Annotated in this window: 84 protein-coding genes; 47 read left to right on the top strand and 37 right to left on the bottom strand. The window is 65.5% G+C overall.

Annotation, left to right across the window (positions count from 1 at the left end):
- The 4 genes from HWX87_RS38150 to HWX87_RS33695 form a co-directional block, all read left to right on the top strand.
- Positions 1-1040: RHS repeat-associated core domain-containing protein (locus HWX87_RS38150; protein WP_244137804.1), on the top strand; the 1040-nt coding region annotated here is incomplete at its 5' end.
- Positions 1037-1408 carry a hypothetical protein gene (locus HWX87_RS33715; RefSeq protein WP_176051207.1) on the top strand — a complete coding sequence of 124 codons (372 nt, stop codon included), beginning with the start codon at positions 1037-1039 and terminating at the stop codon, positions 1406-1408. The genes HWX87_RS38150 and HWX87_RS33715, both read left to right, overlap by 4 nt.
- Positions 1409-1992: 584 nt before the next feature.
- A complete protein-coding gene (locus HWX87_RS33700; protein WP_176051205.1) occupies positions 1993-2589 on the top strand; it encodes a hypothetical protein in 597 nt (198 codons plus the stop codon).
- A 286-nt stretch (positions 2590-2875) separates the two neighbouring features.
- Positions 2876-3199: a hypothetical protein gene (locus tag HWX87_RS33695; protein WP_176051204.1), complete on the top strand. Its 324-nt coding sequence runs from the start codon at positions 2876-2878 to the stop codon at positions 3197-3199.
- Positions 3200-3285: 86 nt separating this feature from the next.
- Here the strand turns inward: HWX87_RS33695 and icmH are convergent, their stop codons facing one another.
- The 3 genes from icmH to tssJ all read right to left on the bottom strand — a co-directional run bounded on the left by icmH (position 3286) and on the right by tssJ (position 6125).
- On the bottom strand, positions 3286-4068 hold the full coding sequence (gene icmH, locus HWX87_RS33690) for a type IVB secretion system protein IcmH/DotU (RefSeq protein ID WP_176051203.1): 783 nt from the start codon (positions 4066-4068) through the stop codon (positions 3286-3288).
- A complete protein-coding gene (gene tssK / locus HWX87_RS33685) occupies positions 4065-5411 on the bottom strand; it encodes a type VI secretion system baseplate subunit TssK (protein WP_176051202.1) in 1347 nt (448 codons plus the stop codon). The genes icmH and tssK overlap by 4 nt, the downstream gene beginning before the upstream one ends.
- 102 nt (positions 5412-5513) lie before the next feature.
- Positions 5514-6125, bottom strand: coding sequence for a type VI secretion system lipoprotein TssJ (tssJ, locus tag HWX87_RS33680; protein WP_176051201.1), 612 nt, complete (start codon positions 6123-6125; stop codon positions 5514-5516).
- A 373-nt stretch (positions 6126-6498) separates the two neighbouring features.
- Here tssJ and HWX87_RS33675 point away from each other — a divergent pair, with 373 nt between their 5' ends.
- The 15 genes from HWX87_RS33675 to HWX87_RS33605 all read left to right on the top strand — a co-directional run bounded on the left by HWX87_RS33675 (position 6499) and on the right by HWX87_RS33605 (position 25883).
- Positions 6499-7128 (top strand): tetratricopeptide repeat protein, encoded by a 630-nt coding sequence (locus tag HWX87_RS33675; protein ID WP_176051200.1) that lies wholly within the window; start codon positions 6499-6501, stop codon positions 7126-7128.
- Positions 7129-7176: 48 nt separating this feature from the next.
- Positions 7177-7692 carry a type VI secretion system contractile sheath small subunit gene (gene tssB, locus HWX87_RS33670; RefSeq protein WP_027788514.1) on the top strand — a complete coding sequence of 172 codons (516 nt, stop codon included), beginning with the start codon at positions 7177-7179 and terminating at the stop codon, positions 7690-7692.
- Positions 7693-7707: 15 nt separating this feature from the next.
- On the top strand, positions 7708-9198 hold the full coding sequence (gene tssC / locus HWX87_RS33665; protein WP_176051199.1) for a type VI secretion system contractile sheath large subunit: 1491 nt from the start codon (positions 7708-7710) through the stop codon (positions 9196-9198).
- 71 nt (positions 9199-9269) lie between these two features.
- Positions 9270-9773, top strand: coding sequence for a type VI secretion system tube protein Hcp (locus tag HWX87_RS33660; RefSeq protein WP_048251029.1), 504 nt, complete (start codon positions 9270-9272; stop codon positions 9771-9773).
- Between the two features lie 62 nt (positions 9774-9835).
- The gene (tssE, locus tag HWX87_RS33655; RefSeq protein ID WP_034187524.1) at positions 9836-10321 is read left to right on the top strand and encodes a type VI secretion system baseplate subunit TssE; all 486 of its coding nucleotides are present in this window, start codon (positions 9836-9838) and stop codon (positions 10319-10321) included.
- 77 nt (positions 10322-10398) lie between these two features.
- Complete coding sequence (gene tssF, locus HWX87_RS33650) at positions 10399-12234, top strand: type VI secretion system baseplate subunit TssF (protein ID WP_176051198.1); 1836 nt, start codon at positions 10399-10401, stop codon at positions 12232-12234.
- Positions 12198-13298 (top strand): type VI secretion system baseplate subunit TssG, encoded by a 1101-nt coding sequence (tssG, locus tag HWX87_RS33645; RefSeq protein ID WP_176051197.1) that lies wholly within the window; start codon positions 12198-12200, stop codon positions 13296-13298. The genes tssF and tssG overlap by 37 nt, the downstream gene beginning before the upstream one ends.
- A gap of 43 nt (positions 13299-13341) precedes the next feature.
- The gene (tssH, locus tag HWX87_RS33640) at positions 13342-16011 is read left to right on the top strand and encodes a type VI secretion system ATPase TssH (RefSeq protein WP_176051196.1); all 2670 of its coding nucleotides are present in this window, start codon (positions 13342-13344) and stop codon (positions 16009-16011) included.
- A gap of 43 nt (positions 16012-16054) precedes the next feature.
- Entirely contained in the window at positions 16055-17176 is a 1122-nt protein-coding gene (gene tssA / locus HWX87_RS33635) for a type VI secretion system protein TssA (RefSeq protein ID WP_176051195.1), read from the top strand.
- Between the two features lie 122 nt (positions 17177-17298).
- On the top strand, positions 17299-19857 hold the full coding sequence (locus HWX87_RS33630) for a type VI secretion system Vgr family protein (protein ID WP_176051194.1): 2559 nt from the start codon (positions 17299-17301) through the stop codon (positions 19855-19857).
- Complete coding sequence (locus HWX87_RS33625; protein ID WP_176051193.1) at positions 19857-20906, top strand: DUF4123 domain-containing protein; 1050 nt, start codon at positions 19857-19859, stop codon at positions 20904-20906. Before HWX87_RS33630 ends, HWX87_RS33625 begins: the two co-directional genes overlap by 1 nt.
- Positions 20896-21723, top strand: coding sequence for a DUF3304 domain-containing protein (locus HWX87_RS33620; RefSeq protein WP_176051210.1), 828 nt, complete (start codon positions 20896-20898; stop codon positions 21721-21723). The genes HWX87_RS33625 and HWX87_RS33620 overlap by 11 nt, the downstream gene beginning before the upstream one ends.
- Before the next feature lie 133 nt (positions 21724-21856).
- A complete protein-coding gene (locus tag HWX87_RS33615; RefSeq protein ID WP_244137806.1) occupies positions 21857-22573 on the top strand; it encodes a hypothetical protein in 717 nt (238 codons plus the stop codon).
- A 198-nt stretch (positions 22574-22771) separates the two neighbouring features.
- The gene (locus tag HWX87_RS33610) at positions 22772-23608 is read left to right on the top strand and encodes a hypothetical protein (protein ID WP_176051208.1); all 837 of its coding nucleotides are present in this window, start codon (positions 22772-22774) and stop codon (positions 23606-23608) included.
- Positions 23601-25883 carry a DUF2235 domain-containing protein gene (locus HWX87_RS33605; protein ID WP_176051192.1) on the top strand — a complete coding sequence of 761 codons (2283 nt, stop codon included), beginning with the start codon at positions 23601-23603 and terminating at the stop codon, positions 25881-25883. Before HWX87_RS33610 ends, HWX87_RS33605 begins: the two co-directional genes overlap by 8 nt.
- A 94-nt stretch (positions 25884-25977) precedes the next feature.
- Here the strand turns inward: HWX87_RS33605 and HWX87_RS33600 are convergent, their stop codons facing one another.
- From HWX87_RS33600 to HWX87_RS33585, 4 genes are all read right to left on the bottom strand, one after another.
- Positions 25978-26928 (bottom strand): OmpA family protein, encoded by a 951-nt coding sequence (locus HWX87_RS33600; RefSeq protein ID WP_176051191.1) that lies wholly within the window; start codon positions 26926-26928, stop codon positions 25978-25980.
- A 4-nt stretch (positions 26929-26932) separates the two neighbouring features.
- Positions 26933-27922, bottom strand: a complete 990-nt coding sequence (gene tagF / locus HWX87_RS33595; RefSeq protein ID WP_176051190.1) for a type VI secretion system-associated protein TagF — start codon at positions 27920-27922, stop codon at positions 26933-26935.
- Entirely contained in the window at positions 27919-31869 is a 3951-nt protein-coding gene (gene tssM / locus HWX87_RS33590; protein WP_176051189.1) for a type VI secretion system membrane subunit TssM, read from the bottom strand. The genes tagF and tssM overlap by 4 nt, the downstream gene beginning before the upstream one ends.
- 301 nt (positions 31870-32170) lie before the next feature.
- Positions 32171-33016, bottom strand: coding sequence for a M15 family metallopeptidase (locus tag HWX87_RS33585; RefSeq protein WP_176051188.1), 846 nt, complete (start codon positions 33014-33016; stop codon positions 32171-32173).
- Positions 33017-33137: 121 nt separating this feature from the next.
- On the opposite strand from HWX87_RS33585, the gene HWX87_RS33580 reads away from it, so the two are divergent.
- Together HWX87_RS33580 and HWX87_RS33575 are read left to right on the top strand one after the other, a co-directional pair.
- The gene (locus HWX87_RS33580) at positions 33138-34106 is read left to right on the top strand and encodes a phage tail protein (RefSeq protein ID WP_176051187.1); all 969 of its coding nucleotides are present in this window, start codon (positions 33138-33140) and stop codon (positions 34104-34106) included.
- A gap of 230 nt (positions 34107-34336) precedes the next feature.
- Positions 34337-35365, top strand: a complete 1029-nt coding sequence (locus HWX87_RS33575; protein ID WP_176051186.1) for a transporter — start codon at positions 34337-34339, stop codon at positions 35363-35365.
- A gap of 21 nt (positions 35366-35386) precedes the next feature.
- Here the strand turns inward: HWX87_RS33575 and HWX87_RS33570 are convergent, their stop codons facing one another.
- Together HWX87_RS33570 and HWX87_RS33565 are read right to left on the bottom strand one after the other, a co-directional pair.
- Entirely contained in the window at positions 35387-35539 is a 153-nt protein-coding gene (locus HWX87_RS33570; protein ID WP_176051185.1) for a DUF1427 family protein, read from the bottom strand.
- Positions 35540-35563: 24 nt separating this feature from the next.
- Positions 35564-36541, bottom strand: coding sequence for a zinc-binding alcohol dehydrogenase family protein (locus HWX87_RS33565; RefSeq protein WP_176051184.1), 978 nt, complete (start codon positions 36539-36541; stop codon positions 35564-35566).
- Positions 36542-36702: 161 nt separating this feature from the next.
- On the opposite strand from HWX87_RS33565, the gene HWX87_RS33560 reads away from it, so the two are divergent.
- Positions 36703-37623 (top strand): LysR family transcriptional regulator, encoded by a 921-nt coding sequence (locus tag HWX87_RS33560; RefSeq protein ID WP_176051183.1) that lies wholly within the window; start codon positions 36703-36705, stop codon positions 37621-37623.
- A 121-nt stretch (positions 37624-37744) separates the two neighbouring features.
- Here HWX87_RS33560 and HWX87_RS33555 read toward each other — a convergent pair whose 3' ends face one another.
- On the bottom strand, positions 37745-39913 hold the full coding sequence (locus HWX87_RS33555; RefSeq protein ID WP_176051182.1) for a M1 family metallopeptidase: 2169 nt from the start codon (positions 39911-39913) through the stop codon (positions 37745-37747).
- On the opposite strand from HWX87_RS33555, the gene HWX87_RS33550 reads away from it, so the two are divergent.
- The 5 genes from HWX87_RS33550 to HWX87_RS33530 all read left to right on the top strand — a co-directional run bounded on the left by HWX87_RS33550 (position 39912) and on the right by HWX87_RS33530 (position 43788).
- A complete protein-coding gene (locus HWX87_RS33550; RefSeq protein WP_176051181.1) occupies positions 39912-40133 on the top strand; it encodes a hypothetical protein in 222 nt (73 codons plus the stop codon). The genes HWX87_RS33555 and HWX87_RS33550 overlap by 2 nt on opposite strands.
- Before the next feature lie 421 nt (positions 40134-40554).
- A complete protein-coding gene (locus HWX87_RS33545) occupies positions 40555-41049 on the top strand; it encodes an LEA type 2 family protein (protein WP_176051180.1) in 495 nt (164 codons plus the stop codon).
- A 156-nt stretch (positions 41050-41205) separates the two neighbouring features.
- The gene (locus HWX87_RS33540; RefSeq protein ID WP_176051179.1) at positions 41206-41538 is read left to right on the top strand and encodes a YegP family protein; all 333 of its coding nucleotides are present in this window, start codon (positions 41206-41208) and stop codon (positions 41536-41538) included.
- A 136-nt stretch (positions 41539-41674) separates the two neighbouring features.
- On the top strand, positions 41675-42808 hold the full coding sequence (locus HWX87_RS33535; protein WP_176051178.1) for a class I SAM-dependent methyltransferase: 1134 nt from the start codon (positions 41675-41677) through the stop codon (positions 42806-42808).
- Positions 42809-42897: 89 nt separating this feature from the next.
- Entirely contained in the window at positions 42898-43788 is an 891-nt protein-coding gene (locus HWX87_RS33530; RefSeq protein ID WP_176051177.1) for an SAM-dependent methyltransferase, read from the top strand.
- 28 nt (positions 43789-43816) lie between these two features.
- Here HWX87_RS33530 and HWX87_RS33525 read toward each other — a convergent pair whose 3' ends face one another.
- Both HWX87_RS33525 and HWX87_RS33520 read right to left on the bottom strand, forming a co-directional pair.
- A complete protein-coding gene (locus HWX87_RS33525; protein ID WP_176051176.1) occupies positions 43817-44389 on the bottom strand; it encodes a DUF1415 domain-containing protein in 573 nt (190 codons plus the stop codon).
- A gap of 76 nt (positions 44390-44465) precedes the next feature.
- Positions 44466-45086: a TetR/AcrR family transcriptional regulator gene (locus HWX87_RS33520; RefSeq protein ID WP_176051175.1), complete on the bottom strand. Its 621-nt coding sequence runs from the start codon at positions 45084-45086 to the stop codon at positions 44466-44468.
- A gap of 219 nt (positions 45087-45305) precedes the next feature.
- Here HWX87_RS33520 and HWX87_RS33515 point away from each other — a divergent pair, with 219 nt between their 5' ends.
- The 3 genes from HWX87_RS33515 (at position 45306) to HWX87_RS33505 (ending at position 48789) form a co-directional block, all read left to right on the top strand.
- Complete coding sequence (locus HWX87_RS33515) at positions 45306-46589, top strand: MFS transporter (protein ID WP_176051174.1); 1284 nt, start codon at positions 45306-45308, stop codon at positions 46587-46589.
- 157 nt (positions 46590-46746) lie between these two features.
- Complete coding sequence (locus HWX87_RS33510) at positions 46747-47352, top strand: nitroreductase family protein (protein ID WP_059236419.1); 606 nt, start codon at positions 46747-46749, stop codon at positions 47350-47352.
- Positions 47353-47538: 186 nt separating this feature from the next.
- Positions 47539-48789, top strand: a complete 1251-nt coding sequence (locus HWX87_RS33505) for an Hsp70 family protein (RefSeq protein WP_176051173.1) — start codon at positions 47539-47541, stop codon at positions 48787-48789.
- 99 nt (positions 48790-48888) lie between these two features.
- Here the strand turns inward: HWX87_RS33505 and HWX87_RS33500 are convergent, their stop codons facing one another.
- Positions 48889-49092, bottom strand: a complete 204-nt coding sequence (locus HWX87_RS33500) for a cold-shock protein (protein WP_006477070.1) — start codon at positions 49090-49092, stop codon at positions 48889-48891.
- Positions 49093-49512: 420 nt separating this feature from the next.
- Here HWX87_RS33500 and HWX87_RS33495 point away from each other — a divergent pair, with 420 nt between their 5' ends.
- Positions 49513-51111 (top strand): APC family permease, encoded by a 1599-nt coding sequence (locus HWX87_RS33495; RefSeq protein WP_176051172.1) that lies wholly within the window; start codon positions 49513-49515, stop codon positions 51109-51111.
- Positions 51112-51217: 106 nt separating this feature from the next.
- Here HWX87_RS33495 and HWX87_RS33490 read toward each other — a convergent pair whose 3' ends face one another.
- The 7 genes from HWX87_RS33490 to HWX87_RS33460 all read right to left on the bottom strand — a co-directional run bounded on the left by HWX87_RS33490 (position 51218) and on the right by HWX87_RS33460 (position 57330).
- Positions 51218-52015: a class III extradiol ring-cleavage dioxygenase gene (locus HWX87_RS33490; protein WP_176051171.1), complete on the bottom strand. Its 798-nt coding sequence runs from the start codon at positions 52013-52015 to the stop codon at positions 51218-51220.
- A 210-nt stretch (positions 52016-52225) separates the two neighbouring features.
- Positions 52226-52822: a UbiX family flavin prenyltransferase gene (locus HWX87_RS33485; RefSeq protein WP_176051170.1), complete on the bottom strand. Its 597-nt coding sequence runs from the start codon at positions 52820-52822 to the stop codon at positions 52226-52228.
- A gap of 24 nt (positions 52823-52846) precedes the next feature.
- Positions 52847-53158, bottom strand: a complete 312-nt coding sequence (gene grxD / locus HWX87_RS33480; protein ID WP_121859134.1) for a Grx4 family monothiol glutaredoxin — start codon at positions 53156-53158, stop codon at positions 52847-52849.
- 67 nt (positions 53159-53225) lie between these two features.
- Positions 53226-54068, bottom strand: coding sequence for a peptide chain release factor N(5)-glutamine methyltransferase (prmC, locus tag HWX87_RS33475; protein WP_176051169.1), 843 nt, complete (start codon positions 54066-54068; stop codon positions 53226-53228).
- Positions 54069-54075: 7 nt separating this feature from the next.
- A complete protein-coding gene (prfA, locus tag HWX87_RS33470) occupies positions 54076-55158 on the bottom strand; it encodes a peptide chain release factor 1 (RefSeq protein WP_176051168.1) in 1083 nt (360 codons plus the stop codon).
- An 82-nt stretch (positions 55159-55240) separates the two neighbouring features.
- Positions 55241-56539: a glutamyl-tRNA reductase gene (gene hemA / locus HWX87_RS33465; protein WP_176051167.1), complete on the bottom strand. Its 1299-nt coding sequence runs from the start codon at positions 56537-56539 to the stop codon at positions 55241-55243.
- Positions 56540-56565: 26 nt separating this feature from the next.
- The gene (locus HWX87_RS33460) at positions 56566-57330 is read right to left on the bottom strand and encodes a response regulator transcription factor (protein WP_176051166.1); all 765 of its coding nucleotides are present in this window, start codon (positions 57328-57330) and stop codon (positions 56566-56568) included.
- A gap of 171 nt (positions 57331-57501) precedes the next feature.
- Here HWX87_RS33460 and HWX87_RS33455 point away from each other — a divergent pair, with 171 nt between their 5' ends.
- Genes HWX87_RS33455 through HWX87_RS33440 form a run of 4 tightly spaced genes read left to right on the top strand, consistent with a single transcriptional unit; the run spans position 57502 to position 60819 of the window.
- Entirely contained in the window at positions 57502-57756 is a 255-nt protein-coding gene (locus HWX87_RS33455) for a hypothetical protein (RefSeq protein WP_176051165.1), read from the top strand.
- A gap of 18 nt (positions 57757-57774) precedes the next feature.
- Positions 57775-59589, top strand: a complete 1815-nt coding sequence (locus HWX87_RS33450) for an aminopeptidase P family protein (protein ID WP_176051164.1) — start codon at positions 57775-57777, stop codon at positions 59587-59589.
- Between the two features lie 58 nt (positions 59590-59647).
- A complete protein-coding gene (locus HWX87_RS33445; RefSeq protein ID WP_176051163.1) occupies positions 59648-60199 on the top strand; it encodes a cysteine hydrolase family protein in 552 nt (183 codons plus the stop codon).
- The gene (locus HWX87_RS33440; RefSeq protein WP_176051162.1) at positions 60196-60819 is read left to right on the top strand and encodes an HAD-IA family hydrolase; all 624 of its coding nucleotides are present in this window, start codon (positions 60196-60198) and stop codon (positions 60817-60819) included. The genes HWX87_RS33445 and HWX87_RS33440 overlap by 4 nt, the downstream gene beginning before the upstream one ends.
- 133 nt (positions 60820-60952) lie before the next feature.
- Here the strand turns inward: HWX87_RS33440 and ettA are convergent, their stop codons facing one another.
- The 3 genes from ettA to gcvA all read right to left on the bottom strand — a co-directional run bounded on the left by ettA (position 60953) and on the right by gcvA (position 64107).
- Positions 60953-62620 (bottom strand): energy-dependent translational throttle protein EttA, encoded by a 1668-nt coding sequence (gene ettA / locus HWX87_RS33435; protein WP_176051161.1) that lies wholly within the window; start codon positions 62618-62620, stop codon positions 60953-60955.
- A gap of 186 nt (positions 62621-62806) precedes the next feature.
- On the bottom strand, positions 62807-63115 hold the full coding sequence (locus HWX87_RS33430) for a DUF3761 domain-containing protein (RefSeq protein ID WP_176051160.1): 309 nt from the start codon (positions 63113-63115) through the stop codon (positions 62807-62809).
- A 53-nt stretch (positions 63116-63168) separates the two neighbouring features.
- Positions 63169-64107, bottom strand: coding sequence for a transcriptional regulator GcvA (gene gcvA / locus HWX87_RS33425; protein ID WP_176051159.1), 939 nt, complete (start codon positions 64105-64107; stop codon positions 63169-63171).
- Between the two features lie 193 nt (positions 64108-64300).
- Between gcvA and HWX87_RS33420 the strand changes: the two genes are divergently transcribed.
- The 5 genes from HWX87_RS33420 (at position 64301) to HWX87_RS33400 (ending at position 70089) form a co-directional block, all read left to right on the top strand.
- A complete protein-coding gene (locus HWX87_RS33420; protein WP_176051158.1) occupies positions 64301-65566 on the top strand; it encodes an MFS transporter in 1266 nt (421 codons plus the stop codon).
- Positions 65567-65646: 80 nt separating this feature from the next.
- Positions 65647-65982, top strand: a complete 336-nt coding sequence (locus HWX87_RS33415) for an MmcQ/YjbR family DNA-binding protein (protein WP_176051157.1) — start codon at positions 65647-65649, stop codon at positions 65980-65982.
- Between the two features lie 367 nt (positions 65983-66349).
- Complete coding sequence (gabP, locus tag HWX87_RS33410) at positions 66350-67741, top strand: GABA permease (protein ID WP_176051156.1); 1392 nt, start codon at positions 66350-66352, stop codon at positions 67739-67741.
- Between the two features lie 437 nt (positions 67742-68178).
- On the top strand, positions 68179-68988 hold the full coding sequence (locus tag HWX87_RS33405) for an alpha/beta fold hydrolase (protein ID WP_244137805.1): 810 nt from the start codon (positions 68179-68181) through the stop codon (positions 68986-68988).
- A 39-nt stretch (positions 68989-69027) separates the two neighbouring features.
- A complete protein-coding gene (locus HWX87_RS33400) occupies positions 69028-70089 on the top strand; it encodes a radical SAM protein (protein WP_176051154.1) in 1062 nt (353 codons plus the stop codon).
- Positions 70090-70162: 73 nt separating this feature from the next.
- On the opposite strand, the gene ychF is transcribed toward HWX87_RS33400, so the two are convergent.
- Entirely contained in the window at positions 70163-71257 is a 1095-nt protein-coding gene (gene ychF / locus HWX87_RS33395; RefSeq protein ID WP_176051153.1) for a redox-regulated ATPase YchF, read from the bottom strand.
- Positions 71258-71503: 246 nt separating this feature from the next.
- Between ychF and HWX87_RS33390 the strand changes: the two genes are divergently transcribed.
- The 4 genes from HWX87_RS33390 to HWX87_RS33375 all read left to right on the top strand — a co-directional run bounded on the left by HWX87_RS33390 (position 71504) and on the right by HWX87_RS33375 (position 76150).
- Positions 71504-72682 carry a UbiH/UbiF family hydroxylase gene (locus tag HWX87_RS33390; RefSeq protein ID WP_176051152.1) on the top strand — a complete coding sequence of 393 codons (1179 nt, stop codon included), beginning with the start codon at positions 71504-71506 and terminating at the stop codon, positions 72680-72682.
- Positions 72683-72772: 90 nt separating this feature from the next.
- Positions 72773-73501 (top strand): DsbC family protein, encoded by a 729-nt coding sequence (locus HWX87_RS33385; protein ID WP_176051151.1) that lies wholly within the window; start codon positions 72773-72775, stop codon positions 73499-73501.
- 105 nt (positions 73502-73606) lie between these two features.
- Complete coding sequence (locus tag HWX87_RS33380) at positions 73607-75406, top strand: PDZ domain-containing protein (RefSeq protein WP_176051150.1); 1800 nt, start codon at positions 73607-73609, stop codon at positions 75404-75406.
- A gap of 147 nt (positions 75407-75553) precedes the next feature.
- Complete coding sequence (locus tag HWX87_RS33375; protein WP_176051149.1) at positions 75554-76150, top strand: NAD(P)H-dependent oxidoreductase; 597 nt, start codon at positions 75554-75556, stop codon at positions 76148-76150.
- Between the two features lie 125 nt (positions 76151-76275).
- On the opposite strand, the gene HWX87_RS33370 is transcribed toward HWX87_RS33375, so the two are convergent.
- The 8 genes from HWX87_RS33370 to rpe all read right to left on the bottom strand — a co-directional run bounded on the left by HWX87_RS33370 (position 76276) and on the right by rpe (position 83592).
- Positions 76276-77181 (bottom strand): uracil-DNA glycosylase, encoded by a 906-nt coding sequence (locus HWX87_RS33370; RefSeq protein WP_176051148.1) that lies wholly within the window; start codon positions 77179-77181, stop codon positions 76276-76278.
- A 13-nt stretch (positions 77182-77194) separates the two neighbouring features.
- Positions 77195-77821 carry a CYTH domain-containing protein gene (locus tag HWX87_RS33365; RefSeq protein WP_176051147.1) on the bottom strand — a complete coding sequence of 209 codons (627 nt, stop codon included), beginning with the start codon at positions 77819-77821 and terminating at the stop codon, positions 77195-77197.
- Positions 77821-78606 (bottom strand): indole-3-glycerol phosphate synthase TrpC, encoded by a 786-nt coding sequence (gene trpC / locus HWX87_RS33360; protein ID WP_176051146.1) that lies wholly within the window; start codon positions 78604-78606, stop codon positions 77821-77823. The genes HWX87_RS33365 and trpC overlap by 1 nt, the downstream gene beginning before the upstream one ends.
- Before the next feature lie 30 nt (positions 78607-78636).
- A complete protein-coding gene (trpD, locus tag HWX87_RS33355) occupies positions 78637-79668 on the bottom strand; it encodes an anthranilate phosphoribosyltransferase (RefSeq protein WP_176051145.1) in 1032 nt (343 codons plus the stop codon).
- Positions 79669-79681: 13 nt separating this feature from the next.
- Positions 79682-80272 carry an aminodeoxychorismate/anthranilate synthase component II gene (locus HWX87_RS33350; RefSeq protein ID WP_176051144.1) on the bottom strand — a complete coding sequence of 197 codons (591 nt, stop codon included), beginning with the start codon at positions 80270-80272 and terminating at the stop codon, positions 79682-79684.
- 13 nt (positions 80273-80285) lie between these two features.
- A complete protein-coding gene (trpE, locus tag HWX87_RS33345) occupies positions 80286-81779 on the bottom strand; it encodes an anthranilate synthase component I (RefSeq protein ID WP_176051143.1) in 1494 nt (497 codons plus the stop codon).
- Between the two features lie 357 nt (positions 81780-82136).
- Positions 82137-82901 carry a phosphoglycolate phosphatase gene (locus tag HWX87_RS33340; RefSeq protein ID WP_176051142.1) on the bottom strand — a complete coding sequence of 255 codons (765 nt, stop codon included), beginning with the start codon at positions 82899-82901 and terminating at the stop codon, positions 82137-82139.
- A 4-nt stretch (positions 82902-82905) separates the two neighbouring features.
- A complete protein-coding gene (gene rpe, locus HWX87_RS33335) occupies positions 82906-83592 on the bottom strand; it encodes a ribulose-phosphate 3-epimerase (protein WP_011883156.1) in 687 nt (228 codons plus the stop codon).
- Positions 83593-83770: 178 nt separating this feature from the next.
- On the opposite strand from rpe, the gene apaG reads away from it, so the two are divergent.
- Together apaG and HWX87_RS33325 are read left to right on the top strand one after the other, a co-directional pair.
- Complete coding sequence (gene apaG, locus HWX87_RS33330; RefSeq protein ID WP_011350820.1) at positions 83771-84145, top strand: Co2+/Mg2+ efflux protein ApaG; 375 nt, start codon at positions 83771-83773, stop codon at positions 84143-84145.
- A gap of 81 nt (positions 84146-84226) precedes the next feature.
- Positions 84227-85459, top strand: a complete 1233-nt coding sequence (locus tag HWX87_RS33325; protein WP_176051141.1) for an MltA domain-containing protein — start codon at positions 84227-84229, stop codon at positions 85457-85459.
- 191 nt (positions 85460-85650) lie between these two features.
- On the opposite strand, the gene paaK is transcribed toward HWX87_RS33325, so the two are convergent.
- From paaK to paaN, 5 genes are all read right to left on the bottom strand, one after another.
- Entirely contained in the window at positions 85651-86949 is a 1299-nt protein-coding gene (gene paaK, locus HWX87_RS33320; protein ID WP_176051140.1) for a phenylacetate--CoA ligase PaaK, read from the bottom strand.
- A 38-nt stretch (positions 86950-86987) separates the two neighbouring features.
- Positions 86988-87440, bottom strand: coding sequence for a hydroxyphenylacetyl-CoA thioesterase PaaI (paaI, locus tag HWX87_RS33315; RefSeq protein ID WP_176051139.1), 453 nt, complete (start codon positions 87438-87440; stop codon positions 86988-86990).
- A gap of 1 nt (position 87441) precedes the next feature.
- Complete coding sequence (gene paaG / locus HWX87_RS33310; RefSeq protein WP_176051138.1) at positions 87442-88233, bottom strand: 2-(1,2-epoxy-1,2-dihydrophenyl)acetyl-CoA isomerase PaaG; 792 nt, start codon at positions 88231-88233, stop codon at positions 87442-87444.
- Positions 88234-88278: 45 nt separating this feature from the next.
- Positions 88279-89481, bottom strand: a complete 1203-nt coding sequence (gene pcaF, locus HWX87_RS33305) for a 3-oxoadipyl-CoA thiolase (protein WP_176051137.1) — start codon at positions 89479-89481, stop codon at positions 88279-88281.
- An 87-nt stretch (positions 89482-89568) separates the two neighbouring features.
- Positions 89569-91275, bottom strand: a complete 1707-nt coding sequence (gene paaN, locus HWX87_RS33300) for a phenylacetic acid degradation protein PaaN (protein ID WP_176051136.1) — start codon at positions 91273-91275, stop codon at positions 89569-89571.
- 129 nt (positions 91276-91404) lie between these two features.
- On the opposite strand from paaN, the gene HWX87_RS33295 reads away from it, so the two are divergent.
- Entirely contained in the window at positions 91405-92181 is a 777-nt protein-coding gene (locus HWX87_RS33295; protein WP_176051135.1) for an enoyl-CoA hydratase, read from the top strand.
- Positions 92182-92608: the final 427 nt, after the last annotated feature.

Below are 92608 nucleotides of genomic sequence, written 5' to 3'. Positions count from 1 at the left end.
CACGGTATTTCTATGACGCGTTCGGCCGCCGGATCGCTAAGGAGGTGAATGGCGATCGGACGGTGTTCGGATGGGATGGTGACGCGCTGGCGTATGAGAGCGATGGCGAGCGTGGCACGCACTATCTATACGAGCCGGGAACGTTCGTGCCGCTGGCGCAGTATGTGGCGGAACCGGTTGAGGGAATCTCGACGCCGGAGTGGAAGAGTACCGACCGCTATGTGCCGGAGGATGATCCGCTGCAGAAGGCGCCAGAGCGGCGGGGTGGCGCGGTGCTGTTCTATTACCACTGCGACCAGATCGGGACGCCGCAGTTGCTGACGGATACCGATGGCGACGTCGTGTGGGAGGCATCGTACAAGGCGTGGGGGGAAGCGCAGGAGGTCATTGCGCGAGCGTCGAAGGCGACGGGCGTCGTACCGAAGAACCCGTTGCGATTCCAGGGGCAGCAGGTTGATGAGGAAACGGGGCTCGCCTATAACCGACACAGATACTACGATCCGAGTTCAGGTCGTTTCGTGTCAAAGGACCCGATCGGTCTCGCGGGCGGCGACAACGTCTATCAATATGCGCCGAACCCGGTGCAGTGGATTGACCCGCTAGGGCTCACGAAATGCCCTTGCGCCGACGATTGCGAGAAGATTCTCGCCGACGAAGGTGTCGTGACCGGAAGGCACGGTGACCTGAGAAAGATCGGCGGGCAACAAGACTCCCATCACATTTACCAAGATGCCGCCGTGAATGGTCTGCCAAACTACGACTACAACAATGCGCCGGCAATTAGTCTACAGGGTCGAAATGCCGACGGTACGACTCGTGGAACACCGCACTACCGCGCGAATCGGACGCAGGACAATGCGTCTCTTGCTGGCACCTTAGGAAGCGAAACCGTAGTAGCCTTCAATTCGCTGAAGGCAGCAGGACTCAGTTCCAAGGCGGCCAAATGTACCGTCCTACGCGCACGTGGCTATTTCTCCAGCATCGGCGCAAACGCCGGGTCTGGGACGACAACTCCATCGAAACGAATGAGGCTGAGATGAACCCATCATTGAATGATCGAGCGTATAAGGCGATCTCTGAATTCCTTGACGCAATCAACTCGATGGACAAAAGGGCGCTAGAGTCGAAGTTTGGAGTAACCGAACCGATTCTCGACGAGATATGCGAGTCCCTCGACGATTACTTCGGGGGGAAGCCCAGTATTGGGCTGGCGCCGATCGAACTGGCGTTTTCCGGCAAGAGAGGATCCAGGCCATACATTGACCTCTTCGAAATGGACGGAGGTCAATCATGGGGCGCCGAATGTGTGCTTTGGGTGAATGGGAGCGCCGAGGAGCCTATTTTGCATGTTGAATTGAGTGGAGCGAACGACGAGCTAAATTTAAAATACAAATACATCGGCTCGTAGGGAAATAGGAACGTATTCCTGCTTGGTGGTTTTGACGGTTCAATAAATGGTGCAATGGACTGACGCCACTTAACCCGCACGGTTCAAGGGGCAGCAGCATGATCCAGAAACGAGGCTGTCCTATAACCGTCATCGGTACTACGATCAAAGCAGTGGCCGGTTCATTAGTAAAGATCGGTCAGCCTCGCGGGCGTCGACGTCTATCAATACACGCTCGACCCCGTTGACTGGATTGGCTCGATCGGCCGGGCATGCACGCTGACTGCGTGCCTATCGCGCTAACGATGCAGATCAACACGGCAACCTTAGCCCCCAAGCGAATCGGGCGCCGGGCGACACGAATACGGTTGCGGACGGGTTGGTGCGGTCGCATGATCCGATTCAGCAGGAATGGGCGACGCAGCAAGTTTTCCTAAATGGGACCTATAGTTCACGGGCTGCGCCGGCTGTTTTGCCGCCGAGCACCTCGGAGTCCGTCCATACCCAAATCTTTGGTATGCAGCGGGTATTTCGAAATCAATGAGGCTGGCTGCAGGAAATTTCTTTGTGGAGCGAAATTGAAAAATCGACCAAGGCATAAATTGATGGTGTCTTTTACGCAAATCGCACTCGTGCCTTTGCTTCTTCTCACCCTTGCGACTGCATCGCATGCAGACGACTTTCGCCCAAGAGCTGCCGCAGCTCCGGATCTTGCCCACCCGAAGCTCTTCAAAGCCAACGGTCTGAGCTTCCAACTCCCGGCGGACTGGAAGATCACGGCAAACGACCCGCTTCGGGATATCGACGGCCGGGGTGTCAGTATCGAAGCCGACAAATCCGCATTCCAAGTGCTGAATCTGGACGTCGTGGTGCAAGTGCTGCGAACCAAAGCAGCACCTTCTTTCGACGGCACCGCGCAGTATCTTTATGAAAGTCAGGTAGACGATCAGCCAGCCCAATACACCAAACCCGACTTTGCGCCGTTCATGCTGAATGGTAAATATCCCGCGCTGGCTTCCAGCTACACGCACAAGATCTTCAACGACGACGAACTTTACGCGCATCGCCTCGATCTCGTCACAAGCAAGGTCTGCGGCAAAGGTTGGACTTGCGTCGTATTCTCGTCGGGATTGGCAGCGAACGAGAGTGCCGCGAAGCAGGGCATGGCCAAGATCTATGAAACGATTCGCTACCAACCCTGATTGTCGGTATCGGTGACGATCACGACATCATCTCTCGATGTCGCATGTCAGGAGCATCCGATCCTGATCGCAGATTGTGGCGAGATCTGCCGAAAGGCAGACCCGCTGCATCGGATGCTTCTCGGGAGGGGGCTGATTGACATCAACCGTTGCGCTAACCACGCACACTGAAAATCGGCATAATCACGGCTCTCTGACGCGAACGCTACGGCTCATGCGCTCTCGTGCAAATGCCATGTCACCGTTCCCACACGTCGACTCCAGTCCAGTCACCACCGCAATACCCATGTCGATCTCCACCACGACCGAAGCGTCGCTGAAACACATTCTCGAACACCCTGGCGATTTCTCCGGATGGCTTTGCCTGCCGCCGGTGCCGTGGACGCTCGATACCGAGGGCGAGTTCTCCGAAGACACGCAGGATGCAGGTGCCGATGAAACCTCTGCCCCAGTCATCGCAACCCACCCTGGCTGGCGCGTGACGCTGAACAGCGCGACGATCGAAGACATCGTGATCAACGCACACGACCAGATCGACGAACCGATGCTCGCGCAGTTGCTCGATGCATTCGTGTACTACGTCGACAACGGCGAATTCATTCTTTTCTGAGGACGCACAACGCGCGTCCGTGAAACAAAAAAGGACCGCCGCGCGGTCCTTTCTTCACCAATCCTTGCCTTCGCGAGGCCTCTTCCTCAAGGCAACGAAATCGTCAAATTAGCCGACTCCGGCCCGACCTTGATGACTTGCGAATAAGGCGCGAGCGCCTGCAGCGTCTTGTCCTTCAGATACGTGTTGAGCCCGAGAAACCCGAGCAGCGCAACCAGCGCGAACACGGCTCCAATTGCCCAGACCGGCACCTCACGCTTCAACCGATGTGCAATCTGGTCCGGCAGCGGCCAATTCGGCGCGAACGGCGCGCGCTTGCCCTTCATGTGCGCGATCTCGTCACCCAGCCGCGCGGTCAGATAAGCCAGCTTCTCCGGCCCCTCGAGCAGATACTTGCCCTGAAACCCGAGCAGCAGGCACATATGAAACACCTCGAGCGACTGCAGCCGCGCCGCACCCTGCGCGCGGCACTCCTCGAGATACTGATAGAACTTCTCGCCCGCGAGCTGCTCGCCGAACAGCACGAGCTGCAGCGGCCGGCGTTCCCAGTCCGCACGGATCTTGAACTGCGACGACAGCACCATTTCGTCGATCGCCGCGCAGAACGCGAATTTCGCGCCGTACACATCTTCGGCGGCGATATTCAGCTTCTTCGCGCCGCGCTCGAAATCCGACAGGAACTCCTGGATCCGCGTGCTGAACTCGCCGGCGCTGTCCGGTTCCCGCCCGTTCTTGAGCAGGAACAGCATGAAGAAGCCGTCGTACAGCAAATCGAGCAACGAACGCGCCTGGAACGCGGAGTCCGTCGACGCCGGGGTATGCATGGGTGCCGGCGCGTTGTCGCCGAACAGGGAAGGCGCGTAGCTCATGATGTGACCGCGATCAGTTCGAATTTCAGGTCATTGATGCCAGTCGGCGCGTAGATCATCGCGGACTGGGCCTGCAGCATGCGCTCGTACAGCGGGCTGCGCGAATCGAGCGCGAAGTAGCACGCGCCGGGCCGCACCGGAATCGCGGGCGGCACCTGCGGCGTGTACGACAGCCGCACGCCGGGCATCGCCGACAGCACGAGCTTGTCGACGTCGTCGGGCGCGCCGACCTTGAAGCGGGCCGGCACGGCATCGACGAGCTCGACGCTCGGCATGTCAGCGGACACGGCCAGGTAGAACTCGGTCTTGTCGTCGATCTTGCCGGAATCGAGGCGGCCGAGGTGGAACGACGGCCGCACCTCGTCGAGCGTGATCGCGAAGTAGCGCGTCGAGATCACGGTGTCGAGCAGCTCGCGCAGCATCAGGTCGAGACGCGCAAAACTCGGTCCCGGATCGTCGTGGCGGTACACGGGCAGGTCGGCGAGCGTATAGCCCTTCGAGAACGTCATCAACTGGCCCGCAAGGCGCAGCAATTCCTGGAACAGCCGCTCCGGATGCAGCGCTGCGTGCTGGTGCAGGTGCGCGAGCGTCGCGAACGCGGCGTTCGCGGTATGCAGCAGCCAGAACGACGCGATGTCGCCCGAGCGGAACTCGATGATGTTCTTCGACGGCTCGCGATGGAAACCGTACAGCGCGTTCACCTTCGCCTGCAGCGCGTCGACGAGCTGGCGCAGCCGCTGGTGCAGGATCGGCGACGCCTCGATCGCGAGGCACGGCGGCACGAAGCTGTCGTCGATCTCGAAGCCCGACGTCGCGGTGCGGCGCACGCGGACGAGCGGCACCGACAGCAGCTGGTCGCGCGGTTCGCTGTGCGCGATCAGCTTGACCTGCGTCTTCAGGAACGTGATGTCGGCTTCGGCGGCGTCGGTGAAGTTGTCGGCGACGCTCGTCTGGTCGCTGACGAAACGCGTCATGAAACCGGCGGCCGGATCGTCGCTGTAATTGGTGCCGTTCTCGCGCAGCGGGTGCAGCGCGAGATAGAACACGAATTCGTTGATGCCGTCGGGCAGCGTGTCCAGCGCGATCGGCGGCGGCAGGTCGTCGGCCTGCGGCGCGGCATACAGCGCGCCGTCCGGGAACACGAGCGCGAGTTCCGCCACGCGCAGCACGTTGCTGCCGAGCGCGTCGCGGTCGATGCGCACCGAGCGCACGCCCCAGTTGTAAGGCTGGATCGCCTGGATGGACTCGAACAGGCGCGCCTCGTGGTACGCGTCCTGCCGCTGAAAGTGTTGAGGCCGGAGGAACAGCCCTTCCCCCCACAGCACCTTGGCCGAATAACTCATGTCAAATCCGGTTAATGTGGCGTTGCGATGTAATCGATTTGTTCGTGCCCGAATTAAATCGCCAATTGTTAACTCTTGTTAATTGACATTCGTGCGACATCTTTAACCGCAGGACACCGAGGAAAGCATATTCAGCGGTTGTGAAGGCGCACCCTGCTGCGGTGCAATGACAGTGCCATCGGTGACCGTCATCGCGCAATTATGCAGGCCGATGATTATGCCGGATTTCTCCGACTTCACCGGATCGAACGTCAGTTTCCATCGCTGGAGTGCGGGATCGCGGAACAGCGCGACGATACCGAACGCCTGCGCCTCGCGCGAAACCTTCTCGGTCGCCGTATAGCGCTGGCCCGGAATCAGCGTGATTTCACGTACGTTCAACAGGTCGGCGCCGAGTGCGGCCTTTTCCTTGGTCGGATCGGTAAAGGCGTCGAACGGCGCCTGCTGGAACGACGTCGGGTCCTTCAGCGCGTAAAGCCGGACGACGAGCGCGAGCGGCTTGTTGTCGGTCGCGGCATTCAGGTTCGGCGCGGCGGCCAGCGTGAGCCCGATATTGCGCGGCGGCTTCTGCGCGTCCGGCAACTCGGGTTTGCCGATGCCGGCCGCGGACATCACGGCGCTCGCGGCCGAGCCGAGCAGCGGAGCGGCCGCGCATCCGGCCAGAAGGGCGCACGCAACCAGCGGCAGCGCGTAGCGAATCATGGACGATCTCATCGTTTTTCCGGCGTGCCGCCTTTATCCCTGTCAAAACTGCCGGGTATTTCCGCGTTCGCTGCGAATCCCCGGCATTGCACTGTTCAACTATTAAGCGCGCCTGCGTCTCGGCAGGCGTCCGGAAATTTTTTCCGCCATCCGGGCGGCGCGTCGTGCAACCAGTAAAACTTGCGCATTCCGGCCGAAAGAAAAACCGCTGCGAGCCCGCAGCGATAGGCCATTCGAGGGGGTAGCGCCCGGTTTTAAAAGGAATTACTCTTCACACGACGATTGAATTATGAAAAATTGATCGGTACTATACCCGCGCGCTTCTTGCAAAGCAAAAGAACCAGATTCTCAACGATTTAAAACTCACGCGCCGGTGGATATAACGATGAAAGACCGTCTCTTCGCAAAACTGTCTGGGGTAGTAGTGGCTTGCGGCGTGATCGCCGGTTGCGCGAGCCAGCCTCCCGCGCCGCCGACTGCCGAAGTGTTCAACAAGTCGCTGGCCGATGCAGACGCCGTTGCGAAGGCAGGGGACCAGGACAAGGCGCTCGGCCTGTACCAGCAGCTCGCGAAGTCGGATCCGACGCGCGAGGAGCCGTGGTCGCGCATCGCGCAGATCCAGTTCGCGCAGAACCATTATGGCCAGGCGATCGTCGCCGCCCAGGAAGCGCTGCAGCGCGACGCGACCGACCGTCAGGCGAAGAGCGTGCTGGCCGTCGCCGGCCTGCGGATCGCGACGCAGTCGCTCGGCGAACTGCGCCAGGATTCGTCGCTCGCGGGCGACGCGAAGTCCGATGCGCAGGCGCTGGCGAAGCAACTGCGCGACACGCTGGGCGAATCGGCGCTGTTCCCGCCGGAAACGAAGGCCGTGAAGACGCGCCCGCCGCGCCGCGTCGTCCATCGTCCGAAGGGTGTCGCCGCACCGGCCGCCGAAGCGGCAGCGGCCACCACGCCGACGCCGCCCGCCACGCCGCAAAAGGGCAGTGCCGATCCGTTCGGCGCACTGCGCAACTAACTGAGCGCAACTGACGCGATAACCACAACTAACCTGGGAGCCGTCGAGATGGCCAAGAAAGAAAGCATTCAGAAAAGCTTGCAGAAAATACGGCCGCCGCGCGTCCAGCTGACCTACGAGGTCGAGAAGGGCGATGCGATCGAGGTGAAGGAACTGCCGTTCGTCGTCGGGGTCGTCGGCGATCTGGCGGGCCAGTCCGAAATCGAACAGCCGAAGCTGCGCGACCGCAAGTTCGTCAACATCGACCGCGACAATTTCGACGACGTGATGAAGGCGATCGAGCCGCGCGCCGCGTTCCAGGTGGAAAACCGCCTGAGCGAGGGCGGCGGCAAGTTCGCGGTCGACCTGAAGTTCCGCTCGCTGTCGGATTTCAGCCCGGACGAAGTCGTCGAACAGGTCGAGCCGCTGCGCCGCCTGCTCGAGGCGCGCTCGAAGCTCGCCGACCTGCGCAACAAGCTTGCCGGCAACGACAAGCTCGAGGATCTGCTGTCCGAGGTGCTGAAGAACACGCAGCAGCTGCAGGAGCTCGCGAAGGGCACCGGCGGCGACAAAGACGGCGAATGACGACGGAGTGTTGAGATGAACCAGCAAACGGCTGCGGCCCAAGCGAGCGGCGCGGAATACGCCGCCGGGACTTCGCTGCTCGACGACATCGTCGAGAAGAGCAAGGTCGCGAAATCCGATTCCGAGCACGCACGCGCGAAGGACCTGATCGGCGAACTCGTGCACCAGGTGCTCGACGGCACGGTGATCGTGTCGGACAACCTGTCGGCCACGATCGACGCGCGCGTCGCGGAGCTCGACCGCCTGATCTCCACGCAGCTTTCCGCCGTGATGCACGCGCCGGAATTCCAGCGCCTCGAGAGCACGTGGCGCGGGATGGACTACCTGGTCAAGGAAAGCAACACGGGCCAGACGATCAAGATCAAGGCGCTGCACGCACCGAAGCGCGACCTCGTGCGCGACTTCAAGGGCGCGAGCGAGTTCGACCAGAGCGCGCTGTTCAAGAAGGTCTACGAAGAAGAATTCGGCACGTTCGGCGGCTCGCCGTTCGGCGCGCTGGTCGGCGATTACGAAATCTCGCGCCAGCCGGAAGACCTGTACTTCATCGAGCAGATGTCGCGCGTCGCGGCGGCCGCCCATGCGCCGTTCATCGCGTCGGCGTCGCCGGAACTGCTGGGCCTCGAGTCGTTCTCGGACCTCGGCAAGCCGCGCGATCTCGCGAAGGTGTTCGACACGGTCGAATATGCGAAGTGGAAGTCGTTCCGCGATTCGGAAGATTCGCGCTACGTCGGCCTGACGCTGCCGCGCTTCCTCGGCCGCCTGCCGTTCAATCCGAAGGACGGCCAGACCGCTGAACGCTTCAACTTCGTCGAGGACGTCGACGGCACCGAGCACGACAAGTACCTGTGGTGCAACGCGTCGTGGGCCTTCGCAGCCCGCCTGACGGCCGCGTTCGACGATTTCGGCTGGTGCGCGGCGATCCGCGGCGTCGAAGGCGGCGGCCTCGTCGAGGATCTGCCGACCCACACGTTCAAGACCGACGACGGCGAAGTCGCGCTGAAGTGCCCGACCGAGATCGCGATCACCGATCGCCGCGAGAAGGAGCTGAGCGACCTCGGCTTCATCCCGCTCGTCCATTGCAAGAATTCCGATTACGCCGCGTTCTTCGCCGCGCAGTCGGTGCAGAAAGCGAAGAAATACAGCACCGACAGCGCCAACGCGAACGCCGTTCTGTCCGCGCAGCTTCAGTACATCTTCTCGGTATCGCGCGTTGCGCACTACCTGAAGGCGATGATGCGCGACAAGATCGGCAGCTTCGCTTCGGCGCAGAACGTGGAAACATTCCTCAACCGGTGGATTTCGCAGTACGTCCTGCTCGACGACAACGCGTCGCAGGAGCAGAAGGCGCAATTCCCGCTGCGCGAGGCTTCCATACAAGTGTCGGAGATTCCGGGGAAGCCGGGCTCGTATCGTTCGGTCGCGTTCCTGCGCCCGCACTTTCAGCTCGACGAACTCTCGATTTCTCTGCGACTTGTCGCTGATCTGCCCAAATCGGCAAATTCATAAGCGAGCAAAATCGCCCGGGCGGGCCGCCTGGGTAGGACGTTAAAACCACCTCTTTGGGGAGTAGAAGGGCCATGTTACACATTCACTTGCAATTTGGTAGCCCGGCAGTCAAAGGCGAGTCGGCTGACAAGGACCATCAGGGCTGGCTTGAACTGAAGTCGTGGGATCACTCGATCCTGCAGCCGCGTTCGGCAACGGCGTCGTCGGCCGGCGGCCTGACGCAAACGCGTTGCGAACACGGCGACATGGTGTTCTCGAAGGAAATCGACTCCGCGAGCCCGCTGCTGTACCAGCACGCGTCGGGCGGTACGACGTTCGACGAAGTGACGATCCATTTCTCGCGCGCTGACGGTGAAGGCAAGCGCGTGCAGTATCTGGAAGTCAAGCTGAAGTACGTGATCATCTCGAGCATCGCGCCGAGCGTCCGCGAGGAAGGCCTGCCGATCGAGACGTTCTCGCTGAAGTACGCAGCCGTGCAGTGGAAGCAGACCCAGCAGAAGATCGGCGGCAACCAGGGCGGCAACACGCAAGGCGCCTGGAGCCTGACGAAGAACGACAAGACCTACGCGGTCTAAGGTCGGTTGCGGCAACGGGGCGCACGGCGTCCCGTTGCCGTTTTCGCTGTGCATGCCGGCTGATGAAACGATTCGAACCCAGTTTTCTCGACAAGCTGTTCGACGACGAACCGCACCTGCCGGCCTCGGCAGCGATGCGGCAATTGTCGCTGGACGAGCTCAAGAACACGGTCGCCCGCGACGTCGAGGCGATCCTCAACACACGTATCGCGCACACCGAGAGCGAGCTGGCGGCGTTGCCCGAATGCCAGAAGTCGGTGCTGACCTACGGGCTGAACGATTTCGCGGGGCTGAGCCTCGCGAGCCACTACGACCGCGCGTTCATCTGCAAGTCGATCCAGCAGGCCATCGCGCGCCACGAGCCGCGCCTGCAGCAGGTGCAGGTGACGTTCGAGCTGAACGAGCAGGCCACCAACGCGCTCTACTTCGCGATCCAGGCGCTGCTCGTCGTGCATCCGGCCGAGGAGCCGGTGAGTTTCGACGCGATGCTGCAGCCGTCGACGCTGCAGTATTCGGTCACGCGCGCACGCGCCGCGAGAATGCAATAAATCAAGCCGCCGAGCGGGCCGGACCGCCCGGTGATGGTTCAGGGTCCGGCAGGAAATATTGAGGTTCGGGGGCGTCGATGGAAGAATTGCTGCCGTATTACGAGCGCGAATTATCGTTTTTGCGGCGCTATTCGCGAGATTTCGCCGAACGCTATCCGAAGATCGCGGCGCGGCTTGCGCTGTCCGGCGAGCATTGCGAGGATCCGCACGTCGAACGGATGATCGAGTCGTTCGCGCTGCTTGGCGCGCGCATCAACAAGAAACTCGACGACGACTACCCCGAATTCACCGAGGCGCTGCTGGAAGTGCTGTATCCGCACTACCTGCGGCCGTTCCCGTCGTGCTCGATCGCGCAGTTCACGCCGGCTTCACCCGGCCAGCAGACCGAACCGGTCGTGATCGATCGCGGCACCGAGCTTAAGAGCCGCCCGATCCGCGGCGTGCAGTGCCGGTTCCGCACCGCCTACGACGTGACGCTCGCGCCGATCCGCATTTCGGAAGCCCGTTACACGCCGGTCGCGCTCGCGCCGAGCGCGACGGTGCTGCCGTCCAACGCGACGGGCGTGATCTCGATCACCTTCGAATCGCTCGCCGCGCAGCTCGATCTCGGCGCGCTGAAGCTGTCGACGCTGCGCGCGCACCTGCACGGCGAGCAGTCGTTCGTCGCCGCGCTCACCGATTGCCTGTTCGTCAACGTGCTCGGCGCGTATGTCGAGCCCGAACGCAACGGCCGCTGGACCGCGCTGCGCAAGCTGCCGATCGCGCAGGCCGGCTTCGGCGAAGACGACGCGCTGATCGACTATCCGGCGAAATCGCATCCCGCGTACCGCCTGCTCACCGAATACTTCGCGTTTCCCGACAAGTTCGATTTCGTCGATTTCGATCTCGCGGCGATCGCGCGCGCGTCGGGCCGCTGCCAGCGCGCGACGCTGCATCTCGTGCTGCAGGATGTGCGCAGCGATTCGCACGTCGCGCGGCTGCTCGAACTGCTGACGCCGAGCCATTTCCGGCTGTTCTGCACGCCGATCGTCAACCTGTTCCGCCAGCACGGCGAGCCGATCCGCATCACGCATCGCGCGGTGTCGTACCCGGTGATCGCCGAGGCGCGGCGCGCGTTCGCGTACGAGGTGTACTCGATCGATTCGGTGAAGCTCGTCCGGCAGCAGGCGCATGAAGAGTCGGTGATCGAGTTCCGGCCGTTCTACTCGCTGCATCACGGCGAATCGGCCCGGATCGGCCACTACTGGTTCGCGCGCCGCAACGACTGGGTCGCGCAGAAGAGCCCCGGCTACGAAACCGAGATCTCGATCGTCGACATCGACTTCGAGCCGACGTCGCCGCAAACCGACACGCTGAGCCTCGACCTCACCTGCACGAACCGCGACCTGCCGGCGATGCTCGCGTTCGGCCTCGAGGGCGGCGACCTGTTCCAGGAAGGCGGTGCGCAGACGAGCGGCATCTCGCTGCTGCGCCGCCCGACGCAGAGCGTGCGCTTCGAGCGCGGCCGCGCCGCGCACTGGCGGCTCGTGTCGCATCTCGCGCTCAATCACGTGTCGCTGGTCGCGCACGGCCTCGCACCGCTGAAGGAAATGCTGACGCTGTACGACCTGCGGCGCACGGCCGTGTCGATGCGCCAGATCGACGGCCTCGCGGGTGTCGAGCAGCGCGGCGCCGTGCAGTGGCTGCCCGGCAAGCCGTTCGCGACCTTCGTGCGCGGCATCGAGATCCGGCTGACGATCGACGAGGAGCATTTCGTGGGCGCGAGCCTCGCGTCGTTCGTGCGCGTGCTCGACAGCTTCTTCGGGCTCTACGTCCACCTCAACAGTTTCGTTCAACTAGTCGTCGTGTCGAAGCGCACCGGCGAGGAGATCATCCGATGCAAGCCCCGAACCGGCGAATCGATCCTGGCGTAGTCGATGCGCTGCTCGACGAGCCGCACCGCTTCGAGTTCTTCCAGGCGGTGCGCGTGCTCGAAGGGCTGTTCGCGCGGCAGGCGTCGGATGCGCCCGGCGCATGGCGGCAGGGCGACGTGGTCGCGCAGCGCATCGAATTCCGCAACACGCTGTCGCTCGGCTTTCCGCCGAGCGAGATCGAAGGCGTGCGTTCGTTCGACGACGACGGCACGCTGCTCGATTCGGGCGAGCAGCGCGGCGCCGCGCTCGCAGCCGGCGAACTCGGCCACGTCGAGCTGACACCCGCGTTCTTCGGGCTGCTCGGCGGGCAGGGCGCGCTGCCGCTGCATTACACCGAGCAGATCGTCGCGCGCGAGCACCTGCGGCGCGATCACGCGGCGCGCGCGTTCTTCGACGTGTTCTCGAACCGCGCGACCGCACTGTTCTACGCGGCGTGGAAGAAATACCGGCTGCCGTTCCATTACGAGCTCGACCGCGACGAGCGCTATCTGCCGCTGCTGCTCGCGATCGCGGGCGTGCCGAGCGACGAGGTGCGCGACAGCCTCGCGGCCGGCTCGGGCGGCGTGCTCGACGAGGCCGTCGCCGGTTACGCGCTGGCCGCGCGGCACCGGCCGATGTCGGCCGCGTACCTGCAGCGCGCGCTGTCCGATTACTTCCGCGTGCCGGTGAAGATCGACCAGTTCGTCGGCAAGTGGTACGACGTGCCGCCCGACCAGTTGAGCGTGCTCGGCGAAGTCAACGCGGTGCTCGGCGCGACGGCGCTCGTCGGCGAACGTGTCTGGCAGCGCGACATGCGCGCACGGATCGTCGTCGGCCCGCTGTCCAAGCGCGACTACGAGGCATTTCTGCCCGGTGGCGCGCAGGCCATTGCGCTCGAGCGGATGCTGACGCTGCTCGCGGGCGTCACGCTCGAATACGAAGTGAAGCTCGTGCTGAAGCGCACCGAGGTCGGCGCGAGCGTGCTCGGCGCGGGCTCGCGGCTCGGCTGGGATGCGTTCCTCTGCACGCGCGACGCGATCGAGGACCGCTCCGACGCACGCTACGAACTGCACGTGATTCACTGATTCCGAACGACAACAACACGCAATCGAACCTGAGATCGACGCCATGAGCACGCCTCTGAAGACCCTGATCACGAAACTGAACCCGCTGTGCCGGCACGCGACCGAGCGTGCGGCAAGCGCGTGCCTGGCGCGCGGCCATTACGAGGTCGATCTGGAGCACCTGTTCCTCGCGTTGCTCGAGGAGCCGGCCGGCGACCTGCCGCTGGCGCTGCGCGCGAGCCGTGTCGATCCGCATGCACTGCGTGCCGATCTCGAGCGCGAGCTGACGCGCCTGAAGACCGGCAACACGCGTACGCCGGTGTTCTCCGTGCACCTGATCGCGTTGTTCGAGCAGGCGTGGCTGATTGCATCGCTCGATTCGCAGCTCGGCCGCATTCGTTCGGGGCACCTGCTGCTCGCGCTGCTGACCGCGCCCGATCTCGCGCAGTTCGCGCAGCGGATGTCGTCGCAGTTCGCGGAAATGAACGTGACGGACCTGAAGCACAAGTTCGACGAAGTCCTGGCCGGGTCGAGCGAGGCCGAGCCGCGCCAGGGCGAGACGGACGACGGTGGCGCGGTGCCGGCCGCCGACGGCGCGGCGCCCGTGGCCGGCCCGTCGAAGACGCCCGCGCTCGACACGTACACGACCAACCTCACGCAGCGCGCGCGCGACGGCAAGATCGACCCGGTGATCGGTCGCGAAGCGGAGATCCGCCAGGCGATCGACATCCTGATGCGCCGCCGCCAGAACAACCCGATCATGACCGGCGAGGCCGGTGTCGGCAAAACCGCGGTCGTCGAGGGGCTCGCGCTGCGGATCGCGGCCGACGACGTCCCGCCGCCGCTGCGCGGTGTCGCGCTGCACGTGCTCGACATGGGGCTGCTGCAGGCCGGCGCGAGCGTGAAGGGCGAGTTCGAGAACCGCCTGAAGAGCGTGATCGACGAAGTGAAGAAGAGCGCGCATCCGATCATCCTGTTCATCGACGAAGCGCACACGATCATCGGCGCGGGCGGCCAGGCCGGCCAGAACGACGCGGCGAACCTGCTGAAGCCGGCGCTGGCGCGCGGCGAGCTGCGCACGATTGCCGCGACGACGTGGAGCGAATACAAGAAGTACTTCGAAAAGGACGCGGCGCTCGCGCGGCGCTTCCAGGTCGTGAAGGTCGAGGAGCCGAGCGAGCCGCTTGCCGCTGCGATGCTGCGCGGGATGTCGGGCCTGATGGAAAAGCACTTCAACGTGCGGATCCTCGACGGCGCGATCACCGAGGCCGTACGCCTGTCGCACCGCTACATCAGCGGCCGCCAGCTGCCCGACAAGGCGATCAGCGTGCTGGACACCGCGTGCGCGAAAGTCGCGCTCGCGCACAGCGCGACGCCGGCGGCGATCGACGATACGAAGAAGCGGATCGAGCGGATCGATGCGGAAATCGCGTCGCTGGAGCGCGAGGCGGCGGGCGGCGCGCCGCACGACGAGCGGCTTGCCGAGCTGCGTGGTGCGCGCGACACGGCACTCGAACAACTCGCGAAGGACGATGCGCGCTACGAAGCCGAGCGCGCGATCGTCGCCGAGATCACCGAATTGCGCGATGCGCTCGACAAGGCACGCGGTCCGTCGGAAGACGGCCAGCCGGTCGACGTGCAGGCCACCCGCGACAGGCTCGGCGAACGCGTGGCCGCACTGCATGCGTTGCAGGGCGGCGAGCCGATGGTGCCGCTGCAGGTCGACGGTCACGTCGTAGCCGAGATCGTCGCCGCGTGGACGGGCATTCCGCTCGGCCGGATGGTGAAGGACGAGATCGACACCGTCCTGAACCTGCAGCCGCTGCTCACCGCGCGCGTGATCGGCCAGGACCATGCGCTCGACGCGATCGCGCAGCGCGTGCGCACCGCGACCGCGAACCTCGAGGATCCGAACAAGCCGCGCGGCGTGTTCATGTTCGTCGGGCCGTCGGGCGTCGGCAAGACCGAGACGGCGCTCGCGCTGGCCGACATCCTGTACGGCGGCGAGCGCAAGATGGTCACGATCAACATGAGCGAGTACCAGGAAGCGCACAGCGTGTCGGGCCTGAAGGGCTCGCCGCCGGGCTACGTCGGCTACGGCGAAGGCGGCGTGCTGACCGAGGCCGTGCGCCGCAACCCGTATTCCGTCGTGCTGCTCGACGAGGTCGAGAAGGCGCACCCCGACGTGCTCGAGATGTTCTTCCAGGTGTTCGACAAGGGCGCGATGGACGATGCGGAAGGGCGCGAGATCGACTTCCGCAACACGCTGATCATCCTGACGTCGAACGTCGGGTCGGCCGCAGTGATGCAGGCCTGCCTGAACAAGCCGGCCGAGGAGCTGCCCGATCCGGACGCGCTCGCCGAGACGCTGCGCCCGCAGCTGTACAAGACGTTCAAGCCCGCGTTTCTCGGGCGGATGAAGGTCGTGCCCTACTATCCGATTTCCGACGACGTGCTCGTCGAGATCATCGAGCTGAAGCTCGAACGGATCCGCCGCCGGATCGAGGCGAACCACAAGGCCGCGTTCGAATGGGACGAGTCGCTCGTCGAGGCGGTGCTCGCGCGCTGCACCGAGGTCGATTCGGGCGCCCGCAACGTGGACCATATCCTGAACGGAACGCTGCTGCCGGAGATCGCGGGCCACGTGCTCGGCCGGATCGCCGACGGCGAAGCCATCGCGCGCATCGCGGTGCGCGCGGACGAGGCCGGCGAATTCGCGTATACCGTCGAATGAGCGCGGCCGCGCAACGCCCAAGCATTGATGAACTGACCGAACCATGCCGATCAATCTTCCCGAGCTGCTGACGCCGATCAGCGACGCGTCGCCCAGCGGCGACGACCTGCTGTTTTCGAACGAATTCGACGCGATCCAGGACGCGCGGCGCTACGACGATCCGACGCTCGACCAGGGCGAATGGGTGACCGAGATCAAGGAGGCCGACTGGGGCTTCGTGGTCGACCATGCGGGCGAATTGCTGCGCACGCGCACGAAGGACCTGCGGCTCGGTGTGTGGCTGACCGAGGCGCTGGCGCTCGAGGACGGCATTACCGGCCTCACCGAAGGTTATGCGCTGCTCGAGGGCCTGTGCCGCGAGTTCTGGGACACCGTGCACCCGCTGCCCGAAGGCGAGGACACCGAATACCGGCTCGGCAACGTCGCGTGGCTGTCCGGCCGTACGGCCGAGCTGTTGCGCGCGGTGCCGATGACGGACGGTGCGTCGAACGCGTTCAGCACGCTCGACTGGGAAGTGGCGCAGCACGTCGCGCAGGCGATCAAGCGCGACCCCGATCACGCGGACGACATCGCGCGCGGCAAGCCGTCGCTCGACCAGATCGATTCGTCGCGGCGCATGACGCCGATCGCGTTCTACACCGCGCTGCTGGCGAACCTGAAGGCGTTCGAATTCTCGCTCGATGCGTTCGAGGAGCGGCTTGTCGAGCGCGCGGGCGATTCGGCGCCGAGCTTCCGGCAGGCGCGCGACGCGTTCGAGACCGTGTACCGGCTCGCCGAGCGCTTTGCGCGCGAGCAGGGCTATACGGTTAGCGCACCGCACACGCCGGCGGCGCCGCAGGCGCAGCCCGAGCGCATCGAGCCGGTTTTCGGCAATTCGATCCAGACCGAGGAGACCCACGTGCAGCAGCAGAGCGCTCCGCGTCCTCCGGTGACGCAGATGATCGCCGGTATCCAGAACCGCGCGCAGGCCGTCGACCAGCTGCGTGCGGTCGCGCGTTATTTCCGCCAGACCGAGCCGCACAGCCCGGTCGCGTACCTTGCCGACAAGGCAGCCGAATGGGCCGACATGCCGCTGCACAAGTGGCTCGAGAGCGTCGTGAAGGACGACGGCTCGCTGTCGCATATTCGCGAGCTGCTGGGCGTGCGGCCGGACGAGCAGTCGTGACGGCGGTACCGCGGCAACGCGTGTGACACGCGTCCGCGGTACCGTTGTGCCGCGAGAGCAGCGCTTTTTCCTGAGAGCGCGTGCCCCGGCGGGCCCGCGGCAGACAAGAAGATGAGTGACGCATGAACGTGACAGAACTGGCGCAGGCGATTCGCGGCGGCCTGATCCAGCAGGACCGCCTGCTGAAGACCGACATTCCGTCGTTGCCGAACAATGCGCTCGTGCCGCGCCGGGTCGTGACCCGTTCCGAACTGGGGCGCGATTTCAGCGTGACGCTCGATCTCGTGTCCACCGCGAGCGACGTCGAACTCAAGACGCTGATCGCGCAGCCGATGACGCTGTGGATCCAGCAGGCGAACCGGTCGTATCTGCCGATCAACGGCTATGTCCATACGGCGCGCCGGCTCGGTGCGGACGGCAGCCTGTCGAGCTACCAGCTGAGCTTCGCATCGTGGATGCACTTCCTCAGGTTCCGCAGTGACATGCGGTACTGGCAGGACAGGAGCGTCGATGCGATTCTCGCCGACGTGTTCGACGCGCATCCGCAGGCCAGGGGCCAGTATCAGTTCGCGCTGTCGAAGCCGCTGCCGTCGCGCTCGTACTGTCGCCAGAGCGAAACCGACTGGAACTTCGTGCACCGCCTGATGGAGGACGAAGGGCTGTTCGGTTTCTGGCGTCACGCCGACGATGGCAGGTCGCACATGCTCGTCATTACCGACGATCTGCACGCGGTTGACGAACTGTCGCCGAAAACCGTCGGCTTCGATCGCGCGGGAGCGGGCACCGAGACCACCGGCTTCACGCAGTGGGCCGCATCGCGGACCTTGCAGAGCACGCTGCACACGACGCGCACCTTCGACTACAAATCGCCGTCGTCGGCGGGCAGTCCGAACGGCACGACGCTGCCGACCAAGGCCGGGCAGGGCGATTTGCCGGACCAGGCCGAAATCTACGAATACACGGGCGCCTACACGTATCCGGGCCAGGATCGCGGCGAACATCTGTCGAAGATCCGCCTGGAGGAATGGGAGTCGCGCGCGAAGCGCTTCTTCGGCGTGGGCGGCGTGCGCGGGATCGATGCGGGCCGGCGTTTCACACTGGCCGATCATCCGGCGCACGACGGCGATCCGCAGGGCGATCGCGAGTTCGCGGCGATCGGCGTGACGCGGTACATCGAGAACAACCTGCCGCTCTCGGACCACGACGCGCACTTCCCGCACAGTCTGCAGGACCGGCTCGCGCAGGCCAAGGCCGGGCAGGGGGCAGCGGTGGCGTTCGAGGTCGGGCACGACGACGGCTCGGCAGGGTTTTATCTCGTCGAAGTCGAAGCGCAGCGTGCCACCGTGCCGTATCGCAGCCCGTTCGAGCACCGGAAGCCCGTCATGCAGCTCGAGACGGCCGTCGTCGTCGGGCCGAAGGGCGAAGAGGTGTATACGGACGAACTGAACCGGATCAGGGTCATGTTCGTCTGGGACCGGCAGAACCAGGGCACCGAAACCGCGTCGTGCTGGATGCGCGTCGTGCAGTCGGATACCGGCGGCGGCTACGGGGCCGTCCATATTCCGCGGGTCGGCGAGGAAGTGCTGATCGGTTACATCGGCGGCGACTGCGACCGGCCGATCGTGATGCACCGCGTGTACAACGGGGCCGCCAAGCCGCAATGGCATAGCGACGGGATCCTGTCGGGATTCCGCTCGAAGGAGTACGCGGGTTCCGGTCACAACGAGATGGTGCTCGACGACGCGACCGGGCAGAACCGCGCGCGCCTGTTCAGCAGCAGTGCGAATTCGCTGCTCCATCTCGGTTACCTGATCGAACAGAGCGGCAACACGCGCGGCGCGTATCTCGGCTCGGGTTTCGACCTGCGTACGGATGCGTACGGCGCCGTGCGTGCCGGGCAGGGCCTGTACGTGACGACGCATCCGAAGCAGGCGAACAGCCAGCCGCTCGATGTGAAGGAAGCGCAACAGCAGCTCGTCAATGCTGAGGGGCTGATCGAGTCGATGTCGCAGATCAGCGAGTCGCACCAGGCGGCCAGTCTCGACGACGGTCACGATGCGCTGAAGACGTTCACCGACGCGACGCAGGAGAGCGCATCGGGTGCGTCGTCGGGCGGGCGGACCGCCGGCGGCGGGACCGGCAATGCGAACGCATTCAAGGAGCCGGTGATGCTGTTCGCGGGCCCGTCGGGGATCGGGATGGCGTCGCAGCAGTCGGTGCACCTCGCGAGCGACCGGCAGACCAATATCGTCAGCGGCCAGAGCACCTTCATCACGAGCGGCAAGTCGCTGATCGCCGGTGTTCGCGATCGCATCAGCCTGTTCGTGCAGAACGCGGGGATGAAGCTGTTCGCCGCGAAGGGCAAGGTCGAGATCCAGGCGCACGCGGACAACGTCGAGCTCACCGCGCAGAAGACGCTGAAGATGGTGGCGGCGACCGAGAACGTCGACGTGGCCGCCAAGCAGGAAATCCTGCTGACCTCGGGCGGCGCGTATATCCGGATCAAGGGCGGCAACATCGAGATTCACGCGCCGGGGAAGATCGACTTCAAGGGTGCGCAGCACGAGTTCGCCGGGCCGACGAGCATGCCGTATCCGCTGCCCGCGATGCCGGGCGGCACGTGCAAGCAATGCGTGCTGAACGCGCATAGCGGCCGCGAATCGATGGTCGAGGCGGATTGATGGACGAAGTCAACGACACAGACGGCGCCGTCGTCCCGAACGATATCGCTGACGCAGCCGAAATCGTCGATGCCGCGCCGAATCCGCGCGAGCCTGAATGGCCGGCATTCCTGGAGACGCTGAAGACGGCGCTCGAGCGCAAGGCCGACGACGGCCGGGCGATGCGGCTTTACGCGCTTGTCGATACGCGCGGGTATCAGGAGCTCGACACGCAGCTCGCAGCCGTGCGCGGCCTGCGCCACGCGTCGCTCTGGACCGACACCGGGCTGGATGCCTATACCGATATCGCGCCGTACCTGATCGCGTTCGACCGTCAGGTGCTCGACGACGGGGATGCCGAACAGCATCGTGTGCTGCGCCAGCTGTGGCTGGACGCGGTCGATCTGCATGCGGTGACGTGGTTGTGTTCGGCGTGGTCGTTCGATGCGCTGGATGCGCATTTGCGCCGTTACGTGAAGTACGCGCTGCCGAACGGTCGCGCGTACTACCTGTTTTTCTTCGACAACCATGTTTTCGGGCGACTTCGGCGGGTGTGGAGCGACACGCAGGCGCAGCAGTTTGTCGCGCCGTTCGGCGAGATCCGCTATCGCGACCGGCGGCTCGACGAAGTCGTGTGGCGTAACGATGCACCGGCGATCGAAGGGGCAATGACGGCGGGCGATGCGCCGGGCCTGAGCGAACGGCAGCATGAGCAGCTGATCGAGCTCGGGTATCCGGACAAGCTCGTGCTGAAGTTTCGGGAGACGATGGCGGCGGCGGTCGATCACCTGTCCGATGTGCAGCTTCACGACCAGGTCGTCGGGCAGCTCGATCGTGCGGCGGCGCACGGGATCGTCGACGAGGTCGGGCTGCTCTGTTATGTCGTGACCGGCGTGCAGGTCGCGCCGCGGTTCGACGAACATCCGGCCGTGAAGTCGCGCCTGGAAGCCGCGTCGCGCGGAGAAACGAGCGTCGATGCGGCGCTGGCATCGATCGACGATGCCACCTGGGATGCGATTCGCGATGCGCACGAGCGCGCGTTGCTGGAGGCGCGTGGTGATGTGGCGTAGGTCCGGGGTGGCGGTGAGCCTGCTTGCGGTGGCTTCGAGCTTGAGTGCGTGTGGCAAGTCGGAGCCGGTGTATGGCGGGATTTCGGTGATCGCTCACAACTATCTGCCGTACAACCTGGATGGATTTACGATCGCCGATGCTTACGGAAACAAGGCGGGTGGTGGGAATAGCTTGCCGGGTGGCGGAGGCGGGGTGACTTGTTGCTACAAGCTCCAGGGTACCGAGTTCACGGTCAAATGGAACTATGTCGACGTCGACCAGTGGCACAAAGGCAACGAGGAAACGCTTCATGCCGAGGCAAGGGCCGTGATGTCGTCGGCCCAGATTCCGGAAAAGATCGGTGACCGAATTCTAGAAGTGCACTTTTACCCGGATCGTCACGTCGAGCTGCAATTTCCCGGTGCGCTGGCGGATGCATCGCGCATTCCGATGGTCGATGTGTCGCGCTGGATGTCCAGCCGCTATCAGGATCAGTTGAACAAGCGGTACGACGAACGCGAAGATCAGCAGTTTCGACGCATCGTTCGTGTCGTAGCAACGGCATGGCTGAAATACCGACTCACGGATCTCGATGATCTGGAGCAGTACGCTTACTACGACTTGCTTGTGAACAACCGATTCGATGCGCATCCCGAGGTTCAGCGCCTGCTGCAGACGGCTGCCGGCAAGCCGGGTACGTTTGCGAAGTCGATGCCGTCTCTGCCTAAGAGCGTGCAGTCGGCGCTGGCGAGCGATAGCTTCGAGCCGGTGGTTGTCCCGGTGATTGAGGACGGGTTACTGCCGCCGCCGCGTGTGCCGGAGGTGCGGCATGGCTGAGTCGGGCGGGTTCGATCCGGGGCGCGGTCTGGCGCGCGTCGACATCGCACGCAGGACGGCGTTGGCTTGCCTGTTGTTCACGGCTGTGACGGCGTGCGGCAAGTCGGAGCCCTCCTATGGCGGGATTTCGGTCATGGGCCGGAATTATCTGCCGTACAACATGAGCGGCTTTACCATTACCGACGCGTACGGGAACAAGGCGAGTGGCGGCGGTGATGATCCGCCGGGTGCGGGTGGCGGGAGCGTGACATGCTGCTACAAGCTGAAGGGGACGGAATTTACGGTCAGGTGGAAGTACTACGACGCAGATCAGTGGACGATGCAGGACCCGCACATGCAGCAGAGCGAGACAAAAGTCGCGATGCCGCTTGCGGCGATTCCCGAGGAAGTCGGCGGCCGGGTTCTCGAAGTGCATTTCTATCCCGATCGTCACGTCGAGCTGCAGTTCCCGGGTGAACTTCTGGACGATTCGCGTGTTCCGATTGTCGACGTTTCTCGATGGATGGCCGCTTGCTATCAGGCGAGGCTCGACGAGAAGTTTCACGACACCGACGGGCAGTCGCATCGGCGTATTGCTCGCGTTGTCGCCGGTGCGTGGCTGAAATACCGCCTGACCGATCGAAGCGATCTCGAGCAGTACACGTATTACGCCTTGCTCGTGAACAACCGATTCGATGCGCATCCCGAGGTTCAGCGCCTGCTGCAGACGGCTGCCGGCAAGCCCGGTACGTTTGCGAAGTCGATGCAATCGCTACCGAAGAGCGTGTTGTCCGCATTGTCGAACGACGCGTTCGAAGCGGTTGCTGTGCCGGCGATATCCGGTGGTTTGTTGCCACCGCCACGTGGATGATCGTGTCGGATGCGATTTGCGATGTGGACGGGAAGGATTGATGAAACGTGGACGTCGGTGCGAGATGGGTACGCGACGACGGAAATATGCGCGGCGCATTTGGTGGTCTGTGTCGCCAAGAGCATTCGGATGATTGCGGTCGATGCCTGTATGACGTGCCGGGCGCGGTTCAGAAAGGAAACATCAATGAGTAGAGCAATGAGATTGTCGAGTCTGGTACGTCGTGTTCTGGCAGGGGGCTTGCTCGTGGTGGCCGTGACCGCATGCGGGAAGTCTGAGCCGACCTACAGCGGGATTTCGGTTATTGGCCGCAATTATCTGCCGTACAACATGAGCGGCTTCACGATCGCTGACACGTTTGGAAATACGGCGAGCGGCGGGGGGGACGACCCGCCGGGCGCGGGGGGCGGTAGTGTCAAATGTTGCTACAAGCTGAAGGGCACGGAATTTGTCGTCAAATGGAATTACTACGATGTCGACCAATGGCACAAAGGGAACAAGCAGATGTTCCATGCCGAGACGAAAGTGTCGATGCCGCAGTCCAAGTCGCCTGACGATGTGGGGTCGCGGATTCTCGAAGTGCATTTCTTTCCGGACCGGCACGTCGAGTTTGAGTTTCCCGGCAAGATGCTTGACGACGCGCGACTGCCCATCGTCGATGTCGTGAGGTGGGCGAAGCAGTACCAGACGCAACTGGACAAGCGATATGACGAGCGCGAGGATCAGCAGTTTCGACGTATTGCTCGTGTCGTAGCGTCGGCGTGGTTGAAATACCGTCTGACCGACAGTGATGATCTGGAGCAGTACACATACATGAGTCTGCTCGTTAACAGCCGGTTCGATACACATCCAGACGCTCAACGTGTCTTGCAGGCCGCTGCAGGTCAACCCGGAACCTTCGCGAAATGGGCGCAGTCGCTGCCGAGCAACCTGCGGCTGGCGTTGACGAACGGCAAGTTCAAGCCGGTGGCCGTGCCGGCAATCGCTGACGGCTTGCTGCCGCAACCTCGCGTAGAGGAGAAACCGCATGGCTGAGAAAATCAAGCTTGACCCGGACGACGCAACACCGATGTCGGTGTATGCGCAAGTAACTTCCCGGAACGCGAACCTCTATCCGAAGGGGGATTGCATGCCTTGCGGGGCGACGATTCGCATGGGTTTCTTCTTTGACGCGTTTGGCCGAAATGCCGATCTCGACGACAAGGCAAGTTCCCGGTACTCGAATATCTGTCGTTTGTGGGAGGCTCATCGCGATAACGACGATTCGCGTCGGCCGGTCAATCAGTTCTGGTACCGCTTCTATTATTCGGGATTGGGCACGCCGCTGAACGAGTCAGCCAAGTCCAACGCTTGGGTCAATGCTGGTGTGGCGGCTGCGAAGATGGCGGCCAAGAAGGCGCAGAGCGCCGCGACGGCGGTCGGCCAGTCATTCACGCGTGTCGATACGTCGATCAAACAGGCCAGTGTGAAAAAGCGTGTCGACAACGTGAAGAAGCAGTTCCTCGAAGGGGATTTTTCGCTTCGACCAATCGAGAAGGCGTTCGAGGACCTCAGGAAGGATATCGAGCACATTCCTGCTCAGGCGCGGCGTGTCATGAATGTATTGAATGCATCGCCTGAACGATACTGGGAACGGACCAAGGCTACAGGAACGCTGCTGTGGCGCAACGCCAAGAATGACTTCAAGAACAATGTCAAGGGAACCCCCATGAAGGCAGCGTGGGCGGTTGCACGCAGCCTTTTCGTTGGCATTGCAATGGAGAACGTGCCGATCGTGCGCGACAATTCCGTCATGGCTGAAGCCTTCGGAACGGGTGTCGATACCCGATTGATCGCAGCCAAGGACCAGTTCGAAGCTGCGTACAAAGCCGTCAAGGCGCATATGTCAAAAGTTCGCGTCATTGAGGTATCGGTGTTTGGCGCGGACCGTGGATGTGTGCTCGCACGCGCGTTCATCAATGATCTGGCACAGAAATACAAGCGCAGGGACGATACGGATCTCGCAATTGACGGTGTATCGATTCAGATCAAATTCGTCGGTCTGCTCGACGCCGTTTCGTCAGTCATGTCGGAGGAGGCTGGCGAACTGATCGGCATGGTGCCGTATCTTGGAATGATCAAGACCAGCTATAAGGATCGCCCTCTCGGCATTCCTGCCAGCGTGGAGCGCTGTGTCCATTTTGCCGCAGCGCATGAGATGCGCTTCTATCAGCGTCTCGACAGTCTTGAGAAAACCCGTGGGGAACAGTTTCTCTACCCGGGCACGAGTTGCGACGTCGTGGGTGGTGCTCCAAATGGTTCGCTCGGCTTGAATGCCGAACTGATGCGGATACCTTTGCGCGACATGCTGATGGAGGCGCTAAAGGCTGGCGCGGTCATGGATACGATGGAGGATCTCTATCTCTACAAGAACGATACGTTCGACAGGTTCACGATAGCGCAACCTATCAGCTGCGACGGCAAGCAATACCGTATCAAGAAGCTCGTCGACGCATATACCGCACTGGTTCCTCGTGCGGCCGGCGTCGATTTTGTTGCACATTCGAAAGTATTCATGCGTTGGATCGCGGTCCGCTACCTCGATCCCGAGTTCCAACGCACGATGTCCGACCCGGTCGCCGACTGGAAGCGCAACATGACCGACGCCGATCTGCAGCGCAAGACGGCGAAATCGCAGCTCGACTGGGAACTGCAGCGGCAGGGCATCAACATGAGCATGCTGGCGAGCCGCAGCCCGGCCGATCAGGCGAAGCTGCGGGGGATGAAGGCGGCCAGCGATGCGGCACAAAAGCGCTACGAGAAGCTGATCGCGGAAGCGCCAAAGGACTACACGACCGTGTGGGAGCGCCTTCACAAGGAGTCGGAAAAGATGCTGCGTAACGCGTCCTACCAGGACGGCCTGAAGAAATCCGCAGAACGAATCCGGAACATGCCGGACTCGTGGGATTCGAACAACAAGGCAAGCGCGGACGCCGTCGAAGCAGCCATGCTGCCCGAACCCCAGATGGAACTCGTGTCGGCCTGGAAAGAAGGGATCGAAGGCAAGCACCCGCTTCCGCCGGACGTGATGGCGCTGTTCGACATGCTCGTCCACGACACGTTGCTGACGAGCTGGCAAGACCATGTGCTGGCACCGTCGCTGTACTTCCGCACGCGGGACAAGGACGAATTCGGTTCGAGCGATCTAGCCAAGGAGGCGAAGCAACGCCAGAAAGACGATCGCGTCGCCGCCCGCATCGACCAGGCTGCCAAGCAGAGCCAGGAATGGGCGAAGAGTTACAAGGGGGGCGCGACGCCTCCCATTCATTGACTGTCGATAGCCGCCCATGAAAAACGGGCGGCGACATGCCTGTCGCCGCCCGCATCGGATCGCCCGCCAGCTCGCGATGAGCCGGCCGCAGGTCTTACTGCCCCACCCGGAACTCGATCCGCCGATTCCGCGCCCGTCCATCCGCCGTGTCATTCGGCGCGATCGGCTGATCCGGCCCGACGCCCGTCGTCGTCATCTGCTGCGGCGGAATGCTCTTCGTGATCAGGTAACCCTTCACCGCGTCCGCGCGCGCCTGGCTCAGCGCGATGTTCGACGTCCGGTTCCCCGAGTTGTCGGTGTGGCCGATGATGTCGACCGTGCGGTTCTGCATCTTCGCGAGCGCGGTCGCCATCTGGTCGAGGATCAGCCGGCCCTGCGGCGTCAGCGTGGCGCTGCCGGTCTCGAACTCGATCGTCCGGTTCGCGAGCGTCTGGTCGAGCACGCCCTGTTCGGACGCCGACACGCGCAGCCCGTTCCTGATCGTGTACGTCGGGTTCAGCGTGTTCGCCATGTCGCTGGCGAGCTGCTGGCGCTGCGCTTCGTTGTGCACCTCGCCCTTCATCTCGATCTGCGTGCCGTTGATCTTCAACTGGCCCTTGCTGATCTGCTTGAGCTGCGCGCCGAGCAGCTTCTGCACGTTGGCGCTCCAGTTCGGGGGCGTCGCGACGTCGCCGACCTCGATCTGGTCGACGACGTTCGTCGCGCCGTAGGTATCGCGCAGTTTCTGCAGCACGGCGGCCTTGGTCGCCTCGTCGGGCACCTTGCCGCCGACGACCACCTGGCCGGGCGTCGCGTTCGCGGGCGGCGGCGTGACCGTGCCGGCCGTGCCGTGCACCACCGTGCCGGATGCGGCGCCGGCGTTCGGGTTCGACGACGGCAGCGCGGTCGTGGCGACCGTGCCGTTGCCGACCGGCGTGACGGTGGCGCCGGTGTTCTGCGCGAAGGCCGCGCCGCTGGCGACGAGGCCGGCGGCGAAGAGGGCGGCGAGCGCGGGCGAGAGGGCGACCGAAAAACGGGTGCGCCGGGCGTGAATCGTGCGATGCATCCCGTCAGCCTCCGATGAACGCTTCGCGGAACGCGTCGATGGCGACGCGCAGCGAGAGTTGCGGTTGGTCGAGGTAGCTGACGAGCTTGCTGATCTGCTGATCGTTTTGCGCATGGGCGTCGATCCACTCGGGATCGTCGATGTCGATGTTGTGGGCGGCGTAGGTCTGCGGGTCGACCACGCTCAGCAGCGTCTTGGCCGACGCGCCGTTGAAGCCGATGACCAGCCGTTCGCGCTCGGCGATCGTGCCGATGAAGATCGCGAGCTCGAAGTCGGCCTGCGCGACGAACGGCGCGATCAGTTCGAGCCAGAACGCGGCGACGAGGCTGCGGTAGAACGGATCGACCGGCAGCGGCAGCGTGAGGCCGCGTTCGATGTGCGACGAGCCGCTCTGCATCACCGGCCGCAGCAGCGATCCGAGCGCGAGCATCGCGCCGCGCAGCCGCACCGGATGACCGCTTTCGAGCAGCATCTCCTGGAGGCCGTACAGCGACTGGTGTTCGACGAAATCGTTGAAGGTGCCGTCATGCGACGTGCCGGGGCCGCCGACGTCGATCGGCACCTGCGTGTCGCCGAGCGCCTGCAGCGCGCCGGGCGGCTCGTCCTTGCCGAGCAGCGGCGGGATCTGCGTGGCGACGCGCGACCACAGCCGTGCGAACGCGAGCGGGCTGCGCGCGAGGAACGCGAGCGGCCGGTCGACCTCGAGCGCGGTTGCGCCGAGGAACGGGAAGCGGCGCATCGATACGTCGTGGCTCGCGACCATGTGGCCCGCGATCGCGAGCTTGCTGCGCGAGCCGAGGAACGCGAAATGCATCGGCTTCGCATCCTCGTAGACGATCTTCCAGCGCGGATCTTCCGCGAGCAGCTCGAGCGCCTGCGCGATCCAGCGGTCGAGCGTCTGCAGCAGCTGCGGATTGTGCGCGCTCTTGACGAAGTCGCCGCGCGACGGAATCTTGCCGAAGTAGGCGATTTGCGCCTGAACGGTTTGCGTCATTGCGCCCCCTGTGCATTCGTTGCGTTGGCGGCCGCGACGGCCGGCGCGGCCGCCGGCGTACCCGTGCCGGCGGACTGGGTCGCGTTCTGCGCGGCGCCCGCGCTTGCGTCGGCGACCGACGACGGCAACTGCAGGCCGCGCAGGCTCTGCTGCTGCGGCTGATCGCTGCCGCCACCGCCGGACGGTTGCGACGTGCTGATGATGCGCATCGTCACCGACACGTTCACGCTGCCCTGCGCCCACGTCAGGTCGAAGGTGCCGTCCGGACGGCGCTTGCGCTGCGCCGAGTTGATCAGCTTCTCGAGACCGTAGCGGCCCGGCTCGTTGACGAGCTGCACCGTGCGGCCGTCGAAGGTCGTCGCGGACAGCGTCGCGCCCGGCGAGCCCTGCGGGTTCGGCCATACGAAGTTGGTCCACTGCGGCGGCGTGTTGCGGTAGCGCAGTTGCTGGCCGTCGATCGCGATCGTGTATTCCGTCGTGCCCGTGCTCGGCTGCGGCAGGATCTGGAACACGGTCTGCGGCTCGGACGATGCAGCCGCGCTGCCGGCGGCCCCGCCTGCGAGCGGCGCGACCCAGCGTGCGAAGCCGTTCGTGAAGTCCGGCGTGAGCCCGATGCCCATGTCGCCCCACGTGCGGGCGGCGAGCGTGTCGCCGCGGCGCACCGCGAGCGGCCCGAGCGTGGTGCCGACGAACTTCGCGATCGAGCCGTCCGGACCGAACACCTGCGCGATCTCGCCGGCGCCGGCTTCGATCTTCGCGCTCGCCGCGAACGGGTACTTCGTCGCGAGCGAGTTCTGGAACGGCTGGTAGACCTGCGCGTTCCACACCTTGTTGACTTCGGCGCTGGCCGGCTGGATCACGACGGCGAACGCCTGCATCAGCGGCCGCACGAGCAGCGGACGCAGCGACTTGCGTTGCGAATCGGTGAGGCCCGTCAGCATCTGCTCGTCGACGAGCTTCAGCGAATCGGCGAGTTCCGAACCGTTGCCGTCGAGCGTCTGCTGCATCAGCTGGCGCGCGCCCGGGCCCGGGTCGCCCTGGTTCTTGATCACGTTGAAGCGGGTACGGACCTTCGACAGCGATTCCATGTAGCCCTTGAGCATCGACGTGCCGTCATGCGTCGCGACGATCCGCGCGAGCCCGATGAACTCCTGGCCGATCGGACCCATCGGCACCTCGGCCGGATTGCCGTTGATGTCGATGTTGGCGGCCGCCACCTGGCCGGCCTGCGAGCGCGAGAACAGTTGCTTGACCCAGTTCACGACGCCCGTCTGCGCCTTCTTGATCGTCACGTTCGCGAGCGACGGGTTGTCCCACGACGTCTGGTCGTACGCGGTCTCGAGGATCTTGCGGATCGGCGAATCCTGCGGGTCGCCGAGGCGGTTCATCCCGTCGACGGCCTGGCCGAAGCTGCTGAAGCCCTGCACGGCGATGCCCTGCATGAACTTCTGCCAGTGCTGCGCGTATTCGGTCTTGTACATGCCGACGAGCGTCTTCTGGATCTGCTCGGGGCTGCCCTCGAGCGTCAGGTCGTCCTGCGTCGACGTGTTCAGCACCCAGTCCTTCGCCTGCAGTTCCTTGGTCGCCGCATCGCGGATCGCCGGCTGCACGTAGTCGAACCACGCTTCGCGCGTGAACGTGCCCGGAATCGCGTAGCTGCCCGCCACGAGCGACTGGTTGCCGTCGCCGACGATGCGCGCGATGGTCATCGGCGCGAAGCGGGTCGACGCGCGTGCCTTGATTTCCTCGTAGACACGCTGGCGGGCCGGCATGCCGCGCACGACGCGGCGCAGGTTCTCGCGGGTCTGGTCGACGAGCGCGAGGTTCGCGTCGATCATCGGCCAGTCGTTGTCGTTCACGCGGGACAGGTAGAACGAGATCATGCGCTCGGCGCTCTTGATCATCTCGTCACGCGGCATGTTGCCGCGATTCGTCTCGAGCCAGCCGCGCCAGAAGCGCGCGAGCTGGTCGGTCAGGTGCGCCTGCTCGACGTGACGCTTGTCGGACAGCATCAGGTACGTCTTCAGCGCGTTGTACGCGTCCTGCACGTTGGTCGGCGACGCGTCGCTGTAGAGGCCGCCCTGCGGTGCGGCCGGCTGTTGCGCTGCGGCGGCCGGCGCGGCGCCGGACGCGGCCAGTGCGGCGCCGGCCATCGGCGCGGCGCCTGCCGCGTTCGTCGAGACCGGAATCGCGCCACCCTGCACGGCGCCCGATTCGGGCGGGCGCGTCATCGGCACGAGCTGTTCGGGATGCGCGTTCACGTCCTTCATGAACGACGCGAGGTTCTGCGACACGGGGGCCAGCAGGATCTGGCGCACGCCGTTGTAGTACTCGGTCAGCAGGTGCTGCTCGAGACGGTCGCCCTGGTACAGGCCGAGCGACACCGACAGCGGCTTGTCGCGGCGGAACTGCTCGAGCTGTTCGATCCGGTCTTCGAGGATGTCCATCGCCTGCAGGCGCGACTGCAGGTCGTTGCGGCCCTGCTGCAGGCGCGTGACGTTGTCGAGGTCGGCCTGCACGTTCGACACGAGCTGCTGGTTGCCGATCGTCGACCAGGTCCAGCCGCCGAGCGCGATCGCGAGCGCCGCGACGAAGCCGAAGAAGGTCGCGTAGCGCAGCCGCGTCTTGGTCGGGCTCGCGAACTGGCGTACCGTCTGACGGTCCGCGAAGATCACCTTCGAGAACAGGTCGCGCAGGAAGAAGCCGTTCTTCGAGAAGGCGCTGTGCGGTTTCGGCAGCGCGGTTCCGTCGAGGCCGAAGCGGTGCGCGATGCGCTGCGCGGCCGCGCTGTTGGTTTCGCCTTCCTGCAGCGCGCTGGTGAAGTAGAAGCCGCGGAAGATCGGCTTGTACTGGAACGGGTTGTTCTCGAACAGCGTGGCGAGGAACGCGCGCAGCGACGGCTTGATGGTCGAGAATTCGAGCGGGAAGCTCAACTGGCCTGGCGACAGCTGGTTGCCGCGCGACAGCGACAGCTGCGCGACGCTGATTTCCTTCAGCCCTTCGTAGAGTTCCTCGAAGTGCGTGTCGAACTGCGCGACCACGTCGCGCTTGTCGTCGGGCTCGTAGGGCAGGGTGGCGCCCCACACGCGGTCGTACTCGTGCTTGTCGCTGCTGCTGAAGAATTCGGTGAAGCCGGTGATCAGGTCGGCCTTCGTGAACATCACGTAGACCGGCGCGAACACTTCCAGCTTTTCCGTCAGCTCCTGAACGCGCTGACGGAGGTTTTTCGCGAGGTTGATGGCGAATTCGGGACGGTTGCCGGTGAGTTCGGCGATGCTCGCGGTGACGATGATGCCGTTGATCGGCGCCTTCGGACGATAACGCTTGAGCAGGCCGAGGAAGCCGAGCCACTCGCTGCGGTCTTCCTCGTGCACCGAATAGCGGCCGGCCGTGTCGAGCAGGATCCCTTCGGTCGTGAAGAACCAGTCGCAGTTACGCGTGCCGCCGATACCGTGGATCACGGCGCTGTTCTTGTCCGCGAACGGGAACTGCAGGCCGGAGTTGAGCACCGCGCTGCTCTTGCCCGCAGCCGGGTTGCCGATCACGATGTACCACGGCAGTTCATACAGCGCGGAGCCGCCCGACACCTGGCCGATCTTCGACGTCTTGATCGTCTTCACCGCATCCGACAGGCGCGTGCGCAGCACGTCGAGGTCGGCGGTCTTCGAGTCGGGGGCGAGCGCGGCGGCGGCGGGCGCGGCGATCTTGCCGGTTTCCGCCTGCTCTTCGAGCACCTGGCCGAGCTGCTGGTTCGCGCGCTTCACGCGCCAGCGGCGCCACAGCGCGACGACGAGCCACAGCGCGAGGATCGCCGCGAACGCGATCGCCGCCCACAGGAGCGGCAGCTGCAGCATGTCGGCGACGATGAAGAGGATCGCCGCTAGCGCGACGATCCCGACAATCGAGAGCGTACGCGGATGAGTCAGCACGTTGAGGATGCGTTGCATAGGACGTTCAGGTTCCGGTGCGATTCGGTGAGGCGACGCAGGCGCGTCGAGCGGCAAGGGTGGCGCCGCGATGTGTCGCCATGCTGTCAAACGGGATGAAGGGGGCTGGCATCAATGCGCCCGCGGCATCGGAGAAGGCGCGCGCATTAATGAAAGGACGCTGTGAGATTTAAAACGGAAGCGGCGGCCGGAAAAAATCACGCACTGGAATGCCCGATTTTTTGCGTCGCCCATATCGTTTCCTGCCGGGATATTAAAAAGCCCCATGCCGCCCTCATTATTTCCTGTCCGGCAGCCCTGGCTAGCTGCCGCGTCCCAGTTTAAAACCGGGTTTATGGTATTCAACGTGCCCGAGATCCATCATTTTCCATCGGCCGCCCCAGGTCAGGCCGACTTGTTCGGCGACCTGGCCGTACAACTGGTAGCCGCGCATCGCCCAGGGATCTTTCTCGGAAATGACCAGCTTGCCGTCACGCAGGAATGCGTTGTCGGCCGCCAGCCCGAATTGGTGATAACTCTGGAAGGCTGCCGCGTTGGTCACGTTGCCGCCCATCGCTGCCAGCCGGTTCTGCCGTTCCGGGCTTCGGTACCCTTCCAGCAGCGCCATTTCATAACCGTGTTGTTCGTGCATGATCTTGTAGACCAGCAGCAAACGCGTACGGAAATCCGGGTCCAGCAGGTTCCAGTCGCGGCTCGCATCCTTCAGCGCCGGGCGTATCTGCTCGACTTCCTTGGTGGCGAAGACTTCCGGCGGCAGCGGTGGCGGCGGCACGAGCTGCTCGCCCTGCAGCAGCGCGGCGATCTTCTCGTCGGGCACGCGCGCCGTGTCGTCGTACTGGAACAATTGCCGGCCGCGTAAAGCAATGGCGACCAATGGCGGCGTCGCAAGAATACCTGCCGATACCATAATCATCAAGCGCCGGCGAACCAGTAAATTTTGCACATCGTTTAATGCGCCGCGCGTAACGCTTGCCGATTTAACAATCTGACTCCGCGTACGCGCGGCGCGATCGTTCGCACGGCGCGTAAGACGGCCGTGAAACTGGGCGACGGATTCGAAAACGGTCGCGCGGATACCCGGTAAAAGCAACAGTGCCGCAACCGCTACGGCAAGGGCGAAATAGGCGACGAGTGCGACGGCAATCAAAGAAATCCCCGGAAATTGGAATTGATTGTGTTTTGCAATGCTTGCTCTTAGAATCAGGCTGCTTCGAGAGGCCGGGCTATATTATCGCGGTGAATTAAACCAGGATTCAATGAGACGCTGAATGAGTGCGCCGGAAAATTCAAATTCGAAAACTCCGCCCAGCCTGCTGTCCGATACGAAACCGGCAGGCGAGGGAGGACCTCAGCAGTCGCGCATTCTCGCGAATCTGGAAGGCCGTGTCACGCCGCCCGCCGAACCGCCGCGCCGTTCGCTGAAGGCGCCGATCGCCGCCGTCGTCGCACTGGTGGTCGCCGTCGGCGGCTGGGGCGCGTGGCGCATGCAGCAGCATTCGGGCGAGCAGGTCGCCGCCGTGACGGCCGCCGAGCCCGCGGCAGCCGCGCCGGCCAAGGCCGCACCGGCCAGCAACGCCGCCGTGCAGGTCGCGCAGAATGGCGCATCCGCCGCGTCCGCCGTCCAGCCGGCCACGATCGTCAACGACGATTCGGCTTCCCAGACCGTTGCATCCGCATCGGCCGCGTCCGCCGCGGACGGCAGCCGCCTGTCGCGCGCGCTGGCCAATGGCGCCGACGACGCATCGGGCGCAGCCACGGCCGGGGCAGCCGCTGCCGCCACGGCTGCCGCTGTCGCAACGACCAAGACCGCGAAGGCCGACGCGACGAAGAGCACGAAGGTCGCGGCGCATGGCAAGGCCGACACGAAGGCCGATGCAAAGGCCGAGGCCCGCAAGCATCGCAAGGAACAAGAGGCGGAGCTCGCGCAGGCCAGGAAGCGCCGCGATGCGACGTCGACCCGTACCGCGAAGGCGGCCGGGAAGGACGATCCGGATGCCGACCTGCTCGCGGCGCTCGTTGCGCGCACGAAGCCGGCCGACAAGAAACTCGCCGCGCAGAAGGGGCAGGTCGTGCCGACCAAGACGGCAGCGACGACCGGCTCGCTCGGGTCGCGCGTGAAGGAGTGTTCGGAGCGCGGTTTCTTCGAAGATCAGCTGTGCCGCTGGCGCGTGTGTGACGGCCACTGGGGCAAGGACCCTGCGTGCCCGAGCGCCGCACAGTCGGAGACGCGGCAGTAACGCGTCTTGCGCCTGCCGTCATGCCTTGTCCGCGCCGCCCGTTGGGCGGCGCGTTGCTTTTGGGGCGAGGAAGCTGCCGGTATGATGCGGCCTGATGCTGTCACGAGAGCTGTCACGAGAGCTGTCACGAGAGCGTCACGCCCGTCGGGCATACGTCTCCTTTCTTTTCCCGGCGCGGGCCCGCGACCCGCGATGTGCGGCGCGTCGCGCGCCGCACGACCTTCGACACGATGGACCTGATCGTACAGACTTACGGCGCCGATACGTCCGGCATGGTGTGCGGCTTCCGCTTCGTCCCGGGCGGTTCCGGCGCGACGCTCGATGCGGACGCGGCCGCCGCGTGGCTGCGCACGTGCCGCGCGCACGGTGCGGGCGCGTCGGGCGATTTCGTCTGGCTGCACTTCAATCTCGCGCATGGCGCGAGCGAGCGCTGGATGCGCACGCATCTCGGGCTGCCCGACAGTTTCTTCGAATTTCTCCACGAAGGGTCGCGTTCGACCCGCATCGAGCAGGAAGACGGTGCGCTGCGCGCGATCGTCAACGACGTGATGTTCAACCTCGAACTGACGCCGTCGGAGATTGCGACGCTGTTCGTCCACGTCGAGCAGCGCATCATGGTGACCGCGCGGCTCAAGCCGCTGCGCTCGGTCGACACGCTGCGCGCATGCGTGCGCGACGGCGAGCAGTTCAGGTCGCCCGCGGAACTGCTCGTGCACCTGCTGCGCGACCAGGCCGACCTGCTGATCCAGATCATGCGGCGGACGAGCGTCGACGTCGACCGCATCGAGGATCGCTTCCTGTCGCAGCGGCTCACGTCGAGCCGCATCGAGCTCGGTGCGATGCGCCGCACGCTGACGCGCCTGCAGCGCATGCTCGCGCCGGAACCCGGGTCGATCTTCCGGCTGCTCGCGAAGCCGCCCGCGTGGCTGCACCAGGAAGACGTGCAGGAGCTGCGCGAATCGACCGAAGAGTTCTCGCTCGTGCTCGTCGACCTGGCGGGGCTCAACGAGCGGATCAAGCTGTTGCAGGAAGAGATCGGCTCGCGTCTCGACGAGCAGAACAACCGGACGCTGTTCACGCTGACGCTCGTGACCGTGATCGCCTTGCCGATCAACATCGTCGCCGGCTTCTTCGGGATGAACGTCGGCGGCGTGCCGTTTTCGGAAAACAAGCACGGCTTCTGGCTGATGGTGTTGCTCGTCGCGGGCTTCACCGGGCTCGCCGCATGGTGGGCGTTCCGGCGTCGCGGCGACCGCTAGCGCGGCAGCCGCATCGGCACGTCAACGCAGCAGCGCGATCGCGCGCTCGCCGATCACCATCCCGAGCAGGCCGACGAGCGCGACGAGCGGCGGGGCCGGCGAGCGCACGTTCAGCAGCGCGTACAGCACGCCGACGCCCAAGCCCACCGCGAGCGAGGTCACGTAATCCGTCATGGCAGCCTCCCGTGTGGTCCGGCGTCAGGGCTTGAGGATCACGCGCTCGCGCGCACCGGCCAGCACCGCGCGGTATGCGTCGTGCGCGCGGTCGAGCGGGTACACGTAGTCGTCGCCGATCGGGAACGGTCGCAGCGTGCCGTTGCCGAAACCGGACGCGAGCGTGTCGAGGATCTGCGCGACCGCGGCACCGCCGAGCTGCAGCGAATCGACCCCCACGAACGTATGCTGGCCGCGATAGAACGCGAAGATGTCGAACGGCACGCTGCGGTCGATCGTCGAGATGAAGATCTGCCGCGCGCCGATCGCCATCGACGCGTTCGCGGCTTCGAAATACGGGCTGCCGACCGTGTTGTAGACGATGTCCGCGCCGTGGCCGCCGGTCGCCGCGCGCACCGCGTCGGCCACGGGTTCTTTCGACGCGTCGATCATGTGCACGTCGCCCGATGCGTGGCCGCGATAGCCGCCTGGGCTGCGCTCGACGCCGATCACGGTTGCGCCGTGCGCGGTCGCGAGCTGGATCGCGGCCTGGCCGACCTTGCCGTTCGCACCGAACACGAGCACGACGTCGCCGGCCGCCGGCATGCCGGCCCGGCGCAAGCCTTCGTACGCGGTGACGAACGGCACGCCGACGCCGGCTGCTTCGTCGAGCGTCAGCACGGCCGGCTTGCGGCGCACCTGTGTCGCATCGAGCACGAGCCATTCCGCGTGCGAGCCGTTGCGTCCGACGCCGAGATCGCCGCCCGAGCCCCACACCGGCGCGCCGATCCAGCCGTCCGGGCCGCTGCGCACGATGCCGGCCCAGTCGCGCCCGGGCGTGCGCGGCCACACCGCGTGCGGCATGCGGCCGAGTGCGGCCTTCACGTCGCTCGGGTTCACGCCGGCCGCGCGCACCTCGATCAGCATCTGGCCGTCGGCCGGGACGGGCGTGTCGAGTTCCCGGACGCGCGCGTCGAGCGACTCGATGTCGGCGGCGGGGGCGTCGAAGCGGATGCTGCGCATGGTGATCTCCGTGACGGATGGCTGCCGTGCGACCCGGTGGGCCGGCGCGTGCAGCGGATGAAAAGGATGAGTGCAGTCTAGTCGGCCCGATTTGACGCGGAAACTGGCAAAAGCGGATGATTGTTTTGCGATAAACGCATAGCCAAATCCGAAGGCCCCGCATGGACGACTTCCTTACCCCGCATCTCGCGCTGTTCGTCGATGTGGTCGATCAGCAGAGTTTCTCGGCGGCCGCGCGCCGGCTCGGCGTCGCCGCGTCGTCGGTTACGCGGCGTATCGACCGCCTCGAGGCACAGCTCGGTATCCGCCTCCTGCATCGCACCACGCACGCGCTGCGGCCGACCGAGGCCGGGCAACTGCTGTACGGGCGCGCGACGCGGATGCTGGCCGAACTGCGCGGCTTGCAGGAAGACCTGCACAGCCAGCGCGACGAGCCGAGCGGACTGCTGCGCGTCGACTGTCCGGCGCCGTTCGGCCGGCGGCACCTGATGGCCGCGCTGGCCGCGTTCATGCAGTGTCATCCGGCACTGCAGGTCGACCTGGTGCTGACCGACAGCATGGTCGATCTTCAGGGTGCGCGGCTCGGCTCCGACGTCGATCTCGCGGTGCGCATCGGCCCGCTCGAGGACACGCGCCTGGTCGCGACCGTGCTCGCGCCGCAGCGGCGCGTACTGTGCGCGAGTACGGCCTACCTCGCGCGGCGCGGCGAGCCCGAATCGCCGGACGCGCTCGCCGGCCACGACTGTCTCGCGTGGCACGGCGCGCCGCCGCCGGGTGCGTGGCGCTTCGGCGAGCGTCGCCATGTCCCGGCGCAGCCGCGGTTTCGCAGCAATCATTCGGAGGCGTTGCTCGAAGCGGCGCTCGAGGGGCTCGGTCTCGCGCACCTGCCGACCTGGCTCGCGGGGGACGCGCTGCGCGACGGACGGTTGCGTGCGGTGCTGCCGCAGTACGCGGCAACGCCCGAGCCGGCCACGATCCACGTGCTGCGCCAGCAGGCGCGCGGCAGCGCACGGACGTCGAAACTCGTCGCGTTCCTCGCGACGTGGTTCGCGCAGCCGGCGTGGGATGCCGCGTGGGCGTAACGGCGGGCGGACGCCGTGCGGAAAGAAAAAAGGGCCTCGCATGCGAGGCCCGTCAAAGGTCGGAGAAGCCGGTACGCCGGCCGGCGCCGCAGGCTGCGCGGCGCCGGCCGGATGCGCACCGTTACTGCGTCACTACCTTGCGCGGCTTGAAGACGCCCTGGTAGTGCAGTGCCGGGCGCTCCTTCGTCGTCAGCTCGACGCCGCCGAAGGTCGGCGTCTGGCGCAGCTTCATCGCGGCCGGCGAAGCGACCGAGCCGATCGACGTCGAGCGCGATGCCGGTGCGAGGTTGTTCGCGACGAGCAGCGCGGCTTCGCTCTTCAGGTTCGCCAGCAGCACCGGATCGGTCGAGCCGTTGACCTGCGTGAGCAGCCCGCTCCAGGCCGCGTCGCTGTAGTTCACGACGTAGTAGTCGAGACCGCTCGGGTCGGCGACCACGCCCGTGCAGCCGTCGATCCGCGTTTGCGTCTGCGTGTCCTTCAGCGCGAGCGTCGTGCGTTTCGCGAGACCCTGGCCGTACGCGAGCGTGATCGGCACCGTCCACTGCAGGCCCGGATACGCGTTCTTGTTCGGGAACGGCTGCTGCTTCAGCGTGATGACCGTCTGGTTCTTCGTCAGGTCGCACTGCGTGTCGAGCGAGATCAGCGGGACACCGGTCTGGCGCACGTAGCTGTCGCCGATCGGGCCGACCGCCTGGCCGCTTTCCTTCGACAGCGCATCCCACAGACGCTTCGGCGTGCCGTTGCCGAACGAGTAGTCGACGAGGTACTGCTGCAGGCCCTTGCGCAGCGTCTGTTCGCCGAGATAGTTCTCGAGCGTCTTCAGCACGTGGCCGCCCTTGTCGTACGTGAACGCGCTGGCGCTCAGCACGAAGTCGTTCGACGCCCAGTCGTTGAAGTTCGGCGCGACCGGGAACGCGTTCGGGCCGATGTCACGATTGATCACGCGATACTTGTTCTTCACCTGGTCGAGCCAGCTGAACTCGTTGGGGAAGAACTGGATCGTCGTCTTCGTTTCGAAGAACGTCGCGAACGATTCGTTGAGCCATACGTTGTCCCACCAGTCGGTCGTGACGAGATCGCCGAACCACTGGTGCGCGACTTCGTGCGTCAGCACCTCGTTGCCGTAGTGCGACATCGGCTGGCCCGGCTGCGGCAGGATGTCGTCGGCGAACTCGAGGATCGACCCCCAGTTCTCCATCCCGCCGAAGTTCAGGTCCTTCTGCTCCTTGAACGCGTCGTTCGCGGCCACCGTGTCGAACTTCGTCAGCGGCAGCGCGATGCCCGTGTAGCGGTAGTAGAAGTCGAGCGCCTGCTTGGTGCGGTCCATCGCCGGCTTCGCCCAGTCGCTCATGCCCGGCGGCGTGAATACGCGCAGGTGCAGGCCGCCCTTGCCGCCCGGCAGCGGGCTCGTGAAGTCGTCCTCGTAGGTGTCGAACAGGCCGCCGCCGAAGAACAGCAGGTACGACGGCATCGGCGGAGTCTTGTCGAACTGCACGAGCTTGTAGCCGCCGCCGACGTTGGTCGACGGCTTCTCGGCCGCGTTCGACACGACGCGCCAGTTCGACGGCACTTCGGCCGTCACTTCATAGGTCGGGCGGAAGGCCGGTTCGTCCCAGCCGGGGAACCACTGGCGCGACAGGTTGGTTTCGCCCTGCGTCAGGATCGCGCCGCTCGTCTTGCCGTCGGTGCCCTTCAGATCGACGCGGAAGATCCCTTCCGCGGCCGAGCAGCCCGGATACGGATCGTCGCCGCAACTGCCGCCCGTCTTCGCGACCGGATCGTCGTACGACTTGAAGTTGATGATGCCCGACCACTCCATGTGCAGCGAGTAGTTGCCCGGCGAGATCGTGCCGCTCACGGGGCGCAGCTGATAGAAGTCGCCCTTGTCCTGCGGCGTCGCGATCAGCTGGATGTTGCCCGGTTGCAGCGTGATGCGGCCGTTCGTGAACTTGATCCGGTGGCCGGCGATCACGATGTTGTTGACCGGCTTCAGCACCTTGATTTCGACATCGGCACGGCCGTCGAACGCGTTCAGCGCCTCGTTCGGGCGGAACCACAGCCGGTAGTTCACCGGTACCACGGTGGCCGGCAACTCGACAGGCGACACGCTCTTGTCGACGTTGGATGCGCTCGGCGGCGCGGTGACGGCGGGCGACGAGCCCGTATGCGGCGCGCCGGCGGAACTGAGCGCGGAAGCGGAGCCTGCACCGCCGTCGTCGCCGCCGCACCCGGCGAGCGCCAGGGCGGCGACGAGCGGCAGATAACGCATCTTGCGAATATGAATCGACATGACTGAAACCTCGATTGTAGAAAGAATCGTTCAGTGCTGCGAAAACGCCGGCAAAAGCAATCCCCTCGCCGTTAATCAACGGCGAAAAAATGGCAATGACGGATTATTCGGAAAGACGGTAGCCGACTACGTGAAGGTAATCATGGTTTACTGCCCCCTCTGGATTTCCGGATATTGGTTAACTTGCCAGTTCAAAATGGCCGGACGCGTGTTGTACTGAATTGATTTCGCGCGCACGACACGGGGCCGCACGCCCGGCGCGGGCGCGCAATCCCTTTGAACCGACGACCTACGGGGCTGGCCGGGCCAGGCCGCAGGACGGAAGGAAGGCGTGTTGCCGTTCCGTAAATTCGCCGTCATGCGGCTTCAAGGTTTGTCGGCTTGCTCCAAGGATGCGTAAATATACTTGATGGTTTTGGGTAAAGGAAACGAAAAATTCAGAAAGAGCATCTATTGAATTTCTGGCGCTTCATTGAATTCTGGAAGTCATTAATTCGCTTTCCGTTTAGCTGTCGAATTCGTAGTTTTAATCTATTAACGATCTTGGGTTGCCGCAGAAACTACGAAATCCGGCGTGGGGCAGTGCGCTCGGTACAATGCATCGACGACCCGCTCACCGATCGCCGCAAGGAGGCCCTTCCATGCCACGTACCCTGTTCCGTTTCGCGCCGCTGCGCGCCATGCTGATGCTGGTTGCCGCCGTGCTGCTGCTCGGCGGTTGCGCGGGGCTGACGCGCGATCCCGTGCGCGTGTCGGTCGCGGGGCTCGACCCGCTCGTCGGGCAGGGCCTCGAGATGCGCTTCAACCTGAAGTTGCGTGTGCAGAACCCGAACGACGCGCCGATCGAATACGACGGCATCTCGGTCGCGCTCGACCTGAACGGCACGCCGTTCGCGAGCGGCGTCAGCGATCGCTCGGGCACCGTGCCGCGTTTCGGCGAAGCCGTGCTCGACGTGCCGGTGTCCGTGTCCGCATTCGCCGCCGCGCGGCAGGCGTGGAACCTGCCCGGCGCGGCCGCGAACGGCGAGCTGCCGTATGCGCTGCGCGGCCGGCTCGCGGGCGGCGTGCTCGGCACCGTGCACTTCAACGACGCGGGCACGCTGCGCATGCCCGTCATGCCGGGGTGGGGCGGGTAGCGTTCGTCGTTGTGGCTAACGTCGCTCAAATGTTGCCGAAAATTAACCATTTGGCGGTCTTCAACACTGATTCTGGCGCAAGGTCGCTTTTTGTCGATGCGGCTCCTACACTGGCCCCTGTCCGAGGGGCGGACGTCCTTTTAGGAGAGCAACCACATGGCGGCAAAATTCGAGCTCAAGAAAGCCACGAACGGTCAGTACTACTTTCACCTGAAGTCGGCGAACGGCGAGATCATCCTCGCGAGCGAGCGGTACGAAGAGAAGGGCGGCGCGAGAAACGGGATCGCGTCCGTGCGGGACAATGCACCGCTGGATGAGCGCTACGAGCGGAAGCTTGCTCACAACGGCGAGCCGATGTTCAACCTGAAGGCTGCCAACCACCAGGTCATCGGCACGAGTGAAACGTACAGGAGCGTGCAGGGCCGCGAGAACGGCATCGCGGCCGTCAAGCGCGATGCGCCCGGTGCGGAAACCTTCGATCTCGCCTGATCGTCGCTTGCGCCGCGACGAACGCCGCTCGGCCGGCGTTGCGGCGCCCGTTTTGCCGGGTCGGGCAAAGCGCGGTATGGTGTGGTCCGCGCGGTGAATTCTCGCCGCCATTGAAGCCAACCGTAACCGAGTTCGCGTGACCGATTCCCCTGTTTTCCACTGGACCGACGCCGACGGCGCCGATCATGCCGTGCGCTGGCGCTCCGAAGCCGGTGTGCAACCGCCGAAGCGCGCGGTGCCCGCCGACGATCGCCTCACTGCCGACGCGGCGTACCGCCTTGCGTGCGAGGGCACCGCGCTCGTCTGGCAGGGTGATTTCCAGAATGCGCGCCAGCTCGTGCAGGCGATGGCGCGCCGTGTCGAGCGCAAGCCGAAGAAGGCGCAAGCCGCGGCCGGCGTCGACGCATTCAACCTGCATCGTCTCGCGCAGTCGCAGCGCGCCCGCACGCTCGGGATGCTGCTGATCCCGCTCGACGCCGACTACACGATCCCGCTGCGCCGCGCGCCCGACGTGCGAGCCGCATGCGAGGAGGCGTACGGCCCCGGCGGCGCGCCGTCGGTCGTGTCGCTACGTGAACTGCTCGGTCTCGTCGGCGCACACGAGTGGCGCAAGAAGGGCGTACCGATTCCGGCGCTCGGCGGTGCGCCGATTCACCCGCACTACGGCGTGTTCTCGCCGGTGCGCGGCGAATACGTCGAACTCGTCGCGCGCGCGCCGCTGCCGGCGAAGTCGCTTGCATTCGACATCGGCACCGGCACCGGCGTGCTGGCGGCCGTGCTTGCGTCGCGCGGCGTCGAGCGGGTCGTCGCGATCGATCAGGATCCGCGTGCGCTGGCCTGCGCGCGCGAGAACATCGCGCGGCTCGGTCATGCGAGCCAGGTCGACGTCGTCGAAGCCGACCTGTTTCCGGCCGGCCGTGCGCCGCTCGTCGTCTGCAACCCGCCGTGGGTGCCGGCCCGGCCGAGCGCGCCGATCGAATACGCGGTCTACGACCCCGACAGCCGGATGCTGCGCGGTTTCCTCGCGGGGCTCGCCGCGCATCTCGAGCCGGGCGGCGAAGGCTGGCTGATCCTGTCCGATTTCGCCGAGCATCTCGGCCTGCGGCCGCGCGATACGCTGATGCAATGGATCGACGAGGCGGGCCTCGTCGTGCTCGGCCGCGACGACATCCGCCCCGCGCATCCGAAGTCCATGGACGCCGACGATCCGCTGCACGCGGCGCGTCGCGCCGAGGTCACGTCGCTCTGGCGGCTCGGCGCGCGAGCCTGACCGCGTATTTTCGGTAAACTGTCGCCATTCCTCACGAATTCCCGCCGCCGGGCCGTGGTCGACCGACCGTGGCCCGGCGCCGCATCACGATGTCGAACAAAACCCACGAAATCCGCCCGGAGCAGTCCGTCGAGCTGCTGAAGGAACTGCACATCCTCACCCGCGACGGGAAGCTGAACCAGGATAGCCGCCGCAAGCTGAAGCAGGTCTATCACCTGTTCCAGTTCATCGAGCCGCTGCTCGCCGGCGTGCAGGCCGACAAAAGCAACGTGACGCTCGTCGATCACGGTGCCGGCAAGTCGTATCTCGGCTTCATCCTGTACGACCTGTTCTTCAAGCAGCAGCCGGGGCACGGCACGCCGGAATTCGCGTCGCACGTGTACGGGATCGAGACGCGCGAGGAGCTCGTCACGCGCTCGACCGAGCTGGCCGAGCGGCTCGGGTTCGGCGGCATGTCGTTCCTGAACCTGTCGGTCGCCGATTCGATCACGTCGCCGCAGCTGCCCGAAACCGTCGATGTCGTTACCGCGCTGCACGCGTGCGATACGGCGACCGACGACGCGATCCGCTTCGCGCTCGCGAAGCGCGCGCAGCATATCGTGCTCGTGCCGTGCTGCCAGGCGGAAGTCGCGGGCGTGCTGCGCAAGAACAAGGGCAAGTCGCTCGCGAATGCGCTGACCGAGGTGTGGCGGCATCCGCTGCATACGCGCGAATTCGGCAGCCAGATCACCAACGTGCTGCGCTGCCTGCAACTCGAGGCGCACGGCTACCAGGTCAGCGTGACCGAGCTGGTCGGCTGGGAGCATTCGATGAAGAACGAGCTGATCATCGCGCAGTACAAGAACCTGCCGCGCCGGCGGCCCGGCGAGCGGTTGAACGAGATCCTCGGGATGTTCGGCCTTGCCGAACTGAACGAGCGCTTCTTCGTGGCGGAAGCTGCGGCGGCAGGCGGCGAGGCCGTCGAGCCGGCCGCAGGCTGACGCGCAACCCGCGCGCCCGCGCGGAGCGTCAGACGTCGTCGCCCGGCCGGCGCATCCAATTGCGCCAGCCGTCGTGACCGAGGCGGCGCAGCGTTTCCTGATTCTTTTCGTAGATCGCGGACGCATCGGGAAACGCGTCGACCGCGCGCGCGATGCTGTCTTCGCGCAGCAGGTGCAGGATCGGGTACGGCGCGCGGTTCGTATAGTTCTCGATGTCGTCGGGCTCGGTGCCTTCGAACCGGTATTGCGGATGGAAGCTCGCGATCTGCAGCACGCCGTCGAGCCGCAGTTGCTGCACGAGCCGCTCGGCAAAGAACAGCGCATCGTTGTAATCGACGAAATCGGCGAACGCATGCGGGAAGATCACGAGCGTCGTGTCGATCTGCTGCGGATCCGCCGCATCGAGCGCGCGCAGCTCGGTTTCGAGTTCGGCGAGCGCGTCTTCCAGCGTCGTCGCGTCGCTGATCGCGTAGCGCACCTGTTCCTTCACATAGACGCTTTTCGCGAACGGGCACAGATTGAGCCCGATGACCGCGCGCGCGAGCCAGTGCCGGGTGGCGGCGAGGATGTCGTCGTGCGATTCGGGGCGAGTATCGGTCATCGTGAAACCAGTCGGGCGGAAGAGCGGCGAGGGCCGCATTGTAGCGGGCCCGCCGCGCTCGGGCGCATGCGCCCCGTCAAGCGCAGGCGGCTTCGATCAACTGCGTGACGAGCGCGGGCGCGGTGCCGATTGGCGTCTCGCCGTGCCGGTAGGTCTGGCTCGCCGCGTAGATGCCTTCGATCACCAGTGCAAGCGCGTCGGCCAGCGCCTTCGGTTGCCGCGCGCCGGCGCCTTCGCACAGCGCGACGAGCCGCTTCATCAGCTGTTCCTTGTTCTGCGCGACGCGCTCGCGCGCCGGGTGCGACGCATCCGGGAATTCCGCGGCGACATTGACGAACGGGCAGCCGCGATAGTCCTTCTGCGTCGCGCGCTCGGCGAGATCGACGAAATACTGGATCAACTGCGCCTTCGGCTGGCCCGGGTGCTTCGCGGCGCTCGTGTCGAGGCGCTCGAAGAAGCACGCATCCATCCGCTCCAGATACGCGAGGATCAGCTCGTCCTTCGACGAGAACTGGCGGTACAGGCTCATCTTGTTGACGCCCGCGCGTTCCACGACGGCCTCGACGCCGACCGTGCGAACTCCTTCCTTGTAAAACAGCTCCTCGGCGGCGCGCAGCAGGTGCTCCTGCGCGGTGGCGCCGTCGATCGGCCGGCGCGTGCGGCGCGCCAGCGGCTTGGCGATCTCGATGCCCGACATGATGACCCTCGGCTGCGTAGTGAATTGCTTGACATGTTACCGACTGGTAACTACGATCGCAACACACTTGTGACCGGTCGGTAACAATCGCGGCCGGATCAACAGACAAATGCCAAGCGTCGGCCCGGGTCAGCCGATGTTGAAATGTGCGGCGGAGGTGGCCTGGTTGGGGCGGAGCGGGTGCGATGGCGCCGGAACCGCCAACTGGAGAACGCGAAGATGAACTGGGCAGTGACAAGAATCGGCGGGCGCTTTCACTACGGATGGCTCGCGGCGGCGGTGGTATTCCTGATCCTGTTGGCGGCAGCCGGCACGCGCGCGACGCCGAGCGTGCTGATGGTGCCGCTCGAGCGCGAGCTCGGCTGGAGCCGGGCGGCGATTTCGCTGGCGATCTCGGTGAATATTGCGCTGTACGGCCTGACGGGCCCGTTCGCGGCCGCCGCGATGCAACGCTTCGGGCTGCGACCGACGATCCTCACGGCGCTCGTGACGATGAGCGTGGGCGTCGCGCTGTCGTCGATGATGACGCAGAGCTGGCAGATGGTCCTGATCTGGGGCCTGATGGTCGGCTGCTCGACGGGCGTCGTCGCGCTGACGCTGTCCGCGACCTTCGTCACGCGCTGGTTTCATGCGCGGCGCGGTCTGGTGATGGGGATCCTGACCGCGAGCACGGCCACCGGCCAGCTCGTGTTCCTGCCGATGCTCGCGGCGATCGCGCAGCACCACGGCTGGCGGCCGGTCGTGCTGGTTGTCGCGGTGGCGGCCGCGATCGTGATTCCGCTCGTCGCCTTCCTGCTGCCCGAACGGCCGGCCGACGTGCAGCTGCGCCCGTACGGCGAACCGGCCGATGCGCCGGCCGCGCCCGACGCGTCGAAGGAGAACCCGCTCGCGGTCGCGTTCCGCACGCTGCTGATGGCGAGCCGTTCGCGCGACTTCTGGCTGCTGTTCTTCAGCTTCTTCATCTGCGGCGCGAGCACCAACGGCTATGTCGGCACGCACCTGATCGCGATGTGCAGCGACTACGGCATGACCGAAGTGCAGGGCGCGTCGCTGCTCGCGGCGATGGGCGTGTTCGACCTGTTCGGCACGACGCTGTCGGGCTGGTTGTCCGACCGCTACGACAACCGCGTGCTGCTGTTCTGGTACTACGGGCTGCGCGGGCTGTCGCTGATCTACCTGCCGCATGCGTTCGGGATCGATTTCTTCGGGCTGCCGCTGTTCGCGATGTTCTACGGGCTCGACTGGATCGCAACCGTGCCGCCGACCGTGCGGCTCGCAACCGACGTGTTCGGCAAGGCCGCGGCGCCGGTCGTGTTCGGCTGGATCGTCGCCGGCCACCAGCTTGGCGCGGCGTTCGCGGCGCTCGGCGCCGGGCTGCTGCGCGCGAGCCTCGGCACCTACACGATCGCGTCGATGATCTCGGGCGGGCTGTGCATCGTCGGCGCGCTGATCGTGCTGCGGATCAACCGCGGCCCGTCGCGCGCGGCCGCGCAGGCGGCCTGATCGCGGTGAACGCGGCTGGCCGCGCAGCCTGCGGCCGGCCAATGCAGGTACGGAGATTTGCATAGCGCGGGAGGATCGGGCGCGCAGCCGCTCAAGCGGGTATGCTTGCGGTTTGCCGGGCGTTCGCGCCCCTTCATCGATTTCAGCGAGGAACCGCATGTCCGTCAAACCTGCTCCCACCACTGTTTCGATTCACGATCTGATCGCTGGCCGCTGGAGCCCGCGCGCCTATTCGGACGAGCCCGTCAGCGCCGGCGATCTGCACGCAGTGCTCGAAGCCGCGCGCTGGGCCCCGTCCGCGTACAACGCGCAGCCGTGGCGTTTCGTCGTATTCGATCGAGCGCAGGACGAAGACGCGTTCAAGCGCGCGTTCGCGACGCTGGTGCCGTTCAACCAGGGCTGGAATGCGCCGGCGCCCGTGCTGATCGCCGTGACCGCGCACACGCTGACGCCGAAGGGCGAGCCGGCGCCGACTGCGTCGTACGACGCGGGCGCCGCCGCGATGTCGCTGGTGCTGCAGGCGCACGCGCTCGGCCTCGCCGCACACCAGATGAGCGGTTTCGACGCGAAGGCGTTTCGCGACGCGTTCGCGATTCCGGCCGACGTCGCGATCCTGTCGATCATCTCGCTCGGCCACTACGGCAACGTCGACAAGCTCGACCCCGTGCTGCGCGATCGCGAAAAGGCGCCGCGTACGCGCCATGCGATCGGCGAAGTCGTTTATGCAGGCGCGTGGAAGAAGAGTTTCGACGCGGCAGCCTGACCGCGCGAGCGGGCGGGCTGCATCGTGCATCCCGTTCGCGCGTGTGCCCGGCGCGGTGCACCGCGCCGTTGCCATCGGTGCCCGTTGAGCGGTACCGGTGGCCAGCCCCGGTTGTGATCCCGCGGGCTTCATGTTAAAAAGCCCGTCCTTTCCGTTTTCGCGCCGGCCCTGCTGCGGCAATTTCCCATGACTTACTGCGCGATCGATTTCGGCACGTCCAATTCCGCCGTAGCGCTGCCCGACGGCGACGGCATGCGCCTCGCGCCCGTCGAGGGCGACCACCTGACGCTGCCCACCGCGATTTTCTTCAACAACGACGAAGAAACGGTCGAATACGGCCGCGCGGCGCTGGCTTCCTATATCGACGGTTTCGACGGCCGGCTGATGCGCTCGATGAAGAGCATCCTTGGCTCGCCGCTCGCGGAAACGACGACCGATCTCGGCGACGGCAGCGCGATCGCGTACACCGAAATCATCGCGCGCTTCCTGACACACCTGAAGCGCAAGGCCGAAGCGCGCGCGGGCGCGCCGATCGGCCGCGCGGTGCTCGGACGTCCGGTGTTCTTCGTCGACGACGATCCCCGCGCGGACCGCCTTGCGCAGGATCAGCTCGAGGCGGCCGCGCAATCGGTCGGCTTCGCGGACGTGCACTTTCAGTACGAACCGATCGCCGCCGCATTCGACTACGAATCGCGCCAGCAGGCCGAGCGTCTCGTGCTCGTCGCCGACATCGGCGGCGGTACGTCCGACTTCTCGCTGGTGCGCGTCGGGCCCGAGCGGATGGCGCGGCTCGAGCGCAAGGACGATGTGCTCGCGCACCACGGCGTGCACGTCGCGGGTACCGACTACGATCGGCGTGTCGAGCTGGCGGCGATCCTGCCCGCATTCGGCTACCGTTCGCTCGACCCGGAAGGGCGCGAGCTGCCGAACAAGATCTACTTCGATCTCGCGACCTGGCACCTGATCAACACGGTCTACACGCCGAAGCGGATCGGCGAGCTGACGCTGATGAAGCACCTGTACCAGGACGTGCGGCAGTACGACCGGCTCACGAGCGTGGTCGAGCAGCGTCTCGGGCACGGGCTGATGGCGCGTGCGGAAGAGGCGAAGATCGGCGTTGCGGCGGGCGGGGAGACGATGATCAACCTGAACGACGTGGAAGAAGACCTGCTGATCGCGTTCGACGCCGATCGCCTCGTCGATGCGAGCCGCGACGACACTTCACGCATCGTCGACGCCGCGCGCGAGACGGTGCGGCTCGCGGGCATCGCGCCGCGCGATGTCGGCGCGCTGTATTTCACCGGCGGTTCGACCGGGCTCGCGTTCCTGTCGGGTGCGCTTGCGGGCGCGTTCCCGGATGCGCAGCCGGTGTTCGGCGACCGCCTCGCGAGTGTCGCGACAGGCCTCGGCATTCACGCGCAGCGATTATTCGGTTGAATGCGAGCGGCTGAAAGGCCGCCATGCCGGACAACCGGCGCACAAAAACAAAAAGCCCCGCCGAAGCGGGGCTTTTTTTCACGAATTATCGCGCCAAGCTTAGACCGGACGGATGTTCGCAGCTTGCAGACCCTTCGGGCCCGTCTTCACTTCGAATTCAACCTTCTGGTTTTCTTGCAGCGTCTTGAAGCCTTCGACGCGGATTTCCGAGAAGTGCGCGAACAGATCGTCGCCGCCGCCTTCCGGGGTGATGAAGCCGAAGCCCTTTGCGTCATTGAACCACTTGACGGTACCGGTTGCCATGTTACTTGTTCCTAAAAAGATAAAACGGGGCCGAAGCCCATGGGGTGCGGAAAATCAAGGAAGGGGTAATAGGACCAACCGGAGTACCGTTGATGGGCGAACTACGAAAGAACCAATTCACTCGCCACTTGAAATCCTGCGAAGTCCTTTATACGGCTAATCGCTCTTATGGTCAACCGTATTCCCATGCACTCAGGGTTATTGCGTAGATCAGGTTTACAAAGCTTGCAAGCGATGCGAATTTTTTGTAGGGGCCGAACGATTTTGGCGGCACGTTTGAGGTGCAACCGTTAAACTACGCGCCGCGTGGACGGGTTGCCCTGATCGGGTGGCGCGTCCCCCCAAGAATGCGTGCGCGGTGCTGTCCGAGCCGATCCCGGACCGCAGGCCGACCATGCTTTTTGAGACACAGGAGAGGATGTGAAGAGTTCTATTCAACGGAACATCGGCCCGTTTGCATTGATGCTGACGGGGCTGGGTTCGATTATCGGCTCGGGCTGGCTGTTCGGCGCCTGGAAAGCCGCGAAGATCGCCGGTCCGGCGGCGATCTGCGCATGGATCATCGGCGCGGTCGTGATTCTCGCGATTGCATTGACGTACGCCGAACTGGGCGCGATGTTCCCCGAGTCGGGCGGCATGGTGCGCTATGCGCGCTACTCGCACGGTTCGCTGGTCGGTTTCATCAGCGCGTGGGCCAACTGGATCGCGATCGTTTCCGTGATCCCGATCGAGGCTGAAGCGTCGATCCAGTACATGAGCACGTGGCCGTATCCGTGGGCGCATGCGCTGTTCGTGAACGGCGAGTTGACCACACCTGGCTTGCTGCTGTCGGCCGTGCTGGTCGTCATCTACTTCCTGCTGAACTACTGGGGCGTGAAGGCCTTTGCGCGCGCGAACACCGCGATCACGATCTTCAAGTTCCTGATCCCGGGCGCCACGATCCTCGGCCTGATGCTGACGAGCTTCCATTCGGAAAACCTCGGCACCGCATCGAATGCGAGCTTCGCGCCGTACGGCTGGTCGGCCGTGCTGACCGCGGTTGCGACGAGCGGCATCGTGTTCGCGTTCAACGGCTTCCAGAGTCCCGTGAACCTGGCCGGCGAAGCGCGCAATCCGTCGCGCAGCGTGCCGTTCGCGGTGATCACGTCGATCCTGATCGCGCTGGTGATCTACGTGCTGCTGCAGATGGCGTACATCGGCTCGGTGAATCCGGCTGACGTCGCGAAGGGCTGGGCGCACTTCAACTTCTCGTCGCCGTTCGCGGAACTCGCGATCGCACTGAACCTGAACTGGCTCGCGATCCTGCTGTACGTCGACGCGTTCATCAGCCCGAGCGGCACCGGCACGACCTACATGGCGACCACCACGCGGATGATCTACGCGATGGAGCGCAACAACACGATGCCGAAGATGTTCGGCAACGTGCACCCGATCTACGGTGTGCCGCGCCAGGCGATGTGGTTCAACCTGCTCGTGTCGTTCATCTTCCTGTTCTTCTTCCGTGGCTGGAGCTCGCTCGCGGCGGTGATCTCGGTCGCAACGGTGATTTCGTACCTGACCGGCCCGATCAGCCTGATGGCGCTGCGCCGCGCGGCGACCGACATCGAGCGTCCGCTGTCGATTCCGCTGATGAAGCTGATCGCACCGTTCGCGTTCGTATGCGCGTCGCTGATCCTGTACTGGGCGAAGTGGCCGCTGACGGGCGAAATTATCCTGCTGATGATCGTCGCGCTGCCGGTGTACTTCTTCTTCCAGGCGAAGTCGGGCTGGAGCGGCTGGGGTGCCGACCTGAAGGCTGCATGGTGGCTGGTCGCGTACCTGCCGACGATGGCCGTGCTGTCGCTGATCGGCAGCAAGGAGTTCGGCGGCCACGGCGTGCTGCCGTACGGCTGGGACATGCTGGTCGTCGCGGCAATCGCGCTGGTGTTCTACTTCTGGGGCGTGAATACCGGCTACCGGACCAAGTATCTCGACGAGCGTGAATCGCACGACGAGATCCTCGAAGGGATCGGTGCCTGACGCCTGACCTGTCGCCGGATTCGGCGGCGGCAGGGCGCAGCGAAAAAAGCCCGTCCGAGCGATGCTCGGGCGGGCTTTTTGTTTGCGTCGACGATTGCGGCGCGGCTCAGGCGCCGGCGCTGGCGCTGGCGAACACGTAGTTCGTCATCGCGAGCACGCGCTGGTAGGTGCCGAGCGACTGGATGCCGAGCTGGTAATCGTCGTCCGCCGCGCCGAGCGCCGTGAAGACCGGCAGCAGATGCTCGTCGGTCGGATGCATCAGCGCTGCGTGCGGCGCCTGCCGGCGGTAGTCGAGCAGCGCGTCGACATCGCGCGCGGCGAGCTTCGTCTCGAACCAGTCGGTGAATTCCGCGACGCGCGGGTCCGCATCTTCGGGCGCCGCGCCGAAATCGGCTGCGCGCAGGTTGTGCGTGATCTGGCCCGAGCCGATCACCATCACGCCTTCATCACGCAGCGGCCGCAGCGCGCGGCCGAGTACGAAGTGGTGCGCCGCATCCGCGCGCGGCTGGATCGACAGCTGCGCGACGGGGACGTCGGCCTCCGGGAACATCAGCAGCATCGGCACCCACGCGCCGTGGTCAAGGCCGTGCTCGGTCGTCGCGGTTGCGATGCCGGCCGCGTTCAGCAGCGTGACCGCGCGTTCGGCGACGTCGGGCGCGCCCGGTGCCGGATAGCGGATGTCGTACAGCGCCTGCGGGAAACCGTAGAAATCGTGGATCGTTTCCGGATGCGCGGCGACGCTCGCGACCGGCCGTTGCGTGCCCCAGTGCGCGGACAGCATCAGCACCGCGCGCGGGCGCGGCAATTGGGCGCCGAGGTGCGTGAACGCACCGGACGGCAGCGTCGGGTCGATCGGCAGCGTCGGAGCGCCGTGGGACAGGTACAGCGAAGGCAAGCGGTTCATGGTGGTGGCCTGCGAAAAGGGTTTGCCTGAGACTATAGGCGCGCACCGTGAATTGATAAATTCGCGTTTCGGAATTTGATTGACGCTTGTTTGTTGATAATCGGCGCAACGCAATGCGCGGCGACGCGGTTAATCGTCAATACGCGTACGATCGAATGAATTTTCGTGGAAATCGCAGAAGATGCGCGAAGAAGGGTGCGGTCGCAGCGCTTACTGCGCGTGCCGGATGCCGGCCCAGGGTGTCGTCTGCGGCGCGCTGAGCGCGAACAGGTCGAGCACGCGCGTGACGGTCTGGTCGACGAGTTCCTCGATCGTCTTCGGCATCGCGTAGAACGCGGGCAGCGGCGGAAAGACGATGCCGCCCATCTCGGTGACGGCGGTCATGTTGCGCAGATGCGCGAGGTTGAACGGCGTTTCGCGCACCATCAGCACGAGACGACGGCGTTCCTTGAGCGTGACGTCGGCCGCGCGCGTGATCAGGTTGTCGGACAGCCCGTGCGCGACGCTCGCGAGCGTCTTCATCGAGCACGGCGCAATCACCATCCCGTCGGTCGCGAACGAACCCGACGCAATCGTCGCGCCGACGTCGCGCACCGAGTGCACGACGTCCGCACGGCTTTCGACATCGGCTTTCGGCAGCCTCAGTTCATGCTGGATGTTGAGCCAGCCGGCGTTCGAAATCAGCAGGTGCGTTTCGACGCCGCCCGCGGCGCGCAGCAGGTCGAGCAGCCGGACGCCGTAGATCGCGCCGGTGGCGCCGGTGATCGCGACGATCAGCCGGCGTGGCGGCGCGCTGGGAGATGCCATCGAAAGGGGGGCGGGTGCCGCGTGTTAAGCGGCGGCGAACAGTTGCTGCAGTTCGCCCGACTGGTACATCTCCATCATGATGTCCGAGCCGCCGATGAATTCGCCCTTCACGTAGAGCTGCGGGATGGTCGGCCAGTTCGAGAATGACTTGATGCCCTGGCGGATTTCGTCGTCTTCAAGCACGTTGACCGTCTTGAACTGGTCGACGCCGCAGGCTTTCAGCACCTGCACGGCGCGGCCGGAGAAGCCGCACATCGGGAATTGCGCGTTGCCCTTCATGAAGAGCACGACCTGGTTTTCGTCGACGATTTGCTTGATACGTTGTTGGGTGTCCATGACTGACCTTGCGTTTGCGGGGCGTTAGATCGAAATGATAGCGGATTTCAACCGGACGGGCCGGGCATCAGCCCGGCCGCCGGCCGCCGGTCGTGCGTTCGATCGCGGCGAGATCGGCGAGCGATTCGACCGCGACGAAGCCGTGCGAGGCGAGGATCGTGCGGACGGCTTCGGCCTGATCGTAGCCGTGCTCGATCCAGAGCGTGCCGCCCGGTTTCAGACGGGTGCCGGCGCCCGCGACGATCGTGCGGATCGCGCTGAGGCCGTCGGCATCGTCGGTGAGTGCGCCGCGCGGCTCGAAACGCAGGTCGCCCTGCGCGAGGTGCGGGTCGTGCTGCGCGATGTATGGCGGGTTGCTGACGATCGTATCGAACACGAGCGCCGGATCGAGCGCCGCGTACCAGTCGCTCTGCAGCCACTGCGGCGGGCCGCCGGGGCGACGTGCGTCGAGCAGCTTGTCCGCGTTGCGTTGCGCGACCGCGAGCGCGGCCGGCGAACGGTCGAGCGCCCACACGCGCGCATCGGGACGCTCGGCGGCGATCGACACGGCGATCGCGCCGCTGCCGGTGCCGAGATCGAGCACGGCCGGATGCGGCAGTCCGTCGATCGCATCGAGCGCGGCTTCGACGAGCAGTTCGGTTTCGGGGCGCGGGATCAGCACGTCGGGCGTCACGTCGAACGGGCGGCCGAAGAACTCGCGCATCCCGACCAGTTGCGCGACGGGCTCGCCGGCGACGCGGCGCGCTTCGAGCGCGCGGTAGCGTTCGACCGCGGCCGCATCGAGCGGCGCGTCGCCGCGCGTGATCAGCTGCGTGCGGGTCCAGCCGAGCGCGTGCGCAAGCAGTACGCGCGCATCGACCGCGTCGAGCGGTGACGAGCGCAGCAGTTCGTCGGCGGTGGTGTCGGGCATCGCGGCCTCAGTCGGCTTCGCCGAGCGACGCAAGCAGCTCGGCCTGGTGCTCGGTGACGAGCACGCCGATCAGTTCGTCAAGATCGCCGTCCATGATCGCCTCGAGCCGGTACAGCGTCAGGTTGATCCGGTGGTCGGTCATCCGGCCTTGCGGGAAGTTGTACGTGCGAATCCGTTCGGAACGGTCGCCGGAGCCGATCAGGCTCTTGCGCGTCGCGGCTTCCTTCGCGTGCTGCTCGTGATACTGCTTGTCCTTGATGCGCGCGGCGAGCACCTTCAGCGCGCGATCCTTGTTCTTGTGCTGCGAACGGTCGTCCTGGCATTCGACGACGATCCCCGTCGGGATGTGCGTGACGCGCACCGCCGAGTCGGTCTTGTTGATGTGCTGGCCGCCCGCGCCGGATGCGCGGAACGTGTCGATCCGCAGGTCGGCCGGATTGATCTCGACTTCGCCGATCTCGTCGGCTTCCGGCATCACCGCGACCGTGCACGCGGACGTATGGATGCGCCCCTGCGTCTCGGTCGCCGGCACGCGCTGCACGCGATGGCCGCCCGATTCGAACTTCAGGCGCGAATACGCGCCCTGGCCCGCGATCCGCACGATCACTTCCTTGTAGCCGCCGAGATCCGACGCGCTCTCCGACATCATTTCGACCTGCCAGCGCTGGCGTTCCGCGAAGCGCAGGTACATGCGCAGCAGGTCGCCCGCGAACAGCGCCGATTCGTCGCCGCCCGCGCCCGCACGGATTTCGACGAAGATGTTGCGGTCGTCGTTCGGATCCTTCGGCAGCAGCATCTTCTGCAGCTCGGTCTCGAGGCGCGCCATGCCGTCGCGCGCGTTGCGGATTTCGTCTTCCGCGAAGTCGCGCATCGACGGATCGGCGAGCAACTCCTGCGCGGCCGCCTCGTCATTGCGCGACTGGCGCCACAGCGCGTATTGCTCGACGACCGGGCCGAGTTCCGCATGTTCGCGCGTCAGTTTGCGGTACTGGTCGAGGTCGGCCGTGACGTTTTCGCGGCTCAGCAGATCGTTCAGTTCGGCCAGCCGTGTGGACAGCTGGTCGAGCTTGCGTTGCATGCTCGTCTTCATGGTGTGGAGCGGCGCTCCCGGGCAAGGGGTATTCGGAAAGGATAGGCCGGCTCGCGGCCGGCGGCAGGGGGACCGGCCGGCGCTAGTGGCCGGACTGGTCGTTCGAGCGCGGCGCGTGCTGGTAGAAGCCGCGCATCAGGTCGATCAGCGAATCGCGATCGGCGCCGTTCACGCGGTTGAGCGCGCTGGTCGGGCCGTGGATCAGCTTGTTGGTCAGCGCCTGCGACAACGCTTCGAGTACGGCGGCCGGATCGTCGCCGCGTGCGAGCAGCTTCTGCGCCTTGTCGACTTCGGCGCGGCGCAGTGCGTCGGCCTGCGTATGCATGTGACGAATCACCGGCACGACGCTGCGCGTGTCGAGCCATTGCATGAAATTCTGCACGCGCGTCTCGATGATCGCTTCGGCCTGTGCGACCGCGGCCTGGCGCGACGCGTTGCCTTCGCGCACGATCGCACCGAGATCGTCGACGGTGTACAGGAACACGTCCTTCAGCTTGCCGACTTCGGGCTCGATGTCGCGCGGCACCGCGAGGTCGACCATGAAGATCGGGCGATGGCGGCGTGCCTTCACCGCGCGCTCCACTGCACCGAGGCCGATGATCGGCAGCGTCGACGCCGTGCACGACACGATGATGTCGAATTCGTGCATGCGGGTCGGCAGGTCGGCCAGCGGCATCGCGCGGCCGTTGAAGCGTTCGGCGAGCCGCTGGCCGCGTTCGGCCGTGCGGTTCGCGACGACGAGTTCGCGCGGGCCTTGCGCGGCGAAGTGCGTCGCGCACAGCTCGATCATTTCGCCGGCACCGATGAACAGTACGCGCTGATCCGATACCTTTTCGAAGATCCGCTGCGCGAGGCGCACCGCGGCGGCGGCCATCGACACCGACTGCGTGCCGATTTCGGTCGTGCCGCGCACTTCCTTCGCGACCGCGAACGTCCGCTGGAACAGCTGGTTCAGGTAGGTGCCGAGCGCGCCGGCTTCCGTCGCGGTGCGAACGGCGTCCTTCATCTGGCCCAGAATCTGGGTTTCGCCCAGCACCATCGAATCGAGGCCGGACGCGACGCGGAATGCGTGCCGGACCGCTTCGGACTGCGGCAGCGCGTACACGTGCGGGGCGAGTTCGTCGACCGGAATCCGGTGATACTCCGACAGCCAGCGGACCGCGCCTTCGCGTGCCGCGCGATCGTCGGTCACGCAATACAGTTCGGTGCGGTTGCAGGTGGAAAGAATCGCCGCTTCGGGCGTATTGGGCGCCTGGGGGCCGAGAAACACGTTCTTGAACGTGACGAGAGCCGGCTTGATCTGCTCGAGCGGAAACGCCACGCGTTCGCGCAGGGCGACAGGCGCAGTGTGGTGATTGATTCCGATCGTGAGGAGTTGCATATCGAGGGCTATCGTTTAGCCCCATATTATAGCGTTTCAGCGATTTCCTCACTCGCCGCATACCGGGCATCAGCGTGGCGGGGCCGCGAATTTGGGGGCTCGATCGGCACGCGGTCGAGCTGATAGCCGAAGCCGTAAAGCGGCAGCAGCCGGTAGCCGCGCTCCGGAAGCAGCCGCAATTTGCTGCGCAGCCGGGACGCGTGCGTATCGAGCGTGCGCGACTTCATGTCGCGGCGGCGCCCCCACACCGTTTCGAGGATATGGGCGCGCGACACCGGCCGCGACAGGTTGGTGAACAGCAGTTGGGCGAAACGGAATTCCTTGGGCGTCAGTGAAACGATTGCGTCGCCGAAGCGCACGAGATCGTGCGTGGCGTCGAATGCATATTCCCCATACATTTCGCGCGAGCGGGTGGGTGGCCGGCGTACGCCGGCGCGACGGCTCAGCGCGTTGACGCGCGCAAGCAGCTCGGGGCCGCTCACGGGCCGCACGAGGCAATCGTCGGCGCCCGCGTGCAGGCACGAGACGATTTCGCTTTCGCGCGGCGACTGCATCATGGCGATGGCCGGCAAACCGGGCAGGACCGCCTGCGCGCGCGGAATGACCTCCTGGGCCGGCTGGTCGCCGGCCCAGTGGCCGGTGATCAGCATGTCGCAGGTGTTGTCGGCGGCGAGCCACGCGAAGAATGCGGCGCTGGACGTAAACGCGTGGCACACGTGACCGCCCGCGAAGAGCAGGCGGTTCAGGAGTGCGGTATGACGCGACTCCGGATCGATCAGAGCGATTCGCATGAGGATTTCTTCAGTACGGCAGCAGGTGCGCGCTTGCCATAACGTCGAGTCGGCCCCTACACTCGAACGTTCGCGGCACCCGGCTGGTCCCGGGTTCGATGGATGAATCGATGCTAGCCGCTGGTAACGTTCACGCCTATGGGACGAATCCGAATTTATAGAAGGCGTCGAATGAACTGGTTTGGAATCCTTGTCCTGGGAGCGGCCGTCGGGCTGTTCGGCCGCTGGCTGCATCCGTTGCGGCGCACGAGTCGGCCGGCGTGGTGGATCGCGGTGCTCGCCGGCATCGTGGGTGCGGCTGCCGCCCGCATGGCCGGCAATCTCTCGGGACTGTTTTACGATGGCGAGACGCTCGAATGGCCGGTCTGCACCGGCGTCGCGTTCCTTGCCGTAGCCGTGACGGTCGCGCTGTCGGCCCGTCGCTGAATGCTCTCAGGTGAAATCATGAATGCCCGTCTTCCCGAAGTCTCGCCGGTGCCGGCCCGCCTTGCGCTGTTGCGCGGCGCCATGGCCCGCGAGGACCTGGCCGCCTATCTCGTGCCGTCTGCCGATCCCCATCTGTCCGAGTACCTGCCCGAGCGCTGGCAGGCGCGCCGCTGGCTGTCCGGCTTCACGGGCTCGGTCGGTACGCTGGTCGTGACCGCGGATTTCGCGGGGCTGTGGGTCGACAGCCGCTACTGGGTGCAGGCCGACGCCGAGCTGGCCGGCACGGGCGTGCAGCTGATGAAGATGACGGGCGGGCAGCAGAGCGCGCCGCACGTCGACTGGCTGGCGCAGAACGTGCCGGCCGGCATGACGGTCGGCGTCGACGGTGCGGTGCTTGGCGTCGCGGCCGCGCGCGGGCTGACGGCCGCGCTGAGCGCGCGCGGCATCGCGCTGCGCACCGATCTCGACCTGCTCGACGCGATCTGGCCCGAGCGGCCCGGTCTGCCCGGCGACGCGGTGTTCGAGCACGCGGCGCCGCAGGCCGACACGACGCGCGCGAGCAAGCTGGCCGAAGTGCGCCGCGCGATGCACGCGCAGGGCGCGCAGTGGCATTTCGTGTCGACGCTCGACGATCTCGCCTGGTTGTTCAACCTGCGTGGTGCCGACGTCAACTTCAATCCCGTGTTCGTTGCGCACGCAATGATCGGCGCCGATCGCGCGACGCTGTTCGTCGCCGACGGCAAGGTGTCGCCGGCGCTGGCCGCGTCGCTCGCGCAGGACGGCGTCGACGTCCGTGCATACGACGCCGCGCGCGCGTCGCTCGCGGCGTTGCCCGATGGCGCGACGCTGCTGGTCGACCCGCGCCGCGTGACATTCGGCACGCTCGAAGCAGTGCCGGCCGGCGTGAAGCTCGTCGAGGCCGTGAATCCCTCGACGTTCGCGAAGTCGCGCAAGACGTCCGCCGAGATCGAGCACGTGCGCGTGACGATGGAGCACGACGGCGCCGCGCTCGCGGAATTCTTCGCGTGGTTCGAACAGGCCGTGAACCGCGAGACGATCAGCGAGCTGACGATCGAGGAGAAGCTCACGGCCGCACGCGCACGGCGCCCCGGCTACGTGTCCGCCAGCTTCGCGACGATCGCCGGCTTCAACGCGAACGGCGCGATGCCGCACTACCACGCGACGCCCGAGTCGCACGCGACGATCGCCGGCGACGGTCTGCTGCTGATCGATTCGGGCGGCCAGTACATGACGGGCACGACCGACATCACGCGCGTCGTGCCGGTCGGCACCGTCAGCGACCTTCAGCGGCGTGATTTCACGATCGTGCTGAAATCGATGATGGCGCTGTCGCGCGCACGTTTCCCGCGCGGCATCCGCTCGCCGATGCTCGACGCGATCGCGCGCGCGCCGATGTGGGCGGCCGGGCTCGACTATGGGCACGGCACGGGGCATGGCGTCGGCTACTTCCTGAACGTGCACGAAGGCCCGCAGGTCATCTCGCACTACGCGCCGGCCGAGCCGCACACGGCGATGGAAGAAGGCATGATCACGTCGATCGAGCCGGGCGTGTACCGACCCGGCCAGTGGGGTATCCGGATCGAGAACCTGGTCGTGAACCGCGCGGCCGGGAAGACGGAATTCGGCGATTTCCTCGCGTTCGAGACGCTGACGCTGTGCCCGATCGACACGCGCTGCGTGCTGATCGAGATGCTGCACGACGAAGAGCGCGCGTGGCTGAACACGTATCACGCGACGGTGCGCGAGCGCGTCGGCCGGCACCTGAGCGGCGATGCGAAGGCATGGCTCGACGCGCGCACGCAGCCGATCTGACGCAACACCATGCGATAACGGCCGGACAACGGCCGAACGACAAAACCGAGGGCAAGCAATGGCGGACACTGCAGTGATCGTGATCGACATGCAGCGCGGGCTGGTGGAGCGGGCGCAGCCCGCTTACCGGCTCGACGACGTCGTGTCGGGCATCAACCGGTTGACGGCGGCGGCGCGCGCGGCAAACGCGCCCGTCTGCTTCGTGCAGCAAGACGGCGATGCGGACGACGATGTCGTGCCAGGCACGCCGGGCTGGGAGCTGCATGCGGGGCTGGTCGTCGGCAGCGACGACTGGCGCGTGCGCAAGCAGATGAGCGATTCGTTCCACGACACGCCGCTCGCGGCGCAGCTCGACCGCCATGGCATCCGGTCGGTGCTGATCTGCGGCTACGCGACCGAGTTCTGCGTCGATTCGGCCGCGCGCCGTGCCGCGCTGCTCGGCTACCGGACGACCGTCGTGTCCGACCTGCACACGACGAACGAGCGCGCGCACCTGTCGGCCGCGCAGATCGTCGCGCATCACCACTTCATCTGGGCAAACAATTCGCTGTCGGGCAACGCGGTCACGCCGCGTCCGCTCGCCGACGTGCTGACAACGGAGTTCGCATGACGATCAAGGCCGTGGTGTTCGATTTCGGCGGCGTGCTGATCGACTGGAGCCCCGAGTACCTTTACAGGGAGCTGATTCCCGACGACGCGGAGCGCCGCTGGTTCTTCACGCATGTGTGCGCGATGGACTGGGTGGTTCGCCAGGACGGCGGGCAGACGATCGAGGAAGGCACGGCCGAACTCGTCGCGAAGTTTCCGGAGCACGAGGCGCTGATCCGTGCGTTCTATGCGCGCTGGCACGAGATGATCGGCGGCGTGCTCGATGAAGGCGCCGCGCTCGTCGACCGGCTCGACGCGCAGGGGATGCCGCTGTTCGGGCTGACGAACTGGTCCGCGGAGACGTTTCCGTATGCGTGGGACAACTTCCCGATCCTGCGGCGTTTCAAGGACATCGTCGTGTCGGGCCGTGTGAAGCTCGTGAAACCCGATCCGGCGATCTACCGCGAGATGCACGCACGAATCGAGCCGCACCTGCCGGGCATCACGCCGCACGAACTCGTGTTCATCGACGACAACGCGAAGAACGCCGCGGCCGCGACCGCGCTCGGCTGGCACGGCATTCATCACACGAGCGCGGCGACGACCGAGGCGCGGCTGCGCGAACTGGGCGCGCTCGCGTAAGCGGTGGGCGAAGGCTCGGGCGAATGAAAAAAGCGGGCCATCGGCCCGCTTTTTCTTTGTCCCGCTCCGGAAGCGAGCCCCTTCGGCATCCGGCCCCGCGTTGCCGCAGTGCCGGGTGCCCGGGCCGCGCCGGTCAGCGGCTGATCGGCTTGTAGCGCAGACGCTTCGGCTTCGCGGCTTCCTCGCCGAGGCGCGCACGCTTGTCGGCTTCGTACTCCTGGTAGTTGCCGTCGAAGAACGTGACCTGCGAATCGCCTTCGAACGCGAGGATGTGCGTCGCGATCCGGTCGAGGAACCAGCGATCGTGCGAGATTACCATCACCGAGCCCGCGAATTCGAGCAGCGCATCTTCCAGCGCGCGCAGCGTTTCGACGTCGAGGTCGTTCGACGGTTCGTCGAGCAGCAGCACGTTGCCGCCCGAGATCAGCGTCTTCGCGAGGTGCAGACGGCCGCGCTCACCGCCGGACAGGTTGCCGACGATCTTCTGCTGGTCGCCGCCCTTGAAGTTGAAGCGGCCGATGTACGCACGCGACGGCGTTTCGTACTTGCCGACCGTCAGCACGTCGGCGCCGCCCGAGATTTCCTCGAACACCGTCTTCGAGCCGTCGAGCGCATCGCGGCTCTGGTCGACGTACGCGAGCTTCACCGTCGGCCCCATCACGACTTCGCCCGAATCCGGCTGTTCCTTGCCCGTCAGCATCCGGAACAGCGTCGACTTGCCGGCGCCGTTCGGGCCGATGATGCCGACGATCGCGCCGGCCGGGATCTTCAGGTTCAGGTTGTCGATCAGCAGGCGATCGCCGAACGCCTTGCTGACGTTCTTGAACTCGATCACTTCATTGCCGAGGCGATCGCCGACCGGAATGAAGATTTCCTGCGTCTCGTTGCGCTTCTGGTATTCCTGGCTGCTCAGCTCCTCGAAGCGCGCGATACGCGCCTTCGACTTCGCCTGACGGCCCTTCGGGTTCTGGCGCACCCACTCCAGTTCCTTCTTGATCGCCTTCTGGCGTGCCGATTCCGATGCCTCTTCCTGCTTCAGGCGCTCTTCCTTCTGGTCGAGCCAGCTGCTGTAGTTGCCCTTCCACGGAATGCCGTGGCCGCGGTCGAGTTCGAGAATCCACTCGGCGGCGTTGTCGAGGAAGTAGCGATCGTGCGTGACGGCGACCACGGTGCCCGGGAAGCGCACGAGGAACTGCTCGAGCCAGTCGACCGATTCGGCGTCGAGGTGGTTGGTCGGTTCGTCGAGCAGCAGCATGTCCGGCTTTTCGAGCAGCAGCTTGCACAGCGCGACGCGGCGCTTCTCACCGCCGGACAGGTTCTCGATTTTCGCGTCCCACGCAGGCAGGCGCAGCGCGTCGGCCGCCACTTCGAGCTGTTGCTCGGGGCTGCCGCCGTCGCTCGATGCGAGGATCGCCTCGTACTTCGCCTGCTCGGCCGCGAGTGCGTCGAAGTCGGCGTCCGGTTCCGCGTAGGCCGCGTAGATTTCTTCCAGCTTCTTGTTGGCCTGGAACAGGTCGCCGAGGCCTTCCTCGACGGCTTCGCGCACGGTCTTCGTCGGGTCGAGCTGCGGTTCCTGCGGCAGGTAGCCGATGTTCAGGTTCGGCATCGGCGTGGCTTCGCCTTCGATGTCCTTGTCGATGCCCGCCATGATGCGGATCAGCGTCGACTTGCCCGAGCCGTTCAGGCCGAGCACGCCGATCTTCGCGCCGGGAAAGAACGACAGCGAGATGTCCTTCAGGATCTGGCGCTTGGGCGGCACGATCTTGCCGACCCGGTTCATCGTGAAAACGTATTGGGCCATTTCGGTGTGAAAGTCAGAAGTGGTTGAGACGGCCGCGCAGCGCGCGGGCGTGGCGGCGTCGGGTGATTCGGTACGGAGCGTGCCGCGCGGGGCGCGGCGGCGGCGCCGCGTGTCGGCGGCGCGAACGCGTATTGTACTTCGCCGCCGGCTGCCGCTGGCGCGGCGCAGCCATCCGGATGCGCCGCGTTACAGCCACGCGGCGACGCCGCCGTGCCCCGAGCACGTGCCGCGCCGGTGCCGGCTGAAGCTGTACGAGCCGTCGCGGCAGCGCGCGCTCGCGCCTTCCGGCACGCGGCCCGATTTCGAATGCGCGGGCGCATGCACGGTTTCGCCGTCGGGGTTGCGATACGTGTCGTGACGGTCGAGATCGGCCTCGTTACCGTAGCCGGGCGTGGCGCGGTATGCATGCGCGGCGGGAGGCAGCGCGGCGCATGCGACGAAAAAAGCGACGGACAGGGTCGCGACGCGCGTCGCGCGGCGGAGCAGGGCAGGCATGGTCTCTCTCGGTTTGTTGTTATGGCGGTCGGGCCGGTGGCCCGCGCCGCATGTTAGCGGATTCGTGCCGGATCGTTGCCGGCGCCGGACATCGACGCCGCGCCGTCGGCCCGGGCGGCATCGAGAATCCAGCGACGGAACGCGGCAACCTTCGGCCGTTCGGCGTGATGCGGCGGATAGACGAGGTAGTACGCGAAATCGTCGAGCCACGCGACGTCGGCGAGTTGCACGAGCCGGCCGCTCGCCAGTTCGCCGCGCACCATCGCGGCCGGCAGCAACCCGGCGCCCTGCCCGGCGACGATCGCCTGCAGCAGCAGCCCCGAATCGTCGAACGCGGCGCCGCGCGGCGGGCCGAAATCGTCGATCCGCTGCGCGCCGAACCAGATGTGCCAGCCCTTGCGCTCGGCGTCGTGCAACTGCGGCCAACCGACGAGATCGGCCGGCGTCGCCGGCATGCCGAGCCGCGCGACGAGTTCGGGCGAGGCGAGCGCGACGATCTCCACGGTCAGCAGGCGTTCGCTGCACAGCCCGATATAACGCCCGAGGCCGTGACGGATGGCGACATCGACGCCGTCGCGCGAGAAATCCGCGAGCGCGTGGCTCGTGACGACCTGCAGGTCGACATCCGGGCATGCGTGCCGGAATTGCGCGAGGCGCGGGACGAGCCACGCGGACGCGAAGAACGGCGTGACGCTCACGGTCAGCACGCCGCTGTCGGCTGCGCCCGACACGCGCTGCGACGCATCGGCGATCTGCCGGAACGCGTTGCGCACCGGCGGCAGGTAGTCGCGGCCGGCGGCCGTCAGCAGGATGCCGCGGTTGACGCGCTCGAACAGTTGCACGCCGAGATGCGTCTCGAGCGTGCGGATCATCTGGCTCACCGCGCCGGGCGTGACCGACAGTTCCTCTGCCGCCGATTTCACCGACAGGTGGCGGGCGGCCGCTTCGAAAGCGCGCAGCGCGTTGAGCGGCGGCAGGCGGGAACGTTTCATTCAGTTTTTCTAAAGCGAAAGGCCGACGAAATATCGTTTGAGGCGATGCATGCTCACGAGTACCGTTGTCGCATCGAATCGCATGTTTCGCGGCCGTCTTTCGGCGGCCGATGCGATCAACATAGTTCATCTATATCCATGAGGCAATCCGGACGCCGCCCGGTGGCCGGTGGAACCTGAGAGGAGCATCGTCATGAACCGCCCGGGCGCATCGCGTCTCTTCTACGGCTGGTACGTGGTCGCGGCCGCGTTCGCCGTCACGTTCGTCGGGTTCGGCAGCGCGTATTCGTTCAGCGCGTTCGTCGAGTCGCTGCAGCGGGATTTCGCGGCATCGCGCGGGCAGATCTCGCTCGTGTTCTCGCTCGCCGGTTTCCTGTATTTCGGTTTCGGCATCATCAGCGGGCCGCTGGCCGATCGCTTCGGTTCGCGGCGGCTCGCCATCGTCGGGATGCTGCTGACGGGCGCCGGGCTGGCGGCCGCCGGCGCCGCGCAGTCGCTGCTGCAGGTGTATGTCGCGTATGGGCTCGGGGTCGGTCTCGGCGTCGGTTGCGCGTACGTGCCGGCCGTCGGCGCGGTGCAGCGCTGGTTCGTGCGCCGGCGCGGCTTCGCGTCGGGGCTCGCGGTCGCCGGGATCGGCGTCGGTACGCTCGTGATGCCGCCGCTCGCGTCCGCGTTGATCGCGCATGTCGGCTGGCGTGGCGCATATTTCACGCTGGCCGTGATCGCGGTCGTGCTGGGGGCCGGCATGTCGCTGCTGATCGAGAACGATCCGCGCGGGCGCGGACTGTTGCCGGATGGCGATGCCCCCGACGAAGGCGGCCGGCAGCCCGTTGCGGCCCGGGCCGGCGCGACCGCGCACGCCGGCGCGACGGTGCGCGAAGCCGTCACGTCGCGGCCGTTCGCGAGCCTCTACGCCGCGTGCCTCGTGTGCTCGTTCGGCGTGTTCGTCCCGTTCGTTCACCTCGTGCCGTACGCGCTCGATCATGGCGTCGCGCCGTCGACGGCGGTGTTGCTGCTCGGCGCGATCGGCGTCGGCAGCACGGCGGGCCGCTTTTTTCTCGGCGGCCTGGCCGACCGCTTCGGCCGCCGCGCGTCGCTGCTTGCGATGTTCGCCGGCATGGCCGTTGCGCTCGTTGCGTGGGCGGGCGCCGGCACGGTCGCGACGCTTGCCGCGTTCGCGCTCGTGTTCGGCGTGTTCTACGGCGGCTGGGTCGCCGTGCTGCCGGCGGTCGTGATGGACTACTTCGGCGGGCGCAACGTGAGCGCGATCATCGGCATCCTGTACACGAGCGTCGCATTCGGCACGCTGATCGGGCCGGCCGCCGCCGGGTTCATCTACGACGCGGGCGGCGGTTATCTCGTGCCGATCCTCGCGAGCGCCGCCGCGAATGCGATCGCGTTCGCGATAGTCGCGACGACGGGGCGGGCGCCGGCGCCCGCGCGCGCAGCCGGCGGATAGGCGCGCCCGGCTGGGCGCGCCGCGCAATTTCCGGTAGGGTGGCCGGAGCGTCAACCATCGGCCAACGGTCGGGAGGCAGCGTGACATTCGACGAGGTCCGGCAGATCGCGCTCGCATGGCGGGGTGTCGAGGAGGGCACCTCGTACGGTACGCCCGCACTCAGGGTGAAGGGCAAGATGCTCGCCCGGCTGCGCGAGGATGGCGACACGCTCGTCGTGAAGGGCGTCGGCCCCGATGAGCGCGCATGGCTGATCGAATCGGAGCCTGACGTGTATTACGTGACGGATCACTATGTCGGCTGGCCGGTCGTGCTGGTGCGCCTGTCGGCCGCGCATCCCGACGCCGTGAAAAACCTGCTTCTGCGAGAATGGCACGCGATCGTCCCGGCCAGGTGGCGGGACGAAGCGGCGCGCTGACAGCACGCGAACCGGCGCCGAACCGGATCAAGCGTTGCATCGGTTCGCATCGATGCAACAAGTGGTTCCATCGAAATTCTTCAATTGGTTCTTAGTGAAGAACCGTTTGATGCTTACACTCCATCGCTTCGAAGGCGGCTGACGAAAGCCGATGGAAAGGGCGCACGCGATGCGCCGGCGCCTTGCGAGCCGCATCGCACCCGCAGCTTCGCAGACTGCGTGGGCGCACCGACCCGACAGGCCCCATCCGGCCTCATGCCCGCGTGCGACGCACGCGCGGTCGCAGCCGGATTCAAGAACGACAACTCCCCGCGCCGCCTTCATGCGACCCCCGGTCGTACCGGAACCGTTTTTTGGAGAGAGACAGATGAGTGGAAGCAATACAGGCCTCGGCACGGGCCTGAAGCAGCGTCACGTGACGATGATGTCGATTGCCGGCGTCATCGGCGCGGGCTTGTTCGTCGGCTCCGGCCACGCGATCGCGGAAGCCGGTCCGGCATCGATACTCGCATATGCGATCGCAGGCGTACTGGTCGTGCTGGTGATGCGCATGCTCGGCGAAATGGCCGTCGCGCATCCGGACAGCGGGTCGTTCTCGACCTATGCCGATCGCGCGATCGGCCATTGGGCCGGCTTCTCGATCGGCTGGCTGTACTGGTGGTTCTGGGTGCTCGTGATCCCGATCGAGGCGACGGCCGCCGCAACCATCCTCAATGCCTGGTTCCCTGGCATCGCGACCTGGATCTTCGCGCTCGGCATCACGCTGCTGCTCACCATCACCAACCTCTTCTCCGTCAAGAACTACGGCGAATTCGAGTTCTGGTTCGCGCTGATCAAGGTCGTCGCGATCGTCGTGTTCCTGTGCATCGGCGGCGCGGCGATCGTCGGAATCATCCCGGCGCCGGCCGTCTCGGGCATATCGAACCTGTTCGCGCACCAGGGCTTCATGCCGAACGGTGCCGGCGCGGTGCTGGCGGCAATGCTCACGACGATGTTCTCGTTCCTCGGCACCGAGATCGTGACGATCGCGGCCGCCGAGTCCGACAATCCGCAACGCCAGATCGTGCGTGCGACGAACTCGGTCATCTGGCGTATCACGCTGTTCTATCTCGGCTCGATCCTGATCGTCGCGGCCATCGTGCCGTGGAACGACCCGCTGCTGCCGAAGCACGGCTCGTATCAGCGCGCGATGGAACTGATCGGCATCCCGAACGCGAAGGCGATCATCGACGTGATCGTGCTCGTGTCGGTCGCGAGCTGCCTGAATTCGGCGCTGTACACGGCGTCGCGGATGCTGTTCTCGCTGTCGAAGCGCAAGGACGCGCCGGCTTTCCTGCATCGCACCGATTCGACCGGCACGCCGCGGGCGGCCGTGCTCGCGTCGACCGCATTCGGCTTCGTGACCGTGATCGCGAACTACCTGATGCCGGAACAGGTGTTCGGCTTCCTGCTCGCGACGTCGGGCGCGATCGCGCTGCTCGTGTATCTGGTGATCGCGATCTCGCAACTGCGGATGCGCAGGACGCTCGAATCGACCGGCGCCGACCTGACGCTGCGGATGTGGCTGTTCCCGTGGCTCACGTGGGCGGTGATCCTGTTCATCTGCGGCACGCTGACCGTGATGTTCATCAGCGAGGACCACCGGATGGAAGTCGGTGCGACGGCCGTGCTGGCGTTGATCGTGCTGTTGGCGTCGTGGCTGAACAAGCGCGGTCGCGATGCACGGGCGAGCGCGGGGCGGCGGGTGTCGGCGACGTGATGCAATGATGGCGTGGTGGCGGGCCCTGAGCGCTTGCCGCTGGCGGGCAGCGAGATTCCCGTTACGAAAAATGGCCTGACCGGCAAATGCCGGTCGGGCCATTTGCTTTTCGGGACAAGCAGATGCTGCTTTCCGGTGTCGACGGGAATTGTTCGGCAATAGCGTGCGGCATTGAAATTTGTGGTCAGAAATCGAACTTGTCTGATTTCGCCGGCGGGAACAACCTAATACATTGATCACATCGATAACCGGGGTGAATCGATGGATGAGTCGATTTGGAGTCCTTTGTTATGCGGCCGTGTTAAGAAATCGGGCCGTAGGTTCGCTCCCGAATACGGGATGCATCGTTGCGTGTTCATTGTATCGAGGCCCGAGCGATGAGCCAGCCGCCGATATCCCGTGTATGCGTTGCATTTCGCGCCCGCGACGGGTTCCCGTTGAAGGGCACATATTTTCCAGCATCCTCAGCCACTTGCTTTCCCGTCCTCATTTGCCCCGCGACAGGCGTTCGCCAATCCTTTTATTTTTCATTCGCGGATTGGTTGCGTGCCACCGGGTATCCAGTATTCGTGTTCGATTACCGGGGGATGGGGGCGTCGCTCGGTGTGCGTCATGTTCGTCAGTCGCGTGCACGTAAACAAGACTGGGGGCAGCTTGACATGCCCGCCGCGCTTGACTGGCTTCTTCGAGAAACCGGCGCGAGCGAAGCGCATCTGATCGGTCACAGTGCAGGCGGGCAACTGGTCGGGCTGATGCCGAATCACGCATCGATCCGTTCGCTATGTGCGATTTCCGCGTCATCCGGATACGTCGGCAACATCCGGTGGCCGAAGCGAATTGCCGCATTGTTGCTGGCGAATCTTTACGTCCCAGTTACCGCACGCCTGCTCGGCTATGTGCCTGCCAAGGTGCTCGGTTGGGGTGACGATTTGCCTGCACGCGTCGGGCTTCAGTGGGCTCGATGGTGCCGCCACCCCGGATATATGGCGAACGAGTTCGGGGTGGGCGTTGCACACCACCACTACGACGAATTCTCCGCTCCCGTCACGGTAGTCGCTGCGACCGATGACCCGCTCGCAACGCCGGCCAATATCGACGATTGGTTGAGATGGTTGCCGCGAGCCAGAAGCAACGTTCATTTCATCAACCCGGAAAACTGCGACGGCCGGGCAATCGGTCACGTCGGCATGTTCCGCCACCAGCATTCGTCGCTGTGGCCGGAACTCACCAGAGGATTGCAGCGTTGACGCTCAGGCGTGCTTGCATCCTCTTACCAGGAGACCAGGATGGACGATTCAAAAGGTATGAAGGCGCGCTTCAAAGCAGTCAGAAACGAAGCGAAGGAGACACGCGCATCGCTTTACCATCTCACGAATCAATGCAACTTGCGATGCAAGGGGTGCTGGTTCTTCGAAAACGAATTCGACGTCGCATCGGATGAGTTAAACGATACATCGCGTCTTGAGTCGCGGGTGAAGGATGAGGCTGAGCGCGGGATCAACGCGCCATTGCTGATTGGTGGCGAGCCTGCGTTGCATCTCGACCGGATAAGCCTATTCCGGAAGCACATGCCGAAGGTGTCCGTGTCGACAAACGGCCTTCGACGAATCCCTTTCGAGGGTTTCGAAGATATCACCATCGCGGTCTCTGTATTCGGTGGCGGGCCGCTCGATGACGAACTGCGAGCGATTGGTCCGAATGGGAAGCGTTTCACCGGCTTGTTTGACAAGGCGCTGCGGAATTATCGCGATGACGAGCGGGCAGGTTTTGTCTACGCCGTATCGATCGACGGAATTGCTTATATCGAAGAAACGGTGCGCAAGATCCGAGATAACGGAAATCGCCTGCTGTTCAATTACTACAGTCCATATGATGTTGCCGGGCCGCTTCGCCGACATGGAGAGGAGCGGCTCCTGGATGTGCTGCTTGAATTGAAGGCGAAATATCCGGAAACAGTGGCGAGCCATCCCTACTATCTGACCGCGCTCGTGCGTGGGGAGACCGTGTGGGGAACATTCGACCATACCAGTTGCCCGAGCGTCAGCGAAGCTCATCCGCAGAATGCCGCACGTTTCACGTCGGGGTGGCCCGCGTTGCCGAAATTCAACGCGTATCGTGCAGACATGCATACGCTGGCGCGCTGCTGCACATCGGGAGAATGCGCGAAGTGTCGAGACAGCCAGGCCGTGATGTCGTGGTTGCTGGTCAATGCCAAGCACGTTCTGCAGGAGGACGACGGGGCTAAAACGTGGACGGAAGTGGCGGAGAGCTATTTCAGTCAGTTCGTCTGGTCGAGATACCATCCGCGCAATCGTCGCGAGCATGTGTCGAGTCGTACGATGCAATGACGCGACGGGCGGTTCTTCCAGAAAAGAAAAAGCCCGCTGCAGCGGGCTTTTTCTTGAGAGCTCGATGTAACGTTCAGACGTTGAACAGGAAGTTCATCACATCCCCGTCGTGCACCACATACTCCTTCCCTTCCGCACGCATCTTGCCGGCTTCCTTCGCACCCTGTTCGCCCTTGTACGAGACGAAGTCGTCGAACGCGATCGTCTGCGCGCGGATGAAGCCGCGCTCGAAGTCGGTGTGGATCACGCCGGCCGCTTGCGGAGCCGTATCGCCGATGTGGATCGTCCATGCGCGCACTTCCTTCACGCCCGCGGTGAAGTAGGTCTGCAGGCCGAGCAGCTTGAAGCCCGCGCGGATCACGCGGTCGAGGCCCGGTTCTTCCATGCCCATGTCGGCGAGGAACGCTTCCTTGTCCGCATCGTCGAGATCGGCGATTTCCGCCTCGATCGCCGCGCACACGGCGACCACCGGCGCGTTCTCGCTTTCCGCGTACTTGCGCACGGCATCGAGGTGCGGGTTGTTCTCGAAACCGTCGTCCTTCACGTTGGCGACGTACATCGCCGGCTTCGCGGTGATCAGGCAGAACGGCTTGATCAGCGCTTCTTCGTCGTCCGACAGCGCGAGGCCGCGCACGGCCTTGCCCTGGTCGAGCTGCGCGTGCACTTTCTCGAGCACCGCGACGAGCTTTGCCGCTTCCTTGTCGTTGCCCGACTTCGCAGCCTTCGAGTAGCGCGTGAGCGCCTTCTCGACGGTGCCGAGGTCGGCCAGCGCGAGTTCGGTGTTGATCACTTCGATGTCGTCGATCGGGCTGACTTTGCCGGCGACGTGAATGACGTTCTCGTCCTCGAAGCAACGCACGACGTGCGTGATCGCATCGGTTTCGCGGATGTTCGCGAGGAACTGGTTGCCGAGGCCTTCACCCTTGCTCGCGCCCGCGACGAGGCCCGCGATGTCGACGAATTCGACGACGGCCGGCACGACACGCTCCGGCTTGACGATCTCGGAGAGCGCCTTCAGGCGCATATCGGGCACTTCGACGATGCCGACGTTCGGCTCGATCGTGCAGAACGGGTAGTTCTCGGCGGCGATGCCCGCCTTGGTCAGCGCATTGAACAGGGTGGACTTGCCGACGTTGGGCAAGCCGACGATGCCGCATTTGAGACTCATGGAATCCTTCGGACGCGTAAGGCGGCGCGGCCGGACAGGGCACGGCGGCGCGGGAAAAAAGGGCGGCCGGCGCGTGGAGCGCGGCGGGCCGACGGTCAAAGACGCTATTGTACCGTGCCGACGCCCCGGATTCCGGGGTTGCGCCGAATGGCCGATGCGGCGGGCCGCCGCGCCTCGTCGGCCGCCTGCGATTCTGCTGATTTCCCGCAAAGTCCGGCCGCGTAAGGGTTTGGCCCCGCGGCTATAATGCCCGCCATGACTGCCCACCACACCTTCGACGTCGCCGTGGTCGGCGGCGGGCTCGTCGGCAAGACGGCCGCGCTCGCGCTGACCCAGTCCGGCTACAAGACAGCCTTGCTGGCCCAGCCGGCCACGCCGCGCCCCGCCGATCTCGCGTTCGACACGCGCGTCTACGCGCTGTCCTCCAGTTCGCAAGCGCTGCTCGAGCGGCTGCGGGTCTGGCAGGCACTCGACCACAGCCGGCTCGCGCCCGCCTACGACATGCGCGTGTACGGCGATGCGCATGCGGAACTGCATTTCTCCGCATACCAGGCCTCCGTGCCGCAGCTCGCGTGGATCGCCGAATCGTCGCTGGTCGAGACGTCGCTCGACGCCGCGCTGCGGTTCCAGCCGAACCTCACGTGGTTCGATGCGCGCGCGCAGGGCTTCGACGTGCGCGCCGACGCGGCCGTGCTCACGCTGTCATCGGGGCAGGTGCTCGAAGCCGACCTGATCGTCGGCGCCGACGGCGCGCATTCGTGGGTGCGTTCCCAAATGGGGGCCAAGGTCGAGCGGCGCGATTACCGGCAGACGGGTGTCGTCGCGAACTTCAAGGCATCGCTGCCGCACCGCGAGACGGCCTACCAGTGGTTCCACGAAGGCGAGATCGTCGCGCTGCTGCCGCTGCCGGACGGCCACGTGTCGCTCGTGTGGTCCGCGCACACCGCGCATGCAGATGAATTGCTCGCACTCGATCCGGCGCAGTTCGCGGCCGAGGTCGAGCGCGTGTCGCACGGCCAGGTCGGCACGCTCGAATGCGTGACGCCGGCCGCCGGTTTTCCGCTGGCGCTGCAGACGGTCGACAAGCTGATCGCGCCGCGCGTCGCGCTGGTCGGCGATGCCGCGCACCTGATCCACCCGCTCGCGGGGCAGGGGATGAACCTCGGGCTGCGCGACGTCGCGGCGCTCGCCGATGCGATCGCGGGCAAGGAAAGCTTCCGCAACCTCGGCGATACGGTGCTGCTGCGCCGCTACGAGCGTTCGCGCCGCGAGGACATCCGCGCGCTGATGGTCGCGACCGACGGCCTGCAGCGTCTGTTCGCGGTGCCGGGCTCGCTCGCGAAGGCGGTACGCAATGCGGGCATGGCGTTCGTCGGTGCGCAGCCGCTCGTGAAGCGCTGGCTCGTGTCGGCCGCGCTCGGCTGAGCGAACCTTCGGCTGTTTCGCCGGTCGGACTCCGTTCCGTTACGGCGTACACTGTGCCGTGCACACCGATTGAGCTGAAGGAAGATTTCGATGAAAAAAACGATCCGCATCGCGTCGCTGGCGCTGGCCGTCACGATGGCGACGCTCGGCTGCACCGCGCAGGCCGACCAGACCACCGACAAGTTGAAGGCGACGCTGCAAGCGCGTCTCGGCAACGACGCACCGATCAAGAGCGTGTCGAAATCGCCGGTCGCCGGCCTCTACGAAGTGAACCTCGGCACGCAGATCATCTATAGCGACGCGGCGGGCGACTACGTGCTGCTCGGCGATCTCGTCGACACCAAGACGCACAAGAACCTGACCGACGCCCGCCTGTCCGAAATCAACAAGATCGATTTCGCGAGCCTGCCGTTCGCGAATGCGATCAAGGTCGTCAAGGGCAACGGCGCCCGCAAGATCGCGGTGTTCTCCGATCCGAACTGCCCGTATTGCAAGAAGCTCGAGACGACGCTGCAGTCGGTCGACAACGTCACCGTCTACACGTTCCTGTACCCGGTGCTGTCGCCGGATTCGACCGTGAAGTCGAAGGCGATCTGGTGCGCGACCGACCGTGCGAAGACGTGGGAAGGCTGGATGCTCGACCACCGCGCGCCGTCCGGCGCCGGCACTTGCGATACCAGCGCGCTCGACAAGAACCTCGCGCTCGGCCGCGGGATGAACGTCACGGGCACGCCGACGATCTTCCTGCCGGACGGCCGCCGTCTGCCGGGCGCAGTCTCGGCAGACCAGCTCAATCAGGCGCTCGCCTCGAGCAAGTAACCGACCACACGCCGGGCACATGGCCCGGCCGGCGAGGGGCGCCCGCATGATCTGCCGGCGCCTCTCTTCGTTTTCGCCGCCGTATTCGACCGACCGATTGCCACGATGACCCAGCCGATCCGCTATTCGATTGTCCCGAAAGATCTTGCCGCGCACCTGTTCGAAGTATCGGTGACGGTCGCTGATCCCGATCCCGAGGGCCAGCGCTTCTCGCTGCCGGTGTGGATTCCGGGCAGCTACCTTGTGCGCGAGTTCGCGCGCAACATCGTGACGCTCGGTGCGTTCAACAACGCGGGCCGCAAGGTGCGCATCGCGAAGACCGACAAGCACACGTGGCAAGCCGCGCCCGTGACCGGCGCGCTGACGCTGCGCTACGACGTGTATGCGTGGGATCTGTCGGTGCGTTCCGCGTATCTCGACGATTCGGGCGGCTTCTTCAACGCGACGGCCGTGTTCCTGAGCGTCGCCGGCCGCGAGAATGTACCGTGCGAAGTCGACATCGCGAAACCGGCCGGTGCGGCGTTCCGCACATGGCGCGTCGGCACCGCGCTGCCCGAAGCGCGCGGTACGAAGCGCTACGGTTTCGGTGCGTATCGCGCAGCGAACTATGACGAGCTGGCCGACCATCCGGTGACGATCGGCGAATTCGCGCTCGCGACGTTCGACGCACATGGCGTGCCGCACGACATCGTGATCGCCGGGCGCGTGACGCAACTCGACATGGAGCGGCTCCGTACCGACCTGAAGCGCGTATGCGAAGCGCAGATCGCGCTGTTCGAGCCGAAGTCGAAGAAGGCGCCGATGGATCGCTACGTGTTCATGACGCTCGTGGTCAGCGACGGTTACGGCGGCCTCGAGCATCGTGCGTCGACCGCGCTGATCTGCAACCGTACCGACCTGCCGGTGAAGGGGCGCCCGGAAACGACGGAAGGCTATCGCACGTATCTCGGCCTCTGCAGCCACGAGTATTTCCACACGTGGAACGTGAAGCGCATCAAGCCGGCGGCGTTCGTGCCGTACGACCTGACGCGCGAGAACTACACGTCGCTGCTGTGGCTGTTCGAGGGTTTCACGTCGTATTACGACGACCTGATGCTGGTGCGCAGCGGGTTGATGTCGCAGGACGAATATTTCGCGGCGCTGGGCCGCACGGTCGGCGGCGTGCTGCGCGGCACGGGCCGGCTCAAGCAGAGCGTCGCGGATAGCTCGTTCGACGCGTGGATCAAGTACTACCGCCAGGACGAGAACGCGGCGAACGCGATCGTCAGCTATTACACGAAGGGGTCGCTCGTCGCGCTCGCCTTCGATCTCGCGATCCGCGCGCAGACGCGCAACCGGAAGTCGCTCGACGACGTGATGCGCCTGCTGTGGCAACGCTACGGTCGCGATTTCTACCGCGGCAAGCAGGCAGGCGTCGAGGAAAACGAAGTCGAGACGCTGATCGAGGAAGCGACGGGCGTCGCGCTTGGCCGCCTGTTCGCCGATGCGGTGCACGGCACGCGCGACCTGCCGCTCGCCGAGCTGCTCGCACCGTTCGGCGTGACGCTCGCGCCCGATGTCGCGAACGGCGTGGCCGCGAAGCCGACGATCGGCGCGCGTCTGCGCGGCGGCGCGGATTGCACCTTCGCGGCGGTCTACGAAGGTGGCGCCGCGCATCGCGCGGGGTTGTCGGCCGGCGACACGCTGATCGCGGTCGACGGGCTGCGCGTGACGGGCTCGAACCTCGATGCGCTGCTCGCGCGCTACCGGCCGGGCGACAAGGTCGAGGTTCACGCGTTCCGCCGCGACGAGCTGCGCACCGCGAAACTGAAGCTCGACGGCCCGGAAGTCACGCGCTACCGGCTGACGGCGGCTGCGAAGCCGGCCGCGGTCTCGAAGGCCCGGGAAGCCTGGCTGAAGGGTTGAACGTACTGAAGCGGGTATCGGGGCGCGATCAAGGATTGTTCTGCTGCTGCAACAATCCGTCGCCCTGAACCCGCTTTTTCGCGATCATGCGGCCACGCACAATGGGGTCACTCGCGCTACCGAAGCGCAACCCTACTGGAGCCTGACATGACGACCATTCTGCAAATCAATTCCGCTGCACGTTCGCAAGGTGCGCAATCCACGCTGCTGGCTAACGAACTGACGGCAAAGCTGCAACAATCGAACCCCGGCGCGAAGGTCGTGGTTCGCGACCTGCTGGCCGATGCGCTGCCGCACCTCGACGAATCGGTGCTCGGCGCGTTCTTCACGCCGGCCGACAACCGCACCGCGGAGCAGAATGCGATCGCCGCGAAGAGCGATGCACTGATCGCCGAACTGCAAGCCGCCGACGTCATCGTGATCGGCGCACCGATGTACAACTTCGGCATCTCGTCGCAACTGAAGACGTACTTCGACTGGATCGCCCGCGCAGGCGTCACGTTCCGCTACACCGAGAACGGTCCGGAAGGCCTGATCAAGGGCAAGAAGGTCCACGTCGTGACGGCTCGCGGCGGCAAGTACGCCGGTACGCCGAACGACAGCCAGACGCCGTACCTGCGCACGTTCCTCGGCTTCGTCGGCATGACCGACGTGAGCTTCATCTTCGCGGAAGGCCTGAACCTCGGCCCGGATGCGCAAAGCGCCGCGCTGGCCAGCGCACGCGAAGCGATCGCCGCAGCGTAAGGAAGGTCGACACGGGTGCGGCGCACCTGTTGTATCGCCCAAAAAAAACGCCGCGTCCCCGAAAGGGGCGCGGCGTTTTTTTGCATGCCTGCTGGCCGCCGGCTCGAAGGAACCGGCGCGGCGCGTTACGCGAGCGTCTCGGCCACTTCCGGCAGGCGCCAGTCGATCGGTTCGCGGCCCGCGTCGACCAGATAGTCGTTCGCGAGCGCGAAATGGCGGCAGCCGAGGAAGCCGCGGTGCGCGGACAACGGCGACGGATGCGGCGCCTCGAGCACGCAATGCGCGCTCGCGTCGAACAGCGCGCGCTTCGCCTGCGCGTGCGCGCCCCACAGCATGAAGACGAGCCCGCGATGACGGCCGGCGAGTTCGCGGATCAGCGTGTCCGTGCATTGCTCCCAGCCGCGCTTCGCGTGGCTCGCGGCCGCGCCGCGCTCGACCGTCAGCACGGTGTTGAGCAGCAGCACGCCCTGGCGCGCCCACGTGTCGAGACAGCCGTGACGCGGCGTGTCGTGACCGAAGTTCGCGGCGATTTCCTTGAAGATGTTGCGCAGCGACGGCGGCGTGCGGACGGCCGGCGGCACCGAGAACGCGAGGCCGTGCGCCTGCGGCGTGCCGCGATCGTCGCCGTGGTACGGATCCTGGCCGAGGATCACGATCTTCACGTCGTCCGGGCTCGTCAGGCGCAGCGCGCGGAACACGTCGGTCGGGTAGACCGTCTTGCCGGTTGCGCGCTCGTCGTCGACGAAGCGGCACAGCGGCGCGTACGCGTCGCTGTCGGTGAACGGCTTCAGCACGTCGCGCCAGACAGTCGGCAGCGCGTCGAATTGCGCGGCGAGGTGCGGAACGTCAGCGGTTGCGGGCTGCGGTGTCGCGGCGGCCGGAGCCGGTGCGGCGGTTTTCTTCGCGGGTTTGCGCCCGGCCGCGGGCGGCTCGGAAGCCGCGGTCGGAATATCGGCCGGTGCCGTTTCCGGCACGGGATCGTCGAACAGCGACGCCTGTTGCGGCGCGCGGGAAGTCTTGCGGGTTGCCATGCGTGATGCGTGTTTATTGCGCGCGCAGCCGGTAGCCGCGCTGCGCCTTGCTGATGTTTTCGGGAGCGAGACCCGGCAGCGCCTGCTGCAGTTCGGCGGCGAGCGTCGCGAGCGCCGCTTCCGGGCCGTCGATCAGTTCGAGTTCGATTTCGCTGATCGGTTCGCGGCGCGTTTCGTGTTCCGCCTGGACGACGATCTCGCCGAGGTCCACCGCGGCTTCGACGGTCGCGCCGCCGATTGCGATGCGCCACAGCGTACGCGAAAAATCCGTTCGGAACAGCGCATGCAGTGCGCCGGCCGCGTCATTCAGCGCGGCGGCGGCTTCCGGCACGTCACAGGCCGCGACGAGGGCGTCAATTTCGAGCGCGTCGCCGGCGACCGGCAGTTCCCATTCGTGGCGGCGATGCAGGCCGCCTTCCGCGCTGCCGACCGTCTTGAACGTCTGCAGCCAGCCGTGCGGCGCGCGACGCACGCGCACCGCGCTCTTCGAGCGTGCCAGCGCGAGATCGGGCGTGTCGTAGTAGACGTTCGCGAGCGTGATGTCGTGACCGGGTTCGCCGGTCAGCGTCTCGAAGAAGCGTCGCGCGTCGTCGGCCTGGCCGGCCGGCAGCGCGAGCTTGATTTCTTTTTCGATCGCCATCAGAAGAACATCCGTGCGAGTTCCTCGCCCGGCTGCCCGGCGCGCATGAATGCTTCGCCGACGAGGAACGCGTTCACGTTCGCCGCGCGCATCGTGTCGACGTCGGTGCGCGACAGGATGCCCGATTCGGTCACGACGATGCGGTCCGCCGGAATCATGTCGAGCATGTCGAGCGTGGTCTGGATCGACGTCTCGAACGTGCGCAGGTTGCGGTTGTTGATGCCGAGCAGTGGCGTCTTGAGCGTCAGCGCCTGTTCCATCTCGTTGCGGTCGTGCACTTCGACCAGCACCGCGAGGCCGAGCGAGTGCGCATACGCTTCGAGGTCCTGCATCAGCGGCGTGTCGAGCGCGGCGGCGATCAGGAGGATCGCGTCGGCGCCCATCGCGCGCGCTTCGACGATCTGGTACGCGTCGACGATGAAGTCCTTGCGCAGCACGGGCAGCGTGCAGGCCGCGCGCGCTTCTTCGAGGTAGCGGACGCTGCCCTGGAAGAATTGCTCGTCGGTCAGCACCGACAGGCACGCGGCGCCGTGCGCCGCATACGAGCGTGCGATGTCGGCCGGCACGAAATGCTCGCGCAACACGCCCTTCGACGGGCTGGCCTTCTTGATTTCGGCGATCACGGCGGCGTCGCCGGCCGCGTGCTTCGCACGCAGTGCGCCGACGAAGTCGCGCAGGTCGCGCGCCGAGGCGTCCAGCTTCAGTGCCTCGAGCGGCGCGCTGCGCATGGCCGCCGCGACTTCTTCGCGCTTGACGGCGATGATTCGGTCGAGAATGTCGCTCATGTGGGTTCCTGCTTGATTCGTAAGGGGGAGTCAGCGCTTGAACTGCTGCGTGAAGCGCACGAGTTCGTCGACTTTCGCGCGCGCCTTGCCGCTCGCGATCGCTTCGCGGGCGAGCTGGATGCCGTCCGCGATCGACTCGGCGACGTTCGCCGCATAGAGCGCGGTGCCCGAGTTCAGCGTGACGATCTCGCGGGCGACGCCCGGCTGGTTGTCCAGTGCACCGAGCAGCATCGCGCGCGATTCGTCGGCATTTTCCACCTTCAGCGTGCGGTTCGACACCATCTGCAGGCCGAAGTCCTCCGGATGGATCTCGTATTCGTGCACCTTGCCGTCACGCAATTCGCCGACGAGCGTCGCGGCGCCGAGCGACACCTCGTCCATCCCGTCCTTGCCGTACACGACGAGCACGTGCTGCGCGCCGAGACGCTGCATCACGCGCACCTGGATGCCGACGAGGTCGGGGTGGAACACGCCCATCAGCTGGTTCGGCGCACCGGCCGGATTGGTCAGCGGGCCGAGGATGTTGAAGATCGTGCGCACGCCGAGCTCGCGGCGCACGGCCGCGATGTTCTTCATCGCCGGGTGATGGTTCGGCGCGAACATGAAGCCCATGCCCGTTTCGGCGATCGATGCGGCGACCTGCTCCGACTGCAGGTCGATGTTCACGCCGAGCGCCTCGAGCACGTCGGCGCTGCCGGACTTGCTCGACACGCCGCGGTTGCCGTGCTTCGCGACCTTCGCGCCGGCCGCGGCCGTGACGAACATCGACGCGGTCGAGATGTTGAACGTATGCGAGCCGTCGCCGCCGGTGCCGACGATGTCGACGAAGTTCGAGTTGTCCTGCACCTCGACGTGGTTCGCGAATTCGCGCATCACGGTTGCGGCGGCGGCGATCTCGCCGATCGTCTCCTTCTTCACGCGCAGCCCGGTGATGATCGCGGCCGCCATCACGGGCGACAGGTCGCCGCGCATGATGAGCCGCATCAGGTGCAGCATTTCGTCGTGGAAGATCTCGCGGTGTTCGATCGTGCGCTGCAGCGCTTCCTGCGGGGTAATCGTCATCGTGAGGCTCCCGTCAGGCGGCTTGCGCGGCCGCGGCACGGGCCAGCTTCAGGAAATTCTCGAGCAACGCATGGCCGTGCTCGGACAGGATCGACTCCGGGTGGAACTGCACGCCCTCGATCGGCAACGTCTTGTGGCGCACGCCCATGATTTCGCCGTCGTCGGTCCACGCGGACACCTCGAGGCAGTCGGGCAGCGATTCGCGCTCGATCGCGAGCGAGTGGTAGCGCGTGACGTCGAAGTGCTTCGGCAGGTCGGCGAACACGCCCTGGCAGTCGGTTTCGATCCGGCTCACCTTGCCGTGCATGATGGTCGCCGCGCGCACGACGCGGCCGCCGAACGCTTCGCCGATCGCCTGATGGCCGAGGCAGACGCCGAGGATCGGCTTCTTGCCCGAAAATTCGCGCAGCACGTCGAGCGTGATGCCCGCGTGTTGCGGATTGCTCGGGCCCGGCGACAGGCAGATCGCGTCGGGATTCAGGCGCGCGATCTCGTCGAGGGTGATTTCGTCGTTGCGGTAGGTGCGTACGTCCTCGCCGAGTTCGCCGAAGTACTGGACCAGGTTGTAGGTAAACGAGTCGTAGTTGTCGATCATGAGCAGCATGGTCAGTCTCCGGTCAGAAGTCGCTATCGAGGCCGTCCTGGACCTGTTCGGCCGCACGCAGCACTGCGCGCGCCTTGTTCTCGGTCTCTTGCCATTCGGATTCGGGCACCGAATCCGCGACGACGCCGGCCGCCGCTTGCACATACAGGTTGCCGTTGTGGATCAGCCCCGTGCGGATCGCGATCGCGAGATCCATCTCGCCCGAGAACGACAGGTAGCCGACCGCACCGCCGTACAGCCCGCGCTTGACCGGCTCGAGCTCGTCGATCAGTTCCATCGCGCGCACCTTCGGCGCGCCGGACAGCGTGCCGGCCGGGAACGTCGCGCGCAGCACGTCGTAGTTCGTCATGCCGGGCTTCAGCTTGCCTTCGACCGAGCTGACGATGTGCTGCACGTGCGAGTACTTCTCGATGACCATCTTGTCGGTCACCTGCACCGAGCCGATTTCCGCGATACGGCCGACGTCGTTGCGCGCGAGGTCGATCAGCATCACGTGCTCGGCGATTTCCTTCGGATCGTTGAGCAACTCGGTCGCGAGTTCCGCGTCGCGCTCGGGCGTGTTGCCGCGCGGGCGCGTGCCGGCGAGCGGACGGATCGTGACGATCTGGTCTTCGCCGCGCTTTTCCTGGCGCACGAGGATTTCGGGCGACGCGCCGACCACGTGGAAATCGCCGAAGTTGTAGTAATACATGTACGGCGACGGGTTCAGCGAACGCAGCGCACGATACAGCGACAGCGGATTGTCGCGGTACGGCTTCGTCAGCCGCTGGCCGACCTGGATCTGCATCAGCTCACCGGCCGCGATGTATTCCTTCGCCTGACGCACGGCGGCGAGGTAGTCGTCCTTCTTGAATTCGCGGAACGTCTCGGTACGCACGCTCGCCGACGTGACGGGCGGCTGCACGGTCGTGCGCAGGCGCTGCTTCAGTTCGCGCAGGCGCTGTTTCGCCTTCGCGTAGGCTTCGGGCTGGCTCGGGTCGGCGTAGATGATCAGGTACAGCTTGCCGGCGAGGTTGTCGATGACCGCGACTTCCTCGGTCAGCAGCAACTGGATGTCAGGCAGGCCGAGATCGTCGCGCGGCGCGGTATTCGCGAGTTTCTTCTCGATATAGCGCACCGCGTCGTAGCCGAAGTAGCCGGCGAGACCGCCGCAGAAGCGCGGCAGGCCCGGGCGCTGCGCGACCTTGAAGCGCGCCTGGAACGATTCGATGAACTGGAACGGGTCGCCGTCGTGCGTCTCGACGACCTGGCCGTCGCGCACGACTTCCGATACGCCGTTGCGGGTGCGTACGAGCGTGCGGGCCGGCAGGCCGATGAACGAGTAGCGGCCGAAGCGTTCGCCGCCGACCACCGATTCGAGCAGGAACGAGTTGGCGCCCGCGCGTTCGGGCTGGGCCAGCTTCAGGTAGAGGGACAGCGGCGTTTCGAGATCGGCGAGGGCTTCCGCGATCAGCGGGATGCGGTTGTAGCCTTCGTTCGCGAGCGATTGGAATTCGAGTTCGGTCATGTTCCGGTCCTGTTCGGGACGAGCGGCGCGTGCGCCAGGGATCACTTGACGCTGCGCGCGTTGCCGTCGGCGAAAGGGCGGTCGATCGAGAAGTGCCTGTTGCCGGCCGGCACTCCGGGCGTGAACGTCGCGAGCCTGCGGCCGATCCTGAACGCAAGCGTTCGGATGCGGTGGAACTCGAGGTGGTGCGACGGTCGGCGCGCGGATGCGCAGCGAGATAAAAAACGGCGCTGAAGACGTGCTTCAGCGTACCTCATCGAAGAGGTTAGCGCGACCAGCGACGCCAGGGCCAGGCTCCCCGGTCGATGCTGCTCAGACTCCGTTTTTTATTCAGAAACATGCAGATGGAAGAAATGATCAGAGGGTTGGCCGGCCGGCATTGTGCGCGGTGATCGCGCGAGCTGCGACCAGCAACGAATCGACTATACCATCCGAATTTATCGTTTGTATAGCGTTGCCGTGGTTGTAGCCGTACGGCACCGTCAGCGTCGCCATCCCGGCCGCGCGGCCTGCCAGCGCATCGTTTTCCGAGTCGCCGATCGCGACCGCCGCGTCCGGTGCGACGCCGAGCGCGTCGCAGGCCGTCAGCATCGGCAGCGGATCGGGCTTCTTGCGCGCGACGCTGTCGCCGCCCAGCACGATGCCGAAGCGATCGGCCAGCCCGTATTGCTCGAGCAGCTCGACCGCGAAGCGGTGCGGCTTGTTCGTCACGCACGCGAGCCGGATGCCGGCCGCGCGCAGCGCGTCGAGGCCGGCGGTCACCTCAGGATAGAGGCGCGTATGGCGGCCGTTGATCTTCGCGTATTCGGTCTGGTAGATCGCCAGCGCGTCGACGAAGCGCGCGTGCGCTTCGTCGGCCGGGAAGCGCGGCTTCAGCACGCTCTGGATCAGGTGTTCGGAGCCCTTGCCGACGTAGCCGATCACCTCGTCGCGCGACGTGGCCGGCGCGCCGATCTGCGCGAGCATCCCGTTCAGGCCGGCCGTGAAATCGTCGGCCGTGTCGACCATCGTGCCGTCGAGGTCGATCAGCGCGGCTTCGATGCGCGGCGCGGTGAAGCGGATCGGGGCGGCGTCCGCGGCGGCCCCGGCCGGCGCATGGCCGGCAAGCGACGAATCGGCCACGGCGTCAGCTCCGCTCGACGGTGGCGAGCGCCGCGCGCATCTCGTCGATCACCTTGCGGTAGTCGGGCTTGCCGAAGATCGCCGAACCCGCGACGAACGTGTCGGCGCCGGCCGCCGCGATTTCCGCGATGTTGTCGGTCTTCACGCCGCCGTCGACCTCGAGCAGGATCTCGCGGCCCGTGCGTTCGGTATAGGCGTCGATGCGTGCGCGTGCTTCGCGCAGCTTGTTCAGCGTTTCCGGAATGAACGACTGGCCGCCGAAGCCCGGGTTGACCGACATCAGCAGCACGAAGTCGAGGCGATCCATCACGTGGTCGAGGTAGTTCAGCGGCGTGGCCGGGTTGAACACGAGGCCGGCCTTGCAGCCGTGGTCGCGGATCAGCGACAGCGTGCGGTCGATGTGATCGGAGCCTTCCGGGTGGAAGCTGATCAGGTTCGCACCGGCCTTCGCGAAATCGGGCACGATCCGGTCGACCGGGCGCACCATCAGGTGCACGTCGATCGGCACCTGCACGTGCGGGCGGATCGCTTCGCACACGAGCGGGCCGATCGTCAGGTTCGGCACATAATGGTTGTCCATCACGTCGAAGTGGATCCAGTCGGCGCCGGCGGCGACGACGTTGCGGACTTCTTCGCCGAGCCGTGCGAAATCGGCCGACAGGATGCTGGGAGCGATACGAAATTGGGTCATGGCAGGGGAGCGGGGACGTTGCGGCGCAAAACCGTCATTCTACCGTCCGGCGACCCGGTGCGCGGCGGCGGGCCGTGCGGACGAGGCCCGATTGCGCATAGAATGCCGAACCAATGCGGCGCGCCCGCGGCCCCGTTGCCCATGCCGGCACGGACAGTCACCTTCCACCGGAAACATCATGAGTCAGTATCAGTTCACCGTTTCGGTGAAAACCAGCTACTTGCCGGAACAATCCGACCCCGATCGCCGTCAATATGCATTCGCGTACACGCTGACGATCCGCAACACGGGACAGGTCGCGGCGCAGCTGATCGCGCGTCACTGGATCATCACGGACAGCGAGAACCACGTGCAGGAAGTGAAGGGGCTCGGCGTCGTCGGGCACCAGCCGCTGCTGCAGCCGGGCGAGCACTTCGAATACACGAGCTGGGCCGTGATCGCGACGCCGGTCGGCACGATGCGGGGCGCCTACTTCTGCGTGGCGGAAGACGGCGAGCGTTTCGAGGCGCCGGTTGACGAGTTCGCACTGCACATGCCGCGCACGCTGCATTGAGCGTGCGAAGCGCGTCAGCGCGGCTGGCGGTCGTTGTTGCTGCGGGCGTGCTTCTTTCTGCCCGACGACGTCCACACGACGATGAAGATCAGCAGGGCAAGCGCTACGAAGGCTTCGAGCGCGAAGATGAGCATCGGATATTGGTCGAGAAAATCTGACATGGCGGTTTCCATCAAGAATGGACATTGTATGTGGTTTGGGCCCCGGTTGGCCGGGTGGGTGGCAGCGGCCGCGGCGGCAGCGCTGCTTGCCGCGTGCGGCAGCGCGCCGACGCGGACGTCGTCGCTGAAGCCGCCGACCGGCGCGGCGATCGTGCCGGGGCAAATTGCCGCGAAGCGGCTTACGCCGGTCGCGTGGCAGCAGGTGCCGGGCTGGCAGGACGATTCGCTGATCGGCGCGACGGCCGCGCTGCGGCAGAACTGCGCGCGGCTCGCGCGCCAGCCGGCCTGGGCGCGCGCCTGCGCGGCCGCCGACCGGCTCGACGAGCTTGACGTCAGCAGCGCACGCACCTTCTTCGAAACGTATTTCACGCCTTTCCAGCTTGCGAATACCGACGGGACGCTCGACGGGCTCGTGACCGGCTATTACGAGCCGCTGCTGCACGGTTCGCGCGTGCGCCGCGGCCCGTATCAGTACGCGCTCTATCGCTGGCCTTCCGGCTATCGCGCGGGTGCCGCGCTGCCGGTACGGGCGCAGCTCGAGCGCGCCGGCATCCTGAGCGGCAACGAACTCGTGTGGGTCGACGATCCGATCGAGGCGTTCTTCCTGCAGGTGCAGGGCTCGGGGCGCGTGCTGCTCGACGACGGCTCGGTGATGCGGGTCGGCTTCGGCGGCACCAACAACCAGCCGTACCGGTCGATCGGCAAGTGGCTGCTCGATCGCGGCGAGCTGACGCCTGCCCAGGCGACGATGCAGGGCATCAAGGCATGGGCGAAGGCGAACCCGACCCGCGTCGACGCATTGCTCGACACGAATCCGCGGTTCGTGTTCTTCCGCGACATGCCGACCAAGGAAGATGCGCCGCACGGCGGCGCGGACGGCCCGATCGGCGCGCTGGGCGTACCGCTGACGCCGGAGCGTTCGATCGCGGTCGACCCGTCGGCGATCCCGCTCGGCACGCCCGTGTTCCTGCAGACTACGCGTCCGCTGACGAATACGCCGATGAACCGGCTCGTGTTCGCGCAGGATACGGGCTCGGCCATCAAGGGCGGCGTGCGCGCCGACTATTTCTGGGGGCTCGGCGACGACGCGGGTGATCAGGCGGGCCGGATGAAGCAGGTCGGCCGGATGTGGCTGCTGTTCCCGAATTCGTGATGCGCGGTGGCCGCGTCGGGCGCGCGAGCGCAGCGGCGCGGGTGTTCCGTGCGGTACGCCTGACGTGATGTGACTTGCTTTGACGGGCCGTGCCCGAGACGAAACAGCCCGATCGGTTTTGGCCGATCGGGCTGTTTCTTTTTGGCGCGGCGCGATGGCCGTTCCGTATTGCTGACAGGCTGCGTCTGGCTTTATCCCTTGCGCTTGTCGACGACGCGGCGCGCCTTGCCGACCGAGCGCTCGATCCCGTTCACGGGCAGCACGTTGATCACGGCCGTCACGCCGATCAGCGACTTGATGTCGTACGCGAGCGCCTGCTTTGCCGCGTGGATCGCCGCCGTATCGGGCGCGGAGTCGGGGCAGGGCTCGACGTTGAGCGTCAGCACGTCGAGCGGGCCTTCCTTCGTCAGTACGATCTGATAGTGCGGCGCGAGCGCGCGCTGCTTGAGCAACTGCTCCTCGATTTGCGTCGGGAACACGTTGACGCCGCGCACGATCATCATGTCGTCCGAGCGGCCGGTGATCTTCTCCATCCGGCGCATCGTGCGGGCGGTGCCGGGCAACAGGCGCGTGAGGTCGCGGGTGCGATAGCGGATGATCGGCAGCGCTTCCTTGGTCAGCGACGTGAACACGAGCTCGCCGAGTTCGCCGTCCGGCAGCACTTCGCCGGTTTCCGGGTCGATGATTTCCGGATAGAAGTGGTCTTCCCAGATGGTCGGGCCGTCCTTGGTCTCGACGCATTCGGACGCGACGCCGGGGCCCATCACTTCGGACAGCCCGTAGATGTCGACCGCATCGATACCCATCCGCTGTTCGATTGCGACGCGCATGTCGTTGGTCCAGGGCTCCGCGCCGAAGATGCCGATACGCAGCGAGCTCTGCACGGGATCGAGGCCCTGGCGCTCGATTTCGTCGGCGATCGACAGCATGTAGCTCGGCGTGACCATGATGATGTCGGGCCGGAAATCCTGGATCAGCTGGACCTGCTTTTCGGTCTGGCCGCCGCCGAACGGGATCACGGTCAGCCCTGCGCGTTCGGCACCGTAATGCGCACCGAGCCCGCCCGTGAACAGGCCGTAGCCGTAGCTGACGTGCACCTTGTCGCCGCGGCGCGCGCCGGCAGCGCGGATCGAGCGCGCGACGAGATTCGCCCACGTGTCGATGTCGCCGGCCGTATAGCCGACGACCGTCGGCTTGCCGGTCGTGCCCGATGACGCATGGATGCGCGAGATCTGATCCTGCGGCACCGCGAACATCCCGAACGGATAGCTGTCGCGCAGGTCGCCTTTCGTCGTGAACGGAAAGCGTGACAGGTCGGCGAGCGTCTTCAGGTCGTCCGGATGCACGCCCGCGTCGTCGAACTTGCGACGATAGACGGGCGAGTGGTCATACGCATGCCGGAGCGACCACTTGAGGCGTTCGAGCTGCAGTGCGATCAGCTCGTCGCGCGAGGCGGTCTCGATCGGTTCGAGCGGTAGCGGGGTAGTCATGCCTGTCTCCAGTGTTTGTTATGTGCGAACCGTCGACGTCAGCGGTCTTCCGGGATGACCGTGCCCTTGATCTGGGCGGATTTGCCGCGAAACATCGCGACCGTTTCTCCGACCTGGTTCGTGACGCGGATGTCGTAAATGCCGTGGCGGCCGGCGCGCGCCTGTTCGATCGCCTCGGCTGTCAACATGTCCTCGCCGTGCACGGGGCGCAGGAATTCGATCGAGCAGCCGGCCGCGACCGTGTTCAGGTTGTACGAGTTGCACGCGAACGCGAAGGTCGAATCGGCGAGCGTGAAGATGATGCCGCCGTGACAGGTCTGGTGTCCGTTCAGGAATTCGGGCCGTACGCGCATCTGCAGGCGGGCGTAGCCGGCGCGTACTTCGGCGATTTCCATGCCGAACGCGCGGCTGCATGCATCTGCGTCGTACATGGCCTGCGCGGTGGCGCGGGCCAGCGAATCGGGATCGAGCGTGTCGGTGGCGTTCGTCATGTCAACGCCCCTCGAAGCGCGGCGCGCGCTTCTCGATGAATGCCTTCACGCCTTCCGCATAGTCGTGCGACTGGCCGAGCTCGCGCTGCAGGTTGCGTTCCAGGTCGAGTTGCTGGTCGAGCGTGTTCGTGACGCTGTCGCGCATCGATTGCTTGATCGATGCGATGGCGAGCGTCGGCTGTTGCGCGAGTTGGGTGGCGAGTTGACGGACGGTCGCGACGAGCGCGTCGTCGTCGACCGCACGCCAGATCAAGCCCCATTGCTCGGCCTGTTCGGCACCGAGCTTGTCGCCGGTCAGCGCGAGCCCCAGCGCACGCGCCATGCCGACGCGCTGCGGCAGGAACCACGTGCCGCCCGAATCCGGTACGAGCCCGATCTTGACGAAGGCCTGGATGAAACTGCTTGAACGGGCGGCGAACACGAGATCGCATGCGAGCGCGAGATTCGCGCCGGCGCCGGCCGCCGTGCCGTTGACGGCGGCGATCACCGGAATCGGCAGGCGCTGCAGGCGGCGGATCAGCGGATTGAAGTGCTCGTCGATCAGCGTGCCGAGGTCGGTGGACGCGCCCGGCGTGAAGTCGAGGTCGGCCAGGTCCTGGCCCGCGCAGAAGCCGCGCCCCGCACCCGTCAGTATCAGCGCGCGTGCGCCGGCCGCTTCGACTTCATCGAGCGCCGACTGCAGTTCGCGATGCATCGCCCGCGTGAAGCTGTTCAGCTTGTCGGGGCGGTTGAGGGTGATCGTGGCCACGCGCGCGGCTTGATCGATATCCAGCTGAATCGCCTGATAGGACATGCAGTGTCTCCTTCATGACTTCGTTATAGGCGCGCGGCGCGTCGGTTACACGCGTTCGATCGCGAGGGCGATGCCCTGGCCGACGCCGATGCACATCGTACAGAGCGCAAAGCGGCCGCCCGTACGTTCGAGTTGGTGGAGCGCCGTGGTCACGAGACGGGCGCCGGAAGCGCCGAGCGGATGGCCCAGCGCAATTGCGCCGCCGTTCGGGTTCACGCGAGGATCGTCATCGGCGACGCCGAGCATGCGCAGCACCGCGAGGCCCTGCGACGCGAATGCCTCGTTCAGCTCGATCACGTCGAACTGGTCGATGGTCATGCCGAGCTGGCGCAGCAGCTTTTGCGTGGCCGGCGCGGGGCCGATGCCCATCACGCGCGGTTCCACACCGGCGGTCGCCATGCCGACGACGCGCGCACGGCGACGCAGACCATACTGGTCGGCTGCCTGTGCATTGGCGAGCAACAGCGCACATGCGCCGTCGTTGACACCCGATGCATTGCCGGCCGTCACCGAGCCGTCCGGTCGCACGACACCCTTCAGCTTCGCGAGTGCTTCGAGGGACGTCTCACGCGGATGTTCGTCGCGCGACACGACGATGGCGTCACCTTTCTTCTGCGGAATCGTGACCGCGACGATTTCGTCGGCAAGCGTGCCGTCCTGCTGCGCGCGTGCGGCCTTCTGCTGGCTGCGCAGTGCAAACAGATCCTGGTCGGCTCGGCTGATGTTGTAGTCGACCGCGACGTTCTCGGCCGTTTCCGGCATCGAATCGACGCCGTACAGCTGTTTCATCAGCGGATTGACGAAGCGCCAGCCGATCGTCGTATCGTAGATGTCGGCCTGCCGTGCGAATGCGCTCGCGGCCTTGCCCATCACGAACGGCGCGCGCGTCATGCTCTCGACGCCACCCGCGATCATCAGGCGCGCTTCCCCCGCCTTGATCGCGCGTGCGGCTGTGCCGACCGCGTCCATCCCGGAGCCGCACAGCCGGTTCAGCGTCGTGCCCGGCACGTCGGTCGGCAGGCCCGCGAGCAGCGCCGACATGCGCGCGACGTTGCGGTTGTCCTCGCCGGCCTGATTCGCACAGCCGTAGATCACGTCGTCGATCGCTGACCAGTCGACGTTCCGGTTGCGCTCGACGAGCGCCTTGAGCGGCACCGCGCCGAGGTCGTCGGCGCGGACGTCTTTCAGGGCGCCGCCGTAGCGGCCGATGGGGGTGCGAATTGCGTCGCAGATGTAGGCGTCTGTCATGGGCGTATCGATGAGCAACGAACCCGCCGGGTGGCGGATTCGTTCATGGTAGAGAACGTGGCGGCGTTTGCACGTCGGCCATTCGGGTTATGCCGTCTGGCCAGCTTCCGCGGGGACCGCCTTCGGGGCAACATGGACGCGGCTTTGCACCACACGGAAGCGGTTGGCGACGAACGCCGGGTCGGCCAGCGCCGCGTTGGCCGCCGGGTTTGCGCCGGTGCCGTGGAAATCGGAGAACGCGGCCGACTGGTTGACGAATACAGCGCCCGTCAGGTTGATCGACAGCGCGACACCGCCGCGTACCGCTGCGTCGTGCGCGGCATCGACGATTGCCTCGTCGGTGCTATAGACGGAGAGCGTCAGCGCGCCATGTTCTGCCGCAATTTCCCCGGCGAGATCAAGCGATTGCGCGGTCGAGTCGGTCGCGATCACGAACGAGATCGGGCCGAACCACTCCTGCGTGAATTTCGCACGATCGGCCACGTCGAGTTGCAGCACGAGCGGCGTGCGCACGCGGGCATCGGGGAAGGCGGGGTGCTGGAGGGTCAGGCTGTCGGCGAGCACGCGGCCGAGCTGGCGGGCGTCGTCGATACGCGCGGTCACACCTTCGTTCTGGATCGCGCCGATCAGTTCGACCGAGCGTGCCGGGTCGCCGGTGAGTTTTTGCACGGAAACGGCGATGGCCTGTGCGACTTCGTCGAAACTCGCGTGACCGTCCGCCGTCCGGATACCGTCGCGCGGCACGTAGATGTTCTGCGGCGCCGTGCACATCTGGCCGGAGTACAGCGCCAGCGAGAACGCGATGTTCTTGGCGGCGGCCTTCAGGTCGTCGGTCGAGTCGATCACGATCTGGTTGACACCAGCCTTCTCCGTGTAGACCTGTGCCTGATGGGCGTGGCGTTCGAGCCACGTACCGTTCTGCGTGCTGCCGGTGAAGTCGATCAGCTTGATCTCGGGGCGCAGTGCGAGATCCTGAACGAGGGCGCCGTCGTTGGGCTCGGTCGCGAGGAGCGTGACGACGTTCGGATCGAACCCGGCCTCGCGCAGCACGTCGCGAGCGATCCGGACCGTGATCGCGAGCGGCAGGATCGCACCCGGATGCGGTTTGACGATCACGGTGTTGCCGGTTGCCAGGTCGGCGAACAGGCCCGGGTATCCGTTCCAGGTCGGGAACGTGCAGCAGCCGAGCACAAGCCCCGTGCCGCGCGGGACGATCGTGTAGCGCTTGTGCATCGCGAGCGGCGGGTTCTTGCCTTGCGGCTTTTCCCAGTGCGCGTCGGCGGGGATGCGGCGCAGTTCGTCCCACGCATAGGCGACTGCCTCGAGCGCGCGATCCTGCGCGTGCGGGCCGCCGGCCTGGAACGCCATCATGAATGCCTGCCCGGTGGTGTGCATCACGCTGTACGCGATCTCGAAGCTCGCGCGGTTCAGACGCGCGAGGATTTCGAGGCTGACGCCGACCCAGGCGGCCGGGCCGGCTTCACGCCACGTGCGTTGCGCGGCGGCCGCGGCGGCGATCAGTGCGTCGGGCGTCGATTTCGGATACCGGATGCCGAGCGCGATGCCGTACGGCGACTGCTCCGCGCCGACCGTTTCACCGGAAGCCGGCTGGTCGAGCTCGAACGTGCTGTCGAGGTGCGACTTGAACGCGGCCTCGCCATCGGCGTTCGCGCTTTCCCCGTACACTTTGGGGCTCGGCATTTCGGCGAACGGGCTCCAGTACCCGCGGCTCTCGATGGCGGCGAGTGCGTGTTTCAGCGTGTCTTCGTGCTTCGTGAACAGTGCATGGGTCATGGCGGCGGCCTGATGGACGTTGAGAGGGGTTGGATCGATTAATTAACCGACCGGTTGGTCGGAGAATGGTAGCATCAAACTATTCGCATGTGCGAGGCGTTTCTCATTTCATTGATCGAGGAGAAATAGATGGCTTACGAGAACATCCTGGTGGAGACCCGGGGGCGTGTCGGGCTGGTTACGCTGAACCGCCCGAAGGCGCTGAATGCGCTGAATGATGCGCTGATGGATGAGTTGGGCGCCGCGCTGAAGGCGTTCGATGCGGACGACAACATTGGCGCGATCGTCGTGACAGGGAGCGAGAAGGCATTCGCGGCCGGCGCGGACATCGGCATGATGGCGACCTACTCCTATATGGATGTTTACCGGGGCGACTACATCACGCGCAACTGGGAGACGGTCCGCGAGATCCGCAAGCCGATCATTGCGGCGGTTTCGGGTTTTGCGCTGGGCGGCGGCTGCGAGCTCGCAATGATGTGCGACATCATCTTCGCGGCGGATACGGCCAAGTTCGGTCAGCCTGAGATCAAGCTGGGCATCATGCCGGGTGCTGGCGGCACGCAGCGGCTGCCGCGCGCGGTGTCGAAGGCGAAGGCGATGGACATGTGTCTGACCGCACGTTTCATGGACGCCGCCGAAGCCGAGCGTGCCGGGCTCGTGTCGCGCGTACTGCCGGCTGACAAGTTGCTCGACGAGGCGCTTGCTGCTGCGGCGACGATCGCCGAGTTCTCGCTGCCGGCGGTCATGATGGTCAAGGAGTCCGTGAACCGGGCATACGAGACGACGCTCGCCGAGGGTGTCCACTTCGAGCGTCGGTTGTTCCATTCGCTGTTCGCGACCGAAGACCAGAAGGAAGGGATGGCTGCATTCGTCGAGAAGCGCAAGCCGGAGTTCAAGAACCGCTGATCGGGCTGCGCTACGGCAGGTGTCCGACGGCTGTTTGGCGCCTGCATAAGTACGCTCGCCCGGTCCGTCGAGCCCGAAGCCCCCGTGCGCGTCAGCGCACGGGGGCTTTTTCAAACTTTTTTCACAAAGGGGCTTGCGTAGATCGGGGCAGATGCATAGAATCACGCCTCTTTCGCGCTAACGGAAACGCGGCGCGGGAGAGAAGGGAAGCGGTGCTGTTGAGGCAGGTGGTACGAGCCTCGGCGGTACAGGAAGTTGAGCCCCGCGGTCGCAACGATGTCGTGTAAAAAGTTGTTGACGAGCTGCGAAACACGGTTCATAATCTCGCTTCTCTGCTGCTGAAAACGCAGCGCTGCTGAGAAACACGAAGTTTCTCGCAGAAATGCTCTTTAAAAATTAACAGCCGATAAGTGTGGGCGCTTGATGG

This window comes from Burkholderia sp. BCC1644 (assembly GCF_902833225.1).
Taxonomy (GTDB): Bacteria; Pseudomonadota; Gammaproteobacteria; order Burkholderiales; family Burkholderiaceae; genus Burkholderia.
The sequence above is the reverse complement of the archived record's forward strand: the minus strand, read 5'-3'. Positions and strand labels throughout refer to the sequence as shown.

Coding starts and splice junctions, on each gene's coding strand:
- HWX87_RS33715 (WP_176051207.1), top strand. CDS start 1,037: ATGAACCCATCATTGAATGATCGAGCGTATAAGGCGATCTCTGAATTC.
- HWX87_RS33700 (WP_176051205.1), top strand. CDS start 1,993: ATGGTGTCTTTTACGCAAATCGCACTCGTGCCTTTGCTTCTTCTCACC.
- HWX87_RS33695 (WP_176051204.1), top strand. CDS start 2,876: ATGTCGATCTCCACCACGACCGAAGCGTCGCTGAAACACATTCTCGAA.
- icmH (WP_176051203.1), bottom strand. CDS start 4,068: ATGAGCTACGCGCCTTCCCTGTTCGGCGACAACGCGCCGGCACCCATG.
- tssK (WP_176051202.1), bottom strand. CDS start 5,411: ATGAGTTATTCGGCCAAGGTGCTGTGGGGGGAAGGGCTGTTCCTCCGG.
- tssJ (WP_176051201.1), bottom strand. CDS start 6,125: ATGAGATCGTCCATGATTCGCTACGCGCTGCCGCTGGTTGCGTGCGCC.
- HWX87_RS33675 (WP_176051200.1), top strand. CDS start 6,499: ATGAAAGACCGTCTCTTCGCAAAACTGTCTGGGGTAGTAGTGGCTTGC.
- tssB (WP_027788514.1), top strand. CDS start 7,177: ATGGCCAAGAAAGAAAGCATTCAGAAAAGCTTGCAGAAAATACGGCCG.
- tssC (WP_176051199.1), top strand. CDS start 7,708: ATGAACCAGCAAACGGCTGCGGCCCAAGCGAGCGGCGCGGAATACGCC.
- HWX87_RS33660 (WP_048251029.1), top strand. CDS start 9,270: ATGTTACACATTCACTTGCAATTTGGTAGCCCGGCAGTCAAAGGCGAG.
- tssE (WP_034187524.1), top strand. CDS start 9,836: ATGAAACGATTCGAACCCAGTTTTCTCGACAAGCTGTTCGACGACGAA.
- tssF (WP_176051198.1), top strand. CDS start 10,399: ATGGAAGAATTGCTGCCGTATTACGAGCGCGAATTATCGTTTTTGCGG.
- tssG (WP_176051197.1), top strand. CDS start 12,198: ATGCAAGCCCCGAACCGGCGAATCGATCCTGGCGTAGTCGATGCGCTG.
- tssH (WP_176051196.1), top strand. CDS start 13,342: ATGAGCACGCCTCTGAAGACCCTGATCACGAAACTGAACCCGCTGTGC.
- tssA (WP_176051195.1), top strand. CDS start 16,055: ATGCCGATCAATCTTCCCGAGCTGCTGACGCCGATCAGCGACGCGTCG.
- HWX87_RS33630 (WP_176051194.1), top strand. CDS start 17,299: ATGAACGTGACAGAACTGGCGCAGGCGATTCGCGGCGGCCTGATCCAG.
- HWX87_RS33625 (WP_176051193.1), top strand. CDS start 19,857: ATGGACGAAGTCAACGACACAGACGGCGCCGTCGTCCCGAACGATATC.
- HWX87_RS33620 (WP_176051210.1), top strand. CDS start 20,896: ATGTGGCGTAGGTCCGGGGTGGCGGTGAGCCTGCTTGCGGTGGCTTCG.
- HWX87_RS33615 (WP_244137806.1), top strand. CDS start 21,857: ATGGGCCGGAATTATCTGCCGTACAACATGAGCGGCTTTACCATTACC.
- HWX87_RS33610 (WP_176051208.1), top strand. CDS start 22,772: ATGAGATTGTCGAGTCTGGTACGTCGTGTTCTGGCAGGGGGCTTGCTC.
- HWX87_RS33605 (WP_176051192.1), top strand. CDS start 23,601: ATGGCTGAGAAAATCAAGCTTGACCCGGACGACGCAACACCGATGTCG.
- HWX87_RS33600 (WP_176051191.1), bottom strand. CDS start 26,928: ATGCATCGCACGATTCACGCCCGGCGCACCCGTTTTTCGGTCGCCCTC.
- tagF (WP_176051190.1), bottom strand. CDS start 27,922: ATGACGCAAACCGTTCAGGCGCAAATCGCCTACTTCGGCAAGATTCCG.
- tssM (WP_176051189.1), bottom strand. CDS start 31,869: ATGCAACGCATCCTCAACGTGCTGACTCATCCGCGTACGCTCTCGATT.
- HWX87_RS33580 (WP_176051187.1), top strand. CDS start 33,138: ATGAGTGCGCCGGAAAATTCAAATTCGAAAACTCCGCCCAGCCTGCTG.
- HWX87_RS33575 (WP_176051186.1), top strand. CDS start 34,337: ATGGACCTGATCGTACAGACTTACGGCGCCGATACGTCCGGCATGGTG.
- HWX87_RS33570 (WP_176051185.1), bottom strand. CDS start 35,539: ATGACGGATTACGTGACCTCGCTCGCGGTGGGCTTGGGCGTCGGCGTG.
- HWX87_RS33565 (WP_176051184.1), bottom strand. CDS start 36,541: ATGCGCAGCATCCGCTTCGACGCCCCCGCCGCCGACATCGAGTCGCTC.
- HWX87_RS33560 (WP_176051183.1), top strand. CDS start 36,703: ATGGACGACTTCCTTACCCCGCATCTCGCGCTGTTCGTCGATGTGGTC.
- HWX87_RS33550 (WP_176051181.1), top strand. CDS start 39,912: ATGACTGAAACCTCGATTGTAGAAAGAATCGTTCAGTGCTGCGAAAAC.
- HWX87_RS33555 (WP_176051182.1), bottom strand. CDS start 39,913: ATGTCGATTCATATTCGCAAGATGCGTTATCTGCCGCTCGTCGCCGCC.
- HWX87_RS33545 (WP_176051180.1), top strand. CDS start 40,555: ATGCCACGTACCCTGTTCCGTTTCGCGCCGCTGCGCGCCATGCTGATG.
- HWX87_RS33540 (WP_176051179.1), top strand. CDS start 41,206: ATGGCGGCAAAATTCGAGCTCAAGAAAGCCACGAACGGTCAGTACTAC.
- HWX87_RS33530 (WP_176051177.1), top strand. CDS start 42,898: ATGTCGAACAAAACCCACGAAATCCGCCCGGAGCAGTCCGTCGAGCTG.
- HWX87_RS33525 (WP_176051176.1), bottom strand. CDS start 44,389: ATGACCGATACTCGCCCCGAATCGCACGACGACATCCTCGCCGCCACC.
- HWX87_RS33520 (WP_176051175.1), bottom strand. CDS start 45,086: ATGTCGGGCATCGAGATCGCCAAGCCGCTGGCGCGCCGCACGCGCCGG.
- HWX87_RS33515 (WP_176051174.1), top strand. CDS start 45,306: ATGAACTGGGCAGTGACAAGAATCGGCGGGCGCTTTCACTACGGATGG.
- HWX87_RS33510 (WP_059236419.1), top strand. CDS start 46,747: ATGTCCGTCAAACCTGCTCCCACCACTGTTTCGATTCACGATCTGATC.
- HWX87_RS33505 (WP_176051173.1), top strand. CDS start 47,539: ATGACTTACTGCGCGATCGATTTCGGCACGTCCAATTCCGCCGTAGCG.
- HWX87_RS33500 (WP_006477070.1), bottom strand. CDS start 49,092: ATGGCAACCGGTACCGTCAAGTGGTTCAATGACGCAAAGGGCTTCGGC.
- HWX87_RS33490 (WP_176051171.1), bottom strand. CDS start 52,015: ATGAACCGCTTGCCTTCGCTGTACCTGTCCCACGGCGCTCCGACGCTG.
- HWX87_RS33485 (WP_176051170.1), bottom strand. CDS start 52,822: ATGGCATCTCCCAGCGCGCCGCCACGCCGGCTGATCGTCGCGATCACC.
- grxD (WP_121859134.1), bottom strand. CDS start 53,158: ATGGACACCCAACAACGTATCAAGCAAATCGTCGACGAAAACCAGGTC.
- prmC (WP_176051169.1), bottom strand. CDS start 54,068: ATGCCCGACACCACCGCCGACGAACTGCTGCGCTCGTCACCGCTCGAC.
- prfA (WP_176051168.1), bottom strand. CDS start 55,158: ATGAAGACGAGCATGCAACGCAAGCTCGACCAGCTGTCCACACGGCTG.
- hemA (WP_176051167.1), bottom strand. CDS start 56,539: ATGCAACTCCTCACGATCGGAATCAATCACCACACTGCGCCTGTCGCC.
- HWX87_RS33460 (WP_176051166.1), bottom strand. CDS start 57,330: ATGCGAATCGCTCTGATCGATCCGGAGTCGCGTCATACCGCACTCCTG.
- HWX87_RS33455 (WP_176051165.1), top strand. CDS start 57,502: ATGAACTGGTTTGGAATCCTTGTCCTGGGAGCGGCCGTCGGGCTGTTC.
- HWX87_RS33450 (WP_176051164.1), top strand. CDS start 57,775: ATGAATGCCCGTCTTCCCGAAGTCTCGCCGGTGCCGGCCCGCCTTGCG.
- HWX87_RS33445 (WP_176051163.1), top strand. CDS start 59,648: ATGGCGGACACTGCAGTGATCGTGATCGACATGCAGCGCGGGCTGGTG.
- HWX87_RS33440 (WP_176051162.1), top strand. CDS start 60,196: ATGACGATCAAGGCCGTGGTGTTCGATTTCGGCGGCGTGCTGATCGAC.
- ettA (WP_176051161.1), bottom strand. CDS start 62,620: ATGGCCCAATACGTTTTCACGATGAACCGGGTCGGCAAGATCGTGCCG.
- HWX87_RS33430 (WP_176051160.1), bottom strand. CDS start 63,115: ATGCCTGCCCTGCTCCGCCGCGCGACGCGCGTCGCGACCCTGTCCGTC.
- gcvA (WP_176051159.1), bottom strand. CDS start 64,107: ATGAAACGTTCCCGCCTGCCGCCGCTCAACGCGCTGCGCGCTTTCGAA.
- HWX87_RS33420 (WP_176051158.1), top strand. CDS start 64,301: ATGAACCGCCCGGGCGCATCGCGTCTCTTCTACGGCTGGTACGTGGTC.
- gabP (WP_176051156.1), top strand. CDS start 66,350: ATGAGTGGAAGCAATACAGGCCTCGGCACGGGCCTGAAGCAGCGTCAC.
- HWX87_RS33400 (WP_176051154.1), top strand. CDS start 69,028: ATGGACGATTCAAAAGGTATGAAGGCGCGCTTCAAAGCAGTCAGAAAC.
- ychF (WP_176051153.1), bottom strand. CDS start 71,257: ATGAGTCTCAAATGCGGCATCGTCGGCTTGCCCAACGTCGGCAAGTCC.
- HWX87_RS33390 (WP_176051152.1), top strand. CDS start 71,504: ATGCCCGCCATGACTGCCCACCACACCTTCGACGTCGCCGTGGTCGGC.
- HWX87_RS33385 (WP_176051151.1), top strand. CDS start 72,773: ATGAAAAAAACGATCCGCATCGCGTCGCTGGCGCTGGCCGTCACGATG.
- HWX87_RS33380 (WP_176051150.1), top strand. CDS start 73,607: ATGACCCAGCCGATCCGCTATTCGATTGTCCCGAAAGATCTTGCCGCG.
- HWX87_RS33375 (WP_176051149.1), top strand. CDS start 75,554: ATGACGACCATTCTGCAAATCAATTCCGCTGCACGTTCGCAAGGTGCG.
- HWX87_RS33370 (WP_176051148.1), bottom strand. CDS start 77,181: ATGGCAACCCGCAAGACTTCCCGCGCGCCGCAACAGGCGTCGCTGTTC.
- HWX87_RS33365 (WP_176051147.1), bottom strand. CDS start 77,821: ATGGCGATCGAAAAAGAAATCAAGCTCGCGCTGCCGGCCGGCCAGGCC.
- trpC (WP_176051146.1), bottom strand. CDS start 78,606: ATGAGCGACATTCTCGACCGAATCATCGCCGTCAAGCGCGAAGAAGTC.
- trpD (WP_176051145.1), bottom strand. CDS start 79,668: ATGACGATTACCCCGCAGGAAGCGCTGCAGCGCACGATCGAACACCGC.
- HWX87_RS33350 (WP_176051144.1), bottom strand. CDS start 80,272: ATGCTGCTCATGATCGACAACTACGACTCGTTTACCTACAACCTGGTC.
- trpE (WP_176051143.1), bottom strand. CDS start 81,779: ATGACCGAACTCGAATTCCAATCGCTCGCGAACGAAGGCTACAACCGC.
- rpe (WP_011883156.1), bottom strand. CDS start 83,592: ATGACCCAATTTCGTATCGCTCCCAGCATCCTGTCGGCCGATTTCGCA.
- apaG (WP_011350820.1), top strand. CDS start 83,771: ATGAGTCAGTATCAGTTCACCGTTTCGGTGAAAACCAGCTACTTGCCG.
- HWX87_RS33325 (WP_176051141.1), top strand. CDS start 84,227: ATGAAGATCAGCAGGGCAAGCGCTACGAAGGCTTCGAGCGCGAAGATG.
- paaK (WP_176051140.1), bottom strand. CDS start 86,949: ATGACTACCCCGCTACCGCTCGAACCGATCGAGACCGCCTCGCGCGAC.
- paaI (WP_176051139.1), bottom strand. CDS start 87,440: ATGACGAACGCCACCGACACGCTCGATCCCGATTCGCTGGCCCGCGCC.
- paaG (WP_176051138.1), bottom strand. CDS start 88,233: ATGTCCTATCAGGCGATTCAGCTGGATATCGATCAAGCCGCGCGCGTG.
- pcaF (WP_176051137.1), bottom strand. CDS start 89,481: ATGACAGACGCCTACATCTGCGACGCAATTCGCACCCCCATCGGCCGC.
- paaN (WP_176051136.1), bottom strand. CDS start 91,275: ATGACCCATGCACTGTTCACGAAGCACGAAGACACGCTGAAACACGCA.
- HWX87_RS33295 (WP_176051135.1), top strand. CDS start 91,405: ATGGCTTACGAGAACATCCTGGTGGAGACCCGGGGGCGTGTCGGGCTG.